The organism is Serpentinimonas sp. SSL01 (assembly GCF_056323735.1).
Genome location: NZ_CM150487.1, coordinates 1455487 through 1568155, shown reverse-complemented (window position 1 = coordinate 1568155; position 112669 = coordinate 1455487). Strand labels below are relative to the sequence as shown.

General features: G+C 67.4%; 99 protein-coding genes and 4 tRNA genes (1 of these 103 cut by a window edge). 74 read left to right on the top strand and 29 right to left on the bottom strand.

What is annotated here, in order from left to right; all coding sequences use genetic code 11:
• Nucleotides 1–496 precede the first annotated feature (496 nt).
• The 11 genes from ACVMK0_RS07375 to ACVMK0_RS07325 all read left to right on the top strand — a co-directional run bounded on the left by ACVMK0_RS07375 (nucleotide 497) and on the right by ACVMK0_RS07325 (nucleotide 8610).
• Complete coding sequence (locus tag ACVMK0_RS07375; protein WP_476463402.1) at nucleotides 497–1468, top strand: lytic transglycosylase domain-containing protein; 972 nt, start codon at nucleotides 497–499, stop codon at nucleotides 1466–1468.
• Nucleotides 1469–1566: 98 nt separating this feature from the next.
• Nucleotides 1567–2811, top strand: coding sequence for a serine hydroxymethyltransferase (gene glyA / locus ACVMK0_RS07370; protein ID WP_476463401.1), 1245 nt, complete (start codon nucleotides 1567–1569; stop codon nucleotides 2809–2811).
• A gap of 12 nt (nucleotides 2812–2823) precedes the next feature.
• Complete coding sequence (nrdR, locus tag ACVMK0_RS07365; RefSeq protein ID WP_045535966.1) at nucleotides 2824–3273, top strand: transcriptional regulator NrdR; 450 nt, start codon at nucleotides 2824–2826, stop codon at nucleotides 3271–3273.
• Between the two features lie 6 nt (nucleotides 3274–3279).
• On the top strand, nucleotides 3280–3900 hold the full coding sequence (locus ACVMK0_RS07360) for a riboflavin synthase (RefSeq protein WP_250960123.1): 621 nt from the start codon (nucleotides 3280–3282) through the stop codon (nucleotides 3898–3900).
• Nucleotides 3897–5030 carry a bifunctional 3,4-dihydroxy-2-butanone-4-phosphate synthase/GTP cyclohydrolase II gene (gene ribBA / locus ACVMK0_RS07355; RefSeq protein ID WP_250960124.1) on the top strand — a complete coding sequence of 378 codons (1134 nt, stop codon included), beginning with the start codon at nucleotides 3897–3899 and terminating at the stop codon, nucleotides 5028–5030. The genes ACVMK0_RS07360 and ribBA overlap by 4 nt, the downstream gene beginning before the upstream one ends.
• A 1-nt stretch (nucleotide 5031) precedes the next feature.
• Nucleotides 5032–5502 (top strand): 6,7-dimethyl-8-ribityllumazine synthase, encoded by a 471-nt coding sequence (ribH, locus tag ACVMK0_RS07350; RefSeq protein ID WP_250960125.1) that lies wholly within the window; start codon nucleotides 5032–5034, stop codon nucleotides 5500–5502.
• The gene (gene nusB, locus ACVMK0_RS07345; RefSeq protein WP_476463400.1) at nucleotides 5499–6071 is read left to right on the top strand and encodes a transcription antitermination factor NusB; all 573 of its coding nucleotides are present in this window, start codon (nucleotides 5499–5501) and stop codon (nucleotides 6069–6071) included. The genes ribH and nusB overlap by 4 nt, the downstream gene beginning before the upstream one ends.
• A 12-nt stretch (nucleotides 6072–6083) precedes the next feature.
• Nucleotides 6084–6533: a tol-pal system-associated acyl-CoA thioesterase gene (gene ybgC / locus ACVMK0_RS07340; RefSeq protein WP_250960127.1), complete on the top strand. Its 450-nt coding sequence runs from the start codon at nucleotides 6084–6086 to the stop codon at nucleotides 6531–6533.
• Nucleotides 6530–7252, top strand: coding sequence for a protein TolQ (gene tolQ, locus ACVMK0_RS07335; protein WP_045535961.1), 723 nt, complete (start codon nucleotides 6530–6532; stop codon nucleotides 7250–7252). The genes ybgC and tolQ overlap by 4 nt, the downstream gene beginning before the upstream one ends.
• 21 nt (nucleotides 7253–7273) lie before the next feature.
• Entirely contained in the window at nucleotides 7274–7753 is a 480-nt protein-coding gene (locus ACVMK0_RS07330; RefSeq protein WP_250960128.1) for a biopolymer transporter ExbD, read from the top strand.
• 44 nt (nucleotides 7754–7797) lie between these two features.
• Nucleotides 7798–8610: an energy transducer TonB gene (locus ACVMK0_RS07325; protein ID WP_250960129.1), complete on the top strand. Its 813-nt coding sequence runs from the start codon at nucleotides 7798–7800 to the stop codon at nucleotides 8608–8610.
• 19 nt (nucleotides 8611–8629) lie between these two features.
• Here ACVMK0_RS07325 and ACVMK0_RS07320 read toward each other — a convergent pair whose 3' ends face one another.
• Genes ACVMK0_RS07320 through ACVMK0_RS07305 form a run of 4 tightly spaced genes read right to left on the bottom strand, consistent with a single transcriptional unit; the run spans nucleotide 8630 to nucleotide 12939 of the window.
• Nucleotides 8630–10129, bottom strand: a complete 1500-nt coding sequence (locus ACVMK0_RS07320) for a sigma-54-dependent transcriptional regulator (protein ID WP_476463399.1) — start codon at nucleotides 10127–10129, stop codon at nucleotides 8630–8632.
• Nucleotides 10130–10164: 35 nt separating this feature from the next.
• On the bottom strand, nucleotides 10165–11910 hold the full coding sequence (locus tag ACVMK0_RS07315; protein WP_476463398.1) for a sensor histidine kinase: 1746 nt from the start codon (nucleotides 11908–11910) through the stop codon (nucleotides 10165–10167).
• The gene (locus ACVMK0_RS07310) at nucleotides 11876–12142 is read right to left on the bottom strand and encodes a PP0621 family protein (RefSeq protein ID WP_045535956.1); all 267 of its coding nucleotides are present in this window, start codon (nucleotides 12140–12142) and stop codon (nucleotides 11876–11878) included. The genes ACVMK0_RS07315 and ACVMK0_RS07310 overlap by 35 nt, the downstream gene beginning before the upstream one ends.
• Complete coding sequence (locus ACVMK0_RS07305; RefSeq protein WP_250960134.1) at nucleotides 12139–12939, bottom strand: cytochrome C assembly family protein; 801 nt, start codon at nucleotides 12937–12939, stop codon at nucleotides 12139–12141. The genes ACVMK0_RS07310 and ACVMK0_RS07305 overlap by 4 nt, the downstream gene beginning before the upstream one ends.
• A gap of 34 nt (nucleotides 12940–12973) precedes the next feature.
• Here ACVMK0_RS07305 and ffh point away from each other — a divergent pair, with 34 nt between their 5' ends.
• The 10 genes from ffh to phbB all read left to right on the top strand — a co-directional run bounded on the left by ffh (nucleotide 12974) and on the right by phbB (nucleotide 25913).
• Nucleotides 12974–14371 (top strand): signal recognition particle protein, encoded by a 1398-nt coding sequence (ffh, locus tag ACVMK0_RS07300; RefSeq protein ID WP_476463397.1) that lies wholly within the window; start codon nucleotides 12974–12976, stop codon nucleotides 14369–14371.
• Between the two features lie 74 nt (nucleotides 14372–14445).
• Nucleotides 14446–15078 (top strand): hypothetical protein, encoded by a 633-nt coding sequence (locus tag ACVMK0_RS07295; RefSeq protein ID WP_197539327.1) that lies wholly within the window; start codon nucleotides 14446–14448, stop codon nucleotides 15076–15078.
• Between the two features lie 32 nt (nucleotides 15079–15110).
• Nucleotides 15111–15308: a hypothetical protein gene (locus ACVMK0_RS07290; RefSeq protein ID WP_045535952.1), complete on the top strand. Its 198-nt coding sequence runs from the start codon at nucleotides 15111–15113 to the stop codon at nucleotides 15306–15308.
• Between the two features lie 100 nt (nucleotides 15309–15408).
• The gene (locus tag ACVMK0_RS07285) at nucleotides 15409–18144 is read left to right on the top strand and encodes an ATP-binding protein (protein ID WP_476463396.1); all 2736 of its coding nucleotides are present in this window, start codon (nucleotides 15409–15411) and stop codon (nucleotides 18142–18144) included.
• A 124-nt stretch (nucleotides 18145–18268) separates the two neighbouring features.
• The gene (locus ACVMK0_RS07280; RefSeq protein ID WP_250960136.1) at nucleotides 18269–18640 is read left to right on the top strand and encodes a response regulator transcription factor; all 372 of its coding nucleotides are present in this window, start codon (nucleotides 18269–18271) and stop codon (nucleotides 18638–18640) included.
• 2 nt (nucleotides 18641–18642) lie between these two features.
• A complete protein-coding gene (locus tag ACVMK0_RS07275) occupies nucleotides 18643–20871 on the top strand; it encodes a 3'-5' exonuclease (protein WP_476463395.1) in 2229 nt (742 codons plus the stop codon).
• On the top strand, nucleotides 20852–21703 hold the full coding sequence (gene pgeF / locus ACVMK0_RS07270) for a peptidoglycan editing factor PgeF (RefSeq protein ID WP_250960138.1): 852 nt from the start codon (nucleotides 20852–20854) through the stop codon (nucleotides 21701–21703). Before ACVMK0_RS07275 ends, pgeF begins: the two co-directional genes overlap by 20 nt.
• Nucleotides 21704–22129: 426 nt before the next feature.
• Nucleotides 22130–23917, top strand: coding sequence for a PHA/PHB synthase family protein (locus ACVMK0_RS07265; RefSeq protein ID WP_476463394.1), 1788 nt, complete (start codon nucleotides 22130–22132; stop codon nucleotides 23915–23917).
• 41 nt (nucleotides 23918–23958) lie between these two features.
• Complete coding sequence (locus ACVMK0_RS07260; RefSeq protein ID WP_034112061.1) at nucleotides 23959–25137, top strand: acetyl-CoA C-acetyltransferase; 1179 nt, start codon at nucleotides 23959–23961, stop codon at nucleotides 25135–25137.
• A gap of 38 nt (nucleotides 25138–25175) precedes the next feature.
• Nucleotides 25176–25913 carry an acetoacetyl-CoA reductase gene (phbB, locus tag ACVMK0_RS07255; protein WP_034112064.1) on the top strand — a complete coding sequence of 246 codons (738 nt, stop codon included), beginning with the start codon at nucleotides 25176–25178 and terminating at the stop codon, nucleotides 25911–25913.
• 26 nt (nucleotides 25914–25939) lie between these two features.
• On the opposite strand, the gene ACVMK0_RS07250 is transcribed toward phbB, so the two are convergent.
• The 5 genes from ACVMK0_RS07250 to hpnC are packed head-to-tail and all read right to left on the bottom strand — an operon-like array spanning nucleotide 25940 to nucleotide 33651.
• On the bottom strand, nucleotides 25940–27397 hold the full coding sequence (locus tag ACVMK0_RS07250) for a hydroxysqualene dehydroxylase (RefSeq protein ID WP_476463393.1): 1458 nt from the start codon (nucleotides 27395–27397) through the stop codon (nucleotides 25940–25942).
• Nucleotides 27398–27434: 37 nt separating this feature from the next.
• Nucleotides 27435–28301, bottom strand: coding sequence for a presqualene diphosphate synthase HpnD (hpnD, locus tag ACVMK0_RS07245; RefSeq protein WP_476463392.1), 867 nt, complete (start codon nucleotides 28299–28301; stop codon nucleotides 27435–27437).
• A 53-nt stretch (nucleotides 28302–28354) separates the two neighbouring features.
• Nucleotides 28355–31501 carry an efflux RND transporter permease subunit gene (locus ACVMK0_RS07240; protein WP_476463391.1) on the bottom strand — a complete coding sequence of 1049 codons (3147 nt, stop codon included), beginning with the start codon at nucleotides 31499–31501 and terminating at the stop codon, nucleotides 28355–28357.
• A 21-nt stretch (nucleotides 31502–31522) separates the two neighbouring features.
• Nucleotides 31523–32731 carry an efflux RND transporter periplasmic adaptor subunit gene (locus tag ACVMK0_RS07235; protein ID WP_052468446.1) on the bottom strand — a complete coding sequence of 403 codons (1209 nt, stop codon included), beginning with the start codon at nucleotides 32729–32731 and terminating at the stop codon, nucleotides 31523–31525.
• A complete protein-coding gene (gene hpnC / locus ACVMK0_RS07230) occupies nucleotides 32728–33651 on the bottom strand; it encodes a squalene synthase HpnC (protein WP_082027295.1) in 924 nt (307 codons plus the stop codon). The genes ACVMK0_RS07235 and hpnC overlap by 4 nt, the downstream gene beginning before the upstream one ends.
• 132 nt (nucleotides 33652–33783) lie before the next feature.
• On the opposite strand from hpnC, the gene ACVMK0_RS07225 reads away from it, so the two are divergent.
• The 8 genes from ACVMK0_RS07225 (at nucleotide 33784) to ACVMK0_RS07190 (ending at nucleotide 40374) form a co-directional block, all read left to right on the top strand.
• Nucleotides 33784–33870, top strand: a tRNA-Leu gene (locus tag ACVMK0_RS07225).
• 74 nt (nucleotides 33871–33944) lie between these two features.
• Nucleotides 33945–35255: a trigger factor gene (gene tig, locus ACVMK0_RS07220; protein ID WP_476463390.1), complete on the top strand. Its 1311-nt coding sequence runs from the start codon at nucleotides 33945–33947 to the stop codon at nucleotides 35253–35255.
• Nucleotides 35256–35258: 3 nt separating this feature from the next.
• A complete protein-coding gene (gene clpP / locus ACVMK0_RS07215) occupies nucleotides 35259–35870 on the top strand; it encodes an ATP-dependent Clp endopeptidase proteolytic subunit ClpP (protein WP_045535942.1) in 612 nt (203 codons plus the stop codon).
• 110 nt (nucleotides 35871–35980) lie between these two features.
• Nucleotides 35981–37252, top strand: a complete 1272-nt coding sequence (clpX, locus tag ACVMK0_RS07210) for an ATP-dependent Clp protease ATP-binding subunit ClpX (protein ID WP_045535941.1) — start codon at nucleotides 35981–35983, stop codon at nucleotides 37250–37252.
• 138 nt (nucleotides 37253–37390) lie between these two features.
• Nucleotides 37391–39832: an endopeptidase La gene (gene lon / locus ACVMK0_RS07205; protein WP_476463389.1), complete on the top strand. Its 2442-nt coding sequence runs from the start codon at nucleotides 37391–37393 to the stop codon at nucleotides 39830–39832.
• A 175-nt stretch (nucleotides 39833–40007) separates the two neighbouring features.
• A tRNA-Gly gene (locus ACVMK0_RS07200) sits at nucleotides 40008–40083 on the top strand.
• A gap of 88 nt (nucleotides 40084–40171) precedes the next feature.
• Nucleotides 40172–40245 (top strand) — tRNA-Cys (locus ACVMK0_RS07195).
• A 53-nt stretch (nucleotides 40246–40298) separates the two neighbouring features.
• A tRNA-Gly gene (locus ACVMK0_RS07190) sits at nucleotides 40299–40374 on the top strand.
• A gap of 181 nt (nucleotides 40375–40555) precedes the next feature.
• Here the strand turns inward: ACVMK0_RS07190 and ACVMK0_RS07185 are convergent.
• Together ACVMK0_RS07185 and gloB are read right to left on the bottom strand one after the other, a co-directional pair.
• Nucleotides 40556–42253: a LysM peptidoglycan-binding domain-containing protein gene (locus ACVMK0_RS07185; RefSeq protein WP_476463388.1), complete on the bottom strand. Its 1698-nt coding sequence runs from the start codon at nucleotides 42251–42253 to the stop codon at nucleotides 40556–40558.
• A gap of 112 nt (nucleotides 42254–42365) precedes the next feature.
• On the bottom strand, nucleotides 42366–43313 hold the full coding sequence (gene gloB, locus ACVMK0_RS07180) for a hydroxyacylglutathione hydrolase (RefSeq protein ID WP_476463387.1): 948 nt from the start codon (nucleotides 43311–43313) through the stop codon (nucleotides 42366–42368).
• Nucleotides 43314–43375: 62 nt separating this feature from the next.
• Here gloB and ACVMK0_RS07175 point away from each other — a divergent pair, with 62 nt between their 5' ends.
• From ACVMK0_RS07175 to ACVMK0_RS07155, 5 genes are all read left to right on the top strand, one after another.
• Nucleotides 43376–44365, top strand: coding sequence for a site-specific tyrosine recombinase XerD (locus ACVMK0_RS07175; protein ID WP_476464659.1), 990 nt, complete (start codon nucleotides 43376–43378; stop codon nucleotides 44363–44365).
• Nucleotides 44366–44467: 102 nt separating this feature from the next.
• Complete coding sequence (locus ACVMK0_RS07170; RefSeq protein WP_476463386.1) at nucleotides 44468–45016, top strand: gamma carbonic anhydrase family protein; 549 nt, start codon at nucleotides 44468–44470, stop codon at nucleotides 45014–45016.
• Nucleotides 45009–46025 carry an Hsp33 family molecular chaperone HslO gene (hslO, locus tag ACVMK0_RS07165; protein ID WP_476463385.1) on the top strand — a complete coding sequence of 339 codons (1017 nt, stop codon included), beginning with the start codon at nucleotides 45009–45011 and terminating at the stop codon, nucleotides 46023–46025. Before ACVMK0_RS07170 ends, hslO begins: the two co-directional genes overlap by 8 nt.
• A 99-nt stretch (nucleotides 46026–46124) precedes the next feature.
• Nucleotides 46125–47099, top strand: coding sequence for a Bug family tripartite tricarboxylate transporter substrate binding protein (locus tag ACVMK0_RS07160; RefSeq protein WP_476463384.1), 975 nt, complete (start codon nucleotides 46125–46127; stop codon nucleotides 47097–47099).
• 201 nt (nucleotides 47100–47300) lie between these two features.
• Nucleotides 47301–48275 carry a tripartite tricarboxylate transporter substrate-binding protein gene (locus ACVMK0_RS07155; RefSeq protein ID WP_476463383.1) on the top strand — a complete coding sequence of 325 codons (975 nt, stop codon included), beginning with the start codon at nucleotides 47301–47303 and terminating at the stop codon, nucleotides 48273–48275.
• Between the two features lie 63 nt (nucleotides 48276–48338).
• On the opposite strand, the gene ftsB is transcribed toward ACVMK0_RS07155, so the two are convergent.
• From ftsB to dapD, 11 genes are all read right to left on the bottom strand, one after another.
• Nucleotides 48339–48716, bottom strand: coding sequence for a cell division protein FtsB (gene ftsB, locus ACVMK0_RS07150; protein WP_476463382.1), 378 nt, complete (start codon nucleotides 48714–48716; stop codon nucleotides 48339–48341).
• Between the two features lie 89 nt (nucleotides 48717–48805).
• The gene (gene eno, locus ACVMK0_RS07145) at nucleotides 48806–50089 is read right to left on the bottom strand and encodes a phosphopyruvate hydratase (protein WP_045535936.1); all 1284 of its coding nucleotides are present in this window, start codon (nucleotides 50087–50089) and stop codon (nucleotides 48806–48808) included.
• A gap of 55 nt (nucleotides 50090–50144) precedes the next feature.
• A complete protein-coding gene (locus ACVMK0_RS07140; protein WP_045535935.1) occupies nucleotides 50145–50438 on the bottom strand; it encodes a DUF1330 domain-containing protein in 294 nt (97 codons plus the stop codon).
• A 17-nt stretch (nucleotides 50439–50455) separates the two neighbouring features.
• Nucleotides 50456–51313 carry a 3-deoxy-8-phosphooctulonate synthase gene (kdsA, locus tag ACVMK0_RS07135; protein ID WP_250960150.1) on the bottom strand — a complete coding sequence of 286 codons (858 nt, stop codon included), beginning with the start codon at nucleotides 51311–51313 and terminating at the stop codon, nucleotides 50456–50458.
• Between the two features lie 6 nt (nucleotides 51314–51319).
• Entirely contained in the window at nucleotides 51320–52975 is a 1656-nt protein-coding gene (locus tag ACVMK0_RS07130) for a CTP synthase (RefSeq protein WP_476463381.1), read from the bottom strand.
• Nucleotides 52976–53091: 116 nt separating this feature from the next.
• On the bottom strand, nucleotides 53092–55077 hold the full coding sequence (locus tag ACVMK0_RS07125; protein ID WP_476463380.1) for an ATP-binding cassette domain-containing protein: 1986 nt from the start codon (nucleotides 55075–55077) through the stop codon (nucleotides 53092–53094).
• On the bottom strand, nucleotides 55074–56021 hold the full coding sequence (prmB, locus tag ACVMK0_RS07120) for a 50S ribosomal protein L3 N(5)-glutamine methyltransferase (protein ID WP_045535931.1): 948 nt from the start codon (nucleotides 56019–56021) through the stop codon (nucleotides 55074–55076). Before prmB ends, ACVMK0_RS07125 begins: the two co-directional genes overlap by 4 nt.
• Before the next feature lie 75 nt (nucleotides 56022–56096).
• Nucleotides 56097–59243: a bifunctional diguanylate cyclase/phosphodiesterase gene (locus tag ACVMK0_RS07115; protein ID WP_476463379.1), complete on the bottom strand. Its 3147-nt coding sequence runs from the start codon at nucleotides 59241–59243 to the stop codon at nucleotides 56097–56099.
• A 119-nt stretch (nucleotides 59244–59362) separates the two neighbouring features.
• A complete protein-coding gene (gene dapE / locus ACVMK0_RS07110) occupies nucleotides 59363–60568 on the bottom strand; it encodes a succinyl-diaminopimelate desuccinylase (RefSeq protein WP_476463378.1) in 1206 nt (401 codons plus the stop codon).
• A 29-nt stretch (nucleotides 60569–60597) separates the two neighbouring features.
• A complete protein-coding gene (locus tag ACVMK0_RS07105; protein ID WP_476463377.1) occupies nucleotides 60598–61761 on the bottom strand; it encodes a PilT/PilU family type 4a pilus ATPase in 1164 nt (387 codons plus the stop codon).
• Nucleotides 61762–61819: 58 nt separating this feature from the next.
• The gene (gene dapD, locus ACVMK0_RS07100; RefSeq protein ID WP_476463376.1) at nucleotides 61820–62653 is read right to left on the bottom strand and encodes a 2,3,4,5-tetrahydropyridine-2,6-dicarboxylate N-succinyltransferase; all 834 of its coding nucleotides are present in this window, start codon (nucleotides 62651–62653) and stop codon (nucleotides 61820–61822) included.
• Nucleotides 62654–62840: 187 nt separating this feature from the next.
• On the opposite strand from dapD, the gene smc reads away from it, so the two are divergent.
• Together smc and ACVMK0_RS07090 are read left to right on the top strand one after the other, a co-directional pair.
• The gene (gene smc / locus ACVMK0_RS07095; protein WP_476463375.1) at nucleotides 62841–66419 is read left to right on the top strand and encodes a chromosome segregation protein SMC; all 3579 of its coding nucleotides are present in this window, start codon (nucleotides 62841–62843) and stop codon (nucleotides 66417–66419) included.
• Nucleotides 66416–67486, top strand: a complete 1071-nt coding sequence (locus ACVMK0_RS07090) for a hypothetical protein (protein WP_045535927.1) — start codon at nucleotides 66416–66418, stop codon at nucleotides 67484–67486. The genes smc and ACVMK0_RS07090 overlap by 4 nt, the downstream gene beginning before the upstream one ends.
• Here the strand turns inward: ACVMK0_RS07090 and ACVMK0_RS07085 are convergent.
• Nucleotides 67483–68037, bottom strand: coding sequence for an NUDIX hydrolase (locus ACVMK0_RS07085; protein ID WP_045535926.1), 555 nt, complete (start codon nucleotides 68035–68037; stop codon nucleotides 67483–67485). The genes ACVMK0_RS07090 and ACVMK0_RS07085 overlap by 4 nt on opposite strands.
• Nucleotides 68038–68134: 97 nt before the next feature.
• On the opposite strand from ACVMK0_RS07085, the gene ACVMK0_RS07080 reads away from it, so the two are divergent.
• The 11 genes from ACVMK0_RS07080 to ACVMK0_RS07030 all read left to right on the top strand — a co-directional run bounded on the left by ACVMK0_RS07080 (nucleotide 68135) and on the right by ACVMK0_RS07030 (nucleotide 77395).
• Nucleotides 68135–69286, top strand: coding sequence for a YcjF family protein (locus ACVMK0_RS07080; RefSeq protein WP_476463374.1), 1152 nt, complete (start codon nucleotides 68135–68137; stop codon nucleotides 69284–69286).
• Nucleotides 69287–69455: 169 nt separating this feature from the next.
• Nucleotides 69456–69764: a hypothetical protein gene (locus tag ACVMK0_RS07075; protein ID WP_045535924.1), complete on the top strand. Its 309-nt coding sequence runs from the start codon at nucleotides 69456–69458 to the stop codon at nucleotides 69762–69764.
• Nucleotides 69755–70369, top strand: coding sequence for a tetratricopeptide repeat protein (locus tag ACVMK0_RS07070; protein ID WP_476463373.1), 615 nt, complete (start codon nucleotides 69755–69757; stop codon nucleotides 70367–70369). Before ACVMK0_RS07075 ends, ACVMK0_RS07070 begins: the two co-directional genes overlap by 10 nt.
• Nucleotides 70369–70641, top strand: coding sequence for a DUF4212 domain-containing protein (locus ACVMK0_RS07065; RefSeq protein ID WP_045535923.1), 273 nt, complete (start codon nucleotides 70369–70371; stop codon nucleotides 70639–70641). Before ACVMK0_RS07070 ends, ACVMK0_RS07065 begins: the two co-directional genes overlap by 1 nt.
• Nucleotides 70642–70643: 2 nt before the next feature.
• Entirely contained in the window at nucleotides 70644–72722 is a 2079-nt protein-coding gene (locus tag ACVMK0_RS07060) for a sodium:solute symporter family protein (RefSeq protein ID WP_476463372.1), read from the top strand.
• A gap of 83 nt (nucleotides 72723–72805) precedes the next feature.
• On the top strand, nucleotides 72806–73168 hold the full coding sequence (gene rpsF, locus ACVMK0_RS07055; protein WP_045535921.1) for a 30S ribosomal protein S6: 363 nt from the start codon (nucleotides 72806–72808) through the stop codon (nucleotides 73166–73168).
• Between the two features lie 24 nt (nucleotides 73169–73192).
• Nucleotides 73193–73540, top strand: coding sequence for a primosomal replication protein N (gene priB / locus ACVMK0_RS07050; protein ID WP_338056264.1), 348 nt, complete (start codon nucleotides 73193–73195; stop codon nucleotides 73538–73540).
• Nucleotides 73541–73552: 12 nt separating this feature from the next.
• Nucleotides 73553–73834: a 30S ribosomal protein S18 gene (gene rpsR, locus ACVMK0_RS07045; protein WP_045535920.1), complete on the top strand. Its 282-nt coding sequence runs from the start codon at nucleotides 73553–73555 to the stop codon at nucleotides 73832–73834.
• A 19-nt stretch (nucleotides 73835–73853) separates the two neighbouring features.
• Complete coding sequence (gene rplI / locus ACVMK0_RS07040; protein WP_045535919.1) at nucleotides 73854–74306, top strand: 50S ribosomal protein L9; 453 nt, start codon at nucleotides 73854–73856, stop codon at nucleotides 74304–74306.
• A gap of 137 nt (nucleotides 74307–74443) precedes the next feature.
• Nucleotides 74444–75997 (top strand): FGGY-family carbohydrate kinase, encoded by a 1554-nt coding sequence (locus ACVMK0_RS07035; protein WP_476463371.1) that lies wholly within the window; start codon nucleotides 74444–74446, stop codon nucleotides 75995–75997.
• 156 nt (nucleotides 75998–76153) lie between these two features.
• The gene (locus ACVMK0_RS07030) at nucleotides 76154–77395 is read left to right on the top strand and encodes an ATP-binding protein (RefSeq protein WP_045535917.1); all 1242 of its coding nucleotides are present in this window, start codon (nucleotides 76154–76156) and stop codon (nucleotides 77393–77395) included.
• 40 nt (nucleotides 77396–77435) lie between these two features.
• Here ACVMK0_RS07030 and ACVMK0_RS07025 read toward each other — a convergent pair whose 3' ends face one another.
• Nucleotides 77436–78275 carry an outer membrane protein assembly factor BamD gene (locus ACVMK0_RS07025; protein ID WP_045537797.1) on the bottom strand — a complete coding sequence of 280 codons (840 nt, stop codon included), beginning with the start codon at nucleotides 78273–78275 and terminating at the stop codon, nucleotides 77436–77438.
• 33 nt (nucleotides 78276–78308) lie between these two features.
• Here ACVMK0_RS07025 and ACVMK0_RS07020 point away from each other — a divergent pair, with 33 nt between their 5' ends.
• The 19 genes from ACVMK0_RS07020 to ACVMK0_RS06930 all read left to right on the top strand — a co-directional run bounded on the left by ACVMK0_RS07020 (nucleotide 78309) and on the right by ACVMK0_RS06930 (nucleotide 96709).
• Nucleotides 78309–79355: an RluA family pseudouridine synthase gene (locus ACVMK0_RS07020; RefSeq protein ID WP_250960171.1), complete on the top strand. Its 1047-nt coding sequence runs from the start codon at nucleotides 78309–78311 to the stop codon at nucleotides 79353–79355.
• Nucleotides 79352–79927 (top strand): SMC-Scp complex subunit ScpB, encoded by a 576-nt coding sequence (scpB, locus tag ACVMK0_RS07015; protein ID WP_349496539.1) that lies wholly within the window; start codon nucleotides 79352–79354, stop codon nucleotides 79925–79927. The genes ACVMK0_RS07020 and scpB overlap by 4 nt, the downstream gene beginning before the upstream one ends.
• Nucleotides 79924–81369, top strand: a complete 1446-nt coding sequence (locus ACVMK0_RS07010; RefSeq protein WP_476463370.1) for a pseudouridine synthase — start codon at nucleotides 79924–79926, stop codon at nucleotides 81367–81369. The genes scpB and ACVMK0_RS07010 overlap by 4 nt, the downstream gene beginning before the upstream one ends.
• Before the next feature lie 62 nt (nucleotides 81370–81431).
• A complete protein-coding gene (gene ndk, locus ACVMK0_RS07005) occupies nucleotides 81432–81857 on the top strand; it encodes a nucleoside-diphosphate kinase (RefSeq protein WP_250960173.1) in 426 nt (141 codons plus the stop codon).
• 7 nt (nucleotides 81858–81864) lie between these two features.
• A complete protein-coding gene (gene rlmN / locus ACVMK0_RS07000; protein WP_082027287.1) occupies nucleotides 81865–83061 on the top strand; it encodes a dual-specificity RNA methyltransferase RlmN in 1197 nt (398 codons plus the stop codon).
• A complete protein-coding gene (gene pilW, locus ACVMK0_RS06995; protein ID WP_045535914.1) occupies nucleotides 83058–83882 on the top strand; it encodes a type IV pilus biogenesis/stability protein PilW in 825 nt (274 codons plus the stop codon). The genes rlmN and pilW overlap by 4 nt, the downstream gene beginning before the upstream one ends.
• Nucleotides 83875–84807: a helix-turn-helix domain-containing protein gene (locus ACVMK0_RS06990; protein ID WP_476463369.1), complete on the top strand. Its 933-nt coding sequence runs from the start codon at nucleotides 83875–83877 to the stop codon at nucleotides 84805–84807. The genes pilW and ACVMK0_RS06990 overlap by 8 nt, the downstream gene beginning before the upstream one ends.
• Nucleotides 84808–84861: 54 nt before the next feature.
• On the top strand, nucleotides 84862–86097 hold the full coding sequence (gene ispG / locus ACVMK0_RS06985; protein ID WP_284738173.1) for a flavodoxin-dependent (E)-4-hydroxy-3-methylbut-2-enyl-diphosphate synthase: 1236 nt from the start codon (nucleotides 84862–84864) through the stop codon (nucleotides 86095–86097).
• A complete protein-coding gene (hisS, locus tag ACVMK0_RS06980) occupies nucleotides 86090–87385 on the top strand; it encodes a histidine--tRNA ligase (protein ID WP_476463368.1) in 1296 nt (431 codons plus the stop codon). The genes ispG and hisS overlap by 8 nt, the downstream gene beginning before the upstream one ends.
• 131 nt (nucleotides 87386–87516) lie before the next feature.
• A complete protein-coding gene (locus ACVMK0_RS06975; RefSeq protein ID WP_476463367.1) occupies nucleotides 87517–88251 on the top strand; it encodes a YfgM family protein in 735 nt (244 codons plus the stop codon).
• Between the two features lie 13 nt (nucleotides 88252–88264).
• Nucleotides 88265–89440 carry an outer membrane protein assembly factor BamB gene (bamB, locus tag ACVMK0_RS06970; protein WP_231851176.1) on the top strand — a complete coding sequence of 392 codons (1176 nt, stop codon included), beginning with the start codon at nucleotides 88265–88267 and terminating at the stop codon, nucleotides 89438–89440.
• Nucleotides 89437–90786, top strand: a complete 1350-nt coding sequence (gene der / locus ACVMK0_RS06965) for a ribosome biogenesis GTPase Der (protein WP_476463366.1) — start codon at nucleotides 89437–89439, stop codon at nucleotides 90784–90786. Before bamB ends, der begins: the two co-directional genes overlap by 4 nt.
• A gap of 81 nt (nucleotides 90787–90867) precedes the next feature.
• Complete coding sequence (gene hfq, locus ACVMK0_RS06960; RefSeq protein ID WP_045535909.1) at nucleotides 90868–91113, top strand: RNA chaperone Hfq; 246 nt, start codon at nucleotides 90868–90870, stop codon at nucleotides 91111–91113.
• A 141-nt stretch (nucleotides 91114–91254) separates the two neighbouring features.
• Entirely contained in the window at nucleotides 91255–92346 is a 1092-nt protein-coding gene (gene hflX, locus ACVMK0_RS06955) for a GTPase HflX (RefSeq protein WP_476463365.1), read from the top strand.
• Between the two features lie 76 nt (nucleotides 92347–92422).
• Entirely contained in the window at nucleotides 92423–93832 is a 1410-nt protein-coding gene (gene hflK, locus ACVMK0_RS06950) for an FtsH protease activity modulator HflK (RefSeq protein ID WP_476463364.1), read from the top strand.
• A 20-nt stretch (nucleotides 93833–93852) separates the two neighbouring features.
• Complete coding sequence (gene hflC / locus ACVMK0_RS06945; RefSeq protein ID WP_476464658.1) at nucleotides 93853–94746, top strand: protease modulator HflC; 894 nt, start codon at nucleotides 93853–93855, stop codon at nucleotides 94744–94746.
• Nucleotides 94747–94821: 75 nt separating this feature from the next.
• Complete coding sequence (locus tag ACVMK0_RS06940) at nucleotides 94822–95166, top strand: hypothetical protein (RefSeq protein ID WP_250960180.1); 345 nt, start codon at nucleotides 94822–94824, stop codon at nucleotides 95164–95166.
• Nucleotides 95167–95538: 372 nt separating this feature from the next.
• Nucleotides 95539–96255 (top strand): hypothetical protein, encoded by a 717-nt coding sequence (locus ACVMK0_RS06935; RefSeq protein ID WP_476463363.1) that lies wholly within the window; start codon nucleotides 95539–95541, stop codon nucleotides 96253–96255.
• Between the two features lie 82 nt (nucleotides 96256–96337).
• Complete coding sequence (locus ACVMK0_RS06930; protein ID WP_476463362.1) at nucleotides 96338–96709, top strand: hypothetical protein; 372 nt, start codon at nucleotides 96338–96340, stop codon at nucleotides 96707–96709.
• A 6-nt stretch (nucleotides 96710–96715) separates the two neighbouring features.
• On the opposite strand, the gene fabI is transcribed toward ACVMK0_RS06930, so the two are convergent.
• Nucleotides 96716–97561 carry an enoyl-ACP reductase FabI gene (fabI, locus tag ACVMK0_RS06925; protein ID WP_045535900.1) on the bottom strand — a complete coding sequence of 282 codons (846 nt, stop codon included), beginning with the start codon at nucleotides 97559–97561 and terminating at the stop codon, nucleotides 96716–96718.
• Between the two features lie 37 nt (nucleotides 97562–97598).
• On the opposite strand from fabI, the gene ACVMK0_RS06920 reads away from it, so the two are divergent.
• Genes ACVMK0_RS06920 through ACVMK0_RS06890 form a run of 7 tightly spaced genes read left to right on the top strand, consistent with a single transcriptional unit; the run spans nucleotide 97599 to nucleotide 106872 of the window.
• On the top strand, nucleotides 97599–99590 hold the full coding sequence (locus ACVMK0_RS06920) for an extracellular solute-binding protein (RefSeq protein WP_476463361.1): 1992 nt from the start codon (nucleotides 97599–97601) through the stop codon (nucleotides 99588–99590).
• 1 nt (nucleotide 99591) lies between these two features.
• Complete coding sequence (locus ACVMK0_RS06915) at nucleotides 99592–100629, top strand: microcin C ABC transporter permease YejB (protein ID WP_476463360.1); 1038 nt, start codon at nucleotides 99592–99594, stop codon at nucleotides 100627–100629.
• A complete protein-coding gene (locus tag ACVMK0_RS06910) occupies nucleotides 100613–101683 on the top strand; it encodes an ABC transporter permease (RefSeq protein WP_476463359.1) in 1071 nt (356 codons plus the stop codon). The genes ACVMK0_RS06915 and ACVMK0_RS06910 overlap by 17 nt, the downstream gene beginning before the upstream one ends.
• On the top strand, nucleotides 101680–103332 hold the full coding sequence (locus tag ACVMK0_RS06905) for an ABC transporter ATP-binding protein (protein ID WP_476463358.1): 1653 nt from the start codon (nucleotides 101680–101682) through the stop codon (nucleotides 103330–103332). The genes ACVMK0_RS06910 and ACVMK0_RS06905 overlap by 4 nt, the downstream gene beginning before the upstream one ends.
• A 48-nt stretch (nucleotides 103333–103380) precedes the next feature.
• Nucleotides 103381–104169 (top strand): DUF2189 domain-containing protein, encoded by a 789-nt coding sequence (locus tag ACVMK0_RS06900; RefSeq protein WP_476463357.1) that lies wholly within the window; start codon nucleotides 103381–103383, stop codon nucleotides 104167–104169.
• A gap of 1 nt (nucleotide 104170) precedes the next feature.
• Nucleotides 104171–104389 carry a DUF2788 domain-containing protein gene (locus ACVMK0_RS06895; protein ID WP_045535895.1) on the top strand — a complete coding sequence of 73 codons (219 nt, stop codon included), beginning with the start codon at nucleotides 104171–104173 and terminating at the stop codon, nucleotides 104387–104389.
• A gap of 35 nt (nucleotides 104390–104424) precedes the next feature.
• The gene (locus ACVMK0_RS06890) at nucleotides 104425–106872 is read left to right on the top strand and encodes a GspE/PulE family protein (RefSeq protein ID WP_476463356.1); all 2448 of its coding nucleotides are present in this window, start codon (nucleotides 104425–104427) and stop codon (nucleotides 106870–106872) included.
• Nucleotides 106873–106898: 26 nt separating this feature from the next.
• Here the strand turns inward: ACVMK0_RS06890 and ACVMK0_RS06885 are convergent, their stop codons facing one another.
• From ACVMK0_RS06885 to ACVMK0_RS06875, 3 genes are read right to left on the bottom strand one after another with little or no spacing between them, the layout of a single operon-like run.
• The gene (locus ACVMK0_RS06885; protein ID WP_476463355.1) at nucleotides 106899–108170 is read right to left on the bottom strand and encodes an acyl-CoA dehydrogenase family protein; all 1272 of its coding nucleotides are present in this window, start codon (nucleotides 108168–108170) and stop codon (nucleotides 106899–106901) included.
• Nucleotides 108171–108223: 53 nt separating this feature from the next.
• Complete coding sequence (locus tag ACVMK0_RS06880; protein ID WP_476463354.1) at nucleotides 108224–109348, bottom strand: phosphotransferase; 1125 nt, start codon at nucleotides 109346–109348, stop codon at nucleotides 108224–108226.
• 25 nt (nucleotides 109349–109373) lie between these two features.
• On the bottom strand, nucleotides 109374–110093 hold the full coding sequence (locus tag ACVMK0_RS06875; RefSeq protein ID WP_250960190.1) for a Crp/Fnr family transcriptional regulator: 720 nt from the start codon (nucleotides 110091–110093) through the stop codon (nucleotides 109374–109376).
• A gap of 173 nt (nucleotides 110094–110266) precedes the next feature.
• Between ACVMK0_RS06875 and ACVMK0_RS06870 the strand changes: the two genes are divergently transcribed.
• On the top strand, nucleotides 110267–112270 hold the full coding sequence (locus ACVMK0_RS06870) for a hypothetical protein (RefSeq protein WP_476463353.1): 2004 nt from the start codon (nucleotides 110267–110269) through the stop codon (nucleotides 112268–112270).
• Here the strand turns inward: ACVMK0_RS06870 and ACVMK0_RS06865 are convergent.
• On the bottom strand, nucleotides 112261–112669 hold the final stretch of the coding sequence (locus ACVMK0_RS06865; RefSeq protein WP_250960191.1) for a D-2-hydroxyacid dehydrogenase family protein. The gene runs 599 nt beyond the window's last position; only the last 409 of its 1008 coding nucleotides appear in the window; its start codon lies beyond the right edge, outside the window; its stop codon occupies nucleotides 112261–112263. The two genes, ACVMK0_RS06870 and ACVMK0_RS06865, sit on opposite strands and share 10 nt — an antisense overlap.

Genomic DNA, 112669 nt, shown 5'->3' with positions numbered 1-112669 from the left:
TTGTCGCACCGCGTCGCAAGCAAGGGATTGCTTGCGTTCCAGTTGCCGGGCGCTGAGAGAAACCTACAGCGCGGGCAGTGGTCGGCTAGGGCTGTAAAAATCAAGGCGCCAAAGCCAACGACTTCACTTTAGCCGATCGGGGGCTGGCCGAGCAGAAAAATTTCACTATCGAAAAATTTTTGTCGATGAATATTTTTGCGCTTTTTGACTCGGCTTCCCGTCCTAAAAGCCTGCGCCCGAGCCGTTGGCGCGATCTTTATATGCATTTAAATCATGAAAAATATATTCTAAAGTCTTGACAAGGCATTTTGAGGCCCCTACCATCCGCGCATCTTCGCCCTGGTGCCGTGCTCTCGAGGCCCGTTTGCCCCAGAGACTGCCGAGCTGGCGCCCTCACGGTGCCGCTTCGGCCCAACCCACGTTTGCCCATTTCAAGCCCCCAATGCGCACCGCTTTGCGCTGGGTTTGGAGCTTGGGCAGCGTTAAAGGAGTTGCCTTGACTGCATCCACTTTGGCCCGTTTTTTTGGGCCTTCTGACACGGCGCTGCAAAGCCCACCCGACGCGCTCGCCCAGCGCAGCGCCGCCTCCTGGTTGCAGCGCCTGCTGCGCTTGGGCCGAGGCAGCCTGCTGTTGCTCGGGCTGGCGCTGGTGCTGGCTCTGGGCGCGCTGGCCCTGCAGCCCCAGTTGCGCCAAGGGCTGGAGTACCACACCCTGGACTGGCTGCTGCAGCGCCAGTTGGCCGCACTAGAGGTGACGGTCGAACCCGGTGCGATCGAGCGCGTGACCGTGGCCGATCCGAGTGACCTGACCGGCCAGCAGCAGCGCGTGGCCGACTGGTTGAGCCGCAAATACCGGGTGGCCAAAGAGCCGATGAGCGCGCTGGTGGCCGAGGCCTACGTGGTGGGCGAGCAGCTCGATCTGGACCCGAAACTGATCTTGGCCGTGATGGCCATGGAGTCGCGCTTCAACCCTTTTGCCGCCAGCCCCGTGGGCGCGCAGGGCTTGATGCAGGTGATGACGCGGGTGCACAGCGCCAAGCTCGAAGATTTTGGCGGCAAGCTGGCGGTGTTCGACCCGCTCACCAACCTACGCGTGGGTGCCATGATTTTGCGCGACACCATCCGCCGCTCCGGCTCGATCGAGGGCGGGCTGCGCTTGTATGTGGGCGCGGTGAGCACCGACGGGCGCGACTACATCGACCGCGTGCTCTCGGAGCGCGACCGGCTGCACCGCGTGGCTGCGGGGCAGCGCGTGGGCTTCAATGCCGGGCAGCGGCGCACTTTGGTCACGGCCAGCGCCAGCAGCCCGTCCGCTGTCACCGACGCCGCGCAAATGCCCGCGCCTGGTGTGGTGCCCGATGCCGTGGCCCCCGCCACCTTGGACATCGCCCCGCTTACGGCCGCCGAACGCGAAGCCAAGGCCCCGGCCGACACCAGCCCCTACCCGGCGCAATCACTGCCCTCCTGATAAAATCGGGGGCCCTGCAAGGTCTGCACATCAGCCCAAATACGGCCCCCAATCGGCCAAAAAACGGCCAAAAAACGGCCCCCCAATCACCGCCATCCATGTACTCCCGCTCCACCACCATCGCCCACACCGACCCCGAAATCTGGGCCGCCATCCAAGCCGAACACCTGCGCCAAGAGCAGCACATCGAGCTCATCGCCAGCGAAAACTACGCCAGCCCAGCGGTGATGGCGGCACAAGGCACGCAGCTGACCAACAAATACGCCGAAGGCTACCCGGGCAAGCGCTATTACGGCGGCTGCGAGCACGTCGATGTGGCCGAGCAACTGGCCATCGATCGCCTCAAGCAGCTCTTTGGGGCCGACGCCGCCAACGTGCAGCCGCACTGCGGTGCCTCGGCCAACGAAGCGGTGTTTCTGGCCTTCCTCAAGCCCGGCGACACCATTTTGGGCATGAGCTTGGCCGAAGGCGGGCACCTGACGCACGGCATGGCGCTCAACATGAGCGGCAAGTGGTTCAACGCCATCTCGTACGGCCTCAACGCGCTCGAGGAAATCGACTACGACGCGATGGAGGCCAAGGCGCGCGCGCACCGGCCCAAGCTGATCATCGCTGGGGCCTCGGCCTACAGCCTGCGCATCGACTTCGAGCGCTTTGCCCGCGTCGCCAAAGAGGTGGGGGCGATTTTTATGGTCGATATGGCGCACTACGCCGGACTGATCGCCGCCGGCGTCTATCCCAACCCGGTGCCGCACGCCGACGTCGTGACCTCAACCACGCACAAGAGCCTGCGCGGGCCGCGCGGCGGCATCATCCTGATGAAGGCCGAGCACGAAAAAGCCATCAACAGCGCCATCTTCCCGGGCCTGCAAGGCGGGCCGTTGATGCACGTGATCGCCGCCAAGGCGGTGGCCTTCAAAGAGGCGCTGCAACCCGAGTTCAAAGCCTACCAGCAGCAGGTGCTGCGCAACGCCCAGATCATGGCCCAGACCCTGACCGAGCGCGGCCTGCGCATCGTCAGCGGGCGCACCGAAAGCCACGTCATGCTGGTCGATCTGCGCGCCAAGGGCATCACCGGCAAAGAGGCCGAGGCGGTGCTTGGCCGGGCGCACATGACGATCAACAAAAACGCCATCCCCAACGACCCCGAAAAACCGATGGTCACCAGCGGCGTGCGCATCGGCACCCCGGCCCTGACCACGCGCGGCTTCAAAGACGATGAAGCGCGCCTGACCGCCAACCTGGTGGCCGACGTGCTCGACCACCCGCGCGACGAAGCCGCGCTGGAAGCGGTGCGCGCCCAAGTGCACGCCCTGACCACGCGCTTCCCGGTCTATGGCTGATGGGGGCCGGGCATGAAATGCCCTTTTTGCAGCCACCCCGACACCCAAGTGGCCGAAACCCGGGTGGCTGAAGACGGGCAGCACGTGCGCCGACGGCGCCGCTGCCCGGCCTGCGACAAGCGCTTCACCACCTATGAGCGGCCCGAGCTGGCGCTGCCGCTGGTGGTCAAAAAAGACGGCCGGCGCATCGACTACGACGCCGCCAAGCTGCGCGCCAGCTTTGCCTTGGCGCTGCGCAAGCGCCCGGTGAGCACACAACAGATCGACGCCGCCATCGAGCGCATCGAAGAAGCCCTGCTGCAACTCGGGCAGCGCGAGGTGGCCTCGCAGCGGCTGGGCGAGATGGTGATGCGCGAGCTCAAAAAAATCGATCAGGTCGCCTACATCCGCTTTGCCAGCGTCTATCGCAGCTTCCAAGACATCGACGAGTTCAAGACCCTGGTCGATGAAGTGCGACAATAGCGCCCTATGTTCACCGGCATCATCACCGGGGTGGGGCGCATCACCGCCGTCCATCCGCTAGGCGCTACGGCGCAGCACGGCAAGCGCCTGTGCATCCAAACCCCGCCGGGCTATTTGGCCGGGGTGGGCTTGGGCGACAGCATCGCCCTCAACGGCGCTTGCATGACCGTGACCACGCTCGACTTGGAAGCGCACCAGTTCACGGTCGAGGTCTCGGCCGAATCGCTGGCGCACACGGCCGGCCTCGATCGCCCGGGCGCGGTCAATCTGGAGCAAGCGCTGCGCGCCCAAGACCGGCTCGGCGGCCACATCGTCACCGGGCATGTGGATGCGGTGGGCCGTGTGCTGCACTTTGCCCCGGTGGGCGAGAGCTGGGCGCTGCACCTGCTGGCCCCGCCGGCGCTGGCGCCGTATCTGGCCAGCAAGGGTTCGCTCACCGTCAACGGCGTGAGCCTGACCGTGAACGCGGTGTACGACCGCCCCGAGGGCTGCGAGTGCCACCTCAACCTGATCGGGCACACGCTCAGCCACACCACGCTGGGCCAGTTGCAGGCCGGCCAGCCGGTCAACCTCGAAATCGACCTGATTGCGCGCTACGTGGCGCGCATGCTCAAAACCCCTACATGAACACACCCAGCCCCGAACCGGTCGCCATTGCGCCCGTGGCCGAGATCGTTGCCGAACTGCGCGCCGGCCGCATGGTGATCTTGGTCGATGAAGAAGACCGCGAAAACGAGGGCGACCTGGTGCTCGCCGCGGACCACGTCACGCCCGAGGCGATCAACTTCATGGCGCGCTTTGGCCGCGGCCTGATCTGCCTGACGCTCACGCGCGAGCGCTGCGAGCGGCTGCAACTGCCACCCATGGTGGCGCGCAACGGCACCAAAATGGGCACGGCCTTTACGGTCTCGATCGAGGCCGCCGAGGGCGTGAGCACCGGCATCTCGGCCGCCGACCGCGCGCGCACCGTGCAAGCCGCCGTGGCCCCCGAGGCGCGCCCGGCCGACCTGGTGCAGCCGGGCCACATCTTCCCGCTGCAAGCCGTGGATGGCGGCGTGCTGCTGCGCGCTGGCCACACCGAAGCCGGCTGCGACCTCGCCGCGCTGGCCGGTTGCAGCCCTGCCGCCGTGATCTGCGAGATCATGAACGACGACGGCAGCATGGCGCGCCTGCCCGACCTGCAGCGCTTTGCGGCCGTGCATGGGCTCAAAATCGGCACCATCGCCGACCTGATCGAGCACCGCAGCCGCACCGAAAGCCTGGTGCAGCACATCGGCAGTCGCAGCCTGCTCACCGCCAGCGGCGAGTTCACCGCGCACGCCTTTCGCGACCAGACCAGCCCGGCGCTGCATCTGGCGCTGGTCAAGGGCACTTGGGCGCCACAAGACGAGGTCTGCGTGCGCGTGCACGAGCCACTGAGCGTGCTCGATGCGCTCGAAGTCGGGCGCGCCATGCACTCGTGGTCGCTCGAGGCCAGCCTGCGCCACATGGACGCGCAGGGGCGCGGCGTGGTGGTGCTGCTCAACTGCGGCGAGAGCGCCGAGCAGCTGCTGGCGCAGTTTGAGGGCACGGCCCGCGCCACCCAAGCGCCCGAGCGCGGTCGCAGTGGGCTGGACCTGCGCACCTACGGCATCGGGGCGCAAATTTTGCGCCACTGCGGGGTGCACAAAATGCGCCTGCTGGGTGCGCCCCGGCGCATGCCGAGCATGACCGGCTACGGGCTGGAAGTGAGCGGTTTTTTGAACAAAGGACATTGAGATGCTGGGTGCAGACAAAGGCCGGGCCGCCGCGCTCGACGGCCAGGGCTTGCGCGTTGCGCTGGTGCAGGCGCGCTTCAACCTCGACGTGACCGACGCGCTGGCCCAAGCCTGCCGTGCCGAGTTGCTGCGCCTGGGCGTGACCCCCGAGCAGATCGAGCAGGTGCAAGTGCCGGGCGCGCTCGAGCTGCCGCTGGCGCTGCAGGCGCTGGCCGCCAGCGGGCGCTTCGACGCGCTGGTGGCGCTGGGCTGCGTGATTCGGGGTGAAACCTACCACTTCGAGCTGGTCTGCAATGAGAGCGCTGCCGGCATCAGCCGGGTGGCGCTGGACCACCGCATTGCGCTGGCCAACGCCGTGCTGAGCACCGAAAACCTGCAGCAAGCGCAAGCGCGCCAAGTGGACAAAGGGGTGGACGCGGCCCGGGTGGCGGTGGAAATGGCGCGCCTGCTGCAGCAGTGGGTGAGCCCATGACCGCACCCGTGCACCCGGAAGCGGGCTCTGCAGCGGCCCCTGCTGCAGCCCCGGAGGCCCCCAAGCCGCGCAAGGCAGCCGACAAATCGGCGCGCACCCGGGCGCGCGAATTTGCCGTGCAAGCGCTCTATCAGCATCTGGTCGGGCGCAACGCCGCGGCCGAGATCGACGCCTTCACGCGCGAGCTCAGCGGTTTTCATAAGGCCGACAGCGTGCACTACGACGCGCTGCTGCACGGCTGCATCGCCAGCGCGCCCACGCTCGACGTGGCGCTGGAGCCGCTGCTCGACCGGCCGTTGGTCGAGCTGTCGCCGATCGAGCACGCGGTGCTGTGGATCGGGGCCTACGAGCTGCAGCACTGCCTCGACGTGCCTTGGCGCGTGGTGCTCAACGAGTGCATCGAGCTGGCCAAATCTTTTGGCGGCACCGACGGCCACAAATACGTGAATGGCGTGCTCAACCAGCTGGCGCCGCAGTGGCGCAGCGCCGAGGTGCAGCGCGACGCCGCCCGCCCCAACCGCAGCCCCCCACCGGCGCCTGTGCGCCCGCTGCCGGCGCCATCTGCCTGAAGCCGCACAGCCATGTCTCAACCCTTTCACTGGCCGGTGCGCGTCTATTGGGAAGACACCGACGCCGGCGGCATCGTTTTTTACGCCAATTACCTCAAGTTTTTCGAGCGCGCCCGCACCGAGTGGTTGCGCAGCCTCGGGCTGGAGCAGCAGCGCCTGCGCGAGCAGACCGGGGGCGTGTTCGTGGTCAGCGAGACCGCGCTGCGCTACCAGCGCCCGGCGCGGCTCGACGATTTGTTGCAAGTGAGTGCGCGCGTCACGGAACTCGGGCGCGCCGCCCTGACACTTCACCAAGAGGCGCGCCTGTGGCCGCCGCAGCCCAGCCAGGCCGCCGCCCCGCATGAGCCCACGGTGGCCGAGCTGCTGTGCGAGGCCACCATCCGCATTGGCTGGGTCGATGCCGCCACGCTCAGACCGCTGCGGCTGCCGCCGGCCTTGGTCCATTTGCTGAATCAATCATGAAACCGGATTTTTCCGTCATCCAACTGATGCTCGAAGCCACCTGGGTGGTGCAGGCGGTGGTGCTGTTGCTCATCCTGGCCTCGATCCTGAGCTGGGCGGCGATTTTTCGCAAAGGTCTGCTGCTGCGCCGCGTGCAACGCCAAAGCGACGAGTTCGAGCGCGATTTCTGGTCTGGCGGCCAGCTCAACGAGCTCTACCAAGCGGCGCTGCAACGCGCTGCCGATGCCAGCCCGACCGAGCGCATCTTTGCCAGCGGCATGCGCGAGTTCCACAAGCTGCGCGACCGCCGCGTCAGCCAGCCCGACGCGCTGCTCGACGGCGCCCGCCGCGCCATGCGCGCCAGCCTGCAGCGCGAGGTCGATGCGCTCGAGGCCAATATGTCGTTCTTGGGCTCGGTGGGCTCGGTGGCGCCTTACGTGGGTTTGTTTGGCACCGTCTGGGGCATCATGCACGCCTTCACCGGCATCGGTGCCATGGCGCAAGTCACGTTGGCAGTGGTCGCGCCCGGCATCGCCGAAGCGCTGGTGGCCACCGCTATCAGCCTGTTTGCCGCCATCCCCGCCGTGGTGGCCTACAACCGCTTCGCGCACGACATCGACCGCGCCGCCAACCGCATGGAGAGCTTCATCGACGAGTTCTCCAACATCTTGCAGCGCAACGTCGCCGCCCAAGGCCAACCGGGCGCGTCGGTGCCGGTGGCCCCGGCGGTCGGGCGCTGAGCACACGGAGCACCGCGCACCATGCCCGCCGTTGCCGCCCGTGGCCGAGGCCGCCGCACCATGAGCCAGATCAACATGGTGCCGTTCATCGACGTGATGCTGGTGTTGCTGATCATTTTTATGGTGACGGCCACGCTGATCGTTCCCGGCCAAATCGAGCTGCCCGGCGTCGGCCAAGCGGCGCGCCAGCCCGAGCGCTTCATCCACGTGGTGATCGACGCGCAAGGTCAGATCGAGTTGCGCGACAGCACCGCCACCGGCCCAGCGCAGGCGCTGACGCTGGAGCAGCTGCCGGCCCGGGTGCTGGCCCTGCAAGCCGCTGCCGCCACTGCGCCCGCTGATGCGGCGGATGCGGCCACAGCACCCGCACCCGCAGCGGCACCGGTGATCATCAGCGCCGACCGCAGCCTGCGCTACGAAACGGTGATTGAGGCCATGGACGCGCTGCAGCGCGCCGGGGTGGCGCGCATCGGGCTGGCCGTACAAGAAGCCACGCCCTGAACACCGCCCCTGAAAACCCCCTGAGCACAGCCTGACCGCGCGGGATGCACGCAACCCCACCCGACCTCAACCCCCCGGCCCCCGGCCGCTGGCGCTTGCCGCTGGCGCTGGCGCTGGCGATACACGCGCTGCTGCTGCTTGCCTTGAGCGCCAGCGTGAGCTGGCAGCAAGAGCCCAGCGTGCAGGCGGTGCAGGCCGAGCTGTGGGCGCAGCTGCCGCAGTTGCCCCAAGCGGCTGTGGCGCCAGCCGCGCCAGTGCCTGTGGCCCCGCCCGCGCTCGAGCCACCGGTTGCGCCACCGCCACCTCTGCCGCCCGCGCCTGCACCCACGCCGCCCCAGGTTCGTGTACCGGCCCCGGCGCCTGCGCCCAACCCGGCAGCCATCGCACTCGAGCAGCAGCGCGAGCGCGAGCGGCTCGAGCAGCGCCAGCAACAACAACGCGCCGCCGAGCAAGCGCGCCAGCAGCGCGAACTAGAAGCCCAGCTCGAGGCCGAGCGCCAGCGCAACATCGAGCGCATCATGGGCCGGGCGGCGACTGCGGCGCCGGCTGCGCCCGCTGCACCCGGTACAGCCACCGTTGCAGCCGGCCCCTCACCCGGCTACGCCAACCGCTTGGCGGCGGCGATACGGCCGAACATCGTTTTCACCGATATCCTCAGCGCCAATCCGCGCGCTGAGGTCGAGTTGCGCGCGCTGCCCGATGGCACCATCCTGAGCGCCCGCTTGCTGCAATCGAGCGGCCATGCCGGCTGGGATGCGGCGGTGTTGCGGGCGATCGAACGCACGGGGCGCCTGCCCCGCGACGTCGATGGCCGCGTGCCTAGCGTGCTCATCTTGGGCTTTAGGCCGCAAGACTGAGGGTCTGGGCGCAACGATGTTATGGGGGTGGGCTCGTATCGGCCAAACCGTGGCGCTGCATCCAGTAACGCAGCTTGGCCAAGGTCCAGCCGAGCTGGCGCGCGGTGCGCGACTGGTTCCAGCGGTGCTGGTTCAGCCAAGCCTGCAGTTGCTCGCGGGTGGGGGCGTGTTCGTCGGGGCTTTCTGCGGGTGCTGCAGCCGCCGCAGTTGCCGTGTGTAAGGCGCTGGGTGGCGGCGTCCCGACGGCCTCGACCTCTAGCACGGGGCCGGGGTGCAGCGCCAGCGCGCGCTCGAGCAGATTTTCCAGTTCGCGCACGTTGCCAGGGAACGGGTGGCGGGCCAGGCGCGCCAACGCCGCTGCGCTGAGCACCGGGGTGCTGTGGTGGCCGCTGCGTTCGCTCAGGCGCTGCAGCAGCGCGGCGGCCAGTTCGGGCAGGTCGGCAAGGCGCTCGCGCAATGGCGGCAGGTGCAGGTCGATGACGTTGAGGCGGTAATACAGGTCTTGCCGGAAGCGCCCTTCGCGCACGGCCACCGCCAGGTCGAGGTGGGTGGCGCTGACCAGCCGCACATCGGTGGCTTCGTCGTCGGTGGCGCCCAGGCTGCGCACGCGCCGCTCTTGCACCGCGCGCAGCAGCTTGACCTGCATGGCCAGCGGCAGATCGCCGATTTCATCCAAAAACAAGGTGCCGCCTGCTGCCGCCTGAAAGTAGCCCTCGCGGTGCGCGTTGGCGCCGGTGTAGGCGCCTTTGCGCACGCCAAAGAATTCGGCTTCGAGCAGGGTGTCGGGGATGGCGCCGCAGTTGACGGCGACGAAGGGCCCGCCAGCGCGGTGGCTGCAGCGGTGCAGCGCGCGCGCCACCAGCTCTTTGCCAGTGCCCGATTCGCCCAGCACCAGCACCGGCGCCATGCTGCGCGCCACCCGCTGCACGCGCTCGCGCAGCGCACACATGGCGGGGCTGGAGCCTACCAGCGGTGCCAGGTCGGGGTCGGTCGGCTCCGATTTTTCGCCCTGGTCGTCACTTGGCCCAGCAGCGGGAGCCGGGCTGGGCCGGGGTTCGTCAGTCGCAGGCTCTGATTCCTCACCCCGGCCCAGCCCGGCCCCCGCTGCAGGCTGGGGCACGGCGGCGTTGCAGGGCGGCAGCGCGGCTTGCAGGGCGTTGGCCACGGCGGCGCGCAACTGCGCCGGCTCGACCGGCTTGGTCAGGTAGTCGAAGGCGCCGGCTTTGAGCGCTTGCACCGCGTTCTCGGCCGAGCCGTAGGCGGTGACGACGATGGTTTTTTCTGCGCGCCCCGCTTGGGCCAGTTCGCGCACCAGCTCCAGCCCCAAGCCATCGGGCAGGCGCATGTCGGTGATCAGGGCATCGAAGCGCTGTGTGGCCAGCAGCGCGCGCGCCTGTGCCAGATCGCTGGCCGCGGCGACCCGGTGCCCGCTTTTGCTCAGCGTCAGCTCGTAGAGCGTGAGCAAATCGGGCTCGTCGTCGACCACGAGCAAACTGGGTCCAGAGGCGGTGGCAGGCATGGTAAGGCGAATGGTGTGCGTTTGTCAGCGGATGGCTACTGGGGGATCGGCGCGCTGGAGGGGTTGGGCGGCACAGGCCAGCGCAGCACAAAGCGGTGTCCGCCACTGCCTAGGCGTGTCTGCTGCTGGTAGTCTAGCTGCGTGCGGTACAACTGGCACAACTGGCGCGCCAAATACAAACCCAGCCCGCTGGAGCGGCTGTGCGAGGAGTTGAAGGGCTCGAACAGGTGCTGCTCAACTTCATCGGGCATGGGCGGGCCGGCATTCCACACCTCGAGCCAGATCGCATCGGGGGTATGGTGGCTGCTCACTTGGAGCGCCGGGCCGCCCGGGGGCGCGTGGCGGTGCGCGTTGTCGAGCAAATTGACCACCACCCGGCGCAGGTGCTCGGCTTCAAAATGCACCTCGGCCAAGGGCGCGCCCGGCTGCCAGTTTAAGCTGCAGTGTGGGTTGACGGTTTGCCAGTCGGTCACGATGGCGGCTGTCTCGGCATCGAGTGGCAGCAGCGGCAGCGCCCAGTCTGAGCGCGGCGGCAGCTTGGCCAGCTCCAGAATGTCATCGACGGTGCGGCTCAGGCGTTTGGCGTTGTGCCCGATCATCAGGCTCAGGCGTTGCTGCGCCGGCTGCAGGGCTTCTTCGGCCAGCAGCGCGTTGGCTTGGCTGATGGCGGCCAGCGGGTTGCGGATTTCGTGCGCCACCGCCGCCGACACCCGGCCCATGGCCGCGAGCTTTTCGGTGCGGATGCGGGCCTCGATGTCGCGCAGGCTTTCCATAAATATGACGCAGGTGGGCTGCGCTGGGCTGCCCGGCGCCGGCCAGTTGAGGTGGGCGCGCAGCTGCACCTGCAGGGGCTCCCCGCTTGGCCTCGGTAGGCGCATGGTGCAGCTCGTGTGGCTGCCCTGTAAAAGCAGGGCGCGGGCCCAACTCGACAGCAAGGGCCAAGCCGGCAGGGTGGGCAAAAGCGGGTAGGGTGGCTGCTCGCCGGCCGCGCCCAGCATGGCGCAAGCGGCCGGGTTGGCGTGCCAGATCTGGCCGCGCGCATCGATCACCAGCACGCCCTCGCTCAGTCCGGTGGCGATGATCTGGTTCACCTGCGCCTGCGCGTCGGCCATGGCGCGGTGGCTGCTGGCTTGGGCTTGCTCGCGCCCCAAGCGCTGCGCCAGCTGGTGCACCAGCAGTGCCACCAAGAACAAGCCCGCGCCGCTGATGGCGCCTTGGGCATAGGTGGCGGCGTGCTGCGGCCGCAGCAGCTCTCCGGCCACGGCATCGAACAACAACACCAGGGTGGCAAAGGCCGCGCTGCCCAGTGCCAGCCGCAGCGGCCCGAGCACCGCCGCGAGCAACACCGGCAGCACAAACAGCGGCATGTAGTTCACGCTGCCGCCGTGTGTCCATTGCAGCAGGCCAAAAAAAGCCAGATCGACCCACAGGGTCAGCAGCCAGCCCGGGGCCCAGAACGAATCGGCTTGGGCCGGGTGGCTCCAGCGCAGCACGGCAGCGGTAGAAACGAGGTAGGCTGCGCACAGCAGCAGCAGCCACAGCGGCGCCTGGCCCTGGGCTTGGGCCCAAGCCAGCCAAGCCAGCAATCCGAGGGCCACCAGCAGCCGCGCCGCCATGAAGTAACGCCACAGCCGGGCACTCGATTCGGTCGTGGTCTCGAAGTTGAACGCGCTGGGCACAGGCGGTTCAGGGGCCGGCACAAACCAGGTCGGGGCAAAACCCGTAGCGTCAGCCGCCGCGCTGGCTTTAGCCTTCGACGCGCTGGCGGTGTTCGTGGTCACAGTAGTGCCCCAGCGCCCCTGGGGTGGCCTCGCTCAGCGGCAGGTGCAGGCCGCAGTGGTGGCACTGCACCATCTGGACCGGGGCGGCCAGAGTCTGTTCCTGCTGTTTGCGTGCCGCCGCTTGCGCCTGCGCCGCCTGGTGTTGCTCACGCTCGCGCAGGCGCTGGCGCCGCTTGTGGCGCCAGATGAAAAACGCCAGCACCAGCACCAGCGCGACCAAGGCGTACTTCATACCGGCACCCGCTGCAACAGCACTTCGAGCACGAAGCGCGAACCCACATAGCCCAGCAGCAGCAGGCCCGCTGCCAGGTAGAGCATGCGCGCCGCACGCCAACCCCGCCAGCCGTAGCGCCAGCGCCCCAGCAGCAGCACCCCCAGCACAACCCAGGATAGCAGGGTAAAAACGGTCTTGTGCGTCCAAGCCCAGCCGCTGGCGTGCAGCAGCCACGAGAAATAAACCCCGGCAAACAAGGTGAGGGTGAGCAACGCAAAGGCGGCACCGACGAAGCGAAAGGTGATGCGCTCAAGCATCAGCAGCGGCAGGGCCTGGTTGGAGGGCTGGCCGCTGCGCATCTGCTGCTCGCTGCGTTGCATCATCCAGGCGTGTGCCACCGCCACGCCCAGCAAACCGTAAGAGGCCACACCAAAGGCCCAGTGCAGCGGCAGCCAGCCCGAGAGCAGGGCAGGGTAAGTCTGCCCCGGAAACAGCAGCGCCAGCAACACCGCTGGGGCGCCCAGGCCGGCCAAAGTCCAGCGCGTGGCCAGTTGCGGGTAGAGCCGGGTTTCGATTGCATACACCGTGAGCACCAGCCAAGCCGTGACCGACAGCGTGGTGGCAAAGCCAAAGCGCGCCGGTGTGACGGCGAGCGCCGCCAGCAGCGCCAGCCCATGCAGCAACCACACCGCCAGCATCAGGCCGCTGGTGGGTCCACGCCCGAGCCGCTGCGAGCCCCAGGCCAGCACGAGGTAGCCCAGCGCCGCACCCACCGCGGGCGCAGTGCTCCACCAAGGGCTTGTGGCGAGTATCATGCTCGGAGTTTAAACCCAGCCCACGATTGCCCGCATGGCCTCAGCCCTTACCGAAAAACTCTCACGCCTGGTCAAAGAGCTGCGCGGCCAGGCGCGCATCACCGAAGACAACGTTGCCGACATGCTGCGCGAGGTGCGGCTGGCGCTGCTCGAGGCCGACGTGGCCCTGCCGGTGGTGCGCGACTTCATCGCCCGCGTCAAGGCCAAAGCGCTGGGCGCCGAGGTGGTGGGTTCGCTCACGCCGGGGCAGGCGCTGGTGGGCATCATCCACAAAGAACTCGCGGCCACCATGGGCGCCGATACGGCCGGCGAGCTCAATCTGGCGGCGCAACCGCCGGCGGTGGTGCTCATGGCCGGTTTGCAAGGCGCGGGCAAGACCACCAGCACCGCCAAGCTGGCGCGCCACCTGATCGAGCGGCGCAAAAAGAAAGTGCTCACGGTCTCGGGCGACGTCTATCGCCCCGCCGCCATCGAGCAGCTCAAGACCGTGACGGCGCAGGCCGGCGCCGAGTGGTTCCCGAGCACGCCCGAGCAGAAACCGCTCGACATCGCCCTTGCCGCGCTCGACTACGCGCGCAAACACCACTTTGATGTGCTGCTGGTTGACACCGCCGGCCGGCTAGCCATCGACGCCGTCTTGATGGCCGAAATCCAGGCCCTGCACGCCGCGCTCAAACCCATCGAAACCCTGTTTGTGGTCGATGCCATGCAGGGCCAAGACGCGGTCAACACCGCGCGCGCCTTCAAGGAGGCGCTGCCGCTCACCGGCATCGTGCTCACCAAGCTCGATGGCGACGCCCGCGGTGGCGCGGCGCTGTCGGTGCGCGCCGTGACCGGGGTGCCAATCAAGTTTGCCGGCGTGAGCGAAAAGCTCGACGGCCTCGAGGCCTTCGACGCCGAGCGCCACGCCGGCCGCATTTTGGGCATGGGCGACATCGTGGCGCTGGTCGAGCAGGTCACGGCCGGGGTCGATGTGGCGCAGGCGCAGGCCTTTGCCGCCAAGGTCAAGAGCGGCGCCAGCTTCACGCTCGAAGATTTTCTGGAGCAGATCCGGCAGATGAAAAAAATGGGCGGCCTGGCGGGCCTGATTGACAAACTGCCCAGCCAGCTCTCGGCCAAAGCCGGTGTCGCCGACATGGACCGGGCCGACAAAGAGGTGCGGCGCAAAGAAGGCATCATCTGCAGCATGACAGCGGCAGAACGGCGCAAGCCCGAACTCATCAAAGCCACACGCAAGCGCCGCATCGCCGCCGGGGCCGGGGTGCAGGTGCAGGAAGTGAACCGGCTGCTCAAGGAGTTCGAGCAGATGCAGGGCATGATGAAAAAAATGAAAGGCGGCGGCCTGATGAAGATGATGAAGCAGTTGGGCGGCATGGGCGGCGGCGGGCTGGGCGGCATGGGCCTGCCCAAGTTTCCGGGGCAGCGCGGCTAGGCGGCACCACCACAGGAGCGGCTTTGGATCCCAATCTGGCGGCAACGATGGCAGGCAGCGGCTGGGGCGCGCTGTTGTGGGCCGAGGCGCTGCTGGGCGCGCTGGCCTTGGCGCTGGCGCTGGCCATGCGGCCTTGGCGGCTGCTCGCCGGCGGGGCGCTGATCTCGCCCGTGCTGGGCACCTTGGCCTTGCTGCCGGCCTTGTGGCTGGTGCCGCAGCACCTGCCGGTCGGGCTGCCGGTGCAGTTTTCTGGCGCCTGCCTGGTGCTTTTGATGCTGGGCTGGCCGCTGGCTGTGCCGGTGCTGGCGCTGGTGGGGGTGCTGGTATGGCTGCTGGGCGACGCTGGCGCAGCCAGTGCGCTGTCGCAGTGGTTCTGGATGGGGCTGGTGCCGGCGACGCTGGCGTTTTTCATCGGTGCCGCCATCCGGCACTGGCTGCCGCCACACATCTTCATCTACACCTTGGGGCGCGGTTTTTTGGGCACGGCGCTGGCGGTGTTCGTGGCCGGGGTGCTGTTTGAGCTCGCACACACCATGACCGGTTCGCACGATTTTGTGCAAGCCGTGGTGGCGCGCTGGCTCATGGCCTGGGGAGACGCCTTTATCACCGGCATGCTGGTGGCGGTGTTTGTGGCCTTCGCGCCGCAGTGGCTGGCCACGTGGTCGGATGCGCGCTATTTGCATCCCCCAAGCAACAACAAGCCCTAGATTCCCTGCCTGCCCCTTCGAGGACGCCCGCCATGAACCCCTCTTTGCTCTCGCAGCGCTTGCTGGCCCTGTTTGCGGCCGCTGCGCTGGTGTTCAACTTTCCGCTCATCGCCTTGTGGGACAGCAGCGTCAAGTGGTGGGGCATTCCGCTGTTTGCGCTGGCCATGTTCACGCTCTGGGCGCTGCTGATCGCGCTGCTGGCCTGGCTGGTCGAGCGCAGCCCCGACTAGGCTGCATCCCCTCAGCCACACGCCAGCCCAAGCGCCCGCCGCCCCACCCAGCCCCAGAGCCCAGGCCCCGCCCACCTCCTAAAAACTGGCCCCACGCCCCATGTCGCCCCTGCTGGTCATCGCGGTTGCCACGGCGTATATGCTGCTGCTGTTTGCGCTCGCTTTTTACGGCGACCGGCGCGCGGCCCAGGGGCGCTCCTTGGTCGGCAGTGCCTGGGTCTATGCGCTGTCGCTCGCGGTCTATTGCACCGCTTGGACCTACTTTGGCAGCATCGGCCGCGCCGCCACCGATGGCCTGTGGTTTTTGCCCATTTATCTGGGGCCGACGCTGGCCATGATCTTGGGTTGGGTGGTGGTGCGCAAGATGATCCGCATCGCCAAGACCTACCGCATCAGTTCGATCGCCGATTTCATCTCGAGCCGCTACGGCAAAAGCCCGGGGCTGGCGGCGGTGGTCACGCTCATCATGGTGGTCGGCATCGTGCCCTACATCGCCTTGCAGCTCAAGGGCATTTCGATCGCCTACGGGGTGCTGACGACGCCGCTGGGCCAGCCCCTGCCCGAGCCGCAGCTCTGGTGGCTCGACGGCACCTTTTACCTGGCGCTGGCGCTGGCCGGTTTTACCATCGTCTTTGGTGCGCGCCAGCTCGACAGCAGCGAGCGCCACGAGGGCTTGGTGGCGGCGATTGCGCTCGAGTCGCTGGTCAAGCTGCTGGCCTTCGTGGCCGTGGGCCTGTTCGTGAGCTTCGTGCTCTTTGACGGCGTGGGCGACATCTTTGCCCGCGCCGCCGCCGTACCCGAAATGGCTGGGTTGTTGGAGCTGGGCGATGTGGGCGATTTTGCCTACGCCCAGTGGTTTACGCTCACGCTGCTGGCGCTGCTGTCGGTGTTGTTGCTGCCGCGCCAGTTTCAGGTCATGGTGGTGGAAAACGTCGATGAGCGCCACCTCAAGCGCGCGGTCTGGGTGTTTCCGCTCTACCTGTTGCTCATCAACCTGTTTGTGCTGCCCATCGCCTTGGGCGGCATGCTCTACTTTGGCCCCCAGCCCGGCATGGCGGTGCACCCCGAGACCTTTGTGCTCGCGCTGCCGCTGGCCGAGGGCTGGCTGTGGCTGGTGCTGCTGGCTTTCATCGGCGGATTTTCGGCGGCCACCGGCATGGTGATCGTCGATGGCATTGCGGTCTCGACCATGATCAGCAACAACCTGGCCGCGCCGCTGCTGCTGCGGCTGCAGGCGCGCCTGGGGCTGGCGCTGGACTTCAAGCGTTGGCTGCTCAACATCCGGCGCGGCGCGATCGTGGGGATTTTGCTGCTGGGCTACCTCTACTTCTACCTCGCCGGCGACGCCTACGCGCTCATGGGCATCGGGCTGATCAGCTTTGCCGCCGTGGCCCAGTTTGCCCCGGCGCTGTTTGGCGGCATGTACTGGAAGGGCGGCACCCGGCACGGCGCGCTGGCCGGCTTGCTGCTCGGCTTTGGGCTCTGGTGCTACACGCTGATGCTGCCATCGCTGGCCAAATCGGGCTGGCTCGACGACGGCTTTTTGCTCCACGGCCCGTGGGGGCTGGCCTGGCTCAAGCCCGAAGCGCTGTTTGGCCTGAGCGGGCTGGACCACCTCACACACGCGGTGTTCTGGAGCCTGCTGGCCAATGTGGGCGCGTATGTGCTGGTCTCGCTCTGGCGCAGCCCGTCGGCGCAAGAGACCAGCCAGGCGTTGCTGTTTGTCGATGTGTTCGAGCGCACCGCCAGCACCCAGCCGGTGTTCTGGCGCGGGCAGGCGCGGCTGGCCGATTTGCTGGCGCTGCTGGAGCGCATTTTGGGCCCCGAGCGCGCCGGCAGCGGCTTGGCCGAGTACGCGCAGCAGCGCGGCGTGGCCCGCATCGAGCAGTTGCCCGCCGATGCGCTGCTGGTGCAGCAAGTGGAAACCCTGCTCGCCGGCGCCATCGGCAGCGCCTCGGCGCACGCCATGGTGGCTTCGGTGGTGCAGGCCGAAGCGCTCGAGGTGGCCGACGTGCTTGACATCTTGGACGAATCCAACCGGCTGCGCCTGCACTCGCAGGAGCTGGAGCAAAAATCGCGTTCGCTCGAGCGCGCCACCGCCGAGCTGCGCGCCGCCAACGAACAGCTGCAGGGGCTGGACCGGATGAAGGACGAGTTCATGTCGGCCGTCACGCACGAGCTGCGCACGCCCCTGACCGCGATCCGCACCCTGTCGGAGCTGATGCGCGACGACCCCGAGCTCGCGCCCGAGCAGCGCCAGCAGTTCATCGGCATCATCGTGGCCGAGACCGAGCGCCTGAGCCGCTTGGTCAACCAGGTGCTCGACATGGCCAAGATCGAAGCCGGCCACGCCGACTGGCAGCACTGCGCCGTGGAGCTGGCGCCGCTGCTGCGCCAGTCGTGCCAGACCACGGCCGAGCTGCTGCGCGACAAGGGCATCGAACTGTTGCTGGAGCTGCCCGAAGCGGGCGAGCCGCCGCTGTGGGTGCAGGCCGACCCGGATCGGCTGACGCAAGTCATGCTCAACCTGATCAGCAACGCGGCCAAGTTCGTGCCCACACCCGGCGGGCGCATCGTGGTGCGGCTGGAGCCGCGCGGCAACATGGCGGTGGTCACGGTGCAAGACAACGGCCCCGGCGTGCCGCTAGACGACCAGCAGCGCGTGTTCGAGCGCTTTCGCCAAGGCAGCGACGGCCAGGGGCGGTTGCGCGGCACTGGGCTGGGGCTGCCGATCAGCCGCCAGATCATCGAACACTGCGGCGGCCGCTTGTGGCTGCGCAGCACGCCGGGGCAGGGGGCGTGTTTTGGCTTCGATTTGCCGCTGCGCCCGAGCTGAAGCGGCAGCGCGGCCGGCGGCCACAGGCTGGCGCGGCTATGGGGTGTGTGCAAAGCGCGCGCGTGCAAACCAACTGCAAAACCGCCCGTTTCGGCGGCACAATCGGCTTGAGGAGACTAAAACCATGGCGCACACCCTGTTGCTCGTCGACGATGAGCCCAACATTCTGATTTCACTCGAATTTCTGATGAAACGCGAGGGCTACCAGGTGCTGCTGGCGCGCGACGGCGTCGAGGCGCTGGAGCTGTTGGCGCAGCATCGGCCCGACCTGATTTTGCTCGACGTGATGATGCCGCGCAAAAACGGCTTCGAAGTCTGCCAAGAGCTGCGCGCCAACGACGCCTTCAAATCCATCCGCATCCTCATGCTCACCGCCAAGGGCCGCGACACCGACGTGGCCAAAGGGCTGGCGCTGGGGGCCGACGCCTACATGACCAAACCCTTTTCCACCCGCGAGCTGGTGGAAAAAGTGCGCTCCCTGCTGCCGGCGGCTTGACCATGGCCAGCCACAAACCGACCGACAAGCGCCTGTGGTGGCTGCTGGGCGTGGCAGCGGCCGTTTCGGTGCTCTGGCTGCTGTTTACGCTCTGGCTCATCGGCGCCAGCCTCGAGGCCGACGAGCGCGCCACGGTCTGGGCGCTGGTGGGCGAGCGCCTGCTGCTGGTCTGCCTGACTTGGGGCGCTGGCATGGGTGTGATCGCTTGGGGCCTCAAGCGCTGGTTCGAGCACTGGATCACGCCCTCGGTGCAGCTGGCCGAAGAAGCTCAGGTGCTGCTGCGCACCGACGTGGTGCGCGAGCTGCGCCCCAAGGGCAACATCGAGACCAAGGAGCTGGCCAAGCTGTTCAATCAACTGGTGGCGCAGCGCGAGGAGTTGCGCCACCAGATGCAGGCCAAGGTGCGCGCCGCCGCGCACGACATCGAACAGGAAAAATCGCGGCTGGCCGCGCTCATGTCCGAGCTCACCCAAAGCGTGGTGGTGTGCAACCTCGACGGCCGCATCCTGCTCTACAACCAGCGCGCCCGGATGCAGTTTCGCGCCCTCTCGCCCACACCGCAACTGGCCGGCGGCGCCGAGCTCATCGGCTTGGGGCGCTCGATCTACGCCGTGTTCGACCGCAAACTGGTGGCGCACGCGCTCGAGAGCGTGCAGCAGCGCCTGCAGCGCGGGGCCGCGCAGCCCACGGCGCAGTTCGTCACCAGCACCCGCGCCGGCCAGTTGCTGCGTGTGCAGATGACGCCGGTGCGCAGCGCCCCAGCCGATGATGCCGGGGCCGACGCCAGCGGCTTCTCGCCCAGCCAACTGGCGCAACCGCTGCGCTTGGCCGGTTTCGTGCTCATGCTCGACAACATCACGCGCGAGTTCGAGGCCGAGGCCGTGCGCGAGCGCCTGGTGCTGGGCCTGACCGAGGGCAGCCGCGCGGCGCTGGCCAATATGCGCGCGGCGGTGGAGATGCTCGACTACCCCGACCTCGAACCGGCGCTGCGCGAGCGCTTTCTGACCGTGGTGCGCGACGAGGTGCAAGCCTTAAGCGCGCGCGTGCAGCGCAGCAGCAGCGAGGCGGCCGCGGTCTTTCAGAGCCGCTGGCCGCTCGAAGACATGCTCGGCAGCGACTTGCTCAGCGCCGCCGGGCGGCGCATCGAAGAAACGCTGGGCATCGCGCTCAACCAGAGCGAGGCCGACCCGAACCTGTGGCTGCGCATCGAGAGCTTCTCGATCATGCAGGCGCTGCTGTTTTTGGCGGCGCGCCTGCGCGACGAATTCGCCATCCGCCACTTCAGCCTGCGCCTGCGCCCCTCGAGCCAAGGGGCCGACAAGGCCGAGCTGGACCTGATCTGGAGCGGCGCCACGCTGAGCACCGAGACCGTGATGAGCTGGGAGATCGACCCGATGCGCATCGGCGCCGAGGCCAGCGCGCTGTCGGTGCGCGAGGTGGTCGATCGCCATGGCGGCGCCTTCTGGCTGGAGCGCGACCGCGCCAGCAACCAAGCGTGGTTCAGGTTTTTGCTGCCCACCGCAGCGGCCCAAGAGCAGCTCGACGGCGCCAATTTCGTGCGCAGCGACAGCCGGCCCGAGTTCTACGATTTCGACCTCTTTCGCGTCAGCCCGCGCAGCCAGGCGCTCGACGACGTGCCGCTGGCCGATCTGTCGTTCACCGTGTTCGACACCGAAACCACCGGCCTCAACCCGGCCGAGGGCGACGAGATCATCCAGATCGGCGCGGTGCGCGTGCTCAACGGCAAGCTGCTCAGGCACGAATGCATAGACCAACTGGTGGACCCGCGGCGCGAGATACCACCGGCATCCATCCCCATCCACGGCATCAGCCCCGACATGGTGCTGGGCCAGCCCGACATTTTTGCCGTGCTGCCGGCCTTTCACGCCTTTGCCTACGACACCGTGCTGGTGGCGCACAACGCCGCCTTCGACATGCGCTTTTTGCAGCTCAAAGAGCAGCCTAGCGGGCTGGTGTTCGACCACCCGGTGCTCGATACGCTGCTGCTTTCGGCCGTGGTGCACCCGGGGCAAGACACGCACCGACTCGAGGCCATCGCCGAGCGCTTTGGCGTGACCGTGATCGGGCGCCACACCGCGCTGGGCGACGCCATCGTAACGGCCGAAATCTTTGTGCGCCTGCTCCCACTGCTGGCCGAAAAAGGCATTCACACCCTAGGCCAGGCGCGCGCGGCGGCGCAGCAAACCTTCTATGCGCGCATCAAGTACTGAAACGGTGGCGTCCGACACTTGGCCCCCAAGTTGGCAGACGGCCGATGCGCCTTGGCCGGCCGGCGTGCTGGCCGGCATCACCGAGCGCTCGGGCGGCGTGTCGGCCGCGCCGTGGGACCGCTTCAACCTAGGCGACCACGTGGGCGACGCGCCCGCGCACGTGCACGCCAACCGCCAGCGCCTGGCCGCTGCCATCGGCTTGCGCCCGGTGTTTATGCGCCAAGTGCACGGCAGCGCGGTGCTGCACCTGCAGCACGACACCCCAGATGGCCTCACGGCCGACGCCTGCTGGACCGAGCAGCCGGGCCTGGCCTGCACCGTGCTGGTGGCCGACTGCCTGCCGCTGCTGCTGGCCACGGCCGATGGCGCCAGCGTGGCGGCGGTGCATGCCGGCTGGCGCGGTTTGGCTGGTGGTGGGGCGGATGGGGCGCATGGGGCGCAAGGGCAGGGCGTGCTGGAGGCCCTGTGTGCAGCTTGGCCGGCGGCGCAGCACCCAGAGCAGCGCGCTCAGATCGTGGTCTGGCTGGGACCGTGCATCGGGCCGCAGCGCTTCGAGGTCGGGCCTGAGGTGCGGCAGGCTTTTGTGGCGCACGACCCGGCCGCCGCCGCCTGCTTTGCCCCCCTGCCGCAGACGCCCAAATACCTGGCCGACTTGCCCGCCTTGGCGCGCCAGCGCTTGGCCGCGCTGGGTTTTGAGCGCGTCGCTGGCAACGACGGCAGCGCCCCGTGGTGCACCGCCAGCCAGAGTTCACGGTTCTTTTCGCACCGGCGCGATGGGGCTGTGCTCGGCGCCAGTGGGCGCATGGCGGCCTGCATCGGCCTGCGGGCTTGAGTCTGGCTCAGGGCTTGGGTCTGTAGCGTCTTCAAGGCTTGGGTTAGGGCTGCTGGGCTCGGGCGGCGGGACTGCGCCAGGCTCAGTCTGGCGCGAGTCGGATGTGGATGTTGCAGAGGTTTCAGCCGCCGAGCGCGCTTTGCGCCGCAACTTGCCCGTCATCAGGTAAACCATGAGGGCCAATGGCAGCAAACCGTAAAAAAACAGCGTCATAATGGCTGCAAGCACAGAACCCGTGGGGCTCGTGGCCACCGAAGCCGCCATCAGCACCACCACATAGAGCCAGGCGATGACGATTACGTACAGAAACAACATGAAGATTCCGGAAGGGTTGGGGTTCGAGGCAGGCCTTGCAACGCCGACTGTAGCGCCAAGCGGCTTGGCACCTGCGCTCGCAGCCCAACGGATCGAATCCAGGAGCACCACATGAGCAACCCCCAAAACCCGTGGCTTCAAACCGCGCAGCAGTTGCAGCAGTCGGCACTGCAGTATTGGGGTCAGCTGCTGCAGGCCAGCCCGTCCGCCGCCACTCCGGTGCCTGGAGCGGCCCCGAATGCAACCCCCTTTGCAGCGCCTTTCGCCGCCCCCTTTGCCCCTGCGGGCGGGGTCGATCTGAGCGAAATGCTCGCCCAAGTGGCGGGGCACCCGGTGCAGATCGAACCCACACGGTTGCTGCAAATCCAGAGCGATTACCTCAAAGACCTGGCGCAACTCTGGAGCCAAGGCCTGCAGGTCAAACCGCCACAAGACAAACGCTTTGCCGCGCCCGCTTGGAGCAGCAACCCGCTGTCAGCCTACGCGGCCGCGGCCTACCAGCTCAACGCCCGCACCCTGATGGCGCTGGCCGATGCGGTGCAGGCCGACGCCAAAACGCGCGCGCGCATCCAGTTTGCGGTGTTGCAGTGGATCGAAGCCAGCGCTCCGAGCAACTTTCTGGCCTTCAACGCCGAGGCGCAGCAAAAAGCCCTCGAAACCCAAGGCGAGAGCCTGAGCAAGGGCATCCAGAACCTGCTGCACGACCTCGAGCAGGGCCACGTTTCGATGACCGACGAGAGCGCCTTTGAAGTCGGCAAAAACGTCGCCACCACCGAGGGCCAGGTGGTGTTTGAAAACGAGCTGTTTCAGCTCATCCAGTACAAGCCCCTGACCGCCAAGGTACACCAGCGCCCGTTCTTGCTGGTGCCACCGTGCATCAACAAGTACTACATCCTCGATCTGCAACCCGGCAACTCGCTGGTGCGCTATGCCGTGGAGCAGGGCATGAGCACCTTTGTGGTGAGCTGGTGCAACCCCGACGCGGCGCTGGCCCACAAGACTTGGGACGACTACATCGAGGCCGCGATCATCAAGGCCATCGAAGTGGTGCGCGAGATCACGCGCGCCGAGCAGATTAACGCGCTCGGCTTTTGCGTCGGTGGCACCATGCTGGGCACGGCGCTGGCGGTGCTGGCGGCGCGCGGCGAAAAGCCGGTGGCCAGCGCCACCTTCCTCACCGCCTTCCTCGACTTCACCGACACCGGCGTGCTCGATGTGTTCATCGACGAAAACTTTGTGCGCCTGCGCGAGCAGCAGTTTGCTCAAGGCGGCCTGCTGCCGGGGCGCGATCTGGCCACCACTTTTAGCTTCCTGCGCCCCACCGATCTGGTCTGGAACTACGTCGTGGGCAACTACCTCAAGGGCGAAACGCCGCCGCCCTTTGATCTGCTGTACTGGAACAGCGACAGCACCAACCTGCCCGGCCCCTATTACGCTTGGTACCTGCGCCACACCTACCTGCAAAACGAGCTTTGCAAGCCCAACGCACTCACCGTCTGCGGCCAGCCCGTCGATCTGGGGCGCATCGACATCCCGGTCTATATCTACGGCTCGCGCGAAGACCACATCGTGCCCATCGGCGGCGCCTACGCCAGCACCCAGCACCTGCCTGGCCCCAAGCGCTTCGTGATGGGGGCCTCGGGCCATATCGCCGGCGTCATCAACCCGGCCAGCAAGGGCAAGCGCAGCCACTGGGTGGGATCCACCGAGCACTTTCCGCCCCGGCTCGATGACTGGCTGGCCAGCGCCACCGAGCGCCCCGGCAGCTGGTGGACGGACTGGGCTGAGTGGCTCAAGGGCCACGCCGGTGAGCTGGTGGCCGCGCCCAAGGGCTACGGCAGCCGCAAATACAAAGCCATCGAGCCGGCTCCGGGCCGCTACGTCAAGGTCAAGGCCTGAGGCCCAAAATTTTTCACTTCAACTGCAACAGGAGAGCAAAAATGCAAGACATCGTCATCGTCGCCGCCGCCCGCACCGCCGTCGGCAAGTTTGGCGGCAGCTTGGCCAAAGTGAGTGCGCCCGAACTCGGCGCCGCCGTGATCAAGGGGCTGTTGCAGCGCACCGGCTTGGCCCCCGAGCAGGTCGGGGAAGTGATTTTGGGCCAGGTGCTGGCAGCGGGCGCGGGCCAAAATCCAGCGCGCCAAGCCATGATCAAAGCCGGTCTGGCCAAAGAAACCCCGGCCATGACCATCAACGCCGTCTGTGGCTCGGGCCTGAAGGCGGTGATGCTGGCGGCGCAAGCCATCGCCACCGGCGACAGCGAGATCGTGATCGCCGGCGGCCAAGAAAACATGAGCGCCAGCCCGCATCTGCTGCCCGCCAGCCGCGACGGCCAGCGCATGGGCGACTGGAAGCTGGTCGATTCGATGATCGTCGATGGCCTGTGGGACGTGTACAACCAGTACCACATGGGCATCACGGCCGAAAACGTGGCCAAGGCGCACGGCATCACGCGCGAGATGCAAGACGCGCTGGCCTTTGGCAGCCAGCAAAAAGCCGCTGCCGCCCAAGACGCCGGCAAGTTCAAGGACGAGATCGTGCCGGTGCTGATCCCGCAGAAAAAAGGCGATGCGCTGGTCTTTGACAGCGATGAATACCTGAATCGCAAGAGCAACCAAGAGGCGCTGGCCGGCCTGCGCCCGGCTTTCGACAAAGCGGGCACCGTCACCGCAGGCAACGCCTCGGGCATCAACGACGGCGCCGCCGCGGTGCTGGTGATGTCGGCGGCCAAGGCGGCGGCGCTGGGCCTGACGCCACTGGCCACCATCCGCAGCTACGCCACCACCGGGCTGGACCCGAGCGTGATGGGCATGGGGCCGGTGTCGGCTTCGCAAAAAGCGCTGGCGCGTGCCGGCTGGGGCGTGGGCGACGTCGATCTGTTCGAGCTCAACGAGGCCTTTGCGGCGCAGGCCTGCGCGGTCAACCTCGGGCTTGGGGTCGATGCGGCCAAGGTCAACGTCAATGGCGGCGCCATCGCCATCGGGCACCCGATCGGGGCCTCGGGCTGCCGCGTGCTGGTCACGCTGCTGCACGAAATGCAGCGCCGCGGCGCCAAAAAAGGCCTGGCCGCGCTGTGCATCGGCGGCGGCATGGGCGTGGCGCTCACCGTCGAGCGCTGAAACGCAATTTTTTTTCCACCCAAACAGAGGGACAACACATGAATCAAAAAATCGCATACGTCACTGGCGGCATGGGCGGCATCGGCACCGCGATCTGCCAGCGCTTGGCCAAGGCGGGCTTCAAGGTCATCGCCGGCTGCGGCCCCACGCGCGACCACCAAAAGTGGATCGACGAGCAAGCCGCGCTGGGCTACACCTTCTACGCCAGCGTGGGCAATGTGGGCGAGTGGGACTCCACCGTCGAGGCCTTCACCAAGGCCAAGGCCGAGCACGGCCCGATCGATGTGCTGGTCAACAACGCCGGCATCACGCGCGACCGCATGTTCCTGAAGATGACCAAAGAAGACTGGGACGCGGTGATCACCACCAACCTCACCTCCATGTTCAACGTCACCAAGCAGGTGGTGCCGGATATGGTCGAGCGCGGCTGGGGCCGCATCATCCAGATTTCGTCGGTCAACGGCGAGAAGGGCCAAGCCGGGCAGACCAACTACTCGGCCGCCAAGGCCGGGATGCACGGCTTCACCATGGCGCTGGCGCAAGAAGTGGCGGCCAAGGGCGTGACGGTCAACACCGTGAGCCCGGGCTACATCGGCACCGACATGGTGCGCGCCATCCGCCCCGACGTGCTGGAAAAGATCGTGGCCACGATTCCGGTCAAGCGCTTGGGCACGCCCGACGAGATCGGCTCCATCGTCACCTGGCTGGCGGGCGAAGACTCGGGCTTCACCACCGGCGCCGACTTCAGCTGCAACGGCGGCTTGCACATGGGTTGAGGTGGGGGCTGAGGCGCAGGCCGATTTCAGGCCGTGGTCGTACAGTGCTCGGCGGCTTCCAAGCCGCTGCGCACCGCGCCTTCCAGCGTAGCCGGGTAGGGGCCGTCGATGTAGTCGCCCGCTGCCCACAAGCCCGGTGCAATCGCTGCCGCTGGGCGCTGCAGGGCCGGCGTGCAGGCAAAGGTGGCGCGCTTTTCGATCACCGTCTGCCGCACCTGCTCCCCGTGCAACCCCAGCGCTGCGCGAGCTTGGGCCAGCACGGCGGCTTGCAGCGCGGCTTTGTCGGTGGTGCAGGCGCTGGCCACCAGGGCCAGTTCAGCCCACTCCGATTGTTCGCTGACGCGGGGTGCGCGCCCGGCTTGGGTTTGGTGCGCTTGGTCGCCGTGGGCGGGGTGCCTGCTGCCGCTGGTTTGGGCAGTCGCAACCGCTGCCGCCGGCGGCGTTTGCAGCCAATCGCGCCTAAACGCAAACTGCGCTGGGCTGTCGGGCCCGCTGCTGCGCAGCGCCAGCATCGGGTGTGAGCTCGGCCACGGTGTGCGCAGCCAGCCCGCCACATACACGGTGCCGATGGCGGTGTGAGCCAGCGCTGCTGCGGGTTCGATCCAATCCGCAGGGGCCTCTGGCAGACCGCGCAGCAAGCGCGCGGCTGCGGCTGCGGGGCAAGCCAGAATCAGGTTTTCGGCTTCGTACACGGCTCTGGCGCTGTGCACGCGCCAGCGGCCATCTGTGCTGCGTTCTAGGCCGGTGGCGCGCTGCCCTAGGTGCAGTTGCGCGCCGCGCTGCTTGAGCCAGCGCACGGCAGGCAGGGGCAGCAAATCGCCCAAGCAGGTGCGCGGCAACAGCAGCTGCGAAGCGCGCCAAGGCGCATGGCCGGCCCCGAGCAAGGCATCGCGCAGCACCGTCAAAAACACCTGGCCGCTGGCCTGCTGCGCCGGGGTGTTGAGCGCGGCCACACACAGCGGCTCGATCAGGTCGTGCCAGACCCGCGGCGGCAGGCTGGCGCACAGGTCGGCCACGCTCGCGCTCGGGGCGCAGGCAAAGCCGCGCCGGCGCCAGCCCGCCGCCGCTGCCAGCAGCGCCGCCCGGTCGCGCCAGCTCCAACCGCGCGCGCCGGCCATCGCCGCCAGGGTGTCGAGCGGGGCCGGCCAGCGCAGCGCCCAAGACGGTGTAGCCAGCCCGCTGCCGTCGGCAAAGCGCAGATCGAGCGGCATGGCGTGCAGATGCGTGCTCAAATCCACGCCCAAGCGCTGCATCAGGCCCAAGGTCTGGGTGTAAGCCCCGATCAGGATGTGCTGGCCGTTGTCCAGCGCCAGCGGCGGGGCCGGTGGTAAGTCTGTGCCAGACGCGCGCTCGAGCGCCCGCGCGCGCCCGCCCCACGCCCGCGCCGCCTCCAGCAGCGTCACCTCCAGCCCGCGCTCGCAGGCGCGCACCGCCGCTGCCAAGCCGGCCCAGCCGCCGCCGACGACGAGCACTCGCGCTGTCATGGCCTGTGGCACATGGGGTTGCGGTTGCTGCCTAGCCTCACAGCCGCCCCAGCGCCTGCACCTTCCAGGCCAGCCAAAATTTGGTCAAGGGCATCAGGCGCACGCGCTGCGTGAGCACGCGCAGCGGAGCGGTGGCGATCTGCTGCAGCAGCCGGCGGTAGATGCTGGCCATCATCAATCCGGGTTTTTGGGCGCGCCGGTCGGCGGCGGGCAGCAGCGCCAGCGCCTCGTCATAAACGCCGAGCGCGCGCGCTATCTGGAATTGCAGCAGCGCCGTGCAGCGGGCCTCAAAACCGGCTTCGGCCCCCTGGCCGCGCTTGAGCAGCTCGTGCGCCTTGACCTCGAAGCGCTGCAACTCATTGACCGGCAGGTAAATGCGCCCGCGCAGCGCGTCTTCGCCGACGTCGCGGATGATGTTGGTCAGCTGCAGCGCCAGCCCGAGCCGGTGCGCGTAGGCCGTGGTCTGGGCCGTGCTCTGGCCAAAAATGCGCGCCGCCACCTCGCCCACCACGCCCGCCACCAGGTGGCAATAGCGCTGCAGGCCGGGGTAGTCGAGGTAGCGCGACTGCTCCAAGTCCATCTGGCAGCCGTCGATGATCTGCAGCAGGTGCTCGGCCTCGATGCCGTAGGTGGCCAAGTGCGGTTGCAGCGCCTGCAGGGCTGGGTGTTCGGGCACGCCGTGGCTGGTGTCATAGCAGCGCGCCACCTGCAACCGCCACCAGTGCAGCTTGAGCTGCGCCACCGCCGGGTCGTGCACCTCATCGACCACGTCGTCGATTTCGCGGCAGTAGGCGTAAAAGGCGGTGATGGCGGCGCGCTGGGGCGGCGGCAAAAACAAAAAGGCGTAGTAAAAGCTGCTGCCCGAGGCGGCGGCTTTTTGCTGGGCGTAGGCTTGTGGCGTCATGGTCGGGCGGCTGGCTGTCGGGGGGTGGGGCGTGAGGCTGGCGGGGGCAGGCGCTAGGCTTGAGCCGGGCCAGCCGCGCCAGCCCGGCTCAAGGGCGAGTAGCGCATGAAGGCATGGTAGAGCAAGGGCACCACGAACAGCGTGAGCACGGTCGAAAACGCCAAGCCGTAAACGATGCTGGCCGCCACCGGCCCCCACAGCAGGCTCTCGCCGCCCAAGCCAAAGGCCAAGGAGGCCAGCCCGCCGATGGTGGTGCTGCTGGTGATGAGCACCGGCACCACGCGCCGCCGCGCCGCGTACAGCGTGGCGTGCAACACGCTCATGCCGGCGCGCAGCCGCTCGTTGGCGGCGTCGATCAGCACGATGGCCGAATTGACCGCGATGCCGCCCAGCGCGATCACGCCGTACAGGGTGAAGAGCGAGAGCGGATTGCCTGAAAGCGCCAGCCCAAAAGCCACCCCGGCAAAGGCCAGCGGCACCGCCACCAGCACCATCAGCGGCTGGAAGTAGCTGCGAAACTGCGCCGCCAAAATCAAGTAGATCAGGCCGATGCCGAACAGGAACAGCACCCCCATCGCGTCCAGGCTTTCTTCGATGTCTTCGAGCTCGCCGGTGAAGTCGAGGTCGACGCCCGGGTGCTGGGCGCGGATGCGCTCCCAGCCCGCCTTCACCTGCAGGTTGGCCTCGCGGGTGTCGGTGAGTTCGCGGTCCAGGTTGGCCTGCACGGTGATGGTGCGGCGCAGGTTGTAGTGCCGGATGGCCCCGCGCCCCGGCAACACCTGCACCTCGACCAAGGTGCCTAGGCGCGCGATCTGGCCGTTGGGCAGCGCCACCGGTTCGTTGAGCAGCGCGTCCGGGTCGGGTCGCAGCCCCAGCGCCGAGCTGCTGCGCACCTTGAGCTCGATGCGGTCGCCCTGCAAGCGGGTAAAGGCCACCGTTTCGCCGTCCACCGCCAGCCGCACCAGCCGCGTCACCTGCTGCGCATTGAGGCCGAGCTCGCGCATGGCCTCGTGGTTGAGGCGCAGTTGCAGCAGCGGCCGACCGGGCAGGTTGTCGTCTTGCACGTCTTGGGTGCCGGGGATGGCGCGCACCAGTTCTTTGATGGCTTCGGCGGCGCGTTGAATCTCGTCGAAATCGTCGCCGCGCACCCGGATGTTGATCGGCATTCCCGTGGGCGGGCCGCCGGTGAAGATGAAGAAGCTCTGCTCGCCCGGCGTGTCCATGCCCTCGATGTCGGCGCGCATCGCCTCGACCACCTCCTGCACCTCGCGTGCGTCGCCCGTGCGCGGGTTGAGCGAGACGAAAATCTGGCCGAAGTTGTCGCCATACACCGGCTCGGTGTCGGTGAACATCAGCCCCGCCGTGCTCGAGACCGAGCGCGCCTCGTGCCCCTCCTCGGCCGGCCCCACGCCTTGCAAGCGCGCGCGCACCGCCTGCTCGACCTGTTCGGTCACGGCCATGGTCTGCTCCAGCGTGGCGTTGGCGGGCATGTCCACGTTGACGTAGAAAGCGCGGATCGGGTCAAAGGCAAAGAACTGCACCCGCACCACCCCGACGGCGTACAGCAGCACCGCCAGCCCGATGATCGCCATGGCCAGCGCCGAAAAGCGCTTGGGGCGGCGCAGCACGAAAGCCAGCCACTGCGTGTAGCGCAGCCGCAGGCCGCGGTTGAAGGCGTTGCGCCAGCGCTGCACGCGCGAGGGCGGCCGCTCGAAGCGCCCGCTCACCAGTTGCACGTGCACCGGCAACATCCAGAACGCTTCGATGAGCGAGATCGCCAGCGCCAGCGTGACCACGAAGGGGATGATGAACATGAAGTCGCCCACGATGCCGGGCAGCAGCATCAGCGGCATAAAAGCGGCCATGGTGGTGGCCACCGAGGCCAGCACCGGCTTCCAGACTTCGCCGATGCCATCGAGGCTGGCTTGCAGGGCTTGTTGCCCGCGCTCCATGCGGTAGTAGATCGATTCGGCCACCACCACCGCGTCATCGACGAGCATGCCGAGCGCGATCACCACCCCCAGCAGCACCGAGATGTTGACCGTATAGCCCAGGGGCGCCAGCAGGGCAAAGGTGCCCATGAGCGAAAACGGAATGCCCAGCGCCACCAGCGCGCCGATGCGCGAGCCCAAAAACAGCCAGCACACCGCCAGCACCAGCAGCATGCCGTAGAGCGCGTTGGTCTGCATGATCGAGATGGCTTCGCGCGTGGGCACGGTCTGGTCGTCGCTCAGCTCCAGCCGCAGGCCGTAGAGCGCCAGCGTCGGGTTTTGCGCCGCGATGTAGGCGTTCACCCGGTCCACCAGCTCGAGGGTATTGGTGCCGGCGGTTTTGGTAAAGGGCATCGAAATCGCCGGCTGGCCGTTGACCGAGGCCAGTTGCGCGGCCAGGGCGCGGTCGCGTTCGATCCGCGCCACGTCGCCCAAGCGCACCGAGACACCGGGGCGGCCGGCAGCGGCCACCGGCAAGCTGGCGAGCTCGGAGGGGTCGAGCACCACCCCGCGCACGCTCACCGACCAGGCGCCGCCATCGGTCTTGAGGGTGCCGGCGGCGCTGTCGCGCCACCACAGGCGCAGCGCGTCGGCCACGTCGGTGGCCGTGAGCTGGTGCGCCGCCAGCGCCATCGGGTCGGGGCTGACGCGGATCACCGGGTCGCGCAGCCCCGAGGCAAAGACCTGGTCGATGCCGGTGATGCGCTCCATGTCGGACTGGATGCGGCGGGCGTTGAGGCGCAGCGTTTCGTCGTTGGCCAAGCCGATCAGTTGCACGGTGGCGGTCGGGAAGCCGCTCGAGGAGGTGATCTCCATCACGCGCGGGTCGTTGGCTTCGGGGGGCAGTTCGGCGGTGGCGGCGTTTTGAATCTCGCGCCGCAAATCGTTCATGCGCTGGCTGAACACGCGCGGGCTGATCTCGTGAAAACGCACCAAGATGCTGGAGACGGTTTCGCGCGAGGTCGAGGTGACGAAGCGCACATCCGAGACGCCGGCGATCGCGTCCTCGAGCGGGTTGGTGACCAGTTGCTCGATGTCTTCGGCGCTGGCGCCGGGCAGCGTGGTGGTGATGGTGACCCAGTTGAAGTTGATCTCTGGGTCTTGCTCGCGCGGCATGCTCAGGTAGCTGAGTAGGCCGATCAATATCACCACCACGAAGGCGATGTTGGCCAGCGGGTGGTTGGTGAGCAGGGAGCGAAAGAATTTCATGGGCTGCAGGCGGCGCGCGCTTTAGTTCAGGGCTTGGCCGTCGGTGAGCGCCGCTTGCCCACGCACCACCACCAGGGTGTCGGGTGGCAGTTGGGTGGCCACAGCGCGCCCTTCTTGTGCTCCGGGCAAGCCGATGAAGCGCGCTTGTTGGCCTTGGCGCACGAAGATGCCCAACGCATCGCCCCGGCGCACCATCAGGGCCGCCGGGATGTGGGGCTGTGGGTCGCGCCAGCGCAGCACGCCGCTGCTGCCCGGGGGGGCGGTGCCTGTGGCCGCACCTGGGTCGGTGCCGGGGGCGGCGGCCTCGGCCCAGCCTAGGCGCACGGTTTGGGTGCGGTTGGCGGCCTGCACGGTGGCGCTTACGCGCAGCAGGCGCAGCGGGTGCGTGAGTTCGCTGCCTTGGGGCTGGAACTGCCACGCCCCGGCGCGGCGCAAGCCCGGCACCTCGGCCGGCGGCACATGGGCTTGCACCTCGGCGGCACCGCTTTCGGCGAGCACGAACAGCGGTGTGCCGGGCGCGACCGTTTCGCCCACTTGCGCCGTGCGCTGCACCACGGTGCCGGCAAAGGGGGCCAGCACGCGGGTGCGCTCGAGCTGGCGCCGGGCGCTGCGCAGCTGCGCTTCGGCACTGGCCAGATCGGCCTGCTGCAGCGCGACCTCGGTTTCGCGCTGCGTCAGCGCTTCTTTGGAGAAAAAGCCTTGCGCCACCAGATCGCGGGCGCGTTGCAACTGCGCCAGCCCCAACTGCAAGCGTGACATGGCGGCGTCGCGCCCAGCTTGGGCGCGTTGCAGCGCCAGTTCGTGGTCGGTGGGGTCGATCTGCAGCAGCAGATCGCCGCGCCGCACCGTGGCGCCCACATCGGCGCCCCAGCTCAGCACCCGGCCGCCCACTTCGGCGCTCAGGCGCGACTCGTTGCGCGCCAGCACCGTGGCGGCGGCGCTGCGCTCGGGCTGCAGCCAGACGCTGTCGAGGCGCGCGGTTTGGACGCTGGTGGCAGCGGCGGTGGCGGCTTGGGTTTGGGGGTTTGTGTTTTGGCCTAGGGCGGAGCTGGCACTTAGAAGGCCAAACAAAAGGGCCGCAGCCAGCGGCAAGGCAGACAGCGTGGTTGCGGCAATGGGCAAGGCAGCCAGCGTGGGCAGGGTCGCCTGCATGCGCTGGGCGACTGGGGGGCGGGCAGGGGGCAGCGTGGCAGGCGTGGGCGACGCCGTCAGGCGCGGGCAGCGGTTCATGGGGCTTTTTCCTGATGAGGCGCAAAAGGCGGGGACGGGGGCAGGGCGGCTGCGGGCCGCCAGAGCGCGCGCCACAGCAGCAGCGGAGCATCGGGGGCGCGCAGGCGCGGCCGCTGGCACCAGGTGCGGCCGCCCAAGGTTTCGATTTTGTCCAAAATGCGCAACCCCCCCTGCACCACCAGGCGCAATTCCCAGCCCACGCGGCCGGGCAGACGCCACGCCAGCGGGGCGCCTTGGTGCATCAGAGCGCGGGCATGGGCGCACAGTTCCAGCAGCATGGCCTGTGCCTGCGGCTGTTCGCCGGCACTTGGGTGCAGGCTCTCCAATTCAACCCCGTGGCGCCGCAAGGCGGCCAAGGGCAAGTAGTGGCGCTGGCGCGGCAGGTCGAGGCTCAAATCCTGCCAAAAGTTGATCAGTTGCAGCGCGCTGCAGATGGCGTCGCTCTGCTGCAGCGAACGCTCGTCGCGCACGCCATAGAGGTGCAGCAGCAAGCGCCCCACCGGGTTGGCCGAGCGGCTGCAGTAGCCGAGCAGCTCGGGCAAGTCGGCGTACAGCTGGCCGCTGGCGGTGCGGCGCACGTCTTGCTCGAAGGCATCGAGCAGGTGCAGCAGCGACTCCAAGGGCAGCTGCCAGGCGTGCACCTGCTGCGCCAGCGCGGGCATGATGTGCGGCCAGCACTGGCCTGCAGCCGGCGTTGCATCCGGTGCAGCAGTTGCAACTGCGGCCAGAAATTCGGCGCGGTAAGCCTGCAAATCGAGTAGGCGCTGCGCTGCGCTGGCGTTGCCCTCATCAGCGATGTCGTCGGCGCAGCGCGCAAAGGCGTAGATGGCCCGCACCGGCGCACGCAAGGCAGGCGGACACAGCCACGATGCCACCGGAAAGTTTTCATAGTGCGCCACACCATGCACAGGGTTTACCATCGGATCGATTATGCCGCGCTTGGGTGCATGGCGTGTGTCGCTGGCTGGGTCGCGGGCAAAGCGCGGGCTGCCTTACAATCTCGGCTTTTCCCGCGCCCACCCAAGGACCTCCTTGCTACGGCGCGGTCAGGCGCGCGGGTGGCGAAATTGGTAGACGCACCAGGTTTAGGTCCTGACGGTGGCAACACTGTGGGGGTTCGAGTCCCCCCCCGCGCACCATTGAAACAAATAACCTCATCCCGAACACCGGGGGTCTTGGCCTTGCAGGCCGATCCCTCAATGGAGTAATCAGCATGGCAGTCACCGTCGAAACACTGGGCAAGCTCGAACGCAAGATCACGCTCGAGCTGTCGCTGGAGCAGATCAACCAGGAGGTGCAAAACCGCCTCAAGCGCATGCAGCGCCAGGTCAAGCTCGACGGCTTCAGGCCCGGCAAGGTGCCGCTGAGCGTGGTGCAAAAGCGCTACGGCGGTTCGGTGCACTACGAGGTGATGAACGACCAGCTCGGCCAAGCCTTCCAGTCCGCAGCCCAAGAAGCGCAGCTGCGCATCGCCGGCACCCCGAGCATCAGCGAAAAAGAAGGGGCGCCAGAAGGCGCGGTGGCTTTTGAGGCGGTGTTTGAGGTCTATCCAGAAGTCAAAATCGGCGACTTGAGCGCGGCCACGATCGAAAAATTCAGCGCCACGGTGGACGAGGCGGCCATCGAGCGCACGCTCGAGATCTTGCGCAAGCAGCGCCGCAGCTTTGTGGCCCGCGCCGCCGACGAGCCGGCGCAAGAAGGCGACCAGGTGCGCATCGACTTCGAAGGCAAGATCGACGGCGAGCCCTTCGAGGGCGGCAAGGCCGAGGGCTTCCAGTTCGTGCTCGGCGAAGGCCAGATGCTCAAAGAATTTGAAGAGGCCGTGCGCGGCATGCGCGTGGGCGAGTCCAAAACCTTCCCGCTCAACTTCCCAGCCGAGTACCACGGCAAAGACGTGGCCGGCAAGCAGGCCGATTTTCTGGTCACATTGCAGCAGCTTGATGCGGCGCAACTGCCGGCGGTGGACGACGAGCTGGCCAGTTCCCTCGGCGTGGCCGGCGGCAGCGTGGACGCGCTGCGCGCCGACATCCGCAAAAACCTCGAGCGCGAAGTCAAGTTCCGCTTGCAGATGCGCAACAAGACGGTGGTGATGGACGCGCTGGTGGCGCAGTCCGAGCTCGACGTGCCCAAATCCAGCGTGGCGGCCGAGGTCGAGCGCCTGATCGAGGGCGCGCGCGCCAACCTCAAAGAGCGCGGCGTCCAAGGTGCCGATCAGGCACCGATCCCGGCCGAGCTGTTCCAAGCCCAAGCCGAGCGCCGCGTGCGCCTGGGGCTGGTGGTGGCCGAGCTGGTCAACGCCAACCGCCTGCAAGCCACGCCGGAGCAGGTCGATGCCCACATCCAAGAGCTGGCCAGCTCCTACGAGAGCCCGGCCGACGTGGTGCGCTGGTACCAGAGCGACCGCCAGCGCTTGGCCGAAATCGAGGCGCTGGTGCTGGAGAACAACGTCACCGAGTTCGTGCTGGCGCGCGCGCAGGTGAGCGACAAAGCGATTGCTTTCGACGAACTGATGGGTAAGGGCTAAACCATGAGCGCACTTCACACACAAGCCTTGGGCATGGTGCCCATGGTGATCGAGCAGTCGGGCCGCGGCGAGCGCGCCTACGACATCTACTCGCGCCTGCTCAAGGAGCGCGTGGTGTTTCTGGTGGGTGAAGTCAACGACCACACGGCCAATCTGGTGGTGGCGCAGCTGCTGTTCCTCGAGAGCGAAAACCCGGACAAGGACATTTCGCTCTACATCAATTCACCCGGTGGCAGCGTGAGTGCAGGCATGTCGATTTTCGACACCATGAACTTCATCAAGCCCGAAGTGTCCACGCTGTGCGTGGGCATGGCCGCCAGCATGGGGGCTTTTTTGCTCGCGGCCGGGGCCAAGGGCAAGCGTTTTTCGCTGCCCAACTCGCGCGTCATGATCCACCAACCGCTGGGCGGCGCACGCGGCCAAGCGACCGACATCGAGATCCATGCGCGCGAGATCTTGCGCCTGCGCGCCGAGCTCAACCGCATCTTGGCCGAGCGCACCGGGCAGGCGCTAGAAAAAATCGAGCGCGACACCGAGCGCGACTACTTCATGTCCGCCACCGAAGCGGCCGAGTACGGTTTGATCGACAAAGTGATCGACAAACGCGGGTCTTGATAAGCCCTTCACGGCTGCCGCCTGCTTTGCAGCAGGGTGGCCGCGAAGGCGCTATGATGGTGCGCAACCCATCCTTTGATGCAACGAGAACCTAACCTAGGCGCGCCCCCATGCCCGAACGCAAAGGCCCCACCAGCCCGAAAAACCTGTTTTGCTCTTTTTGCGGCAAGAGCCAGCACGAGGTCAAGAAGCTCATTTCCGGCCCTTCGGTGTTCATCTGCGACGAGTGCATCGCGCTGTGTGCCGACATCATGCGCGACGAGCTGCCGCAGACTGCCATGGGCAAAGGCGGCTCTGGCGCCGACGCGCTGCCGACGCCGCTGCAAATCAAGCACCACCTCGATCAGTACGTGATCGGCCAAGAGGCGGCCAAAAAAACCTTGTCGGTGGCGGTGTACAACCACTACAAGCGCCTGCGCCACCGCGATCATTCGAGCAAAGACGACGTCGAGCTGGCCAAAAGCAACATCTTGCTCATCGGCCCCACCGGTTCGGGCAAAACGCTGCTGGCCGCCACCATGGCGCGCATGCTCAACGTGCCCTTCGTCATGGCCGACGCCACCACGCTCACCGAGGCCGGCTACGTGGGCGAGGACGTAGAAAACATCATCGCCAAACTGCTGCAAACCTGCAATTACGACCCAGAAAAAGCGCAGCGCGGCATCGTTTTCATCGACGAAATCGACAAGATCACGCGCAAATCCGAAAACCCCTCCATCACCCGCGATGTCTCGGGCGAAGGCGTGCAGCAGGCGCTGCTCAAGCTGGTCGAGGGCACGGTGGCCTCGGTGCCGCCGCAAGGCGGGCGCAAGCACCCGAATCAGGACATGATTCAGGTCGATACCTCCAACATTTTGTTCATCTGCGGCGGCGCCTTTTCGGGTTTGGAAAAGGTCATCGATGCGCGCACCGAAAGCGGGGGCATCGGCTTTGGCGCAACGGTCAAGAGCAAGCAGCAGCGCAGCCTGAGCGACGTCTTTGCCGAAGTCGAACCCGACGACTTGGTGCGCTTTGGCCTGATCCCCGAGCTGGTCGGGCGCTTGCCCGTGGTCACGGCGCTCGACGAGCTGGGCGAAGATGCCCTGATCGACATCCTGACCGAGCCCAAAAACGCCGTGGTCAAGCAGTTTGCGCAGCTGCTGCACATGGAGGGCGTGGAGCTCGAGGTGCGGCCGGCAGCGCTCAAGGCGATTGCGCGCCACGCCATGAAGCGCAAAACCGGTGCCCGTGGCCTGCGCTCCATACTCGAGCAGGCGCTGCTCCAGACCATGTTTGAACTCCCGAGCCTGAGCAACGTCGAAAAGGTGGTGGTCGATGAAACCACCATCGAAGACGGCAAACCGCCGCTGCTGGTCTATCGCGAGGCTGCGCGCCAGGCCTGAGCGTGCGCTTGGGCCGCAGCGCGCCCGCTGCGCGCGCGATCAATGGCGCGCGATCCGGCTTGGGTAAATTTGCTGCGACCGGCGCCTTGTTTCGCGCCTGCGCGCCCCCACATGGCAGCCATAGATTGAGGTACAAAGATGTCTGGACACCCCCCCCTGCCCAACGAGCCCCTGACGCTGCCGCTGTTGCCCTTGCGCGACGTGGTGGTGTTTCCGCACATGGTGATCCCGCTCTTCGTCGGCCGGCCCAAGAGCATCAAGGCGCTGGAAGCGGCGATGGAGTTCGATCGGCGCATCGTGCTGGTGGCGCAAAAAACCGCCACCAAAGACGACCCGACGCCGCAAGACCTGTTCGAAGTCGGCTGCGTGGCCAGCATCTTGCAGATGCTCAAGCTGCCCGACGGCACCGTCAAGGTGCTGGTCGAAGGGGTGCAGCGCGCGGCCGTGCAGAAGTTGCACGAGAGCGAGACGCACTTCGAGGCCGAGGTGCTGCCGGTCAGCGCCGAAGACGAATTCGCACAGGTCGATGCCACCGAACTCGAGGCGCTGCGCCGCGCGGTGATGCAGCAATTTGACCAATACGTCAAGCTCAACAAGAAAATCCCGTCCGAGATTCTCACCTCGATTGCCAGCATCGACCACCCCGGCCGGCTGGCCGACACCATCGCCGCGCACCTGCCCTTGCAGCTCGAGGCCAAGCAAAAGGTGCTCGACCTCAACCCCATCGTGGCGCGGCTCGACAACCTGTTTGACCAGCTCGAACGCGAGGTCGATATCCTCAACGTGGACAAGCGCATCCGCGGCCGCGTCAAGCGCCAGATGGAGAAAAACCAGCGCGACTTCTACCTCAACGAGCAGGTCAAGGCGATCCAAAAAGAGCTCGGTGAAGGCGAGGAGGGCGCCGACATCGAAGAGATCGACCGCAAGATCAAGGCCGCCAAAATGCCGCCCGAGGCGCGCAAAAAGGCCGAGGCCGAGCTCAAAAAACTCAAGCTGATGTCGCCCATGTCGGCCGAAGCCACGGTGGTGCGCAACTACATCGACGTGCTGAGCAACCTGCCGTGGAGCAAAAAAACCAAGATCAAGCACGATCTGGGCTTTGCCGACCAGGTGCTCAACGAAGACCACTACGGCCTCGACAAGGTCAAGGACCGCATCCTCGAGTACCTCGCGGTGCAGCAGCGGGTGGACAAGGTCAAGGCACCGATCCTGTGCCTGGTCGGGCCGCCGGGGGTGGGCAAGACCTCGCTCGGGCAGTCGGTGGCGCGCGCCACCGGGCGCAAGTACGTGCGCATGGCGCTGGGCGGGATGCGCGACGAGGCCGAAATCCGCGGCCACCGGCGCACCTACATCGGCGCGCTGCCGGGCAAGGTGCTGCAAAACCTGAGCAAGGTTGGCACCCGCAACCCATTGTTTTTGCTTGATGAGATCGATAAGCTCGGGATGGACTTCCGGGGCGACCCGTCGTCGGCGCTGCTCGAGGTGCTGGACCCGGAGCAAAACCACACCTTCAGCGACCACTACGTCGAAGTGGATTTCGACCTCTCCGACGTGATGTTCGTGGCCACCTCGAACACGCTCAACATCCCACCGGCGCTGCTGGACCGCATGGAGGTGATACGCCTGTCGGGATACACCGAGGACGAAAAAGCCCATATCGCGCTCAAGTACCTGCTGCCCAAGCAGCTCAAGAACAACGGCATCCGCGAGGGTGAACTCGATCTGAGCGAGGCGGCGGTGCGCGACGTGGTGCGCTACTACACCCGCGAGGCCGGCGTGCGCGCGCTTGAGCGCGAGCTGTCCAAAATCTGCCGCAAGGTGGTCAAGGGGCTGCTGCTCAAAAAATACACCGCTCCGGTGCAGGTCAACCCCGACAACCTCGCCGATTTTCTGGGGGTGCGCAAATACACCTTCGGCCGTGCCGAGCAGAACAACCAAGTCGGGCAGGTGGTCGGGCTGGCGTGGACCGAAGTCGGTGGCGATTTGCTCACCATCGAGGCCGCGCTCATGCCCGGCAAGGGCAACGTCACGCGCACCGGCCAGTTGGGCGAGGTGATGAAAGAGTCGGTCGAGGCCGCGCGCACGGTGGTGCGCAGCCGCGCGCGGGCGCTGGGCATCAAGACCGAAGCCTTCGAGAAGAACGACATCCACATCCACGTGCCCGACGGCGCCACGCCCAAAGACGGCCCCAGCGCCGGCGCGGCCATGACCACGGCCATCGTCTCGGCCCTGACCGGCATCCCGGTGCGCGCCGACGTGGCCATGACGGGCGAGATCACGCTGCGCGGCGAAGTGACCGAAATCGGCGGCCTCAAAGAAAAGCTGCTGGCGGCGCTGCGCGGCGGCATCAAAACGGTGCTGATCCCGCAAGCCAACCGCAAAGACCTGACCGAAATCCCCGACAACGTCAAAGAAGGGCTGGAGATCGTGCCGGTGCAGTGGATCGACCGTGTGCTGGAACTGGCGCTGGAGCGCCTGCCGTTGCCTTTGACGGCTGAGGATGAGGCGACGGCTGCGGCTGCGGCCACCACGGCGGCTGCGGTTGCCGACCCTGCGGGCGCGGTGACCCTGAAGCACTGAGGGCGGAGCCGGTTCAGGGTGGCGTGCGCGCTGCCCTTGGCCGGTGTTGCACCGCTGCCGGCCAGCGCTGCGGCCATTTTTGTGGCTGGCGTGTGTGTCGAGGGGCTGAATTTCGGTATAGAATAGCGGCTCTGTAGTCGGGCGGTGCCAGCGGTGCTGCAACAGGCTGCAAGATGCGGGAATAGCTCAGTTGGTAGAGCGCAACCTTGCCAAGGTTGAGGTCGCGAGTTCGAATCTCGTTTCCCGCTCCAATGGTTTTCGGTGGCAAACCTGCAGTTTGGTCTCGGGTTTGCCTGTGCGGTGCGGCGCTCAGCGCTTTGCCGGGTTTGCAAAAACAATGGCGCGGTAGCAAAGCGGTTATGCACCGGATTGCAAATCCGTGTAGGTCGGTTCGACTCCGGCCCGCGCCTCCAGCCTTACCAAGCGCTGGCCCTTGGGTCTCACGGCCCACAGCGGTTCAGTCGATGCGGGAATAGCTCAGTTGGTAGAGCGCAACCTTGCCAAGGTTGAGGTCGCGAGTTCGAATCTCGTTTCCCGCTCCATTCTTGCTTAACGCACAGCCACTTTGGATTGGTTGGTCTGCGCTTGCGCGCTGCGGACTGCAGTCGATGACGCCGCTGGGCGCTGCGCGGCTTGCTGCGCCGATCTGGGGGCGGCGGCGCGGTTAGATGGACTGCTGCTGCGGGCCGGGGCACTGGCGGCGCGGCTGGCGGCCGGGGCACGCTACTGGACGAGCAGAACCTGACCGGTGCGCAAGATGGCGTTGGGGCGCAGGTTGTTCCAGCTGCGCAGGTTGGCTACGCTCACGTTGTGGCGGCGCGCCAGCGCCGACAGTGTGTCGCCGGCGCGCACGGTGACGCGGCTGGCGGCCGGGGCACGCTGCTGGACGAGCAGAACCTGACCGGTGCGCAAGATGGCGTTGGGGCGCAGGTTGTTCCAGCTGCGCAGGTTGGCTACGCTCACGTTGTGGCGGCGCGCCAGCGCCGATAGGGTGTCGCCGGCGCGCACGGTGATGCGGCTTTGGCGGGTGCTGGGCGGCGCACCGGATGCGGAGCCGGTTTCGCGCCCGAGCAGAATCTGGCCACCGTCGGCGATGTGTTCGGGCACATCAGCGTTGTGGCTGTCTTGGCGCGGCACCAGCAGGGTGGTGCCGGCACGCAACTGGCTGGCGCGGCGCGGGATGTCGTTGACCTCGCGCAGACGGGCCTCGCTCAAATCGTGGCGCTGTGCGGCTTGGGCCACACTCATGCCTTCGGGCACGCGCCAGGCAGTCCAGGTGGCCCACGGGCCTTGGTGCGCGCGCAGGCGCTGTTGAAACAGCAGCGCGTTGTCCCACGGCAGCAAGATGGTGGGGGTGCCCGCAGCCATGATCAGCGGTTTGTCGTGCGCCGGGTTGAGTTGGCGAAAGTTTTCGATGCTCACCTCGGCCAGCTCGGCCACCAGCGCCACGTCGATGTCGCGCTCGAGCGTGACGCTGTCGAAGAAGGGGTGGTTACCTATGGTGGGCAGAGCGATGCCCAAGCGCTGCGGATCGCGGATCAGGTTTTCGATGGCTTGCAACTTTGGCACGTAGTTGCGCGTTTCGTTGGGCATGCGCAGGTCGAGGAAGCCGGTGCCCAAGCCAGCGGCGCGGTTGGCGCGGATGGCGCGCTGCACGTTGCCGTTGCCCCAGTTGTAGGCCGCCAGCGCCAGCTGCCAGTCGCCAAACATGCGGTGCAAGCGCTCGAGGTAGTCGAGCGCGGCGTTGGTAGAGGCGAGCACGTCGCGCCGGTCGTCGCGAAAGGCGTTTTGCATCAGGTCGAAGGAGCGCCCGGTGGCGGGCATGAACTGCCATAGCCCGGCGGCCTTGACTGGCGAGACCGCCTGTGGGTTGAAGGCGCTCTCGATGAAGGGCACGAGCGCGACTTCCATCGGCAGACCACGGCGCTCGACTTCTTCGACGATGTGAAACAGGTATTTGCTGCTGCGTAAAACCATGCGCTCGAGGTTTTGCGGCCGGCTCGCGTGCCACTGCTCGTGCTGGCGCACGAGGTCGGTTTCGAGGTCGGGCATGGCAAAGCTGCGCCGCATGCGCTCCCACAGGTCGCGCGGGGCTTCCAGCGAGGCCACCGCCACGGTGGTGCTGGAGGCGTTGCTGCTGCCCAGTGCCAGCAAAGGGCCGCTGGGAATGATCGGGCGCAAACCGAGGCTGCCGCCCGATTGGGCCAAGCCCAGCGGGGGGGGGTGATCGGCCGCGCCTTGAAGCATGGCGGCGGTGCTGAACGGGGCGGTGCCGAATGGGGCCGCGTGGGCGGGCTGGATGGTGTTTTGGCCGCTGCCAGTGCCGCCAGGGGCGGCGCAGGCACCGAGCACCAGGGCGGCTGCCAGCGGCAGCACGAGGCGCAGGGTGCGGCGGGCTATGTTTTGGGTAATGGTTGTCATCAGCTGGGTATCTGTCGCAAATTGTGGCGATTATCGGGCTTGTTGCAAAGCGTTGGCAAGCGCGCCACGGCACGCTCTGGTGCGCAGGCGCCTGGGCCGGGGGGCACTGGGCTCAAACAAACACGTCTTTGCAACGCCGCAGGGCGGTAAAGGCATGCACATCGGCAGTCCAACGAGGGGCCGATTCGAACACTGGTTTTGCAGCCAGGCCGGTTTGCAGGGCTTCGGGTGTGGCAGGGGCTGCATCCGCATCAAATCCAGCCAGCGCGAGCTTCGGGGCCAGCCGTTGGAGGGCATGGCGCAGCGCGGGTTCCCGGCTGCGCAGAAAGGGGTTGAGCGCGCGCTCCAGCCCGATGCGGCTCGGCAGGGTGGGGCGGCCGGCTTGGCGCTGGCGCTCGCACCAGCGCTGGTGGTCGGCCAAGCCCGGGTGCTCGGGTTCGAGGGCGCGTGCAAAGCGCAGGTTGGCGAGGGTGTATTCGTGGGTGCAGCAGACCAAGGTGCTGTCGGGCAAGGCGGCCAACCGATCCAAGCTGGCCAGCATCTGCGCCGGGCTGCCCTCAAACAGGCGGCCGCAGCCGATGGAAAACAGGGTGTCGCCGCAAAACAGCAGGCCCTCAGGGCCGAGCAGCTGGCCGCGCGCCGAGGCAGGATCGGGCGGGCGCCCCACCGGGCCGGCAATGCTGGCTGGCGCAAAGCCCGCGCAGTACCAAGCGATGTGCCCGGCGGTGTGGCCCGGCACCTCGATCACCTCAAAGGAGCGGCCGAGCAGCGCCACGCGCTCACCACCACGCACGCGCTGCACGCCATCGGGCAAAGGCTCGCCGGTTGGCCCCCAAGCCGGCGCTGCCGTGGCTGCGCGCAGGGCCGCCACGCCGCCGGTGTGGTCGCCGTGGTGGTGCGTGAGCAAAATACCTGCCAGTTGCAGGCGCTGCGCCGCCAGCCAAGCCAGCACCGGTTCAGCCTGTCCGGGGTCCACCACCCAAGCTTGGGCGCCGTCGTGCAGGGCCCAGATGTAGTTGTCGGTCAGGGCCGGGATGGGGTGCAGCAGGTGCGTGGTCATGGTCACCATTGTCGATCAGGCGCGCCGTTGCACCGCTGGGTACCCCGGCGCGCTGGTGGACAATCGTGGCTCAAGCTCAACCCCCTCCCCAATGCAAAGGTGCGCGCGTGCTGGATCGTTTTTTGGATGCGCTGTGGCTGGAAGATGGGCTGGCGCCGCTGACGCTGGCCGCCTACCGCAGCGATTTGCAGCAGCTGGCCGACTGGCTGGCGCAGCGGCGCGCGCCAGCACCAGCCGCAGCAGAGCCCGGCAGCGCTGCTGGCGCGCAACCAGCCACCGTTGCCGCCCCCGCCACCATGCTCGAGCAAGCGCAAGAGGCCGATCTGCTGGCTTATCTGGCCGCTTGCCACGGCAGCAGCCGCGCCAGCACGGCCAACCGGCGCCTGAGCGTGATCAAGCGCTACTACCGCTGGGCGCTGCGCGAAGGGCTGCTGGCGGCAGACCCGACGCTCAAGCTGCTCAGCGCCCAGCGCGCGTTGCGCGTGCCCAAAACGCTGAGCGAAGCGCAGGTGGAGCGGCTGCTGCAAGCGCCGGATACGGCAGAGCCGTTGGGCTTGCGCGACCGCGCCATGCTCGAACTGTTGTACGCCAGCGGCTTGCGCGTGAGCGAATTGGTGGGCTTGCAACTGCACCAACTCAGCCTGGCCGATCAGGTGCTGCGGGTGTTGGGCAAAGGCGCCAAGGAGCGCCTGCTGCCCTTTGGCGACGAGGCGCTGCACTGGCTGCGCCGCTATCTGAGCGAGGCCCGGCCCGCCATCTTGGCCGGGCAGGTGAGTCACGATCTGTACGTCACCGCGCGGGGTGCGGCCATGACGCGCGTCATGTTCTGGCTGCTGGTGAAAAAATACGCCCGGCTGGCGGGCATCGACACGCCCTTGTCGCCGCACACGCTGCGCCACGCCTTTGCAACCCATCTGCTCAATCACGGCGCCGATTTGCGCGCCGTGCAGCTGCTGCTGGGCCATGCCGACATTTCCACCACCACCATCTACACCCACGTGGCGCGCGCGCGCCTCAAACAACTGCACGCGCTGCACCACCCGCGGGGCTGATGCGGCCAGCCTGTGCAGGTGCCTAGGTGCAGTCGGCGGCACCTCATCGGCTGCACGCCAATCGGCGGCACGCCAGCGCCGCAGTCTTTACAATGGCACACCATGAGCATCTACCAACTCGACCAATGGCGCCCCGAGGTGCACCCGAGCGCCTTCGTGGCCGACAGCGCGCAAGTGATCGGGCAAGTCAGCCTAGGGGCCGAGGCCAGCGTCTGGTTTGGCTGCGTGATTCGGGGCGACACCGAGCACATCGCCATCGGCGCGGGCAGCAACATCCAAGACGCCAGCGTGCTGCACGCCGATTACGGCTTCCCGCTGCAGGTAGGCGCGCGCGTGACGGTGGGGCATCAGGTGATGCTGCACGGCTGCCACATCGGCGACGAATCGCTGATCGGCATCGGGGCCGTGGTGCTCAACGGCGCGCGCATCGGCAAACACTGCCTGGTGGGCGCCGGCGCGCTGGTGACCGAGGGCAAGGAGTTCCCCGATGGCTCGCTGATCTTGGGCAGCCCGGCCAAGGTGGTGCGCACGCTCACGCCCGATCAGATCGAGGGCCTGCGCGCCAGCGCCCAGCACTACATCGAGAACGCGCGCCGCTACCGCAGCGGCTTGCACCGGCTTGCAGCGCCTGGGGTGAGCGGCGGTGTCTGAAATCCAGCGCTTCATGTTCGAGGGCCTGCCGGTGCGCGGGCTGTGGGTGCGCCTCGACAGCGCGTGGCAAGAGCTGCTGCAGCGCCAAGCGCAAAGCGCCGCCTACCCGCAGCCGGTGCGCGAGCTGCTGGGGCAGATGTGCGCCGCCGCGCTGTTGCTGCAAACCAGCATCAAGTTCAGCGGTGCGCTGCAGCTGCAGCTGGTGGGTGAAGGCCCGGTGCGGCTGGCGGTGGCCGAAACCCGGCCCGACGGCAGCTTTCGCGCCACGGCCCAGCTCGCGGGCAGCCCACCCGAGGCGGCAGCGCAGCCGCTGCGCGCCGATGGCTCGCCCGCTTGGTCGCTTGCCGATTGGGTCAACCGCCACGGCGGCGGGCGCTGCGCCCTGACGCTAGAGCCGCAAGAGCGCAGCAGCGGCCAGCAAAGCTACCAAGGCGTGGTGCCTCTGAGCCCAGGGGGCGGTTCGGCGCCGTTCGAGCACTTGAGCCAGGCGCTCGAGCACTACATGCAGCAAAGCGAGCAGATCGACACCCGGCTGGTGCTGGCCGCCAACGACCAAGTCGCGGCCGGCTTGCTGATCCAGCGCGTGCCCGCCAGCAGCGAGGCCGCCCTGAGCGGTGCCGCTGCCGCGCAGGCGCGCCGCGAGGCGCTCGAGCGCAGCGACGACTACCCACGCATCGCCTTGTTGGCCGCAAGCCTGCAGCGCGACGAGCTGCTCACGCTCGATGCCGACACCGTGCTGCGGCGCCTGTTCTGGCAAGAGCCCTTGCAGCGCCTGCAGGCCGATGCGGCGCAGAGCGCCCCCCGCTTTGCCTGTCGCTGCAGCCGCGCCAAGGTGGCGGCCATGTTGCACGGGTTGGGGGTGGCCGAGGTCGAGTCGATTCTGGCCGAGCGCGCCCAGATCGAGGTCGGCTGCGAGTTTTGCGGCGCCCAGTACCGCTTCGATGCCGTGGATGCGGCGCAGCTCTTTGCCCCCACGCCGCCACTGGCCGCGCCTACGCGGGTGCACTAAGGGTAAATCCGGGCTTGGAGGGGGTGGTGGCGGGTGGCGCGCGTGAGCAGCGCTGCCTACAATGGCCTAGCCATTTACAAAAACGAGGAGACCCGCACCATGCAACGCCGTTCCCTTATCGCTTGGGGCGCCAGCGCGGCGCTGCTGGCCGCCAGTGGCCCATCATGGGCGCGCAATTTCCCGACGCGACCGGTGCGCTTGGTGGTGCCGTTCCCGCCCGGCGGCATGACCGACATCATCGCGCGTTTGGTGGCGCCGCCGCTGGCCTCGGAGCTGGGCCAGCCGGTGGTGCCGGACAACCGGCCCGGCGCCGCCGGCACCATCGGCACCAGCGAAGTGGCCCGCGCCACCCCCGATGGTTACACCTTGGGTCTAGTGACCGCCGGCTTGTTGTCGGCCACGCCAGCCATCAACCCGCGCACGCCCTACCATCCGCTCACCGACTTCACGCCCATCACCAACGTGGTTGCTACCTCGCATGTGGTCGCGGTGCACCCGTCGTTTCCGGGGCATGATTTCGCGTCTTTTCTGAGCGAGATTCGGCGCGCCCCTGGGCGTTTTTCCTATGCCACGGCAGGCACCGGCACGATTTTGCACCTGCAGTTCGAGCTGCTCGAGTCCTTGACCCGAACTTTTGTGGTGCACATCCCGTACCGGGGTTCTGCCCCGGCGCTGGCCGATGCGGTGGCCGGGCACGTGCCGATCGTCATCGATGTGTTTTCTACGGCGCTGCCGCACATCCAAGCCGGGCGGCTGATTCCCATCGTGGTCGCCGCGCCCCAGCGCATGCCGCAGTTGCCCCACGTGCCGACCTTTGCCGAAGTCGGCTTCGAGCCGGTCAACCGCACCGGGTTTTTTGGTTTGCACGGCCCGCGCGGTTTGGATCGGGCGGTGGTGGAGCGCATCCACGCGGCCATGACGCGCATTTTGGCCGAACCGGCGCTGCGCCGACGCCTAGAAGAGCTCGGGGCGACGGTGGTGGCCAACACGCCGGAGCAGTTTGCCGAGCAGATCCGGCTCGAGTTTGAGCTCTACCGCGAGCTGGTGCAGCGCGCCGGTTTGCGGCCGGATTGAGCGGGACTCCGATTGCGCGTCGGCGCCGCTGCACCGGCTGGAACCCATAGCGCCGCTGCGGCACAGGCAAGCGCCATCGTTCACCGTGCCCGCGCATTGAGCCTAGGGTAAATCCGGGGTTGTTGGTGCCTGCTGCAAGTGGCGCACATGATCCGCTCTACCTACAATCAATTGTTCAAAACTTATCAGGAGACCTGCACCATGCAACGCCGTTCCATCATCGGTTGGGGTGCCAGCGCAGCGCTGCTGGCCGCCAGTGGCCCGTCTTGGGCGCGAACGTACCCGACGCGCCCGGTGCGTCTGATCGTGCCCTTTGCGCCCGGTGGGCCCACCGACATCGTGGCGCGCATGGTCTCCGAGCCGCTGAGCACGCTGCTGGGGCAGCCGCTGGTGGTGGAAAACCGCGCCGGCGCGGGTGGCTCGATCGGGGCGGCCGAGATCGCGCGCGCCGCCCCCGACGGCTACACGCTGGGCGTGGCCGCGGTCTCTACGGTGGCCGCCAACCCGGCTTTCAACCCGCGCACACCCTACAACCCGCTGACCGACTTCACCCCCATCACCAACATCGCTGCGGCGCCCAGCGTGTTTGCGGTGCATCCCTCGTTCCCAGGGCGCGATTTCGAATCTTTCATGCGCGAGGTCCGGCGCACCCCCGGCCGCTTGTCTTACGCCACCTCGGGCACGGGCAGCATCAACCACATTCTGGTCGAGCTGTTCGAGTTCGAAACCCGCACCTTCTTGGTGCACATCCCCTACCGCGGCACCGGCCCGGCGCTGGTGGATGTGGTGGCCGGCCATGTGCCGATGATTTTCAGCGACCTGCCCTCGGCGCTGCCGCACATACAGGCCGGTCGGCTGGTGCCGATCGTGGTCGGGGCGCCGCAGCGCGTGGCGCAGCTGCCCAACGTGCCGACCTTTGCCGAAGTCGGGTTGCCGCGCGTCAACCGCATGGCCTTCTTTGGTCTGCACGGCCCGCGTGGCCTGCCGCGCGAGGTGGTCGAGCGCGTGCACACCAGCACAATGCGTGCGCTGACCGACCCGGCGTTGCGCCGGCGCCTTGAGGACATCGCCTTGGTGATCGTGGGCAACACACCCGAGCAGTTTGCCGAGCAAACCCGGCTCGAGTTTGAGCTCTTCCAAAGCGTGGTGCAGCGCGCCGGCTTGCGGCCGGATTGAGGTGGGCCTAGGGGGCCGGTTTGCGGCTGGACTGGGGCAGCCAGGGTGAGCCGAGTCTGGGCCTTAGTTGCTGCGGTTGAGCGGGGCCGCGGGGAGTGAGCTTGGAGGTGCGGGGCTGGGAGCACCCGCCGCCACCCCAGCCGCCGACTCGGGGCGCCGGATCTGCACAAAAATCTCGTTGGGGCGCACCATGCCGAGCTCGTGCCGCGCCACTTCTTCGACCATCTCGAGCCCGTCCTGCAGGTCGCGCACCTCGCTGGCGAGTTCGGTGTTGCGCTGGCGCGACTGTTCGTTGGCCGCTTCTTGTACCTGCAGGCGCTCGCGCAACTCGCGCACTTGCGGCACACCGCCGCGCCCCAACCAGAGCTGCGCCTGCACCCCCAGCAGCAGAACCGCCAGCAGCAGGGCCACGGCGCGGGCGTCGAAGGTCAGGCGAGGCATGGTGGCGGTGTTTCAGTGGCTGTGGTCTGAACCGCTCAGGTGTGCCGGCTGCACGAGTGCAGCTCGGTCGGCACAGTGGCCCTTGAGGCTCAGCGCAAATTGTAAAACGCCGCCCGGCCGGGGTAGCGCGCCACGTCGCCCAGGTCTTCTTCGATGCGCAGCAGCTGGTTGTACTTGGCCATGCGGTCGGAGCGGCTGAGCGAGCCGGTCTTGATCTGGCCGGCGTTGAGGCCGACGGCGATGTCGGCGATGGTCGAGTCTTCGGTCTCGCCCGAGCGGTGGCTGATGACGGCGGTGTAGCCGGCGCGCTTGGCCATCTCGATGGCTTCGAAGGTCTCGGTCAGGGTGCCGATCTGGTTGATTTTGATCAGGATCGAGTTGGCTACGCCTTGGTCGATGCCTTGTTTCAGGATCTGGGTGTTGGTGACGAACAGGTCGTCGCCCACCAGCTGCACGGTTTTGCCCAGGCGCTCGGTGAGGTGCTTCCAGCCGTCCCAGTCGCCTTCGGCCATGCCGTCTTCGATGCTGATGATGGGGTATTTGTCGCACCAAGTGGCCAGAATGTGCGTCCATTCTTCGGCGCTCAGCACCAGCCCTTCGCCTTCGAGGTGGTATTTGCCGTCGCGGTAGAACTCGCTGGCGGCGCAGTCGAGCGCCAGCGCGATTTGGTCACCGGCGCTGTAGCCGGCGTCGGCGATGGCTTGCAGGATCATCTGCAGCGCCGCTTCGTGGCTGGGCACGTTGGGGGCAAAGCCGCCTTCGTCGCCCACGGCCACGCTCATGCCCTTGTCGTGCAGGATTTTTTTGAGGGCGTGAAAAACTTCGGCACCCCAGCGCAGGGCTTCGCGAAAGCTGCTCGCGCCCAAGGGCACGATCATCAGCTCTTGCAGGTCGAGGTTGTTGTTGGCGTGTGCGCCGCCGTTGACCACGTTCATCATCGGCACCGGCATCTGCATGCGGCTGCTGCCGCCGAAGTAGCGGTACAGCGGCAGGCCGGCTTCTTCGGCCGCGGCGCGCGCCACCGCCATGCTCACCGCCAGCGTGGCGTTGGCGCCCAGCCGGCTCTTGTTGGGGGTGCCGTCGAGGTCGATCAGGGCCTGATCGAGAAAGGCTTGCTCGCTGGCGTCGAGCCCGAGCACGGCTTCGCTGATTTCGGTGTTGATGTGGCCGACGGCTTTGAGCACGCCCTTGCCGAGGTAGCGCTTGGGGTCGCCGTCGCGCAGTTCGATGGCTTCGCGGCTGCCGGTGGAGGCGCCCGAGGGCACGGCGGCGCGGCCCATGACGCCGCTCTCGAGCAGCACGTCGCACTCGACGGTGGGGTTGCCGCGGCTGTCGAGGATTTCACGGCCGACGATGTCAACGATTGCACTCATGGGTGGGTACCTTTGGGGCTTGAAAAGTTTTGGGGGAAATCAAGGGGAGTGGTGCTTAGGCCACGCCTTCGACGGCGATCATGCGGATCGAGCCCGCACCCTCGCGCGCTTGGCGCGCCTGGGTGTAGGTGGCGCTGTCGTAGTAGGCGCGCGCGGCGGCCAGGCTGGCAAAGCGCAGCACCACGATGCGCTGCGGTTGCCAGTCGCCTTCGAGCGGCTCGACGCGGCCGCCGCGCACCAGCACCTCGGCGCCGTGCTCTTGCATGGCGCGGCTGCTCCATTCGCGATAGACCTTCATCTGCGCTTCGTTGCTGATGGTGACGTCGGCGATCAGGTAGGCGTGTGGCATGGGTGGGGTGCAGAATATCAGAGGTTGAAGTCGGCTTCGAGAAAGCCGTGGCGCTTGGTCACTCGGTCGAGTTCGAGCAGGCTCTCGAGCAGCGCCGGCATGTGCTTGAGCGGCACCGCGTTGGGGCCGTCGGACAGGGCTTGGTCCGGGTTCGGGTGGGTTTCCATGAACAGGCCGGCCACGCCCACGGCCACGGCGGCACGCGCCAGCACCGGCACCATCTCGCGCTGGCCACCGCTGGACTGGCCTAGGCCGCCGGGCAGCTGCACGCTGTGGGTGGCGTCGAACACCACCGGGGCCCCGGTCTGGCGCATGATGGCCAGCGCGCGCATATCGCTCACCAGGTTGTTGTAGCCAAAGCTCACGCCGCGCTCGCAGGCCAAAAAGTTGTCGGTGGGCAGACCGACTTCGCGTGCCGCAGCGCGCGCTTTGTCGATCACGTTGAGCATGTCGTGCGGGGCCAGGAACTGCCCCTTTTTGATGTTCACCGGCTTGCCCGACTGCGCCACGGCGCGGATGAAATCGGTCTGGCGGCACAGGAAAGCCGGGGTTTGCAGCACATCGACCACCGCCGCGACTTCGGCGATTTCGGACTCGGTGTGCACGTCGGTGAGCACCGGCAGGCCGAGCTCGCGCCGCACCTGGGCCAAAATCTCGAGCCCGCGCTCGCGCCCGGGGCCGCGAAAGCTGCTGCCGCTGGAGCGGTTGGCCTTGTCGTAGCTGCTCTTGAAGATGAAGGGGATGCCGAGCGCGGTGGTGATTTCCTTCAGGCGCCCGGCGACTTCGAGTTGCAGCGCCTCGCTTTCGACCACGCAGGGCCCGGCGATGAGGAAAAAGGGCCGGTGCAGGCCGACTTCGAAGCCACAGAGTTGCATGATGGATCAGCCTTTGCGCGCTTGTTGTTGTTGCAGCGCGGCGCGGATGAAGGCGCTGAACAGCGGGTGCCCGCCCCAGGGGGTGGATTTGAACTCGGGGTGAAACTGCACGCCCATGAACCAGGGGTGGACGGCGGCGGGCAGTTCGACGATTTCGGTCAGCTGCTCGCGCTGCGTGAGCGCCGAAATCAGCAGCCCAGCCTCGCGCAAGCGCTCGAGGTAATGCGTGTTGGCCTCATAGCGGTGGCGGTGGCGCTCGCTCACCACCGGGCCGTAGATGGCATGCGCCAGCGTGCCGGGTTGCACGTCGGCGCTTTGCGTGCCCAGGCGCATGGTGCCGCCCAGGTCGCTGCTGCCGTCGCGCTGCTGGATCGAGCCGTCGGCGTCTTGCCACTCGTCGATCAGCGCGATCACCGGGTGCGGTGTGGCGGGGTCGAACTCGGTCGAGTTGGCGCCATCGAGCCCGGCCACATGGCGCGCAAACTCGATCGTCGCCACCTGCATGCCGAGGCAGATGCCCAGATAAGGCACGCGCTGCTCGCGGGCGTAGCGGGCGGCGGCGATTTTGCCTTCGGTGCCGCGCTTGCCAAAGCCGCCCGGAACCAAAATGGCGTCAAACGGCGCCAGCACCTGCGCCACGTCTTGCTGTTCGAGCGCTTCGGAGTCGATGTAGCCGATCTCCACGCGCACTTGGTTTTTCAGGCCGGCGTGGCGCAGCGCCTCGTTGAGCGATTTGTAGCTGTCGGACAGATCGACGTATTTGCCCACCATGGCGATGCGCACCGCGCCCTGCGGGTGTTGCAGCGCGTGCACCAGTTCGTCCCAGCGCTGCAGCCGCGCCGGTGGGGTGTTGAGGCGCAGCTTGTCGCAGATCAGGCCGTCGAGCCCCTGCTCGTGCAGCAGCCGCGGCACCTGGTAGATGCTGGGCATATCCGGCAGCGAGATCACGCCCCACAGCGCCACGTTGGTGAAGAGGCTGATTTTTTCGCGCTCGTCGTCGGGAATGGCGCGGTCGGCGCGGCACAGCAGGGCGTCGGGCTGGATGCCGATCTCGCGCATTTTTTGCACCGTGTGCTGGGTCGGCTTGGTCTTGAGCTCGCCGGCGGCTGCGATCCAGGGCACGTAGCTCAGGTGCACGAAGGCGCACATATTGGGGCCCAGGCGCAGGCTCATCTGGCGCACCGCCTCGAGGAAGGGCAGCGATTCGATGTCGCCCACGGTGCCGCCGATTTCGACGATCGCCACGTCCACCGCCTGCGCCGTGCCGAGGCCAGCGCCGCGTTTGACGAACTCTTGGATTTCGTTGGTCACGTGCGGAATCACCTGCACGGTTTTGCCCAGGTAGTCGCCACGGCGCTCTTTTTCGAGCACGCTTTTGTAGATCTGGCCGGTGGTGAAGTTGTTGGCGCGCCGCATGCGCGTCTCGATGAAGCGCTCGTAGTGGCCGAGGTCGAGGTCGGTTTCGGCTCCGTCCTCGGTGACGAAGACCTCGCCGTGCTGAAACGGGCTCATGGTGCCCGGATCGACGTTGAGGTAGGGGTCAAGCTTGATCAGGGTGACGTTGAGGCCGCGCGATTCAAGCAGCGCCGCCAGCGAAGCGGACGCGATGCCCTTGCCAAGTGAGGACACCACGCCGCCGGTCACGAATACGAATTTGGTCATGTCGCGGGCGAGCCGGTAAGGGCTCGCGGCTAAGGAAAGAGCGATTATAAAAGCCTACCCGGGCGTACCCGGGCGCTTCAGGGTGCTGCTTGCGGTACTTGCGGCGCTTACGGTGCTCACGGCGCCTGCTCCAGCGCCTCGATCTGCTGCGCCACCTCGAGCCACTGTACTTCGGCGGTTTCGATGGCCTGCTCCACGGCCCCCAGGCGCTGGCTGGCGGCGGCTAGCGTGGGCGCGGGCTGGTCGGGGCGCTGCAGTTGCGCGTGCAGGGCCTGTTGTTCGGCTTGCAGCTGGGCCAGTTGCTGCTCCAGCGCCTCGCGCTGTTTTTTGTGCGGCTGCAGGCGCGCAGACCGTTGCTGGCGGCGCTGCGCCTCGGTGCGGCGCTGTTCGGCGTCGCTTCGCTCGGAGCGCGCCGGTTTTTGTGCCGGTTTTTGTATCGCTTTTTGCGCCGGCGCTGGTTTGGCCAAGGCTTCGCGGCGCAGCTTGGCCTGCTCGAGCAGGTAGCGCTGGTAGTCGTCGAGGTCGCCGGCGAAGTCTTCGATGCCGCCGTGGCTGACGAGCCAGAACTCGTCGCAGACGGCGCGCAGCAGGGCGCGGTCGTGGCTGACCAGCAGCACCGTGCCCTCGAAGCCGTTGAGCGCCAGCGCCAGCGCCTCGCGCGTGGCCAGGTCGAGGTGGTTGGTGGGTTCGTCGAGCAGCAGCAGGTTGGGCCGTTGCCAGACGATCAGGCACAGCACCAGGCGCGCCTTTTCGCCGCCGCTCAGGCTGCCCACGCGCTGTTGCGCCAACTCGGCACCAAACTGGAAGCGCCCCAGAAAGTTGCGCAAATCCTGCTCGCGCGTGGCTTGGCCGGCCAGCGCGCCGGCGGCTTCGGTGTCGCGCGCCAGCCGCACCATGTGCATCAAGGGGGTGTCGTCGGCGCGCAGCAAGTCCATCTCTTGCTGCGCGAAGTAGCCGATGCGCAGCCCCTTGCCGTCGCTGCGCTGGCCGTCGAGCAGATCGAGCGTGCGCGCCACGGTCTTGATGAAGGTCGATTTGCCCTGCCCGTTGGCCCCCAAGATGCCGATGCGCTGCCCGGCCATGACCGAGCGCGTGACGCCGCGCACGATCAGGGTGGGGCTGCCGTCGGGGCTGCGGTAGCCAAAGCTGGCCGCGCGCAGGCTGAGCATGGGGTTGGGCAAGGTGCCGGCGTCGTCGAACTCGAAGTCGAACTCGGCGTCGGCCAGCACCGGGGCCAGTTTTTCCATGCGCTGCAAGGCCTTGACGCGGCTTTGCGCCTGCCGCGCCTTGCTGGCTTTGGCCTTGAAGCGGTCGATGAAGCGTTGCAGGTGCGCGATGCGCTCTTGCTGGCGCTCGAAGCTGCTTTGCTGCAGCGTGAGCTGCTCGGCGCGCATGAGCTCGAAGCGGCTGTAGTTGGCGCCGTAGCGCTTGAGCTGGCCGGCCTCGAGGTGCAGCGTGACGCCGGTGACGGCGTCGAGGAACTCGCGGTCGTGGCTGATGACCAGCAGCGTGCCGGCGTAGCGCTTGAGCCAGCTCTCGAGCCAGACCAAGGCGTCGAGGTCGAGGTGGTTGGTGGGTTCGTCGAGCAGCAGCAGGTCGCTGGGGCAGATGAGCGCCCGCGCCAGTTGCAGCCGCATGCGCCAGCCACCCGAAAAGCTGTTGACTGGGCGCTCGAGTTGCGGCACCTCAAAGCCTAGGCCCAGCAGCAGGGCTTGGGCGCGGGCGTGCGCGTCGTGGCTGCCGGCGTCGAGGCAGGCGCTGTGCGCTTCGGCCAGCGCCAGGCCGTCGCCGCTGGCCTCGGCGGCGGCGAGCGCGGCGCGGGCGGCGGCGAGCCGGGTGTCGCCGTCGATGACGAAGGCGGTCGCGTCCTGCTCGGTTTCGGGCATGTCTTGGGCCACGGCGGCGCTGCGCCAGTGGCGCGGCAGTTGCAGCTCGCCGCTGTCTTCGTGCAGCTGGCCCTGCAGCAGCGCAAACAGGCTCGATTTGCCGGCGCCGTTGCGCCCCACGAGGCCGATTTTTTCGCCCGGGTTGAGCACCGCGCTGGCACCGTCGAGCACCACTTTGGGGCCGCGGCGCAGCGTGATTTGGCGCAGGGTGATCATGCTTGAGGCCCGCCGCTAGAGGCTGGGGTTGCGGCTGGGGGTACGGCCGAGGGTGTGGCCTGCCAGCAGTCCAGCGCCTGGCGTGTGAGCAGCAGCACCGCGTCGGGCCCGGCGCTGGTTTGTAGCCAGTGCGCGGGCAGGCCGGGAAAGGCGCGTTCGAAGTGCGCGCGTTCGTGCCCGATCTCGAGCACCAGCACGCCTTCGGGGTTGAGGTGCGCGGCGGCTTGTGCCAGCAGGCTGCGGATGAAGTCCATGCCGTCGCGGCCGCCGCACAGCCCGCCGTCGAGCGCCAGCGCCGGCTCGGCGCAGAACTCGGGCGGCAGCGCGTCCATGCTGGCGCGGCTGACGTAGGGCGGGTTGCACAGCACCAGGTCGTAACGCTCGGGCAGGGCGGCCCAGCCGTCGGACTCGATCAGGCGCACGCGCTCTTGCAGGCCGTGGCGCTCGAGGTTGATGCGCGCCACCGCCAGCGCGTCGGGGCAGATGTCGGCGGCGTCGATTTGCACCTCGGGCCAGGCCAGCGCCGCCAGCACCGCCAGGCTGGCGTTGCCGCAGCACAGGTCGAGCGCGCGCTGGGTGTGCGCGCCCAGCCAGTCGTCGAGGCAGTCGGCCCCGGCGGCAGCGGCCAGCAGCTCGGCGATCAGGCTGCGCGGCACGATGCTGCGCTCATCGACATAAAAGGGCACGCCTTGCAGCCAGGTCTGGCGCGTGAGGTAGGCGGCGGGGCGGCGCGAGGCGATGCGCTCGTCGATCAGGGCCAGCACCGCTTGCGCCTGCTCGGGCTCGACTGGCCGCGCATCGAGCGCGCTGTCGGGCGGCAGGCCCAAGCGCCACAGCAGCAGCCAGGCGGCTTCATCGTGGGCGTTGAGGGTGCCTTGGCCGTAGGCCAAGGGGGCGGCCTGCAGGCGTGCGCAGGCGGTTTGATGAAGTTCGGATAGGGTCATGGGTGTGTGGGATGCGTGGGGTGAGCAGGCTGGGGCGCTGCGCCACCGATCCGCAAACGAAGGTGCGCGCCGCCGTCACCGGGAAACGGAGTGGCTGCTGGCGACGGTGTTGCTTGATGCAGGGTCGTTGGGTGTTTCGATGGCCGCCACCCAAGCCGGGTCGGGCCGCCACTGCGCCACCCAGTTGGGGATTTGCGCGGCCGGCATCGGCCGGGCGATGGCGTAGCCCTGGCCGTGCAGACAACCCAGGCGCAGCAGCATCTGGGCGTGGGCCGAGGTTTCCACCCCTTCGGCGATCACCAGCCGCCCCAGCGCCTGCGCCAGGCTGAGCACACCTTGCAAAATGGCGATGTCGGTGGGGTCGTCGAGCATGCTGCGCACAAAGCTCTGGTCGATTTTGAGCACCTGGGTGGGCAGGTGCTTGAGGTAGGTGAGCGAGGAGTAGCCGGTGCCAAAGTCGTCCAGCGAGGTGCTCAGCCCCAGTTCGCGGCACTGGTGCAGCAGGGCCGTCACCGAGCCCAGATCGCCCAGCGCGCTGGTTTCGAGCACTTCGAGTTCCAACAGGCTGGGCGGCAGCTCGGGGTGGCGCGCCAGCGCAGCGCGCAGTTTGGGCACAAAATCGGGTTGCGCCAGCTGCATGGCGTCCACGTTGACGCTCACCGGCAGGTGCAGACCGGTTCGATGCCATTCGGCAAGTTGCTGCAGGGCCTGTTCGAGCACCCAGTCGCCCAAGTCCACCATCAGCGCCTGCTGTTCCAGCGCGGGCAAAAAGGCCCCTGGGGCCAGCAGGCCCAGCTGCGGGTGCTGCCAGCGGATGAGGGCCTCGGCCCCGATCACGGCCCCGCTGTGCATCTGCACCTTGGGTTGATAAAACAGCACGAATTCGTGGTTTTTGAGGCCCAGCGCGATGCGCTCGATTTCGGCGTGGCGGCTGCGCACACCGCGGTCGCCTTCGGTGTCGAAGAAGTGGTAGCGGTTTTTGCCACTTTGCTTGGCCTGGAACATGGCTTGGTCGGCCTGGCGCAGCAGCTGGTCGGCGTCCACCGGGTCGGCTTGGGGGTAAAAGCTCACGCCCAGGCTGGCGCTAAGGCTCAGGGCGTGCCCAGGCATGGGGTTGGCGGGGCTGAGGGGCTTGGCGGCCGCCGCCAGCAAGGCCTCGAGCACTGGCAAGGAGTCGAGCGCGCGGGAGAGGTCGGGCAGCACGGCGACGAATTCGTCGCCACCCATGCGCGCCAGCGTGTCGCCCGGGCGCAGGGCGCCTTGCAGGCCATGCCCGAGCGCGATCAACAGCTGGTCGCCGGCTTGGTGGCCGAACTGGTCGTTGTAGGCTTTGAAGCCGTCCAGGTCCAGATAGACCACCGCCAGCTGGCGCTGGTGCTGCGTGGCTTGGCCCATGGCGATCTGCAAGCGGTCGGCCAGCAGGCTGCGGTTGGGCAGGCCGGTGAGGGCGTCGTACTGGCTCAGGCGCTGCACTTGGCGCTCTTGCGCGCGCAGCGTGCTCAGGTCGGTCGAGATGCCGGTGTAGCCCTGCAAGCGCCCGCTGGCGTCGCGCAGCGGGCTGATGGTGAGCAGACAGGGATAGACCTCGCCAGACTTACGCTGGTTCCAGATTTCGCCCCGCCACAGCCCATGCTCGTGCAACGCATGCCACATCTCGCGGTAAAACGCGGCGTCGTGACGGCCCGAGGACCAAAAGCGCGGGTTCTGGCCCAGCAGTTCCTCGCGAGCGTAGCCGGTGAGGCGGCACAAGGCGGCATTGACGTCGATGATCTGGCCACGGGCGTCGGTGATGACGATGGCGTCGTTGGCGTGTTCGTACACGCTGGCGGCGCGGCGCAGGGCGAGTGCCGCCAACTCGCGCTCGGTCACATCTTGCGCGGTACCAGAGGACTCGATCACCGCGCCAGCCTCGTTGCGCCGGTGTTGGCACTGTTCGTGGATGTATCGCACGGCGCCGTCGCTGCGGCGCACGATGCGGAACACAATCTCGTAACCAGCGTGGCCCGGTTGCAAAGAGTCGGTGTAGGCGGCTTCGACCACGCCGCGGTCTTCGGGGTGCACGAGCTCCAGAAAAGCCAGATAGCTGGCGTCAAAGACGCGAGGATCGAGCCCAAATAAGCGGTAGAGCGCATCGCTCCATTGCAGGCGACCGGTTTGCAGGTCCAGCGTCCAGCAGCCGATGTGTGCCATGCGCTCGAGGTTGGCCAAGCGCTCTTGGCTGGCGCGCAGCTGCTCCGCGTTGCGGCTGGCGGCGATCCACAGCCCGATGCGCTCGAGCAGTGGGTGCAGAAAATCGAGCAAGGCCGGGGCGTAGCCGCCCGGGCGGTTGGCCAGGCCGACCAAGCCCACTAGATGGCCGCCGTGATGCAGCGGGATGCCCACGAAGGCGTCGAGCGCCGGGTACCCGGGCGGCAGCCCGCCGCGGCGCGGGTCGGTGGCGGGCTGGTTGGAAAACACCGGCTCGCCGCTGGTGAGGGCGGCGCCAAGGAGCGTGCGCAAGTTGGTGAACTCCAGGCCCTTGGGGGCCATGGCGGCAAAATGGGCCTTGCTGGCTGCGTCCCAAGCGATGTCGGTGATGGCGTAGGTTTTGAGATAGGGCTGGCCGTCGGCGGCGTGCAGCACCTCGCCGATGAAGCCGTAGGCGCTGGCGCTGAGCGCCAGCAAGCGCTCAAGCACGGTCGCAAAACCGCTGCGGCGCTCGGTCGGGTCGAGCAGGTGCAAGGGCAGGTCGTCGCTTTGCGTCAGCTGGCGCCGCTGGGCCTGCAGCTCGGCTTGTGCGCAGTCGGCCAAATCGCGCAAGGCGGTGCGCTGCGCGGGGCTGAGCAGGCGCGGGCGCCGGTCTTGGATGCACAGCATGCCCACGGTGTCGCCGCCATCGACCACCAAAGGGGCGCCGGCGTAGTAGCGGATGCCCGGCTCGCCGGTGACCATGGGGTTGTGGGCGAAGCGCGGGTCTTGCAGTGTGTCGGGGATTTCGAAAATGCCCGACTCCAAAATGGCATGGCCGCAAAAAGAGACGGCGCGCTCGGTTTCGGTGGCCTCCACCCCCAGACGCGACTTGAACCACTGACGCTCGGCGTCCACCAAGGAAATCAAAGCGATCGGCACATCGAACAAGGCCTGCGCCAGCCGGGTGAGGCGATCGAAGCGATCTTCGGCGGCGGTGTCGAGCACCCCCAGCGCGCGCAGGGCGCTCAAGCGCGCAGCTTCGTCACGGGGCATAGCGGGAGCGCAAACATTGGGGCCGACGGGGTTCATGCGCTGAGTGGGTTGGGTTTCAGGTTCGGCAAATGGCGATCATTTCAGGCGATCTTACAATGGGATGCAGCGCGCCGGCTGATCTAACTCGCGCCGGCACTGCCGGCTGGGGGGGTGCAATGCGGGTGGGGTGGGTGCGCCAACCGTTCCATCACCCGGCGGTAGATGTGGGTCAGGGGCTCGAGTTCGGCCACGGCCACGCACTCGTTGACCTGGTGGATGGTGGCGTTGGGTGGCCCGATCTCGATCACTTGCGGGCAGATTTGGGCGATGAAGCGCCCGTCGCTGGTGCCGCCGCTGGTCGAGAGCTGCGCCTGCAACCCGGTGACATCCACAACGGCGGCGCGCACCGCATCGACCAAGCTGCCCGCCGGCGTGAGAAAAGGCTGACCCGACAGACTCCAAGCCAGATCGTAGTCGCGCCCAGCATGCAGGTGGTGGCGCGCCAGCAGATCGTGCACGCGCTGTTGCAGGCTCTCGGGCGTGCTCTCGGTGCTGAAGCGAAAGTTGAAATCGAGCACGGCGGTACCCGGAATGACATTGCTCGCGCCGGTGCCGGCGTGCAGGTTGCTGGCCTGCCACGAGGTGGGGGGGAAGTGCGCGTTGCCGCCGTCCCACTGGGTGGCGGCGAGTTCGGCCAGCGCCGGGGCCAGCAGGTGGATGGGGTTGCGCGCCAGTTGCGGGTAGGCGATGTGGCCCTGCACGCCCTTGAGCGTGAGCCGGCCACTGAGCGAGCCGCGGCGGCCGTTTTTGATCGTGTCGCCGGTCTGGCGCTCGGCGGTGGGTTCGCCCACGATGCACCAATCGAGCCGCTCGCCGCGGCGTTGCAGCTCGCGGCACACCGCCACGGTGCCATCGTGGGCCGGGCCTTCTTCGTCCGAGGTGAGCAAAAATGCCAGGTTCAGCGGCGCCACGGGCTGCGCGGCCACAAAGGTTTCGCAAGCCACGACCATCGCCGCCAGCGAGGCTTTCATGTCGCTGGCGCCGCGGCCGTAGAGCTTGCCGTCGCGCAGCGTGGGCTCAAAGGGCGGGCTGTGCCAGCGCTCCAGCGCGCCGGTGGGCACCACGTCGGTGTGGCCGGCCCAGACCAGGGTTGGGGCCGTGGGGCCGACGCTGCGCTTGGCCCAGAGGTTGCTCACGCGCCACTCGGGCGGGCCGCTGTCGAGGCGCTCGCAGACAAAGCCCAGCGCTTGCAGGCGATCGGCGATCAGCTCCAAACAGCCGGCGTCGGCCGGGCTGACAGAGGGGCAGGCGATCAGTTGCTGGGTCAGTTGCTGGGTCGGGTGCATGGTCGGGTGAGCGCGAAGGGACGGCCGAGTTAGGCGTCGAGGTTGAAGTCGGCAAACGAGGGGCCGCTGGGCGAGGAGGGCTCTTGGGCCGACGCGGCCGGCGGGTCGCTGGGGTTTTGCGTGCGCGATTGAACCGACTGGTTTTGCAGCCGCCACATCAGGTTGGTGGGCGAATCGGCGTACGCCAAGCCTTCTTGGCGTTCGATTTTGCCGCTCAGGATCAGGCGTGCGATGTCGGATTCGAAGGTTTGCGATTCTTCGGACATGGATTTTTCCAGCGCCTCGCGCACGCCAAAAAAATCGCCTTTTTCGATCATTTCGCTCATCAAGCGCGAGTTGATCATCACTTCCACCGCCGGCACGCGGCTGCCATCGACCGTGCGCAGCAGCCGCTGCGACACGATCGCCTTGAGCGAGGAAGCCAAGTCGTTGAGCATGGTCGGGCGCACCTCGACCGGGTAAAAGTTGAGGATGCGGTTGAGCGCCTGGTGGCTGTTGTTGGCGTGCAGCGTGGCCAGCACCAGGTGGCCCGACTGGGCGTAGGCGATGGCCAGCGACATGGTTTCGCGGTCGCGGATTTCGCCGATCAGGATCACGTCCGGGGCCTGGCGCAGCGCGTTTTTGAGCGCGACGTAGAGCGACGCGGTGTCGGTGCCGACTTCGCGTTGGTTGACGATCGACTGCTTGTTGCGAAACAGGTATTCGACCGGGTCTTCGATCGTCAGGATGTGGCCGCTGCTGTGGGCGTTGCGGTGGTCCAGCAAGGCCGCCAGGGTGGTGCTCTTGCCCGAGCCGGTGGCGCCGACCACCAGCATCAGGCCGCGCTTGGTCATGATCATTTTGGCCAGCACCGGCGGCAGCTGCAGCGACTCGAAGGCCGGGATTTCGCTGCTGATGAAACGCACCACCATGGCGCAGTTGCCGCGCTGCTTCATGGCGCTGAGGCGAAAACGCCCAACCCCTGCCAGCGGGATGGCGGTGTTGAGTTCGCCGCTGGCATGAAATTCACGCAGCTGCTCGGCACTCACCACTTCGGTCAGCAGCTGCAGCGGCCCATCGACCGGCAGCGGCTGCGGCGTGATGGCGGTGCAGACACCGTTGAGCTTCATTTGCACCGGCGAGGCCGCCGACAAATAGACGTCGGAGGCGCGCTTTTCGCTCATCAGGCGCAGGATTTTTTCCATCGGGCCCATGGGTGTGGCTCCTGTTGCGTGTTCGTTGCCAAAGGCCTTGAGCAGCGGTGAGCGCGCTTTAGTCGCGCAGCAGCTCGTTGATGCTGGTTTTGGAGCGCGTCTGCGCATCCACCTGCTTGACGATCACCGCCGCGTACAGGCTGTAGGGGGCGCCGTTGGCAGCGGTTTTGGGCAGGCTGCCGCTCACCACCACCGAGCCCGCCGGCACCCGGCCGTAGCTGATCTCGCCCGTGGCGCGGTTGAAGATCGGGGTGCTCTGGCCCAAGTAAACGCCCATGCCGAGCACGGCGTTTTCTTCCACGATCACGCCTTCGACCACTTCGGAGCGCGCACCGATGAAGCAGTTGTCTTCGATGATGGTGGGGTTGGCTTGCAGCGGCTCGAGCACACCGCCGATGCCGACACCCCCCGACAGGTGCACGTTTTTGCCGATCTGGGCGCACGAGCCCACCGTGGCCCAGGTGTCCACCATGCTGCCTTCATCGACGTAGGCGCCGATGTTGACGTAGCTGGGCATGAGCACGGCGCCGCGGGCGATGAAGCTGCCGCGCCGCGCCACCGCCGGCGGCACCACGCGCACGCCCGTGGCGGCGAGCTCCTGCGGGCTCAAATTGGCGAATTTGGTCGGCACCTTGTCGTAAAAGGCCAGCTCGCCGGCACGGATGATGGCGTTGTCGTTGAGCCTAAAGCTCAGCAGCACGGCCTTTTTGATCCACTGGTGCACCGTCCACTGGCCCACGCCCGAGCGGGTGGCGACGCGCAGCTGGCCGTTGTTGAGCTGCTCGAGCACCTGCTCGACGGCGTCTTGCACCTCGCGCGGGGCGTTGCTGGGGTTGAGCTGGGTGCGCTGCTCCCAGGCTTGGTCGATCAGGGTTTGCAAAGAGGGGCTCATGGTGGGGCGGTGGGTTGCGAAAGCGGAGGCTGGGTTGGGCTGTAGGGGGCCGGATCGAAGCTCGCATTGTATGTTTGGCCCTGGCTCGGTGCGCGCGCCTTAAACTAGCGCCTCCCATCTTTCATGGCCTTGCATGGCGGCGCATGGCCGTGCAAGGTCGTGCCCAGTATCCAGCGAAGCAGCGAGCGTGCGCCTACAGACCATCAAGTTGTCGGGCTTCAAGTCCTTTGCCGAAGCCACCACCTTTGGCCTGCCGGGCCAACTGGTGGGGGTGGTCGGCCCCAACGGTTGCGGCAAATCCAACATCATGGACGCCGTGCGCTGGGTGCTGGGCGAGAGCAAGGCCAGCGAGCTGCGCGGCGAGTCGATGCAGGACGTGATCTTCAATGGCAGCGCGCAGCGCAAGCCCGCCAGCCGCGCCAGCGTCGAGCTGGTGTTTGACAACGCCAGCCAGCGCGTGCCCGGGCCGTGGGGCCGTTATGCCGAGCTGTCGGTGCGCCGGGTGCTCACACGCGATGGCACCAGCAGCTACCACATCAACCAGCAGCCGGTGCGCCGGCGCGACGTGCACGATCTGTTCTTGGGCACCGGGCTGGGGCCGCGCGCCTACGCCATCATTGGCCAGGGCACCATCGGCCGCATCATCGAGAGCCGCCCCGAAGACTTGCGCCTGTTTCTGGAGGAAGCGGCCGGGGTGTCCAAATACAAAGAGCGCCGCCGCGAGACCGCCGCGCGGCTGCTCGATGCGCGCACCAACCTGAGCCGGGTGCAAGACATCTTGACCGAGCTCGATGAGCAGCGCAGCAAGCTGGAGCAGCAAGCCGCGCTGGCGCAGCGCTACCGCGATCTGCAAAGCCGGGTGCAGCGCGGCCAGCAGCAGCTGTGCTGGCTAAAACTTTGCCAAGCCCAGGCCGACGCTGCTCAAGCCCAAACCCAAGGGCAGCAGGTGCAGCTCGAGCTTGACGAGCAAACGGCGGCTTTGCGCAAGCTAGAGGCCGAACTGGAAGCGGCGCGGCAGGCGCACTATGCCGCCGGCGAGGCGCTCAACCAGGCCCAAGGGGCGCTGTACGCCGCCGCCGCCGAGGTGGCGCGGCTCGAGACCGAGATCCGCCACGTGCGCGACCACCGCCAGCGCCTGCAGCAGCGCCTGCAGCAGTTACATCAGCAGCGCGCACAGTGGGACGAGCGCACCCGCGCCGCCGCCGACGAGCGCGAGCGCCTAGCCCAGCAACAGCAAGCCGCGGCCCTGCAGGCGGCGGCGCTGGCGGCGCAGTGCCAGCAGCAAGCCGCTGCGCAGCCCGCCGCCCAAGCCCAGCTGCAAGCGGCGCAGCAGGGGCTGCAGCGCTGCCGCCGCGCGCTGGCCGAGAGCCAGCAGGCGCTGGGCGTGCTGGGGGCGCAACAGCGCGCCTTTGAGCAACAGCGCCAGCAGTGGCAGCAGCGGGTGCAGCGCCTGCACAGCGAAGCCCAAGCGCTGGCGGCGCAGGCCAGCGACGAGGCGCGGCTGGCGGGCTTGCAGGCCGAGTTTGAGCAAGCGCAGCAGCGCCACGCCCAAGCGCAGGAGGCGGTGCAGCAGCTGCAGCTCGAGCAGACCCAATGCGAGCAGCGGCGCAGCCAGTGCCAGCAGCAGGCGCAGGCGCAGGCCCAAGCGCAGGCCCAGTGCCAAGCCCGACACGACGCCTTGCAGGCCTTGCAGACCCGGCTGCAGCAAGCCGGCCAGCTGCCGCAATGGCTGGAGCGGCAAGGCTTGCAAGGGCGCGCGCCGCTGTGGCAGCGGGTGCAGCCGGCGGCCGGCTGGGCCACGGCGATCGAGGCCGCCTTGCGCGAGCGGCTGCAGGCGCTGGAGCTGCCCAACCTAGAGGCCGCGCTGGCTTGGGCCGAGGCGGCGCCACCGGGGGCGCTGGTGCTGTATGCGCTGGAGGAATGCGCTGCGGGCGCGGGGCAGGGCGCCGAGGGCAGGGGGCAGGGCTCAGCACAGGCCGCGCACCAATTGCAGCCGCTGGCGCAGCACCTGCGTTGCCCCGAGCCGGCCTTGCGGGCCTTGCTGTCGCGCTGGCTCAGCCCTTGCTACGCCGCCGCCAGCCTGCCCGAGGCGCTGGCCGTGCGCGCCGCGTTGGGGCCCGCCGAGCTCATCTACACCCCGCAGGGGCACTGCGTGGGCGCGCAGCACCTAGCGTTTTATGCCGCAGCGCCCGAGCAGTCGGGCTGGCTGGCGCGCGCGCAAGAGATCGAGCAGTTGCAGCAGCAGCTGCACAAGCTGCAAGGCGAAGCCGCGCAAGCGCGCCAGGCGCAAGCGCAGGCCGAAGCCGCGTGCGCCCAAGCCAGTGCGCACTTGCAGCAAGCCCGCGCTGCGGCCCAAGGCGCCCTGGCGCAAGCCCATGCACTGCAAGTCGAGCTGCTGCGCCTGAGCCAGCAAGCCGCGCACCGCCAGCAGCGCGCCGCCCAATTGGGGCAAGAGCAAGCCGAAGCCGAGCAGAACTTGCAGCAGCTGCAGGCGCAACAGCAGCAGCTGCAAGCGCAACAGCACCAGCGGCACACCGAGCTGCAAGCGCAGCAGCAGGCGCTGCAGCAGGCCGAGCGCGAGCAGGCGCAGGCCGAGCAGGCGCTGCAGCAGGCCAGCGCCCAAGCGCGCGCGCTCGAGCGCCAAGCGCAAGAGGCCGACTTCGCGCAGCGCAGCCTGCAAGCGCGCGCCGACGAGCTGCAGCGCAACCAAACCGCCGGGCAGCAGCACAGCGCCGAACTGGCCGAGCAAGCGCAGCAGATACAGGCCGAACTCGAGACCCTGTGCGACACCGCTGTTCAGTCGGCCCTGCAAGCGGCGCTGGCCCTCAAGCTCCAGCGCGAGCAAGAGCTGGGGGCGCGGCGCAGCGCCCACGATGCTTTGAGCGCCGAACTGCGCGCCAGCGACGCGCAGCGCCTGCGGCTCGAGCACGCGCTCGAGCCCTTGCGCCAGCGCTTGGGCGAGCTGCAGCTGCGCCTGCAGGCGGCGCAGCTGACCCAGCAGCAGCAGCGTCAGAGCCTCGAGGAGGCCGGCGTGGTCGAGCCGCAGCAGCTGCAGGCGCTGGCCCACAGCGTGGCCGCCGAGGGCGTGCAGCTGGCCACCTTGCCGGCGCAGGTCCAGCGCGGCCAACGCGAGCTCGAAGCCTTGGGCGACGTCAACCTGGCGGCGCTCCAGGAGCTGGCGGTGGCGCAGCAGCGCGGGCGGTTTTTGAGCGAGCAAAGCCACGACTTGCAGCAGGCCATCACCACCCTCGAAGAGGCCATCCGCACCATCGACAGCCAGACCCGCGCCCTGCTGGGCCAGACCTTCGAGGCGGTGAACCAGCAATTTGGGCGTATATTCCCCGAATTGTTTAGCGGCGGGCAAGCGCGGCTGCAGTGGAGCGAGGGCGAAATCCTCGACGCCGGGGTGCAGGTGCTGGCGCAGCCGCCGGGCAAGCGCAACCAGACCATCCACCTGCTGTCGGGCGGCGAAAAGGCGCTGACCGCAATCGCCTTGGTGTTTGCCATTTTTCAACTCAACCCGGCGCCGTTTTGCTTGCTCGACGAGGTCGATGCCCCGCTGGACGACGCCAACACCGAACGTTTTGCCCAACTGGTGACTCGTATGAGCTTTGAGACCCAGTTTCTTTTCATCAGCCACAACAAAATCACCATGGAAATGGCGCACCAACTCGTCGGCGTCACGATGCAAGAGCAAGGCGTCTCGCGCATCGTGGCCGTGGATTTGCAATCGGCCCAGCATTTGCTGGCGGAGCCACAGCCATGACGCCGCTGCAATGGGGGCTGCTGCTGCTCGGGCTGGCGCTGCTGGTGGCGCTGCTTCTCTACAACGTCTGGAGCACCCGGCGCCAGCGCCCGCGCCGCGCCCAAAGCGCCGATGCGCCAGCCGCCGCGCCGGGGGCCGAACCCGGTTCGCGCCTCGACCCGGTGCTGGGCCAGCTTGCACAGGCGCAGCCCGTTGCCACCGCAGGCGCCGAGGGCGTGCCGGATTTGCCCAAGGTGGTGCAGGCGCAGCAGGTGCTCGATGAGCGCATCGATGCCATTGCCCTGCTGCACAGCGACCAGCTGGTGTCGGGCGACGCCGTGCTGGCGGCACTGCCCACCAGCCGGCGCATCGACGGCAAGCCGTTTTATGTCGAGGCGCAAAACCTGCAGACGCAGCAGTGGGAGTTGCCGCGCGCGGGCGAGCGCTACCAAAGCTTGCGCGCCGGCATCCAGCTGGTGAATCGGGCCGGTGCGCTCAACGAGATCGGCTTTTCGCAGTTTATCCAGCGCCTCGACGAATTGGCCGACAGCCTGCAGCTGCGCCCCGAATACCCCGACATGATGCACGAGGTGGCGCGCGCGCGCGAGCTCGACCAGTTTGCGCTGGCACACGATGCGCAGTTGTCGTTTTATGTGCGCGCCCAGCGTGCCGCTTGGAGCCCCGGCTACTTGGCGCAACACGCGGCGCGGGCTGGTTTTGTGGCTGGCGCGCTGCCGGGCCGCATGGTGCTGCCGGCGCAATCCAGCGGCGCGGCGGCGGTGCTGGTGTTGCAGTACGAGACCCAAGCCGCCTTGGCCGACGACCCCGAGCAAGCGGTGCTCAACCAGTTTGGCGTCACGCTCGATGTGCCGCACGTGGCACGCAGCGAGCGCCCTTATGTGCGACTGCGCCAGACGGTGCAGCAGCTGGCGCAGAGCATGGAGGGGGTGGTGTGCGACGGCGCCGGCACGCCGCTGCACAACGATGCGATGGACCAGATCGGGGCCGAGCTCGAGGCGCTGTGTGAGGCCCTGCAGACGCGCGACCTGGCGCCCGGATCGGTGCTGGCGCGGCGTTTGTTCAGCTAGGCGATCTCGCCGTTGTGCACCTCGAACTGGCCACGGCGCCGGTCGGCAAAGTAGTGCTCCAGCGTGACCTTGACGGTGCGAAAGGCCAGCTCGTCCCAGGGGATTTCGTGCTCGTGGAACAGCCGCGCTTCTATGGTTTCGTGGCCAGGCTCAAAGCGGTCGCTCAGCAACCGGGCGCGGTAGTACAGGTGCACCTGCCCGACGCGCACCACGCTGAGCACGGTGAACAGTCCCAGCAGCTCGATCTGCGCCCCGGCCTCTTCGACCGTTTCGCGCACCGCCCCAGCCGCCGTGCTCTCGCCCAATTCCATGAAGCCGGCCGGCAGCGTCCACTTGCCGCGCCGCGGCTCGATGTTGCGCAGGCACAAAAGCACCTGTTCACCCTGCGCGCCCCAGACCGGCACCGTGCCGACGACGTTGAGCGGGTTTTCGTAGTGCACGGTGCCGCAGGCTGGGCAGATGGCGCGCACCCGGCTGTCGCCGTCATCGGGCAGGCGGTGCTCCACGGCGCTGCCGCAGTGGCGGCAATGGTTGATTTGTGAGCGCGTCATGGCTGACTAGTGTAGTGCGTGCCTGGCTGCGAAGCCGGCTCTGGGGCAGATTCAGGGCCGATAATCGCTGCTTTCACAGCCGCATCTGGAGCCGCCCATGAACCCGCAATCCCAACGCGCCCTGCTCACCATTTTGGTGCAGGCGGCCATGGCCGACGGCCAAAAAGCCGACAGCGAACGCCAGTTCATCCGCGAGCTGGCGCTGCAGCTCGACGCCGACGCTGGCGGCGCGCACCTGGCGCAGGCGCTGCAAGACGCGCTGCTCAAGCGCGTGACGCTGGCGCAGGCGGTGGCGCTGCTGGATGACGCCGAGCAGCGCCAGCTGGCTTATGAGTGGGCGCTGGCGGTGTGCGACGCCGACGGCGTGGCCAGCACGGCCGAGCAGGCCTTCTTGTCGCAGCTGCGCGCCGAGCTTGGGCTGACGGGCGGCGCTGCAGCGCAGGAGCTCGAGCAGCTTGAGCGCCAAACGCATTCCGTGGCAGCGGCCGCCTACGCCGACGATTTTCTGGACGCCGATGAGCGCGCACCCGCTGCCGCGCCCACCGCCGCGCCTTCGCAGTGGGCGCGCGCCGCGCCCTTGGTGGCCGCCGGCGCGGCGGCTTTGGGGGTGGCAGGGGTTGGCGGGGCGCTGGCGGCCCGAGCGGGTGCCAGTGGGGTGAGCAACCAAGCCGGTGTGCAAGTTGGCGGTGCCCAAGTGGGCGGTGCAGCAGGCAGCGCCGCCTTGGCCGCCAGCACCCCGGCGCTGGACAAGATGATCCTGAACTATGCCATCCTCAACGGCGCGCTCGAGTTGCTGCCGCAGTCGTGGGCCACGGTGGCGATCATTCCGCTGCAGATCAAGATGGTCTATCGCATCGGCAAGGCGCACGGGGTGGCGCTGGACCAAGGGCACATCCGCGAATTCATCGCCGCCGCCGGGGTCGGGCTGGGCTCGCAGTACCTGGAGCAGTTTGGCCGCCGCTTGCTCGGCGGCTTGGTGGGCAAGGCGGCAGGGCGCATGGCCGGCGGCTTGGCCGGGCGCGCCACCGGGGTGGCGTTCTCGTTTGCCACCACCTACGCGCTGGGCCAGTTGGCCAAGCGCTACTACGCCGGCGGGCGCGTCATGTCCACCGACGTGCTGCGCCAGACCTTTCAGGGCTTGCTGGGGCCGGCCAAAAACCTGCAGCAGCAGCACCTGCCCGAGATTCAAGCGCGTGCGCGCACGCTGAACGCAGGCGAGGTGCTGCGCTTGGTCAAGGGCGGCATTTGATCGGCCGCTTAACCAGGGCGAGGCCTGGCTTCCCAGTCCGCAGCCATTGGTGCGCACGTTGCCTTGGGTCTGCCCCGGCTGCGGCGCCACTAAGGCAATCAGCCAGCCATTCAGCCAGCCATTCAGCCAGCCATTCAGCCAGCCATTCAGCCAGCCACATTTGCGCTCCATGTTGCTGCTCGCTTCCGCCCTCAAGCTGATCGCCGAGCTGGCTTTGCTGGCCCTGCTCGGGCGCTGGTTGCTGGCGGCGTGGCTGCGCCGTTTGGCGCCGCAGGCGCTCGAATCCAACCTGTTTTTGTGGCTGCTCGACACCCTGTGCCGCCCGTTCGTGACCGCGGCCGGGTGGCTGGCGCCGCGCTGGGTGCTGCGGGAGCACTGGCCGCTGCTGGCTTTTTGCCTGTTGTTGGGGCTGTGGCTGGCAGCCACTTGGCTCAAGCTCCAAGCCTGCCTAGAAGTGGGGATGGACCAATGTCGCTGAAGGGCACACAACCCAAAGCCGTTCAAGCCGCCGGCGCCTGGTGGCCAGGGCTGGGGCCGGCCTTGGCCGGGGCGGCTACGCTGCTGGGTGGGCAGCGCTTGGGCGCGCTGGTGTGGTGGCGCGTGTGGCGCGGCCGCCGGCACGACGCCGCCGCGCTGGCGGCGCTGGCTTATAGCCGCGCCCGCAGCGGCCAGCCCAAGGCAGCGCTGCGCTGGCAGCGGCGCTGCCTGGTGCAGCGCCCGCAGTGCGCCCAAGCCCATTTCAACCTCGGCTTTTTGCTCGAGCAACTGCAGCAAGATGAGGCGGCGCAGCCGGCGTTCGAGCGCGCCACCGAGCTGGCGCCGCAGCTCGATCTGGCTTGGTTTGGCTTGGCGCGCTGCCTCGAGCGCCAGGGCCGCCTCGAAGCGGCCTTGCAGGCCTACCAGCGCAACGCCGCGCTGCAACCATGGAGCCCGCACGCCCACGCGGCCATGGCGCGGCTGCAGCAGCGGCTGGGGCGGCCCGAGCAAGCGCAGGCCCTGATCGCGCACCTGCGCGGCTTCGAGCCCCGGGTGGCGGCCGCTTTGCAGCGCGAATTGCAGGCACCCACGCAGGAGCTGGTCTGATGCGCGACCGACCCCTGTACTGGCGCCGCATCAAACGGCTCACGCTGCTGTTGCTGCTGCTCTGGGTGGGCGTGACCTTCGGGGTCAGTTTTTACGCCCGCGAGTTGGATTTTTATTTTTTCGGCTGGCCCTTTGGCTTTTGGGTCGCGGCGCAAGGCGCGATCGTGGTCTATGGCCTGTTGATCGCGCTCTACGCTTGGGCCGCCAACCGGCTTGACGAGCTGCATGGCGTGAGCGAGCCGCCCGACCGCATCGAACCCCGGCGGCACTGACAGTGGAACGCAAACCCGCCCCCGTGCGCCGCTTTGAGCACCAGCTGCACAAGGTTTTTCTGCTCTACACCGCGGCTTTTTTGCTGTTCGTGTTGTGTTTGGCACTGCTCGAGCAGATGGGGCTGCCGCGCCACTGGATCGGGATGAGTTTTTTGCTCGGCAACATCGCGATCTATGCGGCCATCGGCATCATGAGCCGCACCGTCGATCCGGTGGAGTATTACGTGGCTGGGCGGCGGGTGCCGGCCATGTACAACGGCATGGCCACCAGCGCCGACTGGATGTCGGCGGCCTCGTTCATCGGCTTGGCCGGCACCCTGTACATGCACGGCTACAGCGGGTTGGCCTTTGTGCTGGGCTGGACTGGCGGCTACTGCCTGGTGGCCTTTTTCATGGCGCCCTATTTGCGCCGCTTCGGGCAGTTCACCATCCCCGATTTTTTGGCCGAGCGCTACGGCGGCCACCTGCCGCGCCTGCTGGGCATCGCTGCCGCCATTTTGTGCTCTTTTGTCTATATCGTGGCGCAAATCTACGGCGTCGGGCTGATCACGGCGCGCCTGACTGGGGTCGCGTTCGAGGTCGGCGTGTTCTTGGGGCTGGGCGGGATCTTGGTCTGTTCTTTTCTGGGTGGCATGCGCGCCGTCACCTGGACCCAAGTGGCGCAGTACATCGTGCTGATCGTCGCCTACATGGTGCCGGTGGTGTGGTTGTCGGTGCAGCAGACCGGCTCGCCGCTGCCGCAGCTGGTCTATGGGCAGCAGTTGCAGCAAATCAGCGAGCGCGAACAAGAGCTGATGCGCGACCCGGCCGAGCTGCAAGTGCGGGCCATCTACCAGCAGCGCGCCTTGTTGCTGCAAGAGCGGCTGCAAGACCCGCAAGCGGCGCTCGAGCGCTTGCGGGTGCTGGCCCGCGAGCGGGTGCAGGTGCTGCGCGCGGCCAATGCCTCGCCTTCGGTCATCGCCCAGGCCGAGCAGGATTTGGCGGCGCTGCCGCGCGACCCCCGCAGCGCGCGCCTGCTGTGGGAGCAGCAGCTTTACGAGGCGCAGCAAAAATCGCTGCCGCTGGGCGGCATGTTGCCGCACGCGCAGGCTTTTGCCGGCGACCCGCACGGCAGCCCGGCCGAGCAGCAGGCGTTTCACGAGTCGCGGCTCAATTTCCTGGCGCTGGTGTTTTGCCTGGTGGTCGGTACCGCCGCCTTGCCGCACATCCTGATGCGCTACTACACCGTGCCCGACGCCCGGGCGGCGCGCAAATCGGTGGCGTGGTCGCTGCTGTTCATCGGGCTGCTTTACTTAAGCGCACCGGCGCTGGCGGTAATGGTCAAGTTTGAGGTCTTTCACGTGCTGGTCGGCACGCCGTTCGACCAGCTGCCCGATTGGGTGGCGGACTGGAGCCGCATCGACGCCGAGCTGCTGCGCGTGAGCGACGTGAACCTCGACGGCTTGCTGCAGCTCAATGAGATCACCATCGGCTCCGACATCATCGTGCTGGCCGCGCCCGAGATCGCTGGCTTGCCCTACGTGATCGCGGCGCTGGTGGCCGCTGGCGGGCTGGCGGCGGCGCTGTCCACCGCCGACGGGCTGCTGCTGACCATGGCCAACGCCCTTAGCCACGACCTGTACTACAAGATGATCGACCCACACGCCGCCACCGCGCGCCGGGTCACGGTGTCCAAGGTGGTGCTGCTGGTGGTGGCGCTGGCCGCGGCCTACGTGGCGGCGCAAAAACCGGCCGACATCCTGTTCATGGTGTCGGCGGCGTTTTCGATTGCCGGTGCCGCGTTTTTCCCGGCGCTGGTGCTGGGCATCTTCTGGAAGCGCACCACCGGCAGCGCGGCCGTGCTGGGCATGCTCAGCGGTTTGGGCATCACGCTGTACTACATGATCACCACCCAGCCGTGGCTGCGCTCGGTCTTTGGCGTCGATTCCCCGGTGGTCTTGTGGTGGGGGATCGAGCCGATTTCGGCCGGCGTGTTTGGGGTGCCGGTGGGCTTTGCGGTCATGATCGCCGTGAGCTTGGTGACGCGGCGGCCGCCGCAGCGCGTGCAGGACCTTGTGGAGCAGGTGCGAAGCGGGCTATAATCCCACGCTTACCTTGCCGCACCCTAGACTGACGCTTCGGGGCGGCTTCATCCTGGCAGCAGGAAAATCCACAAGGAGTGTGTATGCGTCATTTTGAAATCGTCATGCTGATCCACCCGGATCAGAGTGAGCAAGTGCCCGCCATGCTGGAGCGCTACAAGGGCATGATCGCCGCTGGCGGCGGTGTGATCCACCGCATCGAAGACTGGGGCCGGCGCCAAATGGCTTACCAGATCAACAAGTTGTCCAAGGTGCACTACCTGTGCCTGAACATCGAAGCCAGCCAAGCCGTGATGGCCGAACTGGACCACGCGTTTCGCTTCAACGACGCCGTGTTGCGCCACCTCGTGGTGCAGCGCAAGAAGGCCGACACCGGCCCTTCGCCCATGATGCGCTCGGTTGAGCGCGAAGAGGCGCGCAAGTCCAGCCAGCAAGAAGCGGCTTAAGGCGCGCTGCCCCAGCCGTTGCCCGTGGCCAACCCGCCGACGACCGAAGCCCAACAGCCTCCAATCCCCCCGCACAACCCCTCGCACAACCGCCTGCACCTCACAGCCACCTTGGTGGGCACCCAGCCGCTGCGCTACACGCCGGCCGCGGTTCCTGTCCTCGATGCGCTGCTCGAGCACCAGTCGGTGCAGATCGAGTCGGGGCAGCAGCGTCAGGTGGCGCTGCAGTTGAAAGCGGTGGGTTTTGGGCTCATGGCCGAGGCGCTGGCCAGGCTCCCGCTGGGGACGCTGCTCGACGCACACGGCTTCATGGCCCACGCCCGCAACGGCAAGGGTTTTGTGCTGCACATTCAAGAATTCAAGCTCATTTAAGGAAGCAATACCATGCCTGCTCCGAAACGTTTCAATAAAGACAAGCGCCCCAAGCGCAACACCCAGTCGCTTTTGTTCAAGCGCAAAAAGTTCTGCCGTTTCACCGTCGCCGGTGTGGTCGAGGTGGACTACAAAGACGTGGACGTGCTGCGCGACTTCATTGCCGAAAACGGCAAAATCATTCCGGCCCGCCTCACCGGCACCCGCGCCATTTACCAGCGTCAAGTGACCACGGCGATCAAGCGTGCGCGCTTTCTTGCCCTGCTGCCGTACTCCGACCAGCACCGCGTCTAATCGCCAGGAGCCCCGAATCATGCAAATCATCCTGCTCGACAAAGTCATCAACCTCGGCAACTTGGGCGATGTGGTCAAGGTCAAAGACGGGTACGCCCGCAACTTCCTCATCCCCAACGGACGCGCCCGCCGCGCCACCCAGGCCGCTGTGGCCGAGTTCGAGGCGCGCCGCGTCGAGCTCGAAAAAGCCGCCGAGGCCAAACTCGCTGCCGCCCAAGAGCTGGCCGCCAAACTGGGCGGTGTGGGCCTGAAGCTATCGCAAAAAGCCGGTGTCGATGGCCGCCTGTTTGGCTCCGTCACCAACCACGACATCGCCGACGAGCTGGGCCGCCAAGGCTTCGCCGTCAACAAGGCCCAAGTGCGCATGCCCAACGGCCTGCTCAAAAACGTGGGCGACTACACGGTGCAGGTGGCTTTGCACACCGACGTGGTGGTCGATGTCAACGTCAGCGTGCTGGGCGAGACCGCTTAAGGCGGGCCGGCACGGCTTTGGCGTGATATAAAAACCGGCTTCGGCCGGTTTTTTTGTGTGCCACGCGCAACCGCTTGCCATTCTCCACGGTACTTTGGCTGCCGTTTGCGCCTTGACCATTACCTAGTCTGCTCCCTTTGGAACACCTGCTCGCCATCGACAACGGCACGCAAAGCGTGCGTGCTCTGCTCTTTGATCTGCAGGGCCGCCTGATTGCCAAGGCGCAAGAACCCTTGAATGCCGGGTTTTCGGCGCAGCCGGGCTGGGCCGAGTATCCGGTGGAAGATTACTGGCGCGCGCTGTGCAGCGCCTGCCAGCGGCTGTGGTTGCACTGCCCGGTGCCCAAAGACTCGATCAAGGGGGTGGCGGTCACCACCCAGCGCGGCACCGTCATCAACCTCGATCGGCACGGCCAGCCGCTGCGCGCCGCCATGGTCTGGCTGGACCAGCGCCGCACCGAGCAAGTGCCCAGCCTGAGCTGGTGGTGGCGGGCCGGCTTTGGCTTGCTGGGGGTCAACGACACCATCGATTATTTTCTGGGCCAAGCCGAGGCCAACTGGATCGCCGCCCACGAGCCCGAGGTCTGGCAGCGCACGCACAAGTATCTGCTGCTCTCGGGCTACCTGAACTACCGCTTGTGTGGCGATTTTGTCGATTCCAGCGGCTCGCAGGTTGGCTATCTGCCCTTTGACTACAAGCGCCAGCGCTGGGCCGGGGCGCTGGACTGGAAGTGGCAGGCGCTGGCCCCGATCCGCCAGCGCATGCTGCCCAAGCTGTTGCCGCCGGGCGCAGTACTGGGCACGATCAGCGCCGCCGCCGCACACGACACCGGCATCCCGGCCGGCTTGCCGCTGCTGGCCGCCGCAGCCGACAAGGCCTGCGAGGTGCTCGGCGCCGGCTGCCTGGAGCCGCACATCGGCTGCCTGTCGTATGGCACCACCGCCACCATCAACACCACCAGCGAGCGCTACGTCGAGGTCACCTCATTCATCCCCCCGTACCCGGCCGCCTTGCCCGGCTACTACAGCACCGAGGTGCAGATCTACCGCGGCTACTGGATGGTGAACTGGTTCAAGGAAGAGTTCGGCCTGTCCGAGCAGTTGCGCGCCGCCGAGCAGGGCGTGTTGCCCGAGGACTTGTTTGACCAACTGGTGGATGCCGTGCCGCCCGGCTCCATGGGGCTGCTGCTGCAACCCTACTGGTCGCCGGGCCTCAAGCACCCGGGGCCCGAAGCCAAGGGCGCCGTGATCGGCTTTAGCGACGTGCACAACCGCGCCCATTTTTACCGCGCCATCCTAGAGGGCCTAGCCTATGCCTTGCGTCAGGGCAAAGAGCGCATCGAGCAGCGCAGCGGCGTGCCGATCACGGCCTTGCGGGTCTCGGGCGGGGGCTCGCAGAGCGACGCCGCGATGCAGCTCACCGCCGACGTGTTTGGGCTGCAAACCGCGCGCCCGCACGTCTACGAGACCTCGGGCTTGGGCGCAGCCATCGACGCCGCCGTGGGCCTGGGGCTGCACCGCGATTTCCCCACGGCCGTGGCCAGCATGACGCGCTTGGGCCGTAGCTTCGAGCCCAACGCCCAGAACCGGCAGATCTACGACGAACTCTACGCCAGCGTGTACTGCCAGATGTACGAGCGCCTGCTGCCGCTGTACCGCGAGATTCAGCGCATTACCAAGCCGAAGCCTTAGGGGTGGGAGTGAAGGGATGAGTCCTGCGGCGCCCTCAAGCTCCTCTGGCTCGATGCCCAGTTGGTGCGCAATTTGCGCGCCTAGATTCCGAGATTTACGATTTTTGTTTCCGGAGTTTACGGCAATTATTTCCGAGATTTACGTTATCATGCCCGCATGAACACGGCATCCCTTTTCCCGCGCTGGATCGAGCCACGCATCGCTGAAGCGCTGCTCGACACGCCGGTGGTGTTGCTGGCCGGGCCGCGACAGGCCGGCAAGACGACGCTGGTGCGCCAAATTGCAGCGCGGCAGGGCTTGCACTACATCACACTGGACGATGAACTGACATGGTTGTCGGCACGGGCAGACCCGGTGGGGATGGTTCGCAACTTGGGTCGGGCGGTGATCGACGAGGTTCAGCGCGCGCCCCAGCTGCTTTTGGCCATCAAAAAAAGCGTGGACGAAGACCGGCGCCCAGGCCGTTTTTTGCTTACCGGATCGGCCAACTTGATGGCGCTGCCCACCGTGGCCGACTCGCTCGCAGGCCGAATGGAAACCCTGTCGTTGTTGCCTTTGTCGCAGAGCGAGATCGAATCGCGTTCGGCCAACTGGATCGACAGCGCGTTTGCGGGGCAGTTGCTTAAGGTGGAGCGGCCCGCACTGGGCCTAGAGCTGGTGGAGAGAGTGCTGCGCGGCGGCTACCCCGAAGCGGTTGCGCGCGCCTCGGCCAAGCGCCGCCGGGCGTGGGCGCGCCAGTACCTCGACGCCCTCATTTTGCGCGACGTACGCGACGTGGCCGGCATCGACAAGCTCGATCAGCTGCCGCGCTTTCTGCGCGCCCTGGCACAGACGGCGGGCCAGATGTGCAACTACACCCAACTCGGCGCCCAAGTCGGTTTGGACGGCAAGACGGCAGCGCGTTACTTGGGAGTGTTTGAGCAAATGTACCTGCTCAAGCGCGTCGATGTATGGGCGCGCAACCGCCTCAAGCGCGTGGCCAAAACACCCAAGCTGCAGTTCATCGATGCCGGCTTGCTGGCGGCCTTGCTCGACCTGAGCGCCGAGGAGGTGCAGCGAGACCGCACGCGCTTTGGCAACGCGCTCGAGACCTTTGTTTTTGCGGAACTGCTCAAACACACGACCACGGCAGAGGGCGACTATCGCCTGCTGCACTACCGCGACGCCGACCAGGTCGAAGTCGATGTGGTGATCGAAAATGCCGCTGGGCAACTGGTGGGGGTCGAGATCAAGGCTGCCGCCACCGTCAAGCCTAGCGATCTGCGTGGGCTCAAGAAGCTCGCCAGCCTCGCCGGTAGCCAGTTCAAGCTGGGCGTGCTGCTGTACGACGGCGCCGAGACGCTGCCCTTGGGCGATGGAATCTGGGCGGTGCCGATGTCTACGCTGTGGGGGGCGTAGCAGTCAAATGCAGGGCAGCCTTGAGGAGCGCGCCCCCGCCTCACCAAAACCGCCACCAAGACGCCGCGCGCTCTGGTGCCTGGCCTAGGCCCAAGAAGGCGCTCTGGGGGAAGTTGAGTGTGAGCACGCGGCGCGCGTCGGCGGCCAGGTCGTTCATGCCCAAAGCTTGGTAGGCGCGGTATTTGATGAACAGCGCTTCTTCGGCGGCGGGCACGCCTTGGAAGTCGGTTAATGCCACTTGGGCGCGGTTGATGGCGGCCACGTAAGCGCCGCGGCTCAGGTAGAAGCGGGCCACGTTGACTTCTGCCTGAGCCAACGAGTTGACGATGTGCGCCAAGCGCAGCTGGGCATCGGGGGTGTAGCGCGACTCGGGGAAGCGATCGACCAGTTCGCGAAAGGCCTCGAACGATTGGCGCGCGGCGCGCTGGTCGCGTTCCGACAGATCCACGCTGGCCAACGCACCCAGAAAGCCGAGGTTGTCTTGGAAGTTGACCAGTCCTTTGAGGTAGAGCGCGTAGTCCAGCGCTGGGCTGGCCGGGTGCAGGCGCATGAAGCGGTCTAGGGTGGCGATGGCTTGCGCCTGCTCGCCGGCGCGGTAGTGGGCGAAGGCTTTCTCGAGCTGGGCCTGTTGCGCCAAAATGGTGCCGGCGGCGCGGCCTTCGAGCCGCTCAAACAGCGTGATCGCGCGCTCGAAGTTGCCGCGGTCGCGCTCGGCCATGGCCTCGGCGTGCAGGCGGTTGGGGCTCCAGTCGGCGGTCGGGTCGGCGGTGGGGCCGCTGGCGCACGCGCTCAGCAGGGTAACCGCAACGGCCAGCGCCGCCAGGGATCGGCCTGCACGGAAGCGCGCCGGAGCGAAAGCGGATAATCGGCTCGAAAACATCGTGTGCATACCTTCGCGTGGCGGAACCAAAGATTGACGAAACCCATTATATCGACGCCGCTCCCCAACGACGAGGCCTACGAGGCCGATGAGGTCCCTGAGGCGCTCGCGCCCGAGTGCCGCCACTGGCTGGCCGAAGCCGGCGAACATGGCCAGCGCATCGACCGGGTGCTGGTGGCGAGCCTGCCCGCGTTTTCACGTGCGTGGCTGCAAAACCTGATCGGGCAGGGGGCCTTGCAGCTCAACGGCAGCCTGTGCACCAAGCCGGCGCACAAGGTGCGCGTGGGCGACCGCATCGAGATCGAGCTGCGCCCCACCGCCCAAGCCAGCGCCTTTGTGCCCGAGCCCATGGCGCTGCAGCCGGTCTATGAGGACGCGCACCTGCTGGTGCTCAACAAGCCGGTGGGTTTGGTGGTGCATCCGGCGGCCGGTCACTGGAGCGGCACCTTGCTCAATGGCTTGCTGGCGCACCACGCGGGCGCGGCCACTTTGCCGCGTGCAGGCATCGTGCACCGGCTCGACAAAGACACCAGCGGCCTGATGGTGGTGGCCAAAACGCAGCCCTGCTTTGATGCCTTGGTGCGCCAGATCGCGCTGCGCCAGGTGCACCGGGTCTATCTGGCGCTGGTGCACGGGGCTTGGCGGCATGGGCCGCAGCACACGATCGAGCAGCCCATCGGGCGCGACCCGCGCCAGCGCTTGCGCATGGCGGTGCTCGGGCCCGAGCACTCGGGCGCCAAACCGGCCTTGACCCATGTGCGGCCGCTGGCCCTGGGCAGCCAGTGCAGCTTGCTGGGTTGCAAGCTGCACACCGGTCGCACGCACCAGATCCGGGTGCATTTGGCGTGGGCCGGGCACGCGCTGGTGGCCGATACCCTGTATGGCGGCCCGCCGGCGCTGGGTTTGCAGCGCCAGGCCTTGCACGCGCATCAGCTGGCTTTGCGCCATCCGGTGAGCGGGGAATGGATGTGCTGGCGCAGCGAAGCCCCGCCCGACCTGATGCAGGCGCTGGCGGCGGCGCAGCTCCAATACAATGACGAATCTTTGTGGTCGCTCGACAGCGAGCCCGCCACCCCATGAACCCCGCCGACCTGCCGCTGTATCTGGAAGCCGTGCTGTTGTGCGCCCCAGAGCCGGTTTCGGAGCCCGAGCTCTGTGCCGCCTTTGAGGGCGAGGTGGCGCCGCAAGCGCTGCAGGCGGCTTTGCATGATTTGCAGCAGCACTGGGCGCCGCGTGGCCTCGAGCTGGTTCAGGTGGCGGCTGGTTGGTGTTTTCGCAGCCGCGCGCAGGTGCGGCCCTACCTTGAGCGCCTGCGCCCGGAAAAGCCGCCCAAATACAGCCGCGCCGTGCTCGAAACCTTGGCGATCGTGGCCTACCGGCAACCGGTCACGCGCGGCGAAATGGAAGACCTGCGCGGCGTGAGCATCCACAGCGGGATTTTGAAGCAGCTCGAAGCGCGCGGCTGGATCGAGGTGGTGGGGCAGCGCCCCAGCGCCGGCCGGCCGGCCTTGTACGCCACCACGCGCCAGTTTTTGCGCGACCTTGCGCTGCCCTCGTTGGCCGATCTGCCCACTGTGCCAGCGGCCGGTGAGCCGATGCTGCCGCAGCCCGCTGCCGTGGCCCCCGTTTTAATTGAATCGCAACCCCAATGAGCCCACCACCCAAACGCAAAGCCCCATCCGCCCGCCCAGCAGGCCCCAAGGCACCGCCAGCATCGTCGCAGCGCCCGGGCACGGCAACGGCCGCCGCCCCCCGGCCGGCACGCTTGGGGCCGCCCCGCGCGGTGGTGCGCCCGCGCGAGGCCCAAGTGGCCGCGCCAGCGATCGCCGTACACGCGCCCGTGCCGGGTGTCGATGGGCAAGGCATCGATGCGCCGGGCCTAGACGCAGCAAACGCAAGTGCAACAGATGCAGGTGCAGCGCTGGCAGACGCCGTGGGTTTCGATGCCGTGGTGTCGGGCGCTTTCGATGCCGATTTGTCTTTGCCGCCTGAGCCCGAGCAGCCCGCACCGCCGTCCAAGCGGGTGCTCGAGCCCGAGGCCGAAGCACCCAAGCTGCACAAGGTGCTGGCGCAGGCCGGGCTGGGTTCGCGGCTCGAGATGGAGCGCCTGATCGCCCAAGGCCAGATCTCGGTCAACGGCGAGCCGGCCCACGTTGGGCAGCGCATCCAGATCGGCGACGCCATCCGCGTCAACGGTCGCCTGATCAAGGTGCGCATCGCGCCGCTGCCGCCGCGCGTGCTGGCCTACCACAAACCGGCCGGTGAGGTGGTGACGCACGACGACCCGCAAAACCGCCCCACCGTGTTTCGCCGCCTGCCCCGACTCTACAGCGGCAAGTGGCAGTCGGTCGGGCGGCTCGACATCAACACCGAGGGCCTGCTGCTGCTGACCAACTCGGGCGAACTGGCGCACCTGCTGATGCACCCCAGCTTTGGCTTGCAGCGCGAATACGCGGTGCGCGTGCTGGGCGCGTTGAGCCTCGAGGAAAAGCAAAAACTGCTCGATGGCGTGCTGCTCGAAGATGGCCCGGCGCAGTTCCAGACGCTCGAAGACGGTGGCGGCGACGGGGCCAACTGCTGGTACCGGGTGACGATAGCCGAAGGCCGCAACCGCGAGGTGCGGCGCATGTTCGAATCGCTCGGGCATGCGGTGAGCCGCCTGATCCGCATCCGCTACGGTGCCGTAACCCTGCCGCGCGGCCTGCGCCGGGGCGTCTGGATGGAACTCGACGCGCGCGACGTGGCGCGCCTGACCGAGGCCACGGGCATGGACCGCACGCTGGAGTCGCGCGCGCGCCAGTTTCAACCGCCCGCGCCGCCCAAGCGCCAGCCCTCGCGGGGCCGCAGTCAAGGGCCGCGCCCGAGTGCGCCCAAATTGGTCGATGGCGCGCCCATGCCGCTCAACACCGGCCGCACCGGGCGCACGGGGCGCAACACCGACCGCAACACCGACCGCAACACCGACCGCAACAGCGACCGCAGCAGCGCGCGCGGTGGCCCCAGCCCCGGTGCCAGCCCAAGATCCAACCCCGGTGCCGGTTCCGGCCCCAAACGCGGTGCCCCGCGCGGCCCCAAATCCGGCCCAGCACGCTGAGAGCGGGTTAAAATCCCACGCTTAACCCATTTTCCTTCCCAAGATTTCATTCAGGACATCCCATGGCTCTCGAGCGCACCCTCTCCATCATCAAACCCGACGCCGTTGCCAAAAACGTGATCGGCCAGATCACCAGCCGCTTCGAAGCCGCTGGGCTCAAGGTTGTGGCGGCCAAGCTGGTGCAGCTTTCGCGCGCCGAGGCCGAGCAGTTCTACGATGTGCACCGCGCACGCCCCTTCTTCAAAGACTTGGTGGACTTCATGGTCTCGGGTCCGGTGATGATCCAGGTGCTCGAAGGCGAGGGCGCGATCGCCAAAAACCGCGACCTGATGGGCGCCACCGACCCCAAGAAAGCCGCTGCGGGCACCATCCGCGCCGACTTCGCCGACAGCATCGACGCCAACGCCGTGCACGGCTCCGACGGCCCCGAGACCGCCGCCGCCGAAGTGGCGTTCTTCTTCGCCGGCCTCAACGTCTACACCCGCTGACCATGCAATGACGGCCAATTTGCTCGGTTTCGACCTCGACGGGTTGGCCGCCTTCTGCGAGCGGCTGGGGGAAAAGCGCTTTCGTGCGGTGCAGCTGCTGCGCTGGATCCACCAGCGCGGCGCCAGCGATTTTGGCGCCATGACCGACCTCGCGCGCAGCCTGCGCGACAAACTGCCCGGGCTGTGCGAAGTGCGGGCGCTGCCGGTGCTGGCGCAGCACGAATCGGCCGACGGCACCATCAAGTGGCTGTTCGACGTCGGCGAGGGCAACGCCGTCGAGACCGTTTTCATCCCCGAAGACGGGCGCGGCACGCTGTGCATCTCGAGCCAAGCCGGCTGCGCCGTGGGCTGCCGCTTTTGCAGCACCGGCGCCCAAGGCTTCAGTCGCAATTTAAGCACGGCCGAAATCGTGGCCCAGCTCTGGTTTGCCGAGCATTATTTGCGCCGTCAGTTGGGCCACCAAGCGCATGGTTTGAGCGAGCGCGTGATCAGCAATGTGGTGCTCATGGGCATGGGCGAGCCGCTGCAAAACTACGCCGCGCTGCTGCCGGCGCTGCGCCTGATGCTCGACGACCACGCCTACGGCCTGTCGCGCCGGCGCGTCACGGTCTCGACCTCGGGCGTGGTGCCGATGATCGAGCGCCTGGCCGCCGACTGCCCGGTGGCGCTGGCGGTGTCGCTGCATGCGCCCACCGACGCGCTGCGCGACGAGCTGGTGCCGCTAAACCGCAAGTACCCGATCGCCGAACTGCTCGACGCCTGCTTGGCCTATCTGCCCCGGGCGCCGCGCGACTTCATCACCTTTGAATACTGCCTGCTCGACGGCGTCAACGACCAAGACGCGCACGCCGAGCAGTTGATCGCCCTGCTGCAAGGGCACCGTGGGCAAGGCGTGCCGAGCAAGGTAAACCTGATTCCCTTCAACCCCTTCCCCGGCTCTGGCCTGCGCTGCTCCAGCCGGGCGCGGGTGCAGGCGTTTGCGCAGCGCCTCAACGCCGCCGGGCTGGTGACCACGGTGCGCAAGACCCGCGGCGACGACATCGACGCCGCTTGTGGCCAACTGGCCGGCGAGGTGCAAGACCGCACCGGGGCAGCCGAGCGGCTGGCGCGCCCGCGACCGGCCGACACAGGGCAGGCCGAGCGGTTGCAGACCGACTCGGTGCAGCCCATCATCTGGCAGCCGCGCAACGAGGCCCTTTCATGAACAGACCCAAAGCCCAAAGCCCTCTGTGGCGTGCTGCGGCATTGCTGGCGCTGGCGCTCGGCTTGGGCTTGGGCTTGACGGCCTGCGCCAGCCCTGGCGACGCCAGCCAGACCTCTGCGCTGACCGCAGGCACCACCGAGCCCACCGAGGCGCAGCGTCGGGCCCAGATCCGGCTCGAACTGGCCGCCGCTTTTCTGGAAAACAACCAGCCCGCCGTGGCGCTCGAGGAAGCCAACCGCGCGGTGCAGGCCGACCCGAGCCTGGCAGCGGCGCACAACCTGCGCGCGCTGGCGCTGATGCAGCTCAACGAACCGGTGCTGGCCGAGCAGAGTTTGCAGCAGGCGCTGCGGCTGGCCCCGCGCGACGGCGACAGCTGGCACAACCTGGGCTGGCTGCAGTGCCAGCAGCAGCGCTTTGCCGAGGCCGAACAATCGTTTGCGCAAGCCCTGCGATCGCCGGCTTATGCCACGCCAGCGCGCACCTGGATGGTGCAGGGCATCTGCCAGGCGCGTGCCGGCCAAGCCGCTGTGGCCATCCAGAGCCTGACGCGCGCCTTTGAGCTCGACCCCGCGCAGCCGGTCACGCTCTACAACTTGGCGCTGCTGCACCACCAGCGCAACGAAAGCGAACGTGCCCGCTTTTATTTGCGTCGCCTGAACCAGACCGAGTTTGCCAACGCCGAATCGCTCTGGCTGGCGATCCGGATCGAAAACCGCCTGCAAAACCGCGAGGCAGCGCAGCAGCTCGCGCGCCAGTTGCAACGCCGCTTCCCCGATTCGCGGCAGGCCAATGCCTACGAGCGAGGGGCCTTCGATGAGTAGCGAGACACGCCCGGAGCCATTGGATGGTCTTGCGCTGGCGCACCCGGGGGTTGAGTCCTCTGGTGCACCGGTGTTGACCCTGCGCCAAGCCCGCGAGCGGACCGGGCTGCGGGTTGAGGCTTTGGCGGCCACGCTCAAAGTGCCGGTGCGCCAGCTTGAAGCGCTCGAGGCCGGGCGCTACGACGAACTGCCCGACCCCACTTTTGCGCGCGCGCTGGCCTCGAGCGTGTGCCGGGTGCTCAAGACCGACCCCGGCCCTATTTTGGCCTCCTTGCCCGCCTTGGCCCGGGTGCGCTTGGGCGAACCCGAGAACGCCCTGCACACGCCCTTGCCCAGCGCAACGGCCAGCACGGTGCTGGCGCGTGCAGCCAGCGCCCCGATTCAGCGTTTGAGCGCGCCCGTGGCGGTGGCGCTGTTTTTGCTCGTGGCCGCGCTCACCCTCTGGTTCCTGCTGCCCCGGCAGGCGCCCGAGCCAGCCCCGGCCGGCGCCGAGCCGCAACTGGCTACGCAGCAGGCCCCTCAAGCGGCGCAGCCTGACGTGCCGAAGCTCACTCCGACGCCCGCACCCGCACCCGCACCCGCACCCGCGGCATCGCCCGTGCTGCGTCCGTCGCCTGTGCTGGCGCCTTTGCCCGCCCCCGCAGCCCCCACGGCTGCAAGCGCCCCGCTGCTCGCACCGGCCACGCAACCGGAGGTCTTGCGCCTGAGCGCCGACCAGACCGCCTGGGTGCAAGTCATCGGCGCCTCGGGCCGGGTGCTGTTGCAGCGCAGCCTGCAGCCGGGCGAGTCGGTGGTTTTCAACGACGACTTGCCGCTGCAACTGGTGATCGGCCGCGCCGACGCCGTGCGCGTGAACGTGCGCGGTGCCGCCGCCGACCTGAACGCCGTCAGCCGCAACAACGTCGCGCGCCTGCAAGTGAGGTAAAGCCCTGTGAACCCGAACACCGACCACCGGCCCTGTGCCGACGAACCCCCGCCGCTGCCCGAAATCCCGCGCCGCAAAACCCACCAGGGCATCGTGCGCTGGGGCGAGCACCGGGTGGCGCTGGGTGGCGACGCGCCGGTGCGCGTGCAGTCGATGACCAACACCGACACCGCTGAAGCCATCGCCACCGCGATCCAGGTCAAGGAACTGGCGCAGGCCGGCTCGGAACTGGTGCGCATCACGGTCAACAACGACGAGGCCGCGCGCGCCGTGCCGCACATCCGCGAGCAGCTCGACCGCATGGGGGTGGTGGTGCCACTGATCGGCGACTTCCACTACAACGGCCACCGCCTGCTGCAAGACTACCCGGACATGGCGCAGGCTTTGTCCAAATACCGCATCAACCCCGGCAACGTCGGCAAGGGCGACAAAAAAGACAAGCAGTTTGCCCAGATGGTCGAAGCCGCGCTGCGCTGGGACAAGCACATCCGCATCGGCGTCAACTGGGGCAGCCTCGATCAAGAGCTGCTGGCCGAACTGATGGACCAAAACGCGCGCCGCGCCCGGCCGTGGCTGCCGCGCCAGGTGATGATCGAAGCGCTGATCAGCTCCGCCCTGCAGTCGGCGCAGCAGGCGCAGGCCATGGGCATGGCGCCGGGCGACATCGTGCTCTCGTGCAAGGTCAGCGGCGTGCAAGACCTGATCGCGGTCTACCAAGAGCTGCACCGGCGCTGCGACTACCCGCTGCACCTGGGGCTGACCGAGGCTGGCATGGGCGTGCGCGGCACCGTGGCCTCGACGGCGGCGCTGGCCGTGCTGCTGCAGCAGGGCATCGGCGACACGATCAGGGTTTCGCTCACGCCGCAGCCGGGCGAATCGCGCACCCAAGAGGTGGTGGTGGCGCTCGAGATCGTGCAGGCGCTGGGCCTGCGCAACTTCGTCCCCAGCGTCACCGCCTGCCCCGGCTGCGGCCGCACCACCAGCACCGTGTTCCTCGATCTGGCCAAACAGATCGACGATTATTTGCGCAGCTCCATGCCGCAGTGGCGCGAGCGCTACCCCGGCGTGGAAAACCTCAAGGTGGCGGTGATGGGCTGCATCGTCAACGGCCCGGGCGAGAGCAAGCACGCCGACATCGGCATCAGCCTGCCCGGCACCGGCGAAGCGCCGGCGGCGCCGGTCTATATCGACGGCGAAAAACGCCTGACGCTGCGTGGCGACGGCATTGCGGCCGAGTTTCAGCAGATCGTACAAAACTACATCGAACAGCGTTTTTCCTCCCATGCCTGAACTTTTGCGTGCCGTCAAAGGCATGAACGATATTTTTGCGCCCGCTTCCGGCCACTGGGAGTGGCTCGAAGCCCAGGTGCGCGAGCTGATGGCGCGCTACGCCTACCGCAACGTGCGCACCCCGATCGTCGAGCCCACGGCGCTGTTCGTGCGCGGCCTGGGCGAAGTCACCGACATCGTCGAAAAAGAGATGTACTCGTTCGAGGATCGGCTCAATGGCGAGCAGCTCACGTTGCGCCCCGAGGCCACCGCCGGCGTGGTGCGTGCGGTGCTGGAACACAATCAGCTCTACGACGGCCCCAAGCGCCTGTACTACCTGGGGCCGATGTTCAGGCACGAGCGCCCGCAGCGCGGCCGCTACCGCCAGTTTCACCAGGTGGGGGCCGAGGCGCTGGGCTTTGCCGGCCCCGACGTCGATGCCGAGCTCATCGCCATGGCGGCCGATTTGTGGGCGCAGCTGGGCCTGAGCGACATCCGGCTCGAGCTCAACAGCCTGGGCCAGCCGCCCGAGCGCTTGGCACACCGCCAGGCGCTGATCGCCTACCTCGAGCAGCACGCCGCGCAGCTCGACGACGACGCGCGCCGGCGCCTGCACAGCAACCCGCTGCGCGTGCTCGACAGCAAAAACCCAGACCTGCAGGCACTGATCGAGGCGGCCCCGAAGCTGATCGATTATTTGGGCGCGCAGTCGCTGGCCCACTTCGACGCCTTGCGTGCGCTGCTCGATGCACAAGGCATCGGCTACCGCATCAACCCGCGTCTGGTGCGCGGGCTCGATTACTACAACCTGAGCGTGTTCGAGTTTGTCACCGACACCTTGGGGGCGCAGGGCACGGTGTGCGCGGGCGGGCGCTACGACGGCCTGCTCGAGCAGATCGGCGGCAAGCCGGCACCCGCCGTGGGCTGGGCGCTGGGCATGGAGCGCATCCTCGAGCTGTTGAAGCTCCAGGGCAAGCTGCCGCCGCCAGCGCTGCCCGACTGCTACGCCGTGGTGCCGCAGCCCGAAGCCATGGTGCAGGTGCTGCCCCTGCTGCGCCAGCTGCGCGCGGCTGGGCTGGCGGTGCAGATGCACGGCGCCGGGCCTGAGGGCCTGAGCAGCATGAAGGCGCAGTTCAAAAAAGCCGATGCCAGCGGCGCCCGCTACGCGCTGGTGTTTGGTGCCGCCGAGCTCGCCGCCGGCCAGGTGGCGGTCAAGCCGCTGCGCGCCGACGCCCCGGGGGCCCTCACCGAGCAGACCCTGCTGCCGCTGGCCGAAGCCGGGCAGTGGGCGGCGCGCCTGCGCGCCTAGCCATCTGGCCTGACCATCAGGCCAGCGCCTACAATCGGCACCGAACAGGGTTTCAAGCAGGCCCAGCCCAGCCACACATCAGCGTGTGGCCCCGATTTTTTTGCACACGCAATTTTTGCAAGCCCACCGCCATGGCGAAAACCTTTGACCCGCACGAAGAAGAACAACTCGACCAGCTCAAGCGCTTCTGGGGCCAGTACGGCACCCTGATCACGTGGCTGCTGGTGGCCGTGCTGTTGGCCTTTGCCGGCTGGAACGGCTGGAACTACTGGCAGCGCCAGCAGGCCGTGGAGGCGGCCGTGCTGTACCAGACGCTGGATGAAGCCGCCGGTGCCAACGACACCGAGCGCGTGCGCCAGGTCTGGGCCGACATCCAGCAACAAGTGCCGCGCACCGCGCAGGCCCACCACGCCGGCCTGCTGGCGGCGCGCGCTCTGCAGCAAGCCGATGCGCTCGACGACGCGCGCTTGGCGCTGCATTTCGTGCGCGACAACGCTGCCGACCCCGGGGTGGCGGCGGCGGCCCGCCTGCGTTTGGCGGCGCTGGAACTGCAAGCCGGGCAATACGAGGCCGCGCTGCAAGCCCTGGGCGCCGACATGCCGCCTGAGTTTGCTGCCCTTGCCGCCGACCGGCGCGGCGACGTGCTGCTGGCCCAAGGCCAGACCGACGCCGCCCGGCAGGCGTATCAGCAGGCTTGGGCAGCGATGGACGAGGCCGTGGACTACCGGCGCGTGATCGAGGCCAAGCTCAACGCCTTGGGAGTAGATCCCACCGCCCCGGCCACGCCGGCCGCCCCGGTCCCTGCTGCCGCCGAGGTCAACCCAGCCGCCTCAGCCGCCCCGGCTACGCCAGTCGCCCCCCAGTGACGGAGACACCCCAGTGAACCCAAGCTCCCCGCTCAAGTCGCAACGCTTCGCGCCCCGCTCCCTCGCTCGCCCCTTGGCGGCGGCTTCTCTTGCCGCTGCCTTGGCGCTGAGCTTGGCGGCCTGCTCCTCGGCCCCAGAGCGCCCGGCGCCCACGCCGCTGGCACCGCTGGTGGCGCTGCAGCCCGCCACCCAAGTCTGGAACACGGCCATCGGTGCCGTCGATCCGCTGCTCACCCCGGCCGTGCATGGCCAGACGCTGCTGCTGGCCAACGCCGCCGGTGCCGTGCTGGCGCTCGACGGCGCCAACGGTCAGGTGCGCTGGCGGGTCGAATTGGCGCAACCCCTGTCGGCCGCCGCGGGCTTCGACGGCCAGACGGCGGCGGTGGTGACGCAGGACAACGAACTGCTGGCGCTCAACAGCGCCGGGGTGCAGTGGCGCGCCCGTCTGCCGGCGCGGGTGCTCACGGCCCCGCTGGTGGCCGGGCAGCGCGTGTTCGTGCTCGCCAACGACCGCAGTGTGCACGCCTTCGACGCCCGCAACGGCGCCCCGCTGTGGCAGCACCGTGGCCGCACCGCCGAAGCGCTGGTGCTGCAACAAAGCGGCGTGCTGCTGCCGGTGGGCGACACCTTGGTCGTCGGCCTGGGTGGGCGGCTGGTGGGCTTTGATCCGCTCAACGGCCGCATCCGCTGGGATGCGGCCATCGCCACCCCGCGCGGCGTGAACGAAATCGAGCGCTTGGTCGATCTGGTCGGGCGCACTGGCCGCGTGGGCGATCAGCTGTGCGTGCGTGCCTTCCAAGCGGCGGTGGGTTGCGTCGATGGCGCCAGCGGCCGCTTGGTCTGGACCCAGCCCGCCGACGGTGCCGTGGGCCTGAGCGCCGACGCCGAGCGTGTCTATGGCGTGGAGCGCAACGGCCGCGTGCTGGCCTGGCGCCGCGACGCCGGGGCGCGTGCCTGGAGCAGCGATGCCTTGTTGCACCGCGGCCTCACGGCCCCCTTGGCCGCAGGGCGCTCGATCGCCGTCGGCGACGCGCAGGGCTTCGTGCACCTGCTCTCGCGCGACGACGGCACCCTGCTCAACCGCCTGAGCACCGACGGCTCGGCCATCGTTGCCGGGCCGCTGCTGCTGGGCAACACGCTGGTGGCGGTGACGCGCAACGGCGGCGTTTACGCTTGGCGGCCGCAATGAAGCCGGTGCTGGCGCTGGTCGGGCGGCCCAACGTCGGCAAATCGACGCTCTACAACCGCCTGACCAAAACGCGCGACGCCATCGTCGCCGACCTGCCTGGCCTGACACGCGACCGCCACTACGGCAGCGCGCGGCTGGGCAAGCGCGAGTTCATCGTCATCGACACCGGCGGTTTTGAGCCCCGGGCCGAGGCCGGCATCTACCGCGAAATGGCCAAGCAGACCCGGCAGGCGGTGGCCGAAGCCGACGTGGTGCTGTTCGTGCTCGACGCCCGCGCCGGCCTGAGCGCCCAAGACCACGACATCGCCGACTACCTGCGCAAGCTCGCCAAACCCTGCCTGCTGGTGGCCAACAAGGCCGAGGGCATGCAAGGGCAGGCGCAGTGGAGCGAGTTCTACGAGCTCGGCTTGGGCGAGGTGCTGCCGGTCTCGGCGGCGCACGGGCAGGGCGTGCGCGACATGGTCGAGGCAGCACTCGACCGACTGGCCGCTGCCGCCCCCGCTGAGCCAAGCGCCGCATCAGAGGCCGACGCCGAGGCCGACGGCGTGATCCGGCTGGCCGTGGCCGGACGCCCCAACGTGGGCAAATCCACCCTCATCAACGCCTGGCTGGGCGAAGAGCGGCTGGTGGCCTTCGACCAGCCCGGCACCACGCGCGACGCGATTGCCGTGCCCTTTGAGCGCAACGGGCAAAAGTTCGAGCTCATCGACACCGCCGGGCTGCGGCGCAAGGGCCGGGTGTTCGAGGCGGTGGAAAAGTTCTCGGTCGTCAAAACGCTGCAGGCGATCGAGGGCGCGCACGTGGTGCTGCTGCTGCTCGACGCCAGCCAGGGCGTGACCGAGCAAGACGCGCACATCGCCGGTTTTGCGCTCGACTGTGGCCGTGCGGTGGTGGTGGCGCTCAACAAATGGGACGCCCTCGACAGCTACCAGCGCCAGCAGTTGCAGCGCTCGATCGAGAGCCGCTTGGCTTTCCTCAAGTTTGCCTCGATGCACACCATTTCGGCGCTCAAGCGCCAAGGGCTGGCGCCGCTGTGGCCGGCGATCGCGCAGGCCCACGCCTCGGCCCACAAAAAAATGCCGACGCCGCTGCTCACACGCATTTTGCAGGAATCGGTGGCCCTGCAAGCGCCCAAGCGCAGCGGCATGTACCGGCCCAAAATGCGCTACGCGCACCAAGGCGGCATGAACCCGCCGGTGGTGGTGATCCACGGCAATTCGCTCGAAGGCGTGTCCGAGAGCTACCGGCGCTTTCTGGAAGGGCGCTTTCGCAAGGCCTTCGATCTGGTGGGCACGCCGCTGCGCATCGAGTTCAAAACCGCTGCCAACCCCTATGCCGAGCAATAAAAACCCGGCGCGCGCCCCAAGCGCCCTCGGTTGTGGTATCTTCTTCCTTTCCGAAACTTTACATTGAACACGGAACATATCGTGAGCAACAACAAAGGCCAACTCTTGCAGGACCCATTTCTGAACCAGCTCCGCCGCGAGCACGTTCCGGTGTCCATCTACCTCATCAACGGCATCAAGCTGCAGGGGCAGATCGAATCCTTTGATCAGTACGTGGTGCTGCTGCGCAACACCGTGACGCAGATGGTCTACAAGCACGCCATTTCCACTATCGTGCCGGGGCGTCCGGTGCAGTTCTCGGCCAGCGCGCCGACCGATGAGGCCTGAAAGCTGAATCCAGTTCCCTTCCTGCCTGCGCCTGACGCCGCCCCCTCGGGGCAAGACCGTTTGCGCGCTCCTGCCGAATTTAGCCCAAGCAAAACCGGCTCCGCCAGCGCGCAGCCCGGCGTGGTTTTGGTGGGTGTCGATATGGGGCAGCCCCACTTCGACGCCGAACTGCTCGAACTCAGCGAGCTGGCCCGCACGGCTGGCTACCGCGTGCTGGACCGGGTGGTGTGCAAACGCCGCGCCCCCGACCCGGCGCTGTACATAGGCTCAGGCAAAGCCGACGAGATCAAGGCCCTGGCGCTGGCCCACGGGGCGCTAGAAATCCTGTTCGACCAAGCCCTGAGCCCGGCGCAGCAGCGCAACCTCGAGCGGCACATGGAGCTGGCCGTCAACGACCGCGTGCTGCTGATCCTCGAGATCTTCGCCCAACGCGCGCGCAGCCACGAAGGCAAGCTGCAAGTCGAGCTGGCGCGCTTGCAGTACCTCAGCACCCGGCTGGTGCGGCGCTGGTCGCACCTCGAGCGCCAAAGCGGTGGCATCGGGCTGCGCGGCGGCCCCGGTGAGACCCAGATCGAGCTCGATCGGCGCATGATCGGCGAGGCCATTAAGCGCACGCGCGAGCGCCTCGAGCGCGTCAAGCGCCAGCGCAACACCCAGCGCCGCCAGCGCGACCGCAGCGGCACCTTCAAGGTCTCGCTGGTGGGCTACACCAACGCTGGCAAATCGTCGCTCTTCAATGCGCTGGTCAAGGCGCGCGCCTACGCCGCCGACCAGCTCTTTGCCACCCTCGACACCACCACGCGCCAGCTCTACCTGAGCGAGGCCGGGCGCAGCCTGTCGCTGTCCGACACCGTGGGTTTCATCCGCGACCTGCCGCACGCGCTCGTCAATGCCTTTGCCGCCACCCTGCAAGAGGCTTGCGAGGCCGACCTGCTGCTGCACGTGGTGGATTGCGCCAACCCGGCCCACCTCGAGCAGATCGCCAACGTGCAACAGGTGCTGCACGAGATCGGGGCCGACGGCATCGAGCAGGTGCTGGTTTACAACAAGATCGATGCCCTGGCCCCCGAGCGTTTGCCGCAGCAAAGCGTCGATTCGATGGAACTAGACGGCCTGTCAGTGGCTCGAATCTTTCTCAGTGCCCAAACTGGCCAAGGGCTGGACGCCTTGCGCGGCTTGCTGGCGCAGCGCCTGCAGGCGACCTTGCCGGCCGCTGTGCAAGAAATGGTTTAATGCGGTACCCACGCGCGGCGTGTGGCCCGGTTTGGGCACAATAGCGTTTTGTTCGACTTAACAACAGCCACCATCCATGAATAGCCACCCCTTGCCCCTGCGCTCTCCTTGGTGGAGCCGCGTGCGGGGCATGTTCAACCTCAACGACCCGCGTTGGGGCCGCGACGACGACGCCAAACCCGGTGCATCCGATGGCTCGCGTGACTCCTCTCACCGGCCCGATCCCAGCCACGACGACCGCCCCGACGACCGCCGTGGCGACGAGCAGCAGCCCGATCCACGCCCGTGGCAAGGCCGGCCCAAAGGCCCCAACCAAGGCCCGCCCGACCTAGACGAAATCTGGCGCGACTTCAACCGCAAGCTCAATGGGCTTTTTGGCGGCGGCAAACGCCCTGGCGGCGCTGGTATGGGCTCTGGTGGTGGCGGCGGCGGCATGCCGGGCTTCAAGGCCCCCACCCCCAAGGGGGCAGGCATGGTCGCCGGCATGGTGAGCGGCGTGTTGCTGGTGCTCTGGCTCGGCTCGGGTTTCTTCATCGTGCAAGAGGGCCAGCAAGCCGTGGTGACCCAGTTCGGGCGCTACCACAGCACCGTGGGCGCGGGCTTCAACTGGCGCCTGCCGGCGCCGATTCAGCGCCACGAAACCGTGTTCGTCACCACCATTCGCTCGGTCGATGTCGGGCGCGAGGACATCGTGCCGGCCACCGGCCTGCGCGATTCGGGCATGCTCACGCTCGATGAGAACATCGTCGAAATCCGCTTTGCGGTGCAGTACCGCCTCAACGACGCGCGCGCCTTTCTGTTCAACAGCCGCGACCCCGACAACGCCGTGCTGCGCGCCGCCGAGACCTCGGTGCGCGAAGTGGTCGGCAGCATGACCATGGACCAAGCCCTGGTCGAAGAGCGCGACCAGATCGCGCCGCGCGTGCGTGCCCTGATGCAAAGCCTGCTCGACCGCGCCCAGGTCGGGGTCGAGGTGGTGGCCGTCAACCTGCAACAAGGCGGCGTGCGCCCGCCAGAGCAGGTGCAAGCCGCTTTCGACGACGTGCTGGTGGCCGGCCAAGAGCGCGAACGCGCGCGCAACGAGGCCGAAGCCTACGCCAACGACGTGATCCCACGCGCCCGCGGTGCCGCCGCACGCCTGATGGAAGAAGCCCAAGGCCACAAGGTGCGCGTGGTGGCGCGCGCTGAGGGTGATGCCGCGCGCTTCCGCCTGGTGCAAGCCGAGCACGCGCGCGCACCCCAAGTCACGCGCGACCGGCTGTACCTTGAGACCATGCAAGAGGTGTTCAGCAACGTCACCAAGGTGCTGATCGACTCGCGCAACAACAACAACCTGCTGCACCTGCCGCTCGATCGGCTGATCCAGCAAGCCGCCGTGGCGGCACCGCTGGCCGGCGCGGCTGCGGCGCTGCCCGCCGCTCCAACTCCAGCACCCGCCGCACCAGCGCCCGACCCGCGCGCCCGTGACGCCCAGCGCGCCCGCTAAAGCGACGACACACTGCCATGATGAACAAAATTGGTCTGATTCTGGTCTCCTTCCTCGTGTTGCTCGGGGTCGGGAGTTCGATGCTGTTCGTGGTTGACCAGCGCCAGTTTGGCGTGGTCTATCAGCTCGGTCAAATCCAGCGCGTGGTGATCGAACCTGGGCTCAACTTCAAGCTGCCGCCGCCGTTTCAAAACGTGGTCTATATCGACCGGCGCCTGCTCACGCTCGAGAGTGTCGATACCGAGCCCATGCTCACCGCCGAGCGCCAACGGGTGGTGATCGACTGGTTCGTGCGCTGGCGCATCTCCGACCCCTCGGCTTTCATCCGCAACGTCGGGCTCGACGAGCGCGCCGGCGCCGCCCAACTCAACCGCGTGGTGCGCAACGCCTTCCAAGAGCAGGTGAACCGGCGCACGGTGCGCGAGCTGCTCTCGACCCGGCGCGAAGAGGTCATGGCCGACGTCAAGCGCGACGTGCTGGCGGCCGTGCGCGGCGCCGAACAGCCTTGGGGCATGGACGTGATCGACGTGCGCATCACGCGCGTGGATTACGCCGAAACCATCACGCGCTCGGTCTTTGACCGCATGATCGCCGAGCGCCGCCGCGTGGCCAACGAGCTGCGCGCCACCGGTTTTGCCGAAGGCGAGCAGATCCGCGCCGACGCCGACCGCCAGCGCGAGGAACTGCTGGCCGAGGCCTTCCGCGAAGCGCAAAAGCTCAAAGGCCAGGGCGACGCCCAAGCCTCGCGCATCTACAGCGACGCCTTCAGCCGCGACCCGGCCTTCGCCCAGTTCTACCGCAGCCTCGAGGCCTACCGCGCCAGCTTCAGAAACCGCACCGATTTGATGGTGCTGGACACGAGCTCCGAGTTCTTCCGCGTCATGCGCGGCAACGTGCCGGCGGCGGGGCGCTGATGCACGGGCCTAGGCGCAGCTTGAACAACGGGGTTTCAGGCATCACGTTCAGGCCCTGCTGCTAAAATCCGAGCCATGCGTCGCAAACTGGTGCTTTTGGTGGCTGTGTGGGCCTTGCTCTGGCAAGGCGTGGCTGGCGCTGGCTTGCCCGCGCTGGCCAAGGCCTCGGCTGACGCCGTCCACGCCGCCCTGCACTGGAAAGACGTGGGCCACCACCACCACGCCGACGGCAGCATCCACGCCGATGCCAGCCAAGCCTCCTTCGAGCACGTGGCACTCGACGGCTCGCACGTGGTGGCTTCGCCCGTAGCGGTGCCCCAGCTCGCGTTCCCCTTGCCCCTCGCCGGGCTGCCGCACTACTGGGCCGATTCCCTGCCCAGCCCTTACACCGATCCTCTGCACCGACCTCCGCGCACCTGAAGCGCAGCTGCGCCCGCTTGCGCCCCATGGCGCGCGGGTGCGTTCGCTTGGTCTAGTCGCTGTGTCCTCATGCGCATTACCGCCCCTTCTGGGTTTGGGGCGTGCGCGGGCCCAGCCTAGGCCCTCTCAGGCTGTAGTACGCAGAGGTTTTTTATGTTTTGCACGTTCCGCTTGCGGGCGCTCGGTGTAGCCGTCGCTCTGGGTGTGGGTGCGCCGGGGTTGTGGGCGCAGACCGCGACCCTGCCCGCGCCCGCACCCGCACCCTCTCACAATCCCTGGAGCGCGCCCGTTGGCGCGCCCAATTCAGCCGCAGTCGGTGTCGAGCCCATTGCGGCCTCAACCGCTGCGGCGCCCCACCTAGGCGCAGTCGGCGTGGTGTCCAATCCGGGCGCAGCCGGTTCGGCGCAGGCACCCACTTGGGCGCAGGCGCTCGACGCCGCTTGGGTGCGCAGCGCCGAATCTTCCGCCGCTGCCGCTGCCGCGCAGGTAGCCGGGGCCGAGCAAGCTGCCGCCCAAGCATGGTTGCCGGGTGCGCCGGTGTTTGAGGCCGGCTGGCGCACCGACCAGCTCAACCGCAACACCGGGGCGCGCGAAAGCGAGCTGGCGCTGGCGCTGCCGCTGTGGTTGCCGGGCCAGCGCCAAGCCAGTGCGCAGCAGGCACAAGCTGCCGCAGCCGTGGCCCAAGCCAGCGCCAGCGCCCAGCGCCTGCAGTTGGCGCAGACGCTGCTCGACGCCGCCGCCACCGTGCAGCAGCAGCGCTTGGCGTTGGAATGGCAAACCAGCGAGGTGCAGACGCTGCGCCTGCTGGCCGCCGATGTGCAGCGGCTGATGGCAGCGGGTGAGCGCGCTCGCACCGACAGCCTGGCGGCACAGGCCGAGCTGCTGCAGGCGCAGGCGCTGCTGCAGCATACCCGCAGCGAGCTGCAGCGGGCGGAACTGGTGATCTTTGGCGGGCTGGTGAGCTCAACCCTGCTCGACACCCTGCTGACGCCGGTGCTCTATCTGCGCTACGGGCGTGCAGCCACCGAGCGCCTGGTCAACGAAACCGACACCAGCCGCGCCGATGCGGCGGTGCAGGAGTCGTATTGAGCCTGCGCTGATTCACAATCGCGACGTGAATCGGCACCCAATGCGGCCAAATTCCCTCCCCCCGCTTTTTTTGGAGAAAGAAATGCAAAAACGCTACGCAATCGCGGCCCTGCTGGGCCTGTCGATGATCGGCTTCAACGCCCACGCCCACGGCGCGCCCAAGCCGCAGCACGGCGGCGTGGTGCAGGTGGCGGCCGATCTGGGCTTTGAGCTCGTCGGGCGCGGCGCGCAGGCGCAGATTTTTGTCGATGACCACGGCAAGCCCTTCAACGTCAGTCAGATGACGGGCCAGCTCACCGTGCTGCAAGGCGCCACGCGCACCCAAGCCCCCCTGAGCCCAGCCGGCCCCAACATGCTGCAAGCCAATCTGCAACTGGCAGCCGGCGCGCGCGCCGTGGCAACCATCAACCGGCCCAATCAGCCGGCGATCACGGTGCGTTTTGTGTTGCCCTAAAGCCCATCAGCCCGCCGCGTTGCTGCCGTTGCCGTTGTTGCCGCCGTTGACGCGCTCGCTGTCGCGGCTGATGCCGGCGGTCTGGCTGAAGCCGCAGTCCACGTAGGTGATCTCGGCGGTGACGCCGGCGGCCAGGTCGCTGAGCAAAAACGCGACGACGTTGCCCACGTCGTCGATGGTGACGTTGCGCCGCAGCGGCGCGGCGTCGGCGACCATGCCCAGCAGCTTGCTAAAGTCTTTGATGCCGCTGGCGGCCAAGGTGCGGATCGGGCCGGCGCTCACGCCGTTGACGCGGATGCTGCGCCCGTCGTCGAGCCGCCCCACGGCCTCGGCCAGGTAGCGCACGCTCGCTTCCAGGCTGGCCTTGGCCAAGCCCATGGTGTTGTAGTGCGGTACCGTGCGCAGCGCGCCGAGGTAGCTTAAGGTCAGCAGGGCCGAGCGGTCGTTCAGGTAGGGCAGGGCGGCTTTGGCCAGCGCTGGGAAGCTGTAGGCGCTGATGTCGTGCGCGATGCGAAAGGCCTCGCGGCTCAGGCCGTCGAGCAGATTGCCGGCGATGGCCTCGCGCGGGGCAAAGCCGATGCTGTGCACAAAGCCATCAAAGCGCGGCCAGTGCGCCGACAAATCGAGGAACAAGCGCTCGATCTGGGCGTCGTCGGCCACGTCGCAGTCGAACACCAGGCTGGAGTTGAACTCGGCAGCAAAGTCGGTGATCCGATCGCGGAAGCGCTCGCCCACGTAGCTGAACGCCAACTCGGCCCCCTGCGCGTGGCAAGCCCGGGCAATGCCGTAGGCGATCGAGCGGTTCGACAACAAACCGGTGATCAAGAACTTTTTACCGACCAGAAAACCCATGCCTTATGCTCCAGAAAATGTAAGGCAGAATTGTCGCATGCAGAACCCGTGTTTCAGATGGCAGTGTTTTTGCGGGCCCAGCCCGCTGCGGCCAGCTGCCGTCGCGCCAGCACTGCGCGCGCTCACGCATCTGCTGCTGGCGCTTCTCGTGCTGTTTTTGCTGCTGGCCGGTGCGGCAGCCAACCAAGCCCGGGCCGGGGCACCGGCGCACGGCTACGCCCAGTTCGGCGACCTCGCGTTGCCGCCCGGTTTTGCCCACTTTGCCCACGTCAATCCGCAAGCCCCGCGCGGCGGCTCGATCACTCTGGTTTCGCCCACGCGCATCAGCACCTTCGACAAGTTCAACCCGTTCACGCTCAAGGGCACGGCGCCGCCGGGCATGTGGTTGCTGATGTTCGAGTCGCTGCTCACTCCCCACCTCGACGAGCCCAACAGCGCCTACGGGCTGCTGGCCGAATCGGTGCAGGTGGCCGCCGACGGCCGCTCGGCCACCTTCAGGCTGCACCCGCGCGCGCGCTTTCACAACGGCGAGCCGGTGCTGGCGGCCGACGTGCAGCACTCGTTCGAAACCCTCACCGGCGTCCACGCGGCACCGCAGTTGCGCAGTTTTTTTAGCGAGATCACCGGTGTGCAGGTGCTGGGCGAGCGCCTGCTGCGCTTTGATTTTGCGCGCCCCAACCCGGAGCTGCCACTCATCGCCGGCTCCATGCCGGTGTTCAGCCGCCAGTGGGGGCTGGAAAACGGCCAGCGCCTGCCCTTTGACCAAGTCGTCTTGCAGCACCCGATCGCCTCGGGCCCCTACCGCATCGGGCCGGTCAATTTTGGCCGCGACATCACCTTCGTGCGCGACCCCCACTGGTGGGCCGCCGACCTGAACGTGCGCCGCGGCATGTTCAACTTCGAGCGCATCACCTACACCATCTTTCGCGACCCCACGGCGCAGGTGCAGGCCTTCAAGGCCGGTGAGTTCGACTACATGCAGTCCTTCATCTCGCGCGAATGGGCGCGCACCCTGATCGGGCGCCCCTTTGACCGCGGTGAGCTCATCAAGCGCGAAGTGGCGCACCACAACGCCGGCGATTTTCAGGGCTTTTTGTTCAACACCCGGCGTCCGCACCTTCAAGATGCGCGCGTGCGCGAAGCGATTGCGCTGGCGCTGGACTTTGAATGGATGAACCGGCAGCTGTTCTTCAATTCCTTCGAGCGCATGCGCGGCTTTTTTACTGCCAGCAACTTCGAGGCTAGGGGTCTGCCCGGCGCCGACGAACTGGCGCTGCTCGAACCCTTGCGCGCACAACTGCCCGCAGCCGTGTTCACCCAGCCGGTGCCGCTGCCGCCGGTGACGCGGCTCGAGCTCGATTCTGGCCAGACCCTGCGCGACCACCTGCGCCGTGCGCGCGACCTGCTCGCCGCCGCCGGCTGGCGCTACCGCGACGGTGCGCTGCGCAACGCCCAAGGCGAGCCGATGGTGATCGAGTTCCTCGACAGCGGCGGTGGCATGGGCCGGGTGGTGACGCCGCTGCAAAACAACCTGCGCCGCCTCGGCATCGAAGCCCGCTACCGCGTGGTGGACTTTGCGCTGCTGCAACGCCGCCTCGACGCCTTCGACTTCGACCTCACCAGCGTGCGCTGGCTCGGCAGCCAAGCCCCGGGGGCCGAGCTGCTGGACCGCTTCGGCTCGGCCGCCGCCACCACCCCGGGTTCGAGCAACCTGATCGGGCTGCGCGACCCGGCCGTCGATGCGCTGCTCGAGCGCGCCGTGGCTGCGCGCACCCGGCCCGAGCTGGTCGCGTCCTTGCGCGCGCTCGACCGCGTGCTGCGCCACCAACACCTGATGATCCCGCACTGGTACGGCAGCGTGCACCGCATCGCCTACCGCGCCGGGCGCTTCGAGCAGCCGGCCGTGCTGCCGCGCTACTTCCAGCCCGAGGGCTGGGTGCTGGCCACTTGGTGGGCCAGCGCGGCCAACCGGGCCGAGTTGCAGCAACGTCAAGCCGCCAGCGCCGCACGCGCTGCGGGAGGACGTTGACATGTGGAGCTACGTCCTCAAGCGCCTGCTGCTCATGATCCCGACCCTGTTCGGGATTTTGCTGCTCACCTTCATCGTCATCCAGTTCGTCCCTGGCGGGCCGGTGGAGCAGATGGTGGCGCAGTTGCAGGGGCGCGATGTCGGGGGCGAGGGCGCGGCGGCCGGGGCGGCAGCCGGCATCCACGGCCGCCAAGGGCTGGATGCGGCCCAGATCGAGCAGATCCGGCAGCTCTACGGTTTCGATCTGCCCGCGCACGAGCGTTTTTTGCAGATGGTGGGGCAGTTTTTGCGCTTCGACCTCGGGCAGAGCTTCTTTCACCACCGCTCGGTCTGGGAGCTGATCGTCGAGCGCCTGCCGGTTTCGATCAGCCTCGGGCTCTGGACCTTCCTCATCAGCTACGCGGTCTCGATCCCGCTGGGCATCGCCAAAGCGGTGCGCGCCGGCAGCCGCTTCGACACCGCCACCAGCGTCATCGTGCTGGTGGGTTTTGCCATCCCCGGCTTCGTGCTCGGCGTGGCGCTGCTGGTGATTTTTGGCGGCCAGTTGCAGTGGTTTCCGCTGCGCGGGCTGGTCTCGAGCAACTGGCACGAGCTCAGCCTGGGGGCGCAGATCGTGGACTACCTGTGGCACATCACGCTGCCGGTCACGGCCAGCGTGGTCGGCGCCTTTGCCATCACCACCATGCTGACCAAAAACGCGCTGCTGGAAGAAATACGCAAGCAATACGTGCTGACTGCGCGCGCCAAGGGCCTGAGCGAGCGCCGGGTGCTGTACAAGCACGTGTTTCGCAACGCCCTGATCCCCATCGTCACCGCCTTCCCGGCGGCCTTTGTCGGTGCCTTTTTTGCCAGCGCGCTGCTGATCGAAACCCTGTTTTCGCTCGAAGGGCTGGGGCTGCTGGGCTTTGAGAGCGTGATCCGGCGCGACTTCCCCGTGGTTATGGGCACGCTGTATCTGTTTGCCCTGATCGCGCTGGTCACGCGCCTGATCAGCGATCTGTGTTACGTCTGGGTCGATCCCCGTGTCCGTTTTGACTGAAGCCCCAGCCTCTGCCACTCCCTTGCCGCCGGCGCTCAGCCCGGGGCGGCTGGCGTGGCGCCGCTTTCGCCGCCATCGGCTCGGTTTTTACAGCCTGATCCTCTTTGGCCTGCTGTTCGTGCTCAGCCTCGGGGCCGAACTGATCGCCAACGACCGGCCCCTGCTGGCGCGCTACGGTGGCCAACTGCACGTGCCGCTGCTGCACAACCCACCCGAGACCGCCTTTGGCGGCGACTTCGAGACCCCGACCGATTTCCACGACCCCTTCATCCAGCGCCAGTTCGAGCAGCCCGGCAACTGGGCCCTGTTCCCCCCCATCCGCTTTCACCACAGCAGCATCAACTACTTCGCGCCCGAGCCGCACCCCTCGGGCCCCAGCGCCAGCAACTGGCTCGGCACCGACGACCGCGGCCGCGACGTGGCCGCACGCTTGCTGTACGGCTTCAGGCTCTCGGTGCTGTTTGCGCTCGCCCTCACGGCGGTGGGCGTGTTGCTGGGTGTGCTCGCTGGTGCCATACAGGGCTACTACGGCGGCCGCGTCGATCTGGTGGGGCAGCGCTTCATCGAGGTCTGGGGCTCGATGCCCGAGCTCTATTTGTTGATCATTTTTTCGGCGCTGTTCGAGCCCGGTTTGCTGTTGCTGCTGGTCTTGCTCAGCCTGTTTGGCTGGATGGGCCTGAGCGACTACGTGCGCGCCGAGTTTTTGCGCAACCGCCAGCTCGACTACGTGCGCGCCGCGCGCGCCATGGGATTGAGCAACTGGCAGATCATGCGCCGCCACATCCTGCCCAACAGCCTCACGCCAGTGGTCACTTTTCTGCCCTTTCGCATGAGCGCGGCCATTTTGGCGCTGACCGCGCTCGACTTTCTGGGCTTGGGCGTGCCGCCCGGCACACCCTCGCTGGGCGAGCTGCTGGCGCAGGGCAAGAACAACCTCGACGCGTGGTGGATCTCGCTGGGCACCTTTGCCGTGCTGGTGCTCACGCTGCTGCTGCTCACCTTCATGGGCGATGCGCTGCGCGACGCGCTCGACCCGCGAAAGGTGCAGCGGTGAGCGCGCCGCTGTTGCAGGTGCGGGGCTTGAGCGTGGCCTTTGCTGGGCTCGAGGTGGTGCACGGCATCGACTTCGAGCTCGCGGCCGGCGAGCGGCTGGCGCTGGTGGGCGAATCGGGCTCGGGCAAGACGGTCTCGGCCCTGAGCCTGCTGCGCCTGCTTCCCGAGGCCGAAGTGGGCGGCAGCGCGTTGCTGCAAGGGCGCGACCTGCTGCGTTTGAGCGAGCGCGAGCTGCGCGGCGTGCGCGGCGACGAGGTGGCGTGCATCTTTCAAGAGCCCATGACGGCGCTCAATCCGCTCTACACCGTGGGCAACCAGATCGGCGAAATCCTCACCCTCAAAAAAGGCCTGAGCGCACGCCAGGCCGAAGCGCGCATCGTCGAGCTGCTGGCCGCCACCGGCATGCCCGAGCCAGAGCGGCGCGCCCGCGCCTACCCGCACCAGCTCAGCGGCGGCCAGCGCCAGCGCGCCATGATCGCCATGGCGCTGGCCAGCGAGCCGCGGCTGCTGATCGCCGACGAACCCACCACCGCGCTCGACGCCAGCTTGCGCACCCAGATGCTCGAGCTGCTGGGCACGCTGCAGCAGCGCTTAGGCATGGCGCTGCTGCTGATCACCCACGACCTGCACCTGGTGCGCCAGTTTGCCGACCGCGTGCTGGTGCTCGAGCGCGGGCACCTGGTGGAGCAGGGCCCGGTGGCGCAGGTGTTCGAGCAGGCGCAGCACCCCTACACGCGCAAGCTCTTGGGCAGCCGCCCCAAGCGCAGCTTTGGCCCGCAACCGCCGCCCGGGCCGCCGCAGGTGCTGCGGGCGCGCCAGCTGGCCGTGGCCTACGAGGTGCTGCGCCCGGGCTTGGCGGGCTGGTTCAAGCGCGGGCGCTTCGAGGCCGTGCGCGGCGTCGAGTTCGAGCTGCCCCCCGGGCGCACGCTGGGCGTGGTGGGCGAATCGGGCTCGGGCAAATCGACGCTGGCGCTGGCCGCCCTCGGTCTGCTGCGCCACCAGGGCGAGTTGCAGATCATGGGCGAAGCGTGGGGCGAACCCGGCATGGGCCCGGCGCGCGCCAACACCCCGCGCCTGCGCCGCTTGCGTCGCCAGGTGCAGGTGGTGTTTCAAGACCCGTTTTCCAGCCTGTCGCCGCGCATGAACATCGAGCAGATCGTGGGCGAGGGCCTGCTCGTGCACGAACCGCACCTGAGCGTGCCGCAGCGGCGCGAGCGCGTGTTGCAGGCGCTGCGCGAAGTCGGGCTGCTGCCCGAAGCTGGGCCGCAAGCCGAGCTGCTGCGCTGGTTGCAGCGCTACCCGCACGAGTTTTCGGGTGGCCAGCGCCAGCGCATCGCCATCGCGCGCGCCCTGATCGTGCAGCCGCGCTTGCTGGTGCTCGACGAGCCCACGTCGGCACTCGATGTCACGGTGCAGCAGCAGGTGCTGGAGCTGCTGCTGCGGCTGCAGCGCGAGCACAACTTAAGCTACCTGCTCATCACGCACGACCTGGACGTGATCTGGGCCCTGGCGCACCAGGTGCTGGTGCTGCAGGGCGGGGCGGTGGTCGAGCAAGGCAGCGCCGAGCAGGTGTTACAGTTGCCCCAGCACCCCTACACGCAGAGTTTGGTGCAGGCTTGTGCGCCCCTGTGCCCACGCACCGGGCCGTAGCCGTGCCATCCCCGTTGTCATGCCCCATGCCGTTTTGCTGTTGCCGACATGAACGAAGCCCACGCCCCGCCCGCCGCCACCATCACCCTCACCTCGCCCCTGCGCTGGCTCGCGCTGGGCTGGCAGGATTTGCGCGCCAACCCGGTGCCCGGATTGCTCCACGGTTTGGCAGCAGCCCTGTTTGGCTCCAGCCTGTTGTGGCTTGCGCAAGGCCATTTCTGGTGGAAAGCGGGGGCGTTTTCGGGTCTGGTGCTGGTGGCGCCGGTGGTCTTGGTGGGCCTGTTGCTGGTCAGCCGCGAGGCACAGCTGGGCCGGCGGGTCGGCATGCAAGCCGTGTTGGCGCTGTGGCGTGCGGCCGATCCCCGCCAAGTGTTGTTTGGAATTTTGCTGGCATTGGCTGGCACGGCCTGGGTCTTGCTCTCGGCTGGGTTTCTGGCTTTTTGGGCACCACAGCCCATCGGCACTTGGCAAGATTTTCTGGTGCACGTGGTGCTGGGCCCCAGCGAGTGGTTGTTTGTGGGCTGGCTCATGCTCGGTGCCTTGCTGGCGGCTCCGGTCTTTGCTTCCAGCGTGATGAGCTTTCCTTTGCTGCTCGACACTGAGCAGCCGTTGCCGGTGGCGGTGGCCCACAGCTGGCGCGTGGTGGCGCAATACCCGGTGGTGATGGCGTTGTGGGCGCTGCTGATTGCTGCCATCGTGGGTGTGGGGTTGTTGACGTGGATGCTGGGTTTGATCGTGCTGTTGCCGTGGCTTGGTCACGCCAGTTGGCACGCTTATGTGCAGTTGAAGCGGGTGGGGGCCTTCGGTCTGCCGGGTTCTTGGGGAGGGGTGCAGTAACATGCCTGGGACCGTATTCGGCTTTACCGAAGACCAGATCGCCAGCTTTGGCCTGACCATCGGCCTAGGCGGCTTCATCCTCTTCATGCTGTTCATCGTCTTTAACTTGGCGCGCGAATCAAAGGCGGGCAAGTTTGGCACCTTCATTTTGCTGCTGGTGTTGTCGTTTGGGATGGTGGGTTTTTTGGCCAAAAGCGTGATCAAATGGTTCGTTGAGTAGCCCCTTAATTTGGCACCTGAGCCTGAACTGTCCACATGAGCCGAACTCATTTCGAATTGCCCGACCTGCTGCAGGATGAAGCCCTAGAAATCGGGCAAACCGGTCTGATTTGCAGCGCCGACGGCTGGGGCGAGCAAACGGTCACGGGCCTGTTGCTCGACTTCGATGAAGCTGCGCGCATCATCAAAATCCGGCCCACTGCACAGCCGCGCAGCCTGAGTTTGAGGTTCAACCAAGTCAAGCGCTTGAAGATCGACCCCCGTCCGGGGAGTGTGGCGCAGCAAAGCCACGCCGATGCGCACAGTCTGGATCTGCTGCACGCCACCCATTCTTTTCTGGTTTCCTTGCGTGACGGCGCGCTGTATTCGGGCATTTGCCTGGGCTACAGGAAAACCGAGCAGGGCTTGTGGATTTTCCCCAAATCCGCGCTGGATGGCGAGCCGCAGCGTGTATTCATACCCAAAAGCGGCATTTTGCGCTTCGAGTTGCGCACGGGGCAAGAGAGCCAGATCGCCGACACCGATTTTGCCCAGACCGTGCTGCACGAATGGGCGCATACGCAGCCGCTGGCACCGGTGGCCGGCGAGGCGCCCGCAGTGGTGGAAACCTTGGCCGATTTGCAACGCGCCTTGCAACGGCAAGCCAGGTTGCAGCCAGTGCCCATCGGCGAGGCCCTGGTGGGGTTGGGCAAGATCACGCCTGAGCAGCTGGCGCAAGTGCTGGAGTGGCAGCAGTCCGACCAAAGCCGGCAACCGCTGGGGCAGCTGTTGCTTGATAAAGGCCTGGTGTCTGCAGCCGACCTGCAAACCGCCTTTGCCCGCAAAATGGGCTACCCCTTTGTCAATTTATACAAATTTCCGATCGATGCCAGCGCTTTGCGTCGCATTCCGTTGGCATTGGCGCAGCGCCTGCAGGTGCTGCCCCTTGTGGAGCAGGGCGGGGCGCTGGTGGTGGCGATGCTCGACCCGCTGCAGTTTCGGGTCATCGATGATCTGGAGTTCACAACCCAGCGCAAAATTTTGCCGGTGGTGAGCGTCAGCGCCGAAATCGGCGCTTGCATTCAAAAAGCCTACCGCGAGGTGGGTTTGAGCGAACTGTCCAACGCCACGGCGCACCCTTCTGGCGGCGCCGCCAGCGCCCGCACCGGCCCGACCCAAGGGCCACAGGATGCGGTGCAGTTGGCGGTTGAACTGGTCGGCGGAGCCAAAGACGATTTCGAAGAAAAGCCGATCGAGCAATCCGACAACACCCTGGTGCGGCTGATCAACTCCATGATCGCCGAAGCGCACCAGCAAGGGGCCTCCGACATCCACATCGAGCCCTATCCTGGGCGCCAAAAGCTGCAGATCCGCTTTCGCATCGACGGCCAGATGCGCAACTACCTCGAGCTGCCGGCCAACTACCGCAACGCCTTGGTGGCGCGCATCAAGATCATGTGCGACCTCGACATTTCCGAGCGCTGCAAGCCGCAGGATGGAAAAATCAACTTTGCCAAGTTCGGTGGCTTGCCGATCGAGTTGCGGGTGACCACCGTACCCACTGCGGGTGGGCTCGAAGACGTGGTGTTGCGGTTGCTGTCCTCAACAAAGCCATTGGCGCTCGAGCAGTTGCAGCTCAACGCCCGCAATTTGCAGCGTTTCGAGGCCTTGGTCGAGCGCCCCTACGGCTTGTTTTTGTGCGTCGGCCCGACCGGCTCCGGCAAGACCACCACTTTGCATTCGGCGTTGCAGCGCATCAACACCCCGAACCGCAAAATCTGGACCGCCGAAGACCCGGTCGAAATCACCCAGCGTGGCTTGCGCCAGATACAGGTCAACGCCAAAATCGGCTGGACCTTTGCCGCGGCCTTGCGCACCCTGTTGCGTGCCGACCCCGATGTGATCATGGTGGGAGAAATCCGCGACCAAGAAACGGCTGAAATCGCCATCGAGGCGTCGTTGACCGGGCACTTGGTGTTTTCGACCCTGCACACCAATTCGGCCGCCGAAACGGTGGTGCGCCTGATCGATCTGGGGGTCGATCCGTTTTCTTTTGCCGATTCGCTGCAAGGGGTGTTAGCGCAGCGCTTGGTGCGGCGCTTTTGCAAGCATTGTGCGGTGGAGCAGCCGCTTGAGAGTGCCCAAATCGATGAGCTGCTGCGCGACTACCAGGCCCTGCTGCCACCCGCCCACCCCTTGCGCCAAGGCCAAGCCCTGCTCGACGAATGGATGCAGGCTTACGCCAAAGACGGGCGTCTGCACGTGCGCACGGCCCCTGGTTGCGAGCAATGCGGTCACACGGGCTACGCGGGCCGCTTGGCCCTGCACGAGCTGTTGTGCGGCAGCCCGGACATGCGCCGCCTGATTCAAACCCGCGCTCGACCGACCGAGATTCAACACCTGGCGCTCGATGAGGGCATGCGCACCTTGCGCCAAGATGGCATAGAAAAGCTCCTGCAGGGCCTGACCAGCCTAGCCGAGGTGCGTTCCAACACCGTGGGCTAAGAGGCTGGGAGGCAGTTGGGCCTTTTTCAGCAGCCGCGCGTCACCGGGGGTTCGAGTTCGGTGGCTGCGGCTGACACCTGCAGCTGGTGGCGCGCCAGTTCCAGCTTGGCGATCGCCATGCGGTGCACCTCGTCGGGGCCGTCGGCCAGGCGCAGGGTGCGCTGGTTGGCGTAGCTTTGTGCCAGCACGAAGTCTTGCGACACCCCGGCGCCGCCGTGCGCTTGGATCGCCCAATCCAGCACCTTGCAGGCGACGTTGGGGGCCACGACCTTGATCATGGCGATTTCGGCCTTGGCGACCTTGTTGCCCACCGTGTCCATCATGTAGGCGGCCTTGAGGGTGAGCAGCCGCGCCTGCTCGATCAGGCAGCGCGATTCGGCGATGCGCTCGTGCCAGACCCCCTGCGCCGCCAGCGGCTTGCCAAAGGCCACGCGCCGCGTCAGGCGCTGGCACATCAGCTCCAGCGCGCGCTCGGCGGCGCCGATGGAACGCATGCAGTGGTGGATGCGGCCCGGCCCGAGGCGGCCTTGGGCGATCTCGAAACCGCGCCCAGGGCCGAGCAGGATGTGGTTGGCGGGCACGCGCACCTGCTTGAGCTGCACCTCCATGTGGCCGTGTGGGGCATCGTCGTAACCAAAAACCGTCAGGGCGCGCTCGATTTGCACGCCGGGTGCATCGGCCGGCACCACGACCATCGACTGCTGGGCGTGCCGGGGCGCTTGCGGGTCGGTTTTGCCCATCAGGATAAAGACGGCGCAGCGCGGGTCACCGGCACCGGAGGACCACCATTTGCGCCCGTCGATGACCAGCTCGTCGCCGTCGCGCTCGATGCGGCATTGGATGTTGGTGGCGTCGGACGAGGCGACTTCGGGTTCGGTCATCAGGAAGGCCGAACGGATTTCACCGCGCAACAAGGGGTTGAGCCAGCGGTCTTTGAGCGCCTCGCTGGCGTAGCGCTCCAGCGTTTCCATGTTGCCGGTGTCGGGGGCCGAGCAGTTGAACACCTCGGGGGCAAAGCTGACACGGCCCATGATCTCGCACAGCGGGGCGTACTCGAGGTTGCTCAAGCCCTCGGGGGCGCGCGGGGAATTGGGTAAAAACAGGTTCCACAGACCGGCGGCGCGGGCCAGTGGCTTGAGCTGCTCGACCAGCTCGGTCGGGCGCCAGGGGTTGCCGCGGGCGCGGTTGGCGGCCACCTCTGCCATGAAGCGCGCTTCGTTGGGGTAAATGTGGGCGTCCATGAAGGCTTGCAGGCGCGCTTGCAGGTCTTTGACCTTGGGGCTGTAATCGAAGTGCATAAAGGCTCCTCTGGGTGGGCGTGGGCGGGGTTTTGGGTGGCAGGGCGAGGGGCTCAGGCAGCGCGCTGGGCAAAGGACCAAGCCAGCTCGGCCAGCGGCCGCGCCCCGGCCCCGGACTGGCGCGCTTGGGCGCTGGACGCGGTGCCGGCCTCGACCCGTTTGGCGATCCCCTGCAGAATCGCCGCCAGCCTGAACAGGTTGTAGGCCAGAAAGAAGTTCCAGTCTTGTTGCAGCGCCTCGGGGTCGTAAAAACCCGTGCTGGCGCAGTAGCGCTCGATGTACTCGCGCTCGCTGGGTATCCCCAGGGCTTGCAAGTCGAGCCCGGCGATGCCGCGAAACTGCCCCGGCTCGATGTGCCAGGCCATGCAGTGGTAGCTGAAGTCGGCCAGCGGGTGCCCGAGGGTGGAAAGCTCCCAGTCGAGCACCGCCAGCACTTGGGCCTGCTCGGGGTGGAATACCAGGTTGTCGAGCCGGAAGTCGCCATGCACCACGCACACGCGGCTGTCGTCGCGCGCCAGCGCCGGGATGTGGCGGGGCAGCCAGTCGATCAGGCGCTCCATCGCGGGGATGGGCTGCGTGACCGAAGCCTGATACTGCTTGCTCCAGCGCGCGATCTGGCGCTCGAAGTAGTTACCGGGTTTGCCGTAGTCGGCCAAGCCCACGGCCTGCACATCGACCCGGTGCAGCGCTGCCAGCACGCGGTTCATTTCTAGGTAGTGGGCGCGCCGCTGCGCCGCGCTCAGACCGGGCAGGGCTTGCTCCCAGAGGATGCGGCCGGGCACGTATTCCATCAGGTAAAAGGCGCGCCCGATCACCGCTTCGTCGGCGCACAGCAGCTCCATGCGCGGCACCGGCACTGCCGTGTCGGCCAGCGCGCGCATGAGGCGGAATTCGCGCTCGATGGCGTGCGCCGAAGGCAGCAGCTTGGCCGCCGGGCCCGGTTTGCTGCGCAGCACCCAGTCACGCTGCGGCGTGCGCAGGCGGTAGGTGGGGTTGGACTGGCCGCCGGGAAATTTCTCGATCTGCAAAGGGCCGGAAAAACCGGGCAGATGCGCACGCAGCCACGGCTCCAGCGCGCTTGCCTCGAAAGGCAGCTCGGCCGCCGGAGCGCTGGGGGCCAGGTCTGGGGTTGCCAAGGGGGCTGGAGCGGCCGGGTCGGGGGAGGAGGGGGCGATCATGGCCGCTGGGTGCATGCAAAAGGTTTTAGTGTTCGGCGGCGGCGATGCGCAGCAGCGCGCTGCGGTCGCACACCACCAAGCCGCCGGGTTCGATGCGGATGGCTTGCTCGCGCTCCATCGCTTTGAGCTCTTGGTTGACGCGCTGGCGCGAAGCGCCCAGCATCTGCGCCAGTTCTTCTTGTGCCAGCTGCAGCCCGATGCGGGTCTCGCTGGCGTTGGCCAGGCAGGGCACGCCGTAGCTGCGCGACAGGTGCAGCAGCTGCTTGGCCAACCGGGCGCGCAAGGGCAGGGTGTTGAGGTCTTCCACCAGCCCGAACAGGTTGCGGATGCGCCGCGCCTGCAGGCGCAGCAGGGCTTCGTAGAGCTCGATGTGCTGGGCCAGGATTTTTTGGAAATCCTTGCGCGCCACGCACAGCAACGAGGTGGGCCCGTGGGCGTAGGCGTCGTGGGTGCGGCGCTCGCCGTCGAACATCGCAATCTCGCCAAACCAGACCCCGGGTTCGACGTAGGTGAGCGTGACCTGCTTGCCCGCCAGCGAGGTGGAGCTCACGCGCACGGCGCCCTTGCTCACCGCCGACCATTCGGTGGGCGGGTCGCCGCGGGCGGCGATCAGGTCGCCGTCCTGGAAGCGTCTGACAAAAGCGCATCGGAGGATGTCGTGCCGCAGTGAGGGTGAAAGGGTGTTGAACCAGCGACCGCTGTTGATCGCTTCGCGTTCCTGCATTGTCAGAATGGGGTCGTCCATGGGCTGTCTTGTGGGTGACTGGGGGCGGTGCGAGGTGTCACCGGGGTGACCGCGCAGGCTGGAGTACGAAATGTTTGCACGCATCGAGCGGCATGGAATTGGGGGCGGGGGTTCCATGTGCCAAAATGAGACCCAGTGAGCAAAACAAGCACGATCAAAACAAGGATTGGCAGATGATGAAGTTGGCGCTGGGCAGCGCGCTTTTGGTGGCGGTTACGCAAACGCTGGCGACAGGCTTGGGGCCGACCCAAGGCGATGTCATTATCGGTCGTCCCTTCGATATTCTGGTGCAAACCCGAACCGAGCCCGGTCAGGGTTTGGCCGACTTGTGCCTGCAGGTGCGGTTGCAGTATGGCGAATCGCAAGTACCGGGCGTGTCGCTGAGCACCAGCTTGCAAAGCACAGGGGCTGGCGGTGAGGCCCTGCTGCGGGTGCGCAGCACCGAACCCATCAACGAACCGATCGTGACCTTGGGCTTGCAGGTGGGCTGCCAAACGGTGTTCAGGCGCACGTACACGCTGCTGGCTGATTGGGTGCCGGTGCAGGCTGTTGCGGCAGCCGACCCAGCCGCTGCCGCCTTGGCTGCTCCGGCGCTTGTGCCCAGGCCCGTGGCCAACGGTGCGGCAGCCACGCCTGCCGCTGCAGACGTGGTGCCGGCAGCGCCACCCCCAGAGCAAAGCCCGATACGCTTGAGCGCACCCGCACCGCGCCCTGCTGGGCTAGAGCGCCTGCGCAGCAAAGCGCCGCCCCGCATGGCCCAAGTGCCTGCCGCCGCGCCGGTTGCGATCGCCACACCCGCCGCCCCGCTGGCCCCGCCCCCAACGGTGGCCGCTGGCGCGCGCTTGCAACTCGACCCGATCCCGATGCCTGCTCAGGCGTCACCGGTGGCGGCGGTTGCGCCCGAGGGCGCTGTCGCTGTCGCTGGCGCGCTGCCCGATGCCCCCTTGGCCGAGGTGGGTGCAGCCCAAAACGTGCTGGCCGCCCCAGAGCAGGAGTTGCTGGCGCTGCGTGCCGAGCAGGAACAACTGCGCTTGGCTCTGCAAAGCACCCAAGCTCAGTTGTTGCAAATGCAAACCCAGGCCCAAGCCGGTATGCCCGCGGCGTGGCTGTACGGCTTGGGCGCCTTGCTGTTGTTGTTGCTCGGCGGGGCCTTGTATGCCCATCGATCGGGTCGGTTGCTGCTTTCACGCCCGGCCGCAGCCACGCCGGCACCGTGGTGGGAAACCACTTTGCCCGATCAGGCCATGCAAACCAAACCGGGCTTTGAGCCGTCGCAGCCCTTGATTGGGCCAGCGGGCGCGTCTGCGCCAGCTGCCGTGCCTGTGTCTGCTGGCCTAGGCAGCGACGCCGAGGCAACGAACCAAGCTGCCCGCGCTGAAGAGTCCACAGTGCAGCCAATGGGTGGCCCACCTGCGGTGTCTGGGCCGGCGCTCGCACCCACTACTCAGGCTCCTGCTGCGCTGCCTTTGGATTGGCTTGATGTCGATGCGGTAGCTGGGCTTGATGTGGTCGAGGGCCGTGCTTCGATGTTTGTCGAGGTGCCTGTGGCGGTGCTCGATCTGCGAGCCTTGATCGAGGTCTGGCAACAGGCCGAGTTTTTCGAATCGATCGCACAGGGCACCCAGGCCATGGAGGTGCTCAAGGCCTTTGTGGCTGGGCACGCACGGGCCAGCGAGGCCCCCTACTTGCGCTGGCTGGCTCTGGCTGCACAAACCGGCAATGCATCCGAACTGGCCGAGGCCACCCGTTTTTACGAGAATCACTTTCAGCGCATTGCACCCAGCACCGAAGCCATCTTGGCGCAGCGCGGGCTCGAGCACAATGTGGCGCTGCTGCAAACTCTGCAGGCGCAGTGGCCGCAGACCGGCGCAGCGGCGGTCATCGAGCGCGCCTTGGCCTCTCAACCCGGTGAGCCTGGTAGCGTGCTGACCGTGCGCACGCTGGTGGCTTTCGACGATTTGCTCGTCTTGACCGATGTGCTGGATGCCTTGTTAAACCCGCCCATCCCCATGCTCGATTTGGGTTTGGCCCCCGAGCCGGAACCCACGCCCCACCAACCCCCGACACCAGCTTCCAAGCCCGACCCGATGTCGATCGATTTCGACCTTGGTCAGTTGGATTGGGGTGACGGCAAAGCCGCTGCCAAACCCGATCTGGACCCAAGCGCTCAGCGCTGATAGTGCAGCGACCCGGGGTTGACGATGTGGGTCGGGGTGCCTTTGATGTAGTTGAGAATGTTGTCGAACGCGGCCGAAAAATACTGCTCGTAGCTGTTTTGCTCGACAAAGCCGATGTGCGGCGTGCAGATGCAGTTTTCCAGTCGCAGCAGGGCATGCCCCTGCAAGATCGGCTCGGACTCGAACACATCCACCGCCGCCATGCCGGGCCGGCCGCGGTTGAGTGCGGCCACCAGCGCATCGGGCTGGATCAGTTCGGCGCGCGAGGTGTTGACCAGTAGGGCCGTGGGCTTCATCAGGCTCAAATCCTCAAAGCTCAGGCAGCCCTGGGTGCTGGCCCCAAGGCGCAGGTGCAGGCTGAGCACATCCGACTGCGCCAGCAGCTCGGCTTTGGACGCG

Bases quoted from the DNA above. Each gene is read 5' to 3' on its own strand.
- eno (WP_045535936.1), bottom strand. From the start codon at position 50,089: ATGAGTGCAATCGTTGACATCGTCGGCCGTGAAATCCTCGACAGCCGC.
- ACVMK0_RS06895 (WP_045535895.1), top strand. From the start codon at position 104,171: ATGCCTGGGACCGTATTCGGCTTTACCGAAGACCAGATCGCCAGCTTT.
- ACVMK0_RS06890 (WP_476463356.1), top strand. From the start codon at position 104,425: ATGAGCCGAACTCATTTCGAATTGCCCGACCTGCTGCAGGATGAAGCC.
- ACVMK0_RS07240 (WP_476463391.1), bottom strand. From the start codon at position 31,501: ATGAAATTCTTTCGCTCCCTGCTCACCAACCACCCGCTGGCCAACATC.
- prmB (WP_045535931.1), bottom strand. From the start codon at position 56,021: ATGACCCTATCCGAACTTCATCAAACCGCCTGCGCACGCCTGCAGGCC.
- tig (WP_476463390.1), top strand. From the start codon at position 33,945: ATGGCAGTCACCGTCGAAACACTGGGCAAGCTCGAACGCAAGATCACG.
- hpnD (WP_476463392.1), bottom strand. From the start codon at position 28,301: ATGACGCCACAAGCCTACGCCCAGCAAAAAGCCGCCGCCTCGGGCAGC.
- rpsF (WP_045535921.1), top strand. From the start codon at position 72,806: ATGCGTCATTTTGAAATCGTCATGCTGATCCACCCGGATCAGAGTGAG.
- dapD (WP_476463376.1), bottom strand. From the start codon at position 62,653: ATGAGCCCCTCTTTGCAAACCCTGATCGACCAAGCCTGGGAGCAGCGC.
- ffh (WP_476463397.1), top strand. From the start codon at position 12,974: ATGGCCTCAGCCCTTACCGAAAAACTCTCACGCCTGGTCAAAGAGCTG.
- kdsA (WP_250960150.1), bottom strand. From the start codon at position 51,313: ATGCAACTCTGTGGCTTCGAAGTCGGCCTGCACCGGCCCTTTTTCCTC.
- der (WP_476463366.1), top strand. From the start codon at position 89,437: ATGAAGCCGGTGCTGGCGCTGGTCGGGCGGCCCAACGTCGGCAAATCG.
- ACVMK0_RS06915 (WP_476463360.1), top strand. From the start codon at position 99,592: ATGTGGAGCTACGTCCTCAAGCGCCTGCTGCTCATGATCCCGACCCTG.
- ACVMK0_RS07065 (WP_045535923.1), top strand. From the start codon at position 70,369: ATGCGCGACCGACCCCTGTACTGGCGCCGCATCAAACGGCTCACGCTG.
- clpP (WP_045535942.1), top strand. From the start codon at position 35,259: ATGAGCGCACTTCACACACAAGCCTTGGGCATGGTGCCCATGGTGATC.
- ACVMK0_RS07030 (WP_045535917.1), top strand. From the start codon at position 76,154: ATGAACACGGCATCCCTTTTCCCGCGCTGGATCGAGCCACGCATCGCT.
- hpnC (WP_082027295.1), bottom strand. From the start codon at position 33,651: ATGGTAAACCCTGTGCATGGTGTGGCGCACTATGAAAACTTTCCGGTG.
- ACVMK0_RS07235 (WP_052468446.1), bottom strand. From the start codon at position 32,731: ATGAACCGCTGCCCGCGCCTGACGGCGTCGCCCACGCCTGCCACGCTG.
- phbB (WP_034112064.1), top strand. From the start codon at position 25,176: ATGAATCAAAAAATCGCATACGTCACTGGCGGCATGGGCGGCATCGGC.
- gloB (WP_476463387.1), bottom strand. From the start codon at position 43,313: ATGACCACGCACCTGCTGCACCCCATCCCGGCCCTGACCGACAACTAC.
- ACVMK0_RS07125 (WP_476463380.1), bottom strand. From the start codon at position 55,077: ATGATCACCCTGCGCCAAATCACGCTGCGCCGCGGCCCCAAAGTGGTG.
- tolQ (WP_045535961.1), top strand. From the start codon at position 6,530: ATGAAACCGGATTTTTCCGTCATCCAACTGATGCTCGAAGCCACCTGG.
- rplI (WP_045535919.1), top strand. From the start codon at position 73,854: ATGCAAATCATCCTGCTCGACAAAGTCATCAACCTCGGCAACTTGGGC.
- ACVMK0_RS07310 (WP_045535956.1), bottom strand. From the start codon at position 12,142: ATGAAGTACGCCTTGGTCGCGCTGGTGCTGGTGCTGGCGTTTTTCATC.
- glyA (WP_476463401.1), top strand. From the start codon at position 1,567: ATGTACTCCCGCTCCACCACCATCGCCCACACCGACCCCGAAATCTGG.
- hisS (WP_476463368.1), top strand. From the start codon at position 86,090: ATGCCTGAACTTTTGCGTGCCGTCAAAGGCATGAACGATATTTTTGCG.
- ACVMK0_RS06975 (WP_476463367.1), top strand. From the start codon at position 87,517: ATGGCGAAAACCTTTGACCCGCACGAAGAAGAACAACTCGACCAGCTC.
- ACVMK0_RS07275 (WP_476463395.1), top strand. From the start codon at position 18,643: ATGGCCAGCCACAAACCGACCGACAAGCGCCTGTGGTGGCTGCTGGGC.
- ACVMK0_RS07085 (WP_045535926.1), bottom strand. From the start codon at position 68,037: ATGACGCGCTCACAAATCAACCATTGCCGCCACTGCGGCAGCGCCGTG.
- hflX (WP_476463365.1), top strand. From the start codon at position 91,255: ATGGGGCAGCCCCACTTCGACGCCGAACTGCTCGAACTCAGCGAGCTG.
- ACVMK0_RS07280 (WP_250960136.1), top strand. From the start codon at position 18,269: ATGGCGCACACCCTGTTGCTCGTCGACGATGAGCCCAACATTCTGATT.
- ACVMK0_RS06920 (WP_476463361.1), top strand. From the start codon at position 97,599: ATGCAGAACCCGTGTTTCAGATGGCAGTGTTTTTGCGGGCCCAGCCCG.
- ACVMK0_RS06880 (WP_476463354.1), bottom strand. From the start codon at position 109,348: ATGATCGCCCCCTCCTCCCCCGACCCGGCCGCTCCAGCCCCCTTGGCA.
- clpX (WP_045535941.1), top strand. From the start codon at position 35,981: ATGCCCGAACGCAAAGGCCCCACCAGCCCGAAAAACCTGTTTTGCTCT.
- rlmN (WP_082027287.1), top strand. From the start codon at position 81,865: ATGACGGCCAATTTGCTCGGTTTCGACCTCGACGGGTTGGCCGCCTTC.
- ACVMK0_RS07185 (WP_476463388.1), bottom strand. From the start codon at position 42,253: ATGACAACCATTACCCAAAACATAGCCCGCCGCACCCTGCGCCTCGTG.
- ACVMK0_RS07160 (WP_476463384.1), top strand. From the start codon at position 46,125: ATGCAACGCCGTTCCCTTATCGCTTGGGGCGCCAGCGCGGCGCTGCTG.
- ACVMK0_RS07130 (WP_476463381.1), bottom strand. From the start codon at position 52,975: ATGACCAAATTCGTATTCGTGACCGGCGGCGTGGTGTCCTCACTTGGC.
- ACVMK0_RS07290 (WP_045535952.1), top strand. From the start codon at position 15,111: ATGAACCCCTCTTTGCTCTCGCAGCGCTTGCTGGCCCTGTTTGCGGCC.
- ACVMK0_RS07155 (WP_476463383.1), top strand. From the start codon at position 47,301: ATGCAACGCCGTTCCATCATCGGTTGGGGTGCCAGCGCAGCGCTGCTG.
- ACVMK0_RS07080 (WP_476463374.1), top strand. From the start codon at position 68,135: ATGAACCCGCAATCCCAACGCGCCCTGCTCACCATTTTGGTGCAGGCG.
- ACVMK0_RS07330 (WP_250960128.1), top strand. From the start codon at position 7,274: ATGCCCGCCGTTGCCGCCCGTGGCCGAGGCCGCCGCACCATGAGCCAG.
- ACVMK0_RS07285 (WP_476463396.1), top strand. From the start codon at position 15,409: ATGTCGCCCCTGCTGGTCATCGCGGTTGCCACGGCGTATATGCTGCTG.
- ACVMK0_RS07115 (WP_476463379.1), bottom strand. From the start codon at position 59,243: ATGCCCCGTGACGAAGCTGCGCGCTTGAGCGCCCTGCGCGCGCTGGGG.
- ACVMK0_RS07170 (WP_476463386.1), top strand. From the start codon at position 44,468: ATGAGCATCTACCAACTCGACCAATGGCGCCCCGAGGTGCACCCGAGC.
- ACVMK0_RS07140 (WP_045535935.1), bottom strand. From the start codon at position 50,438: ATGCCACACGCCTACCTGATCGCCGACGTCACCATCAGCAACGAAGCG.
- rpsR (WP_045535920.1), top strand. From the start codon at position 73,553: ATGCCTGCTCCGAAACGTTTCAATAAAGACAAGCGCCCCAAGCGCAAC.
- ACVMK0_RS07305 (WP_250960134.1), bottom strand. From the start codon at position 12,939: ATGATACTCGCCACAAGCCCTTGGTGGAGCACTGCGCCCGCGGTGGGT.
- pgeF (WP_250960138.1), top strand. From the start codon at position 20,852: ATGCGCGCATCAAGTACTGAAACGGTGGCGTCCGACACTTGGCCCCCA.
- ACVMK0_RS07105 (WP_476463377.1), bottom strand. From the start codon at position 61,761: ATGGGCCCGATGGAAAAAATCCTGCGCCTGATGAGCGAAAAGCGCGCC.
- dapE (WP_476463378.1), bottom strand. From the start codon at position 60,568: ATGCACCCGACCCAGCAACTGACCCAGCAACTGATCGCCTGCCCCTCT.
- ACVMK0_RS07260 (WP_034112061.1), top strand. From the start codon at position 23,959: ATGCAAGACATCGTCATCGTCGCCGCCGCCCGCACCGCCGTCGGCAAG.
- lon (WP_476463389.1), top strand. From the start codon at position 37,391: ATGTCTGGACACCCCCCCCTGCCCAACGAGCCCCTGACGCTGCCGCTG.
- ACVMK0_RS07325 (WP_250960129.1), top strand. From the start codon at position 7,798: ATGCACGCAACCCCACCCGACCTCAACCCCCCGGCCCCCGGCCGCTGG.
- ACVMK0_RS06875 (WP_250960190.1), bottom strand. From the start codon at position 110,093: ATGGACGACCCCATTCTGACAATGCAGGAACGCGAAGCGATCAACAGC.
- ACVMK0_RS07070 (WP_476463373.1), top strand. From the start codon at position 69,755: ATGTCGCTGAAGGGCACACAACCCAAAGCCGTTCAAGCCGCCGGCGCC.
- ACVMK0_RS06885 (WP_476463355.1), bottom strand. From the start codon at position 108,170: ATGCACTTCGATTACAGCCCCAAGGTCAAAGACCTGCAAGCGCGCCTG.
- ACVMK0_RS07010 (WP_476463370.1), top strand. From the start codon at position 79,924: ATGAGCCCACCACCCAAACGCAAAGCCCCATCCGCCCGCCCAGCAGGC.
- hflK (WP_476463364.1), top strand. From the start codon at position 92,423: ATGAATAGCCACCCCTTGCCCCTGCGCTCTCCTTGGTGGAGCCGCGTG.
- ACVMK0_RS07250 (WP_476463393.1), bottom strand. From the start codon at position 27,397: ATGACAGCGCGAGTGCTCGTCGTCGGCGGCGGCTGGGCCGGCTTGGCA.
- nrdR (WP_045535966.1), top strand. From the start codon at position 2,824: ATGAAATGCCCTTTTTGCAGCCACCCCGACACCCAAGTGGCCGAAACC.
- ACVMK0_RS07265 (WP_476463394.1), top strand. From the start codon at position 22,130: ATGAGCAACCCCCAAAACCCGTGGCTTCAAACCGCGCAGCAGTTGCAG.
- pilW (WP_045535914.1), top strand. From the start codon at position 83,058: ATGAACAGACCCAAAGCCCAAAGCCCTCTGTGGCGTGCTGCGGCATTG.
- ACVMK0_RS07360 (WP_250960123.1), top strand. From the start codon at position 3,280: ATGTTCACCGGCATCATCACCGGGGTGGGGCGCATCACCGCCGTCCAT.
- ACVMK0_RS07320 (WP_476463399.1), bottom strand. From the start codon at position 10,129: ATGCCTGCCACCGCCTCTGGACCCAGTTTGCTCGTGGTCGACGACGAG.
- ACVMK0_RS06990 (WP_476463369.1), top strand. From the start codon at position 83,875: ATGAGTAGCGAGACACGCCCGGAGCCATTGGATGGTCTTGCGCTGGCG.
- fabI (WP_045535900.1), bottom strand. From the start codon at position 97,561: ATGGGTTTTCTGGTCGGTAAAAAGTTCTTGATCACCGGTTTGTTGTCG.
- scpB (WP_349496539.1), top strand. From the start codon at position 79,352: ATGAACCCCGCCGACCTGCCGCTGTATCTGGAAGCCGTGCTGTTGTGC.
- ACVMK0_RS06870 (WP_476463353.1), top strand. From the start codon at position 110,267: ATGATGAAGTTGGCGCTGGGCAGCGCGCTTTTGGTGGCGGTTACGCAA.
- ACVMK0_RS06930 (WP_476463362.1), top strand. From the start codon at position 96,338: ATGCAAAAACGCTACGCAATCGCGGCCCTGCTGGGCCTGTCGATGATC.
- ACVMK0_RS07025 (WP_045537797.1), bottom strand. From the start codon at position 78,275: ATGTTTTCGAGCCGATTATCCGCTTTCGCTCCGGCGCGCTTCCGTGCA.
- ybgC (WP_250960127.1), top strand. From the start codon at position 6,084: ATGTCTCAACCCTTTCACTGGCCGGTGCGCGTCTATTGGGAAGACACC.
- nusB (WP_476463400.1), top strand. From the start codon at position 5,499: ATGACCGCACCCGTGCACCCGGAAGCGGGCTCTGCAGCGGCCCCTGCT.
- ACVMK0_RS07075 (WP_045535924.1), top strand. From the start codon at position 69,456: ATGTTGCTGCTCGCTTCCGCCCTCAAGCTGATCGCCGAGCTGGCTTTG.
- ACVMK0_RS06900 (WP_476463357.1), top strand. From the start codon at position 103,381: ATGAACGAAGCCCACGCCCCGCCCGCCGCCACCATCACCCTCACCTCG.
- ftsB (WP_476463382.1), bottom strand. From the start codon at position 48,716: ATGCCTCGCCTGACCTTCGACGCCCGCGCCGTGGCCCTGCTGCTGGCG.
- ndk (WP_250960173.1), top strand. From the start codon at position 81,432: ATGGCTCTCGAGCGCACCCTCTCCATCATCAAACCCGACGCCGTTGCC.
- ACVMK0_RS06940 (WP_250960180.1), top strand. From the start codon at position 94,822: ATGCGTCGCAAACTGGTGCTTTTGGTGGCTGTGTGGGCCTTGCTCTGG.
- ribH (WP_250960125.1), top strand. From the start codon at position 5,032: ATGCTGGGTGCAGACAAAGGCCGGGCCGCCGCGCTCGACGGCCAGGGC.
- ribBA (WP_250960124.1), top strand. From the start codon at position 3,897: ATGAACACACCCAGCCCCGAACCGGTCGCCATTGCGCCCGTGGCCGAG.
- hflC (WP_476464658.1), top strand. From the start codon at position 93,853: ATGAACAAAATTGGTCTGATTCTGGTCTCCTTCCTCGTGTTGCTCGGG.
- ACVMK0_RS07090 (WP_045535927.1), top strand. From the start codon at position 66,416: ATGACGCCGCTGCAATGGGGGCTGCTGCTGCTCGGGCTGGCGCTGCTG.